We start from the raw sequence: 115,343 nt of genomic DNA on the forward strand, positions 1-115,343 counted from the left end.
ATATCCATATCCATTCGTTGCAAATGGAGACTTTAATAATGCATTTGTGGTTGTACCAGACAAATTATCAACAGAAGACACGGATTCTTTAGCCAATATTTTCAATCTGCTAGGGCGTTTCCATGATGGGAACCGTGGAAGTCTAACCGCTGTTCACGCGAAAAATTGGGATGCAGCCAAAAAAGAAGCCAATGTTATTGCGGTAGGTACGATGAATAATAATCCGGCAATAAAAAATGCGAATGCCGATTTATTTTTCCAATATGATAAATCAGGTAGTTATTTCCTTTCTAATGAAAAAATCTCAATTGAACAAAATTATGGCAAACAACTAGGAAGTGTTCAGTTGATTAAAACAGATGGAATGCAGATGTTAGCTGTAACAGGACCGGGTGAGGTACAAACTAAACTTGGATCAGAATTAATTGCAACAAAAGAAAATTTAGCTGAAATATATGGAGATGGCGCAATAGTAGATAATGACAATACAATCCATTCTTATCGATTTAAAAAAGCAGCCGATACAAAAGATGAAAGTTTTGGGACGAAAATTAGCAATAACAAGGAAGTAACCGTGTTTGCAGCATTTGCACTATTAACTGTTATTTTACTTGGTGTGGCAGTCCTACTCATCTTACGTAAATATCGCCGGAAGTGAGGGGAATATTAAAATGAAAAAAATAACGAATAACTTATACGCAGACATTGGCTTTTTATTTTTCATCTTGCTTTGTTTTATCACGATTGGTTATATGATTAACACGCCGGATGAATATTTGCGTAATATTATCTTTTTAAATATCACTTTTTTACTAGTTATAATCACTTATTTTACGAATTTAACATTGGGATTGATTTTAAATATCCTTTACATTTTTATTTATGCAACCTATATTATTTATGAAATTGTGGCTAATCAAATATCATATGGATTGGACACATATTACTGGCTAATAATTACCCCACTTTTTACAGTGGCTGCTGCAATGTTTACGCGAAATACATCTAAATTACAAGAAGAAAATACGAAAATCAAACAACAAAACTTATATTTAGGTACGATTGATCAAGAGACACTTTTAAAAAATATCGTATCGTTTCAAAATGATGAGCGCATTTTTTCCAGCATTTCCCGCCGTTATGACTTGCCACTTTCATTAATGGTGATTAAAGTAAGGCACTGGCGCGAACTGAAACGATTTCAAAGTGAAGAAGAAATGCGGATGGCGTTACAAGATATTTCCTCCATTTTAGAGTCGTGTATCCGGACAAGTGACGTTCTCTATCTCCTCGATAAGGAGGATGCCACATGGGGATTACTGCTTCTGACGGATGAGCCGGGCGGAAAACTTGTTGCCGATAGAATTAAAAGCCGAATTAGTGAAGCTAACATGGAAGAGTTCGCTGCAAAATATCGTGTGAAATTAGAACTTCGGATTGGAACAAGTCAATTTGATAGTGAAAAAGTTAAAACACCACTCGATTTCATTGATTTGGCGACAAAAGAATTAGAGTATGACGTGTAAAAATAAGAGTTACCTTCTATAATAGAAATTAGGAGGTAGCTCTTACTTTTGATTGGGGGGAAGACAGGAACTTAGAAGAAATAGTTACTTGTATGTTACTTACAAATAAAGAAATACAGCAGACACAAACGGCGCATCAGCGGAAACAAGTATTTAATGCAAGATAGCCGTTGGGAAATCGATTATACAACCAATTTTATTGCAAAAGAACTGGAAGCAGATTTGGAAGTTCCAGATAAGTTTAAAACATTTTTACTAAGTCAAACTACGCTAATTAATTTAGAAAATAGTCTACCAATGGCTTCATACTGTACTTCTTGGCAGACGAAATAATATTGTTTTCTTTTTCACAAGATTTAGATTTTTATGTTATAATGGAACGTATTAACGAACTAAAGGAGTGTTGGGTGTGAGAGCAGTATTAACAGTAGTTGGAAAAGATAACGTGGGTATTATTGCTGGTGTTAGTAAAAAACTAGCGGAACTTAACATTAATATAGAAGATGTATCACAAACTATTATGGATGGTTATTTTACCATGATGATGATGTGTGAAATTAGCCAAATCACCAAAGAATTTGATGAAGTAAAAGCAGAATTAGCCGAAAAAGGCGAGGAGCTTCAAGTGAAAATACATATTCAGCGAGAAGAGATTTTTAACGCAATGCATAAACTTTAAGGTGGAGGTGATTCAAACATGGAAACCAATCAAATATTTGAAACAATACGAATGATTGAAGAAGAAAAATTGGATATTCGGACGATTACAATGGGAATATCTTTACTTGATTGCATGGACGGTAATGGGGAAGTTGCAAGAAAGAAAATTTACCAAAAAATTGTCACAAAGGCTCGGGATTTAGTTTCGGTTGGAGAAGCGATTGAGTCTGAGTTTGGCATTCCAATTATTAATAAACGTATTTCTGTAACACCAATTGCCATTATTGCGGGTTCAAGTACGGACGCAGATTATGTGGAATTCGCAAAAACGTTAGATGCAGCAGCGAAAGAAGTGGGTGTTAACTTTATCGGTGGTTACTCCGCACTTGTTCAAAAAGGTTATACCAAAGGCGATGAAATATTGATTCGTTCAATTCCGCAAGCATTGGCTCAGACAGAACGCGTTTGTTCTTCGGTCAATGTAGGGTCGACAAGGACAGGAATTAACATGGATGCTGTTCGTCAAATGGGTGAGGTCATTAAAGAAACAGCGAATCTAACGGCGGATACTCAGGGATTAGGTTGTGCTAAATTAGTCGTTTTCGCCAATGCGGTGGAAGATAATCCTTTTATGGCTGGGGCATTTCATGGCGTTGGTGAGGCAGACTGTGTCATTAATGTCGGCGTTAGTGGTCCGGGTGTAGTTAAACGTGCCATCGAAAAAGTGAAAGGTGAACCATTTGACGTTGTGGCAGAAACAGTGAAACAAACCGCTTTTAAAATTACGCGAATGGGTCAACTAGTTGGTCAGGTAGCTTCCGAAAAGCTTGGTGTTCCTTTTGGAATTGTGGACTTATCACTTGCACCAACTCCAGCTATTGGTGATTCAGTAGCACATATTTTAGAAGAGATGGGACTTGAAATGGTCGGTACTCACGGAACAACAGCTGCATTAGCACTTTTAAATGATGCAGTGAAAAAAGGCGGCGTGATGGCTTGCGGACATGTTGGCGGTTTATCCGGTGCTTTTATTCCCGTTTCTGAGGATGCTGGAATGATTGAGGCAGTAAAGCAAGGAGCGCTTAATCTCGAAAAACTAGAAGCGATGACAGCAATCTGTTCTGTCGGTCTTGATATGATTGCTGTGCCAGGAGATACAACGGCGGAAACGCTCGCTGCGATGATTGCGGATGAAGCGGCAATTGGCGTTATTAACAATAAAACAACTGCTGTTCGGGTGATTCCTGCCAGTGGAACAAAAGTTGGCGATATGGTTGAATTTGGCGGATTACTCGGAACGGCTCCCGTAATGCCAGTGAACGGCAAGTCTTCTGCAAGTTTTATTGCTCGTGGCGGACGAATTCCAGCACCAATTCATTCTTTTAAAAACTAACAAAAAGGTTTCCTCGCAAATTGGAGGAAACCTTTTTTAGGTTGTTTTTCGTTCCACTAAATGGAAATCTAAATCAAGTAGAGGTAAATTACTACCGAATAATTTATTCATAATAATTGTAAATGCATTTTCAGCTTGTGAGTATACAGGATAATGAATCGTTGTAATATCAAGTAAATGAGCGATTTCCATATTATCAAAACCGCAAATTGCAAAATCTTCAGGGATGCTGTGTCCAGACCGCCTAGCCTCCGTTAATAACCCCGCTGCAAAATAATCATTTGGTGTCAAAAAGGCATCAGGTTTATGTTCGATTTCTTCCCACCAATGAGCAATTTTCTCGCCATCTTGTCGACTTCCCATACCGTAAAACTGTCGAAATTCATGAGAATCAAGCTCGTAACGTTCGCAAAAATCCTTAAAAGCAAGCATGCGACTCTGTGTGTTAAGCCCAGTTGTATTTCCATAAACATTTACAAATTTTCGGTAGCCTTTTTTATAGAGATGTTCTAATCCCAAAGTATAACCATCATATTGATTCATAAATACAGAAGGGATTTTTTCGCTCTCTACTCGTTGCCATGTCACAATTGGACCGTATTTTGTATAATGTTCAATCGTTTTCCAGTCATTAGAGCGAATAACCAAAACAAGTGCATCAATTTTCTTTTGTCGTAACATTTCTAGGGCTTCAAGTTCTTTATCTTGATCAATTCTGGTCATAAACAGCGTAACATTATAACCATGTTCTTGTGCCATCATTGTAAAACTCTTTAAAAAAACATTAAGTGAGTCTGTAAAACTAGGAATTACCATACCAATTAACTTAGTTGCTCCTTTTTTTAAAGAAACGGCATTTAAATTTGGGACGTAATCCAACTGATCTATTATAGCCTGAACGCGCTTTCTGGTTTCTTCACTGACATAATCACGTTTATTAATAACTCGTGAAACGGTTGCTGATGAAACGCCAGCTAGTTTCGCGATTTCTTGTATATTTGCCACTTGTCATACACCTCGATTTCTCGTAGCTCTATAATTAGTATACCAAAAAAGCCCGTCAAATAGCCAGTTTAGAAAAATTTAAAATTATTGCTTGACCTGTAATGCATTACATGAATTATGCTGGATTTGTAAAAGAAAACGCTTTTAAATTTTTAGGAGGTACATTAATTATGAAAAAAGGTGTAAAAATCGTTACAATTGGTGGAGGTTCTAGCTATACACCAGAACTTGTTGAAGGATTTATTAAACGCTATCATGAACTTCCAATTAAAGAACTTTGGCTAGTAGATATTGAAGCTGGTCGTGAAAAACTAGAAATCGTTGGTAATATGGCAAAACGTATGGTTAAAGCAGCTAATATTGATTGTGAAGTACATTTAACACTTGATCGCCGTGAAGCATTAAAAGATGCAGACTTTGTCACTACACAATTTCGTGTAGGCTTGCTTGAAGCACGTATTAAAGATGAAAGAATTCCGCTTAGCCATGGTATTATCGGTCAAGAAACAAATGGTGCAGGTGGTATGTTTAAAGCATTCCGCACAATTCCTGTCATTCTTAGTATCGTAGAAGATATGCGCGAATTATGCCCAGATGCTTGGTTGATTAACTTCACAAACCCAGCAGGTATGGTAACAGAAGCAGTACTTAAATATGGTAAATGGGACAAAGTTATTGGTCTTTGTAACGTACCAATTGGCGCTATTAAGAGTGCATCAGATGTACTTGGAAAACCAGAAGAAGACTTATTCTTTAAATTTGCAGGAATTAATCACTTACACTGGCACCGTATTTTTGACAAAGATGGCACCGAATTAACAGAGACTGTAATTGATGGACTTTATGGACCAAATGCTAATCCAGGAAAAGTCGTTGAAAACATTAAAAATATGCGCTTCCTATATGAACAAGTAAAACATTTAAAAATGCTTCCTTGTCCATATCACCGCTATTACTACATGACAGATGCAATGCTTGAAGAAGAACTAGCATCATTCAAAAATGAAGGTACACGCGGAGAAGTCGTGAAAAAACTAGAAGATAGTCTGTTTGAATTATATAAAGATCCAAATCTTGATTATAAACCAGAAGAACTATCTAAACGTGGCGGTGCTCATTATAGTGATGCTGCCTGTGAAATTATTAATTCTATCTACAATAATAAAGGTACATTAATGGTTGTTTCTACACGTAATAATGGTGCAATTGATGATGTTCCTTATGATAGTGCAATAGAAATTACAAGTGTTATCCGCGCACATGGGGCAGAGCCAGTTAATTTTGGTAAATTCCCACCAGCTCAACGTGGATTACTACAAGTGATGAAATCTATGGAAGAATTAACTATCGAAGCAGCTGTAACAGGAGATTATGCAACAGCACTTCAAGCTTTCACTTCTAATCCACTCGTTCCAAGCGGCGACCTAGCAAAAACTATTTTAGATGAAATGCTAGAAGCGCATAAAGAATTCTTACCACAATTCGCGAAATAATAATAAAAAGGGACTCCGATTTTATGGGAGTTCCTTTTTTTATGCAAAAAATTTATAGAATTTTCCAAATCAAGTTGACTGACTATTTTATTTGTAGTAATATTTTAAAAGTATATCATAATTCTAAAAAGTCAAAAAACTAAAAAGGGGTTTATACATGTCACAGATGCTAGCTTTTGTTACAGTTGTACTTATTTTATTTATTGGGGACGTTGTTGCCACAAGAACGAAAGCGTGGGTTCCTTCCGTTTTTGTATGTGCGATATTATTTCTATTCGGTTATTGGACATTTTTTCCAAGTAATATTGTTGAAATTGCGGGAATACCACCGATTGTTGCAACACTTTTAATGTATTTACTAATTACGAACATGGGAACTTTGCTTTCTGTTCGAGAACTAATGAATCAATGGAAAACGATTTTAATTGCGATTTCTGGGATTTTAGGAATTCTAGCACTACTATTTACAATTGGAACACTAATATTTGATTTTAAAACAGTTGTTGTAGTTGCCCCGCCGCTTGTTGGTGGAGTTGTTTCCTCGCTAATTATGTCGGAAGCGGCAAAAGCAGCAGGACTAGTAAGTTTATCCGTATTAGCAATTTTAATTTATGTTATGCAAGGATTTGCAGGTTATCCATTAACTTCGATTATGCTAAAAAAAGAAGGAAAGCGGATGTTATCTAAATATCGCTCAGGAGAATGGAAACCAACCAATGAAACCACACAAATTGAAGGTCAGGATACGCACGAAACACCACGACTTTTCCGGAAAATTCCTGATAAATATAATACCAATTATTTTAAATTTCTACGTCTTGGAATTGTTAGCTTTTTAGCTTATGGATGTTCGGTTCTAATTGATCCAATTTTAACAGTCAGTCCTTTTGTCCTTTGTTTATTGTTTGGTGTTATTGCTACTTCTATCGGGTTTTTAGAGCGCCAACCGTTACAAAAAGCGAGTGGTTTTGGCTTTGCGATTATGGGACTAATGTTGTTTATTTTTGATGGACTTAAAAATGCAACCCCAGAAATGTTACTTGAATTAATATGGCCAATGTTTGGAACAATTGTTATTGGTATTATCGGAATGTATATTTTCTCTTTCATTGTCGGTAAAATTCTTGGCGTAAGTAAAGAGCTTGCTTTTGCAGTATCACTTACCGCTTTATACGGTTTTCCAGCCGATTATATTATTACAAATGAAGTAATTAATTCATTAACGAGCGATCAAAAAGAGCGAGATGCTTTGACCAGTCATATGCTACCACCTATGCTTGTTGCCGGTTTTATTACTGTAACAATTGTCTCAGTTGTTTTAGCGGGCATTTTTGTAGGATTCCTGTAAAATAGAGAATGGGAGGAATGCCAGATGAAAACAAATCTAGAACGAATTAAACAGCATTTAGAAAAATTGGATACATATAACGCGACACCAGGAGAAGGAACCACTCGTCTTACTTATAGTAAAGAAGATTTAGGTGCGCGGAATTATTTAAAAAACGAAATGGCGAAAGTAGGATTGACGGTTACAGAGGATGCAATTGGCAATATCTATGGAAGACTTGAGGGAGCGAGACCAGATTTGCCAGCAGTTGTTGTTGGATCACACTTTGATTCCGTTCCAAATGGCGGTGCTTTTGACGGTCCAGCTGGCGTAATTACCGGACTTGAAGTAGCAACAGTCTTTCATGAACAAAAGTACAAGCCTTATTATCCACTTGAAATAATTGCAATGGTGGAAGAAGAAGGATCGCGTTTTGGTGCTGGACTTTTTGCTTCACGTGCTATTACTGGAAAAGTAACAAAGGAAATGTTATATCAGATGAAAGATAGTGACGGGATTACTGCAGCTGAAGCTATGAATAGTCTCGGATTTGATGCAAATAAAGTAACAGAAGCCATTCGCACTAAAGAATCAATCAAAGCTTTTATCGAGCTGCATATTGAGCAAGGACCAATTTTAGAAAATGCTGGTGAAGATGTTGCAATAGTTGATACGATTGTTGGTTTGACGGAAATAAAAGTAACGGTTAATGGGCAAGCAGGTCATGCTGGAACTACACCAATGAATAATCGAAATGATGCTTTAAATGCCGCCGTCCACATTTTAACACAGCTTCCAGAGCTCGCAATTCAAGAGGGAAATGGAACGGTGCTAACAGTTGGGAAATTAAACGTTTTTCCAAATGGAGCGAATGTTATCCCGAATAAAGTTGTTTTCACTGTCGATATTCGTGCAAAAGAAGAAAAACATGTCCAAAACACGCTGGAAAACGTGAAAGCTGTTATTAATCAAACGCAACAAAGCGGCATTATATGTGAAATAGAAGATATGCTTTATGAGAAACCTACTCAATTATCACAAGAAATTCACCAAGCTCTGTCTGCAAGTGCTGAGAAATTAGACTTTAAATACAGAACAATGGTTAGTGGCGCTGGTCATGATGCGATGATTTTTGCAAATTTAACAGAGGTAGGACTTGTTTTTGTTCCAAGTCATAATGGAATCAGCCATGCACCAGAAGAATGGACTGATTATGATAAACTTCAAAAAGGTATTGAGGTTGTTTTAGACACAGTAACAAAATGGACGGAGGAAAGTGCAGATGAATAATAAAATAAAACAGCATATTTTAAAAGAAGAGAATGAAATGATTGCATTCCGTCGTGATTTACATCAACATCCGGAGTTGCAGTGGCAGGAATTCCGAACAACTGATCAAGTAGCAAAAGAGCTTGATAAACTTGGTGTTCCATATAAGCGCACAGAGCCAACTGGATTAATTGCTGATTTAGTAGGTGGAAAACCAGGGAAAACAATTGCATTAAGAGGGGATATGGATGCGCTTCCGGTACAAGAGCTAAACGACTCACTTGCTTATAAGTCTACAGAAGATGGCAAAATGCACGCTTGTGGACATGATTCTCATACATCCATGTTACTAACTGCCGCAAAAGCGCTTAAAGAAGTTCAAGCGGAATTAAACGGAACTGTCCGTTTTATTTTCCAGCCATCTGAAGAAAATGCAGAAGGTGCTAAAGAAATGGTGGCGCAAGGAGCGATGGAAGGTGTTGACCATGTTTTTGGCATTCATATTTGGTCTCAAATACCAAGTAATAAAATTTCCTGTATAGTCGGTTCCTCTTTTGCTTCAGCCGATATTGTTCAAATTGATTTTAAAGGTCAGGGTGGACATGGCGCAATGCCGCACGATACGATAGATGCAGCAGTAATTGCTTCCTCATTTGTAATGAATTTGCAAGCAATCGTTGCCCGAGAAACAGATCCACTTGACCCAGTCGTGGTAACTATTGGGAAAATGGAAGTAGGTACTAGATTCAATGTTATCGCGGAAAATGCCCATTTAGAAGGAACAGTTCGTTGTTTTAATAACACTACACGTGCTAAAGTAGCAAAATCAATTGAACACTACGCAAAACAAACCGCCGCGATATACGGAGGTACAGCAGAAGTCGTTTATACAGAAGGAACACAACCAGTGATCAATGATGAAAAAAGCGCTTTGCTTGTCCAAAAAACCATTGTGGAATCTTTTGGAGAAGCTGCACTATATTTTGAAAAGCCAACAACTGGCGGCGAAGATTTTAGTTATTTTATGGATGAAGCACCAGGAAGTTTTGCTTTAGTTGGTTGCGCGAATGCAGAAAAAGATACGGAATGGGCACACCATCATGGTCGTTTTAATATCGATGAAAGTGTCATGAAAAACGGAGCAGAACTATACGCGCAATTTGCTTATAATTATTTAAATCAAGATGAATTCTAAATAAGAAAAGCCTTCGCTAACGTAAGCGGAGGCTTTTTTCATAACTACTATTGTTTTTCAACTACATGTACATCTTCAAAGGAACCATATTTAGTCCACCAAGGAACGGCACCTTCATCAAGTAATTTATCAAGCGAAGTAATATTTTCTTTACCTTGAGTACGAAGCCATTCACGAAGCGCTTCTTCACCTTGTTTACCATATACTTCAATACCATCAGCCCATGTTGCGCGACCACAAAGCACGCCACTATATTGAACGTTATGTTGATTTGCGAATTGAATGGTTTTATGGAACATTTCAGAAGTTACACCAGCACTTAAATAAATAAATGGAAGTGGGCTTAGATCAGAACATTCTTCAAAATGACGAGCAGCCTCATCTTGTGTATAAGCTACTTCTCCTTCTGCAAAACCTTCTACATATTTAAAGTTAACTGGTACTTCAAGTTTTAGAACATCTACCCCATAACGTGGTTTAGAGAATTCTTTAATGGAAGCTTTTACTTTTGCGGGTTTTAATTTGGCATACTCAAGCGAACCAGAATCAGTCACTTTTGCATCATAAGTAATCGGTTCTAAGAAAAATGGAATATCAACCGCGCGACATTCAGCACCAATTCTTTCTAAAAAGGCATATTTAATTTCATTGATTTCTGCTGGTTCATCAGGATCATAATAAACAAGAATTTTAACAGCATCTCCGCCATTTTCTTTAATACGAAGGGCAGATAAATCTTCAATTAAATCTGGTAATTTACCAGGAGTAGTTGCATCATAACCTGTTTTTTCATAAGAAGTTAAAAGTCCGCTTCCTTCATGACGAGCTTTAATTGCAGGAGTACCATATTCTAAATCAAGCAAGATTGCAGAAGCATATGGAGTTAGCTCTTCAGATACTAGTTGTTTAAAGTCTTCTACATCTTTTTTATTTTCCGTTCCTTTAGCTTGTTGAATCATCTTTTTAAGGGAGCCACGTTGGTCAATCGCAAGTGCCGCGATAACGCCTTTATCATTAGAGAGTCTTTGCAAACCATCAAATTTACCTTTTGTTATTTGTACCATTTTTATCTAATCTCCTTTATAGCAATTTGTTATTATTTAATCAATTTGTCCTCAAATACTATACCACTAAAAAATTTTTTTCAAACATGGGTATATTTGCACATTGATTTATGAATGAGAATAAATTACTATGGATTTGGAGTGTTAGGCACTAGTGGAGATTTGGGATAATTTCCACAGATGCATATTTCTTTTGGGAAGTCATTTAATGATTAGACCAGGAGTGATGGAATGAATCGACGCGAAAGACATAAAAGAAAGAAAAGAAAAAACATCATTATCGTGTTGTGTGCTATGTTTATATTATTTGTAACTACAAGTTGGATAATTGTTGAGATTCAAGCCAAAAACCAACAAGCAGTAACAAAATCTAAACCAGTACAAAAAAGTGCAGCGCTTAAACCGACAAAACCATTTAAACCTAAACCTGTCAAAGAAAAACCAACAGAAACAACCGTAAATAATCAAGAAATTGATAACTATTTACAACAAATTGGTTTTAGTGGTTCGGTGCTTATTGTTCGTGATGGAAAAACCATAGTACAGAAAGGTTACCTGGATGCTAATCGTGAAACTAAACAACCGAATACACCAGATACACTTTACTACATCGGTTCGTCGCAAAAAGCAATTATCGCAACAGCAATTTTACAATTAGAAGAGCAAGGGAAAATAAGCACGGACGATCCAATTTCTAAATATCTGCCAAATTTTCCTAATGGGAATCAAATTTACATTAAGAATTTCTTGAACCACACATCAGGGATTGTTGGCCATCAAGAAAAAATTGGGACAATTACGCCGGAAAAGTTAATAGAAGATATTGAGAAACAGGGGATAGAATCTAATACTGGGGCATGGAATTATTCGGACTCAAATTATGCTGTTTTAGCATACTTGGTTGAAATTCTTAGTGGAAAGTCATTAAAAAGTTATCTCAAAGAAAAAATATTTGAACCATCAGGTATGAAAAATACAGGGTTTAATCAAAAAGATGTTAAAAAAGGGGAAAATGACTCAACAGGATATTATATTAATAAAGATGGCTCTTACAGGAAACCGGAATTAGTAGATTTATCACAAATGTATGGTTCAGGAGATATATGTATGACTGCCCAAGATTTATACTTGTTTGACAAAGCTTTAATGGATAAAAAATTAATTTCTGAAACAAGTTTGAAGAAAATGTTTACATCTGGAAGTACTTCTGGATATGGCATGGGATTTTACGTGGATCCAGGAAGCTATAATAGTCATGGGGTACTCAGTGGCTGGAATGTTTCTAATAGTATGAGTCATACTGGAAGAACGTATGTTATCTTATTTTCCAACATCCAGAATAATATTGCTTCCTTTGGAAAAGTGAATAACCATATTTACAATTTATTAAATAAATAGAAGAAACCTCGATTCTGAATATGGAATCGAGGTTTTCTTTTATTTTCCTGTAATTTGTTTTACGGTATCTTCCAATTGATAAAGTTGAGCAGCGGCGCTATAGTCACTCCATTTTGTGTTATCTACTTTATACACTTGGTTTTTCTGTACAGCGGGAATATCTTTCCAAACACCACTTAGCATTTCGTTAATAGAATCTTCATTACCATCTTCAGGCATTAAGATAAATAAACGATCTGCATCTTTTGCATAATTAGGTATTGCTTCGTTGGAAATTGCTTTTGTATCATGATTCATTTTCGCTTCGTCAGTTGGTGTGAAACCAGCTCCGGAAAATAATCCGTCGAAAATTTTTGGATCATGAATATAGATTTCTTTGCCATAAAATTGAATCACTGCCGCTTTTTCATTCTCCACTCCAGCATCTTTTAATGTTTGTTTAGCTTCTTTGGATGCAGCCACATAGTCTTCATCCCATTTTTCTTTTTCAGCTTTTTTATTTAAGAGACTTGCGATATTACTAAGTTGTTTATCAGGTGTATCTCCAAAATGTGTAATATATACTGGAGCGATTTTTTCAAGATTTTCTAAAAGATCTTTTTGGTAATCGCTAATAATAATTAAATCTGGATTTAAGTTGGCTACTTTTTCGATATTTGGTTTATCATTACCAACACTTTCTGTTCCTTTTGTTGCTTCGGGGTAGGTAGTGATGTAATAATCTAGCGTGCCAACTGGTTTAACACCTAAAATTTCCATTTCGCTTACGTTTTGAAGCGCTACAATGCTTTTCGGTGTAGTTGGTACTTCCACTTTACGATCAAGTGCATCCGTTACTGTTTTTGTTGCATTTTCCTTTTCTTTACTTGAATCTTTATCTGAAGAACTGCCACAAGCGGTTAAAACTACTGCTAAAAGTAATGTCATAAAGATAGCAGCCCATTTATGCTTTTGATACATTATGTTTCCTCCCTAATTGAAAATGATTTTCATTATCGTTATAAAAATAATTATATCGAAAACGGGAGGAAATAACAAGGTGAAAATTAGCACAAAATGTTTTTATTTTAGAATTGGATGTTATCACCTATAGTAAGCGTTGGGAAAATTTCAGGTGATACAATAATAGCTCCTGGTAATACTTCATTTTCACCAGATCGGAAGTAGATAGAAATATGACCAAGCTCTTCCAAGTTTTTATTTGCTTCTGAACCAACTTCTTCTATTATATACTCTTGTGTACCGAAAGTTAGTTTGTTTCCTTTTTGGATGGCGTTATTAGGTGTTTGTTCAAATTTATGAATAACCGATATTTCTCGTAATTCATTGGTTGCTGTTGGTCCAAAGAGTATGACAATTTTTTCTTCTTCAAAAGCAGGGACAAGTGGACCGATTTCAATTATTTTACTTTGTGTCATAGTGAACTCCTCCTTTAAAAATTAGTACATTCCGATACTGAATACCCAAGCAATCACAACTGCTAGAACACCAGTGATCATCCGGCTATATAAAATGGCTGGAACCCCAAATTGAACAGTCTTCGGTTTAGCTTCAGCAAGTGATAGACCAACTGGAATAAAGTCGCAACCAGCTTGAGCATTAATAGCAAATAAAGCTGGAAGAGCATAAGTAACAGGGATAGCGCCAATAGCAATTTGTGAACCAATCAATACACCGATGACCTGGGCAATAACTGCACCTGGACCAAGAATTGGCGATAAAAATGGTAAGCTACAAATAAAGGCAATAAGTAACATCCCCCAAATTGAACCAGCCAGAGGGGATAGGGTATTGGCAATTAGTTTTCCGATTCCTGTATAGTTTATAATACCGATAATCATACTAATGAAAGCCATAAAAGGAATAATATTCTTAATAAGCATATCAACAGAATCACGACCTGCTTGATAGAAAATTCCCATCGCTTTACCAACACCGCGTGAAAATTTAACAAGGAATCCTTCTTTTAATTCATGAGCTTCTTGTTGATCTTCCTTGATTTTGGCGTAATCTTCTTTAAACTTTTCCCGGTCAAAAGGTTTTCCAGGATTGGCTTCAGTAGTAGTGACTTCTATATCTTCAGGTTTTACACCAGAAACGAAAATATCTTCTGTAATATGTTTTGCTAGTGGACCAGAAGGAGAAGAAGGAAGAACATCTACTGTTGGAATACGTTTCATAGGATAGACGCCAATTCGTGCAGTGCCCCCACAATCAATAACTACGCACATCATTTCTTCTTCTGGAATAGAGTTTTTAAAACCATCAACTGCTTCTGCTCCTGATAATTCTGCTATTTTTTTAGCAACAGGATGAATACCGCCACCAGTGATAGAAACTACTTTTATTCTTGGCTCGCTAGGTGTTAAATCTAGCCCAGTCCCCCAACCACCTTGGCCTTTGTTTACATGAATGGATTGATACATTTTATTTGCCTCCTATCTATCTCAGACTTTTTCTTTTCGCATTAGGAATTTTGTAATGGTTTCTGTAATAACACCACGCATTAAGATAACAACGATACCAGCTAAAAAGTAACGTACAGCAAGGCTTGACATACTATAACCGGCTTCAACAACCCCATTAGCAATACCTAAGTAAACAAAAAGTTCTCCGGCATTTGCATAAGGGAAAAGTCCGGTTACAGGGTGTAAAAATGAAACTACAGAGTCATAAAAGGCAGGTTTTTGATGTTCTTTTACAAAGCGACCAAACGTATAAGCCATTGGATTGGTTAGCATTAATACAGATAAAACTGGCATAAGTGTATAACGCAAAATTATATTTTTAGCAGAAAATTGGATGGCTCTGTTAACTCGCTCTTCCCCGATAAAAGCAATAATCGAGTAAGTAAAGGTTAAAAGGACAATTAAAAGAGGGACAATTCCCGTCATAAAACTTATAAACTGTTTACCACCGGCTTCGAAAAGACCGATAAAGTTCGTTCCAAACCATTCGATATAATCCATTCGGAAACACTCCTTTTTGATTTATTAAAGCGCTTTCAAACAACTGTTAACTGTTTTGATAACTGCTTTTTCTTGGATAGAATTTTTTTGTTTATTTGTTAATTCAGTGAGAATTTCAGATAATTCTTTTTGCTGATAGTTGGTAAAGGTTTTGAATTTTGCAAAAACCGTTTTTCCAGTTAAAATCTGACATTCATGAACAACTTGCTTTTCATTTACAACCAGTATTGCAACGGCACTTGAGCGGAATTTCAAGCGTTCCATTTCGGAATAAAGGTGAAAGCCGATTTTTCCAGCATATTTTGTCGCGACTTTATTCATATGGTGTTGATAATACCGCACTTGAAAAAAAGCTAAGAATGTCTGAGCGATAAAAATAAGGGAAGCAATTAGAACGATATTCATCTATTTTCCTCCTTATAATTGGCGGGAAAAGTAGGAAACAACCATTCCCGCCATGTTAAATTAATTACTAAAAGTTTCATCTTGTAGTTTTCTAAGTTTCCAAACGGTAGTAGACTCATCAAGTGTGACATCTTCGTCTGTAATGAAAGTACCAGCTTTAATATTTCGACGGGCTATAACTTCACCACTAATTAAGCCGATTGGAATATGCCCATTTGTTGCCATATCAACATGTGTTTCTAAGACGCCACGAACACAGAAACCGCCGATTCCATCAAGTTTTTCACCTGCTTGAATATCTTTTTTCGCGACAGAAACGGTTTCTGAAACTGGCGCGCCTTTTGGTACAATAGCATGATCATGATTAAGAACAGCTTTGGCAATTGTGAGTGGTGTTTCAAGACTTGCTAAGTGATAAGGACGGTAGAGGATGTGATGATCGCGTTCACCTTTTTTCATTAAATAGCTTAATTCATGACTAACGCCTTCATTTTGTCCTTTAACAATAACGAAAACTCCTGGTGCTAAACCGTCGACATATTCAACAACACCAAACTTATTTAAAATTCCGCCTTGTTCTTTTAAGTCTAAATCTTTAATAACAGAATCAACATCACCAGAGATACCGTGCATTCCAACTACATCAGGAACATAACCAATGGCATTGGAAAGTAAATTCATTTCAGCCATTGTTTTAGTACCATCCTGGAAAGCAGCTAACATATGAGAAGCCATATTTTTTCCATCTGCTTCGACTTGGCAGCTATCTGGATTAGCGTTGATTTTTAATTTATTGTTTTTTCCTTTTCCGGCAACAAGTACTTCCATTCCCATGGATTTGGAAAATTCATAAAGTTCAGTTATTGCAGCGGGCTCATCGCCATCTGAACCGGTATAAACTAAACCAGCACTATCATATAATTTTTTCATCAGTGGGCCGATTGTAATATCAATTTCAACATTAAGTAATACAAGTTGTTTTTTTGCAAGTAAGGTTTCTAGGGAAATTTTTGCTCCGACTTCTGGGACACCTGTAGCATCGACAATCACTTCTACCAGATCAGAATGAATAATTTCTTTAAAGTCATTGGATAATAGAATTTTTTCTTTTTTTGTAGCAGTAGCATTGTAAGCATCAGCAGCTTTTTTTGCAGCTTCCACATGAATGTCACTAATACCAACTACACTCATTCCTGGAATAGCAGCGATTTGTGAAATCATCCCGAATCCCATTTGTCCGGCACCGATAACTCCGACACGAATAGGATTATTTTCTTGTTCACGAGCAAGTAACTGTCTGTATAAAGTCATTTCAAGTTCCTCCTAGTAATCGTTTTCATTAATCAAAATAAAATTCCGGATAAAGCTGTTTTATTCTAATTAATGAGAATCTGACATTTGTCACCACTAGTGACAAATGTCGTATTTCACGAATCAAATATAACATTTAAACGTTTTCTCGTCAATGAAATATTATACATTTTTATTTTTAAATACATAAAAAAAGCTCAAACTGATTGGGACAGAGAGCTTTTTGAGGTTTTATTTTTTGGGAGTTTTAAAGCTTAGTTAGTTTTAGTTTTGAAGAATATATTCAGCCATTCTATCAGTTATCACAATCACATCTATTAATCCGGCTGTAAGTGCTGCTTCGAGAGCGCCTTTTTTATGCAGTCCATTTGCAAGTGCAACAACAGTAGGAATATTTTTTAGTTCTTCCAAACTTAAGCCAATCACATGTGTATTGATTTTTGTGTTAGCTTCTTCTCCATTTGCTGTATAGAAGCGAGAATTAATATCACCAATAACATCCTTATAACGTAATTCCTCGATAATTTCTGGTGTAATATAACCGATTTCTTCCATTGTACTGTCATTATAAGGGCTAGAAATCCCAACTATCGCCATATCTACTTTTTTTCCTTCTTCCAAGACTTCATTAATATATTTATTTTTGGATAAATCATTTTTCATTTCGGTATCTTCTACAAGTGCGGGTGCATAAAGATACTTGGAATGGCACTGCATTTTCTTTTTTAAGTCATAACAGATTTGGTTGGAGTGGAGATCAATATCACTGGATCCCATTCCGCCAATAAGGGGAATAATTGATAAATCTTTATGAGGGATATATGGAAATTCATTGGCAAATTTGCGAATCGTTTTTCCCCAAGAAATTCCAAGAGTATTTACTTTAGCAATACGTTTACTAAGCGTATAAGCGGCTTCTTTGGCTAGAAAATTCAATGCCTCTTCTTCCGACATATCATGTGTTGCGACTACAATTGCTTCTTCTAGCCCAAATTTTTCTTCTAACTTTTGTTCTAAGTCAACTGTGTAATAAGTTTCATCCTTAATAAAGATTTCCACAATCCCTAAATCTTTGGCACGTTGTAGTGTTTTGGAAATGATTGATCTAGATATCCCGATTTTTTTAGCAATTTGTGCTTGGGTCCAACCGTAATGATAATACCAGGTAGCGATTTTCACCATATCTCTTTTTTCTTCCCATTTCATCTTTATTACCTCCATTCTACATAATAACGGAACAAAAGTTATACGCTGTCACAAATGTTTTATGCTAATAGTATCATATAAAACGGTTTATGCAAAGTTGGTCAAAGGAAATTTATTTGTGTCAAAATGACAAACGTTGATTTGGCTTTTGTAAGAATGCTTTTCACGATTTGTTAAATAATTTTTGAATAAAAAAAGTGCTTTTTCCTCTCTGAAGAGAAATTCAGTCGACTACTTGCATGCTATTATGAATAAGACTTTTAAACAGTTTATATATTATTGTCAGGTTCACTTCTAGATAAACTAACTATTTCTTAAGGAGATTGAAAAAATGAAAATTAATTGGAAAATATTTCTATTGTTTATTCTGTTGCTATCATTGATTGTTCCAGTTTATACAAGTGCGGTAGAAACAGAAAGCGATACTACGACTGAATTAGAGGCTACTGAGAATGTGTCTGAGGGAGAAGGAGGTGTGGAAGAGGAAGTTGATTCGGTGGAAGTTTTGCCAGAAGTTTTGCCAGAAGTTTTGCCAGAAGTTCCGATAGCTCCTCAAAAGATAGAGGAAAAAACTAATGAGGATAAATCTGAAGTATTAACAAATAAAAATCCTTTAAGAAGTTCAGAAGTGAAAAAAGTAACTGCAATTCCTTCAAGCAGCACCATTGCTACTGTTTTTCCAGATGCAGAAATGGCGAACACGATTGTTACATCATTGAATTCATCTATGTATAGCCCAACTCAGTTCAGAAGGAATTGGACCGTAAATGATACTGTGACGGAAAATGATTTAAAAACAATTAGCCGGATTCTAGGGGATGGTGAGAAACTTAATTCTATAGAAGGAATACAATACTGTACACAAGTAGAGGAAATTTCATTTAGCAGTTCTGCGGCTAGTATCACTACAGGTCTTGATAATCTTTCACCTCTAGCAGAAGCGGTCGGTGGATATCCTAATCTGGAAACACTAACATTAGTTGGTATGTTAAAGCTTCAAGACTTGACTTCTCTTAGTCAAATTGATGGCGGGTTTCCGGAATTAACTACTTTTAATATTAAAACTGTTAGTTGTCAAGACTTTTCTTTTTTAACAAAAGTACCTGGAGGGTTTCCTCAATTAAAGAATTTGAGTATAAATACTACTAGATTTCAAGACTTAAGTGTATTTTTAAATATTGAAAACGGACTTCCTAATTTAATAAATTTAAATCTATATGGAAACAAAATCAGTGATACCTCTCCATTGGCTAATTTTAACGAGCTATCACAATTAGAGTTCTTAGATTTAGGAAATAATTTAATTGATAATCTAGATTTTTTTGCAAACTCAATTGGCGGAGTTCCTAATTTAAAACGACTCAACCTAGGCGCTAATTCAATAGAAAATAAAGCATTGGAAAGTTTTCCTAATTCACTCACAGGTTTTCCGAAGTTAGAGACCTTATATTTAGGGCAAAATAGAATAAGTGACATAACTTCACTAACGCAAACGGATTTTTCAAATTTGACATTTTTTGATCTTAAGTATAATCAGATATCCGATATATCATTACTAGCAAATATGCAGTTCAACTATTCGATTTTTATTAGTGCTAGTGGACAAGGAATATTGCTTCCGGTTATTAACTCAGTTCCTACAAATCAAAATTTTGCAACTAAAAGTATAGATATTATAGATGAGTTAGGTAATAATCGACAGCCTAATCAGTTCTTGCCAACTACAGGTACTTATCAAGCTATTGATTCACAAATTACTTGGCCAGCAAGTACTATGTTAACTGACCCCTCATACTTAATGTATGGTTACGTTCGTCCTTTTATTCCAGCCCGTAAGGGAGTTTCGTATGGCTGGGATTATACGAGAAATGAAAATGGAAGAACTGTGTCATTTGGTGGAACGGTCTACCAGCCATTAAATTATATACACTTCCCACCCACAATAACAGCAGACAATTTAAAAGAATACGTCGAGAATGAAACAGTGACAGAAGCCGAGTTTTTAACAGATGTCCATGCTGCAACAGATGATGGTTCTGCAGTAGATTCTGACTTTGAAACGGTAGTTAATAAATCAGTTCCAGGTGATTATGTAGTAACATTAACAGCTTCCAATAATATTGGTGCTGCAACACCTGTAACTATAACAGTATCTATTATGCCTATTTTAGAGCTAAAAGTTCCAACTGATTTCCGAATGGATTTAGATGCAAATACAGATGCAGTGCCCATTTCAGATACAAAACAAACGCTAAATTGTTATGGAGCTACTGGTGAAGCAAAATTAGAAGTAATTGATCGTCGAAGTGCAAAAGCTGGATGGAAATTAGTTGGATCAATGACTCCATTTATGAATAGTACAGGAGATATACTCGAGTCCCCGCTTAAATACCAGAGCCATACATTAGCACTAGGTTCAGTTTATTTAAACACAACTAATCAACCAATTGAAAAACAGGCAGCGAGTGTGCAAACGGGATATATTACCACTGATTTTGATTTGCAAAATGAATTAACAATGGAAATTTTACCAAATGATGCTTTAGTTAACGATAGTTATGAAGCGCTTGTGACATGGACTTTGGAAGATGCACCGTGATAAATCATTACTCTAACCTAACTATCGCGTATTTTTGAAGCTTATTAGAATATATTAAATAAACTTATTTTTCCTTTTTGTGACAAAAAAACAAACTGTATTTTCCATTATATACAAACACTTTCATGGCAATCCTAAATTTTTAAACAAAAGAAAGCGGTCTTCTTGCCTCTCTATAGAGAAAAACTATTAATGTTCGCATGGTAACATTAATTTAGTTCTCGCCAGATTTATACATAGTTTAACTACTACATTTAGAGGGAGTGTTTTAATGAAAGATTTATTTACGCATGAAGAGTTTGTTGGCATGATGCAAAAATATGGTTTGAAGCATACAAAACGGAAGTTAAAACGTGGTGAAGATATTCTAACACATGCAGCTAATTTAAATAGTGTTATTTTATTAATGAGTGGTTATATTAGCACATACACATGTGAAGCTCCTGAGAAATTAATAACCATTTGTGATCCTGGTATTTTTTTAAGTTATTCTATTTTGGAAGAAACATCAGTGGTGGTCACAAATATAGCCTTATCAGAAACTTGCGAGATATATGAATACAAAAAAGAAGATGTTGAATATGCATTAACACTATTTCCGGAAAATTTTGGATTCCAATATTTTTTTCTAAAAAAAATTGGACGCCATTTATACTATAAAACATTACTAAACGGAAAAAAACATAAAGAAAAGCTATATTATGCGATAAAGTATTTAGGTGAATTAATTGGTAGTAAAGATGAGAATGGAAATATCACTTTACCAAAAGAAATAACACTAAAAATTTTAATCGAATATAGTACTTTATCGAAAGCAGCGTTTTATAGGCAACGAATTTGTTTGCTAGAAAAAGAAATATTGCAAATGAATAAAAAACACTTTATTTTGAGAGAAGTTGTGCCCGAATTGGTACTACAATAACTCATTTATCTTTAAAGAATAATTAGTTAATAAACCGTAGATAGCTGATGAAGCTTCCTAAAGTAGTCGGAATAGTGCTAGCCAGATATTTGAGGTGACTAAAATTAGCAAATGTTTTTAAAGAGGTAAGTATCCAATTTTCACTACTCAAAATAAGCTAGTAAGACGAAATTTTCCTAAGCAAACAGTAAGTTAATGATGCCTATAAATCAAATATTACTTGGACTTTAGAAGACGTTCCAAGACTATAAACACACACTAAGTAAGGCAAAAGGAGTTATAGAAATTGAAAAAAATTATATTACTTTCATTTTGTAGTCTACTGTTGCTTGGTTTGCCATTAATCACGAGTGCATATACAGATACTGCAACTAGTCATGCGGGGGTTATTCTTAAACAGGACCTTGGTACAAAAACAGGGGAAACCGATGACAGAAGTGGCACTTTCCCCTCTAAAAAACCAATATCAAAATTACCCAAAACAGGGGACACATCAGAGCCGTGTCTTTTGTTACTAGGGCTTGGCTTACTAATATTAGCGACTAAAAGCCACGTAAAGGAGGTGAGGCAAAGCAAGTAGTTCAGGTTTCAAATGCACCACCAAAAAAAGGATAACAGAAAGAGGAGAATAATAATGATCAGTCAAACAGTAAAAGTAACAACAGCGAGTTTATTAGCACTAGGATTAATTGTAGCACCAGTACTTTCTGGAGATTTTGCTTCAGCAGCTACCTCTGTCACCAAAGATTCGAAAGCAACGGTTGAATTTGATAAAAGTACTATTCCGGATCCAACACCAATTAACCCCGATCCAGTGAATCCAGATCCAATTGTACCAGACCCAACAGATCCAACAGTAGGAACAGATGGTCTATGGATTTTAGCGGTATCCGATTGGGATTTTGGTATTCATAACGTAGCGAAATTATCTACTGGTTCAATAACTGCACATGCAGCAGACGATAGTATCTCTACATATATTGATACAAATAGTAATGGTCAACAAGACGCAAGTGAAGCAACCGTTATTCAACAAGTAACGCCATTTGCCCAAATTAGTGATGTTCGTGGTACGAATACAGGTTGGACACTTTCTGTTACAGGGAACGAATTTGAGGATTCTTCCACGCCAGCGAAAACTATTCCAGGTGCGCAGTTGACTATTCCAAAATCAACGGTTAATTCCGCTACCTCTACTGCACAAGCTCCAGTTGGATATGATAATGTCACTATTTCTATGACCGGCACAGGCGCAGTACCAGTAATGGCAGCACATGATAATCAAACGGCAACACCAACAAACTTTGGTGATGATGAAGGAATGGGAACTTGGTCTGATAGCTTTGGTTCTGCCGAAGTATCCGCAACAGAAACTTCTAAACCAGAATTAACTATTCCACAAAATGTAGTTGTCGCTGATGGAACTTACGAAAGTACTTTAACTTGGACTTTAAGTGACACGCCAGCAATTTAATATATCGGTTTCATATTTTAAAAGAGAAAACTTCATATTTTTATGTAGCTTTCTCTTTTTCTATGAAGCAATGAGGAGGAAAAAAAGATTTGAAAAAAATAATCACTATCGTATTTGCATGTATAATTGCTATTATCTGTTTTCCGGGTCAGCATGCAGAAGCGACCGATAATAGTAGTTTTTCTGTAAAAGCTATACTACCTGAAAATCAAGCATCTAGTGTAACTTATTTTGATTTACAAATGACACCAAAGCAAAAACAGACAATAAAAGTTGATATTACCAATCATAGTAAAGAAGAAATTATAATAAATTGTGTTGCTAATACAGCTATCACTAATGAAATGGGATATGTGGATTATTCGATTCCCAATACTAAACCAGATAAAACACTAAAATATCCTTTTTCAGATATTGCAAAAGAGAGTGCTAGTGAAATTAAACTAAAACCAAATGAAACAAAAGCCTGGGCAGTAGATATCCAAATGCCGGATGATAGTTATGATGGAATTATTTTAGGTGGATTACATTTCCAAGAGAAGAAGGAAGAAGAAAAGGATAAAGAATCCAAGCAAGAAAAAGAAGTACAAATTAAAAATGAGTATGCATATGTAATAGGGGTAAAACTCACAGAAAAGCCGATTGTAGTTAAACCAGATTTAGAGTTAAATAAAATTAAAGCAACTACCCGAAATTATCGGAATGTAGTAGAGATGAATTTGCAAAATACAAAAGCGACTTTAGTTGGTGGACTAAGCGTGGATGCAAAAATATATAAAAAAGGCAGCGATAAAGTTCTGCGCCAATCAAAACGGACAGACCTTTCAATGGCTCCAAACTCTAATTTTAATTATAGTGTGGATTGGGAAAATCAAACATTAAAACCGGGTAAATATAAGTTACACTTGGTTGCTAAAAATAAAGATGACGAATGGAAATGGACAAAGGAGTTTACCATTACTTCCGATGAAGCGAAAAAAGCGAATGATGTGGCCTTGGGGTTAGAGAAAGACTACACATGGATGTATATAACAGGTGGGATCCTGTTGCTTCTAGTTATTATCACGATAACTTATTTTATCGGAAAAAGAGCAGCAAAGAAAAAAGAATCAGAAGAAGAGTAATATAGATAACTTGAGACGCAGGAAGTAACTGTTGCGTTTCAAGTTGTTTTTACTATTTTTAACTACCAGTAAATTTTTTTGCTGAATTTAGAATAATTTTGTGTCAAAATCGCGAACAATGAAACCTCTTGTATAGGAAGAATTTAATGGACAGTGATTACTCATTTAAGTTGTAAATATGCTCCTAGCTTCCCATTGGAGAAAAACTATTTTTGGTGTGGTGCTATTATTAATTTGAGCCGAGCGAGCAAAGTTAAATTAGTTATAGGAGAATTTTTAAAACGATATATTTATTTACATCTAAAGGAGACATAAAGAAAATGAAAACCAACTGGAAATTTGTTTTGCTATTCATAGTATTATTGGCGTTAATTATTCCTAGTTATACAAGAGCTGTGGAAACGGAAGAAGAACTTCCCCCAGAAACTATTGATGAATCAGTCATAAAGGACGGGGAAACAAATGAAATAGAGACTACTGCAAAGAAAATAGAAAAATTGGAAGTGTTACCAAGTATTCCTTCCGCAGAGGGGGAAACAGAAGAAACTACTTCTATTACAAGTTTAGATGAATTTCAAACAGCGACTAAGAAAACAATTTTAACCACTAAGCAGCCAAATAATTTAACTGCATTCCCAAGTAATAGTAAGATTTCAAGCGTTTTTCCAGATGAGGAAATGGCAAAAATAATAGTACGGTGCCTTAATTACTCCTCTTATAGTCCCACTCAGATAAAAAGAGATTGGACAGTAGACGATATTATTACAGAGAATGATTTGCTATCTCTTATACAAATTGTCGGTGACACATGGAGCAACAGAGAGGTTAAATCAATAGAAGGTATACAATACTGCACAAAAGTTGTGAAAATTAAACTCTCGGGGACGGATAGTGTAACATTTGACGGTATAGCACCACTAAGTAAAGCAATTGGTGGCTATCCAAATCTTGATACATTATCTTTTGAAGGTGTGGGAATTAATGATTTATCTCCTTTAAGTGAAATTGATGGAGGTTTTCCAAAATTGACAACTTTAACGTTATTGAGACATAACGCAAATGATTATTCGTTTTTTAAAGAAGTAGTTGGTGGATTTCCCCAGTTAAAAAATTTAGAAGTTGATAATTTTAATGATTTGTCTGTTTTGGAGCAAGTTAATGGCGGACTTTCTACTTTAAGATCTTTAAACTTGTCAGATAACCCAATAAATAACCAATTAACGGAACTTAAAAACATATTGGATAATAATCCTAATCTTTATGCTTTATATTTAAACCGTACTGGGATTGATGATATGTCTTTATTCAAAAATTATGATGGATTACTTCAATTAAGTCATTTAGATTTATCAAATAATTCCATAGATGATTTAGACTTTTTAGTTAATACTAAAGGTCTTCCAAACTTAAGCGCGTTAAAATTAAAAAATAATCAACTAGATTCTGAGGATTTAAATAGTTTAACTAATGTCCCTAATGACTTTCCTGAATTAACCCAATTGGATTTATCGGATAATCAAATAGATGACTTGACTGCTTTTTCACACCTTAAAATACCGAATTTACAAGCTTGTAATTTGTCAAGCAATCAGATAACGGATATATCACCACTGGGCAGTTTTGATGCCAGTGCCAGTATTTATACAGCTTATTTTTCAATAAGAAATCAAAAACCCACTCGTCCTATTTTGTCGGCTCCTACAAATGAAGATTTCTCACTTAAAAATATTATTAAAGATGAGTTTGGGGCTTATATTCCACCAAAATACATTATGCCAGATGATAAACCAGAAAAAGGTTATTACGAAGCAAATAATGCGACAATTATTTGGCCAAAAAGCATAATGTACAACGAAGATCCTAATGGTATTGGCTATTCTTGGGTCTATGATAACGCCGTAAACAAAAGAAGTATTGCTTATACTGGGAGTGTGTATCAGCTTTTAGATTATATACGTCCCTCGCCAGTTGTTTCAGCGGATGAATTGGTAGAGTATGATGAAAATGAAATGGTAACAGAAAGTCAATTTTTAAAAGATTCGCATGCAACAACCGATGATCCGCAAGCTTATATATCTTCTGATTTTTATAGGGTGGTTGATTTTTCTATTCCAGGAGATTACAAAGTTACTGTAAAATCTTTGAGAGCTCCTAATTGGTCAGAGCCTGTTACTGTCACAGTTCGTATTCGACCCGCACTAGAATTAAAAATACCGACAACTTTTCGAATGGATACAGATGCGAACGTAGATGCTGTTCCCATCTCGGACAATAAACAAACTTTACACGGTTACGGAACAAATGCCGTTGCAGAAGTAAGTGTTATTGATAGAAGAACAACAGAAATGGGCTGGACCCTTACATCTGCTGTTTCCGTTTTTCAAAATGCAACAGGGGATATTCTGGAAACACCTCTTAAGTATCATAGTGACTCCCTTTCAACAGATATTATTTTAAACAACTCTCACCAACCTGTTGAAAAGATGCAACCTGCTGGAACTCCGGGACATGATATAACAACCGTTTCACTACAAGATTCTTTAAGTATGGAAATCTTGCCCCATGATGCACTTGTTGGAAGTCAATATGTCGCGACAATAGCTTGGACATTAGAAGATGCACCACGACCATAATCTCTTAAGGAGTATACAAAAATGAAAAAAATTGGATTCATATTACTTTGTGCTTTCTTTATATGCGTTTTACCGCTTTTTACACAAGCGAACACAAACGTTGATACGGCCATTAGTCGAGCAGGGATAAAATTAACACAGGACTCTGGTACAAAAACAGGGGAAACCGATGACAGAAGTGGCACTTTCCCCTCTAAAAAACCAATATCAAAATTACCCAAAACAGGGGACACATCAGAGCCGTATCTTCTGTTACTAGGGCTTGGCTTACTAATATTAGCAACTAAAAGCCACGTAAAGGAGGTGAGGCAAAGCAAGTAGTTCAGGTTTCAAATGCACCACCAAAAAAAGAATAACAGAAAGAGGAGAATAATAATGATCAGTCAAACAGTAAAAGTAACAACAGCGAGTTTATTAGCACTAGGATTAATTGTAGCACCAGTACTTTCTGGAGATTTTGCTTCAGCAGCTACCTCTGTCACCAAAGATTCGAAAGCAACGGTTGAATTTGATAAAAGTACTATTCCGGATCCAACACCAATTAACCCTGATCCAGTGAATCCAGATCCAATTGTACCAGACCCAACAGATCCAACAGTAGGAACAGATGGTCTATGGATTTTAGCGGTATCCGATTGGGATTTTGGTATTCATAACGTAGCGAAATTATCTACTGGTTCAATAACTGCACATGCAGCAGATGATAGTATCTCTACATATATTGATACAAATAGTAATGGTCAACAAGATGCAAGTGAAGCAACCGTTATTCAACAAGTAACGCCGTTTGCCCAAATTAGTGATGTTCGTGGTACGAATACAGGTTGGACACTTTCTGTTACAGGGAATGAATTTGAGGATTCTTCCACGCCAGCGAAAACTATTCCAGGTGCGCAGTTGACTATTCCAAAATCAACAGTTAATTCCGCTACCTCTACTGCACAAGCTCCAGTTGGATATGATAATGTTACTATTTCTATGACTGGCACAGGCGCAGTACCAGTAATGGCAGCACATGATAATCAAACGGCAACACCAACAAACTTTGGTGATGATGAAGGAATGGGAACTTGGTCTGATAGCTTTGGTTCTGCCGAAGTATCCGCAACAGAAACTTCTAAACCAGAATTAACTATTCCACAAAATGTAGTTGTCGCTGATGGAACTTACGAAAGTACTTTAACTTGGACTTTAAGTGACACACCAGCAATTTAATATGGGTTAAACAGAAAATTTTATAGTGAAAAAATCTATTATATATAGTTGAACTAACAATATAAATATGCATAAAAAAACAGCTTGAAACTAGAGAATAATCTCTTGCATTCAAGCTGTTTTTACTATTTTTGAATTTTTTCTGTTTCGACTACCCGTAAACCTTTTCTTTCTAAGTGGGCAGTAATTTCGTCTTTAGTGTTTTCTGTTACGCCAACTGGTAAGGAAACAAGTACTCGACGAATAAAGTCATCTGATTGATTATCTAATGTGATTAAGCTGGCGATGCTTGTGTAGCGATCGATAATTTTAGTGATTTTTGTTAAGGCACCTTGCACTTCACCAGTTGCAATCGTAAGCACATAACTAGTAGTTTTTACGTTCCAACCATCTTGAAGTAATCCTAGTAGTTTTCCATGCGTTAAAATACCATAAAAATGACCTTGCTCATTTAAAACAGCAATGTATGGCAATTCTTTTATCGTAAAGAAGACCTCAAAAAAAGAAGCATTGACGCAAATATGTTTAGTAGCATTTTTGATTAAGCTCATGACAGGGTCACTTAAGCTTCCACCATTTGCGGCATGTTTATAAATATGCATCTTATAAATATTACCTAAGAACTTTTCGCCTTTTTCGTCTAATACGGGAACACAGCGATAACCAGATTCTTCTAATAGATTGATAGCCTCTTGTAAAGTAGCGTCTCCAGGAACGGTTGTTAAGTTTATTTTAGGTATACAAAGGTTTTTTATCAACATGTTATTCACTCCATTCTTCTTCCTTTTTATTTTAACGTAAAGTAGGTCTTTTGTATAGAAAATCACTGTATATTAGTGCAATAATTCAAAAAAAGTATATTTCATTGCTTAAAGAACACTTAACTTTCGTATAAAGGTTTAAAATTTCCTGAAAAAGTGTATTATAAACTATGCTATGTAAATATTTAAACAGAAAGAAGGAAGCGGAAATGGGACAAGAGATGTTGAATTTCGATTATTATAACCCTACGCATATTATTTTTGGTAAAAATCGTTTAGAAGAATTAAATCAGGTAATTCCTGCAGATAAAAAAGTGCTACTATTATATGGTGGCGGCAGTGTGAAAAAATTTGGTACCCTTGATAAAGTAAAAGCCGTTTTAAAAAATAGAGAAATTGGGGAGTTTGGTGGGATTGAAGCAAATCCTACTTATGAAACATTAATAAAAGCAATTGCATTAGTAAAAGAAAAAAACTATGATTTTTTGCTTTCTATTGGTGGTGGTTCTGTTATTGATGGTACAAAATTTGTTGCAGCAGGAGCTTTGTTTGACGGGGATCCAATTGATATTTTTGGAAGTGGAATTGGCGAAAAACGTCCAATCAAACAAGCACTTCCATTTGGAACTATTTTGACATTACCAGCAACTGGATCTGAAATGAATAGTGGTGGGGTGGTAACATTTGTAGAAAAGAAAGCTAAACTTTCATTCGGTAGCCCTTTTACTTATCCAGTATTTTCTTTGCTTGATCCAGAGCTTACATATACTTTGCCTAAACGTCAACTTGCTAATGGAATTATGGATGCTTATGTGCACGTGATGGAGCAGTATATGACTTATCCGGTTGGTGCTTTGCTGCAAGATCGTTACGCAGAAAGCTTGCTACAAACATTGATTGAAATTGGACCAGATGTGATTGATGAAAATAATCATGACTATAATACACGTGCGACGTTTATGTGGTCGGCAACCAATGCGCTAAATGGCACGTTATCTCGAGGTGTTCCGCAAGATTGGGCGAGCCATGGTTTAGGTCATGAAATTACAGCGCTTTACGGAATTGACCACGCACGAACTTTAGCCATTGTACTACCTTCACTATTAAATGTTCGTCGCAATGAAAAACGAGAAAAATTAGTACAATATGCAAAACGAGTGTGGGGAATAACTACGGGAAATGACGATGAAAAAATAGATGTAGCAATTGCTAAAACACGTGAGTTCTTTGAAAGTTTAGGAGCTGGGACTAGATTTAGCGATTATAATCTTGGCGAAGAAGTAGTAGAGCAACTTGTAGAGCAATTGGAACGTCACGGATTGACTAATATTTCAGAACGTGGCAATCAAACTCTAGAGATAAGTCGTCAAATTTATACGAATGCTTTATAATAGTTAGGAAATTTTTCGCAAACACCTAGAAATTTGCTATAGGTTTATTTAATATGAAAAGAAAGAAAAGAGGCGAATTTTCTTGAGTACAGAGAATCCAGCGAAGGAAAAAACATTTTTTGGACATCCGCGTGGACTCGCTACCCTATTCAATACTGAATTTTGGGAGCGATTTTCATATTATGGGATGCGCGCAATACTTATTTATTATATGTACGATACGGTTGCGAATGGTGGATTAGGGTTTAGTCAAGCAACGGCAACAGCAATAATGTCAATTTATGGGTCACTTGTATTTATGTCTGGGGTTATTGGCGGCTGGTTTGCTGACCGAGTTTTAGGGCCTAGACAGACGATCTTTTATGGTGGAGTACTGATTATGTTCGGTCACATCGTGCTAGCATTACCAAATGGTGGAGCGACGGCTTTATTTATCTCCATGGCGTTTATTATTCTTGGAACTGGCTTGCTTAAACCTAATGTTTCTAATGTAGTTGGAGACTTATATCCGCCCGAAGACAATCGCCGAGATGCTGGTTTTAGTATTTTCTATATGGGAATTAATTTAGGAGCATTTATTGCACCTTTTATCGTTTCAGCTGTTTCAGATAAAGCTGATAGTTTCCATGCTGGTTTTAGTGTAGCAGCAGTTGGTATGGCAGTGGCGCTAATAGTTTATGTTTTGACAGGTAAAAAATATTTAAAAGAAGCAGGCAAAAAAGTACCAAATCCACTTCAAAAATCAGAAGCAAAAAGCCTGACCGTCAAAATTATAGGAATTATTTTGGCAATCGGTCTATTAATTGCTATTTTAACAATGATAACAGGTAGTCTAACCATTAATACCATCATTCTTGCTGTAACTGTAATGGGTGTTGGCGTTCCGCTTGCTTATTTCATTATGATGATGACAAGTAAGAAAACGGAACCAGATGAGAAATCTAGATTAACTGCATACATACCATTATTTTTAATCGCAGTTTTATTTTGGATGATAGAAGAACAAGGATCTAGTACGTTAGCGATTTTTGCTGCTGAAAGAACTGATTTATCAATTGGTGGATTTAATTTAAATCCTGCTAATTTCCAGTCGCTTAATCCAGTATTTGTGATTATCCTTTCACCAGTATTTGCTTGGATTTGGACACGGCTTGGGGATAGACAACCATCTACTCCACGTAAATTTGCACTAGGGTTATTTTTTGCTGGTTTATCTTTTGTTATTATGATGCTTCCGGGGATTTTGCACGGAGATACAACCACACTAGTAAGTCCGCTTTGGTTAGTGCTCAGTTTCTTCATCTGTATTTTTGGGGAAATGTTTATCTCGCCAGTTGGCTTATCAGCAACAACGAAACTAGCTCCAAAAGCATTTGCATCTCAAACAATGAGCTTATGGTTTTTATCAGATTCGATGGGGCAAGCTTTCAACGCGCAAGCAACACAATTCTTTAGTGCTGATACAGAAGTTGCGTATTTCGGAATCACTGGTTTTGTAGCGATTGCTTTTGCGATAGCACTATTCATCTTGGCACCATTCTTGAAAAAGTATATGAAGGGTGTTCATTAAGACGTTTAGAAGTACTTTCTCTTTCATTAGAGGAAGTGCTTTTTTTATATGGAAAATAAATTAGTTTGCCATTAACAGTTAGTATTGCTAATATTAAAGGGAGAAGTGATAATTTAAAGGAGTGTATACATGGAATCATCAAGCAGGGTAGTAATTTATTTGACACGACATGGAAAGACGATTTTAAACACACTTGATAGAGTACAGGGATGGGCAGATTCCCCACTTACGGAAGAAGGAGCACTTGTTGCACATGATTTGGGTCGAGGTTTAAAAGGGACTGATTTTGTAGCCGCTTACGCAAGTGACCGAGGACGTGCAATTGAAACAGCGCAAATAGTGATGAAAGAAAGTGAAAATCATCATTTGAAATTAGCCAAACTAGCAAAAATTCGCGAATTCGGTTTTGGGAAATTTGAAGGTGAGTATAATCAAACAGTGCTGCAAATGGTGGCTAATGAGCATGGCTTTGATACCATTGAAAGCTACTATGATAAGACAACCGAAAATGATTCTAATCTCGTTATTGATACTGTACATCGACTAGATGAAACTGGTATGACGGAAAACTCCACTATTTTTGAAGAGCGATTGACTGCAGGATTGGATGAAATTCTTACGGATGTGAAAGAAATAGGCGGAGGAAATGTTTTAGTAGTTGCTCATGGGATGGTTATTCACCGGATAATTGATATGATTGATCCGGGTCAAAACTTACAAACAATTGAAAATGCTAGTGTCACAAAAGTTATCTTTGAAAATGGAGCATATTCCATTGAAGAACCAGGTAATATGTTTTATGTTGAAGCTGGAAAACAAGCGCAAGGGGGAGTTTAATTGTCGGATATAAAATTAACTGTCTATTTAGTAAGACATGGAAAGACGATGTTTAATACAAGTCGTCGCGTGCAAGGATGGTCAGATACACCGTTAACGAATGAAGGAATCAAAGTAGCTCAGTTTTTAGGTCGTGGACTTCGGGATACTCCGTTTGAAGCGGTTTACACAAGTGATAGAGGACGTACAATTGAAACAGCTGAAATTGTTTTGCGTGAAAGCAATCAATCACATTTAACAATTAATGAATTACGTGATTTCCGTGAATTTGGTTTTGGGAAATTTGAAGGTGAATTAGAAGATGTGATGTTTGGTAAAGTAATGGAGCATCTAGGATTTGATACATTAGAAGAAGCTTTCGACAGCTTTGGTGATGATGGCTACCGAATTGTTTCTGAAACAGTGGAAAAGTTAGATGAAACAGGAATGTCAGAAAGTTACGAGGAAATGGAGCGAAGACTAAAAGCGGCTTTACAGACAGTCAGCACAGAAAATACAACAGATGATGCTAATATCCTAGTTGTTTCACATGGCATGGCAATTAATGCAATTGTTTCCTTCCTTAATCCTAAATTAGTAGATCCGGAACTTGCTAATGCGAGTGTGACAAAAATTATATTCGAAAATGGACAGTGGTCGATTGAGATAGTAAATGATTTAAGCTATATAGAAGCTGGGAAAGCAGTTTTAGCATAAGAAAAGACAGCAGAACTATGTGTTCGTTCTGCTGTCTTTTTAGTTTATTTTACAAATTTAATACAAACTGGTTCAGGTACTTTGACATCTTTTTGAAGTAATGTGAGTGAACCATCTTCTTTATTAACACCAAAAACAGTTACATTGTTGCTGTTTTCGTTTGTAGCTACGAGAATGTCACCAGTATAGTCAAGGTCGAAATCACGAGGTCCTACGCCTTCTACAGGTGTTGTTTGTGCAAGTGTTAATTTACCATCTTCGGCAACGGCAAAGCTAACAATCGCATCTTGACCACGATTGGAAACATATAAGAAACGACCATCTGGAGAAATATGAATTGCACTACCCTTATTTTCTTTTTCAAAGTTAGCTGGAAGAGAAGCAATTGTTTGAATCACTTTTAATTCACCTGTTGATTTATCATATTCGGCAAAGATCACTTCGGATGTTAACTCTGTCATAATATAAACAAAACTTTTATTTGGATGGAAAACAAGATTACGTGGACCGCTTCCTGGTTTTACATCTAATTCACTTGCTTTTTCAAGTTTCCCAGCAGTAGCAGTATAAGTAGTTACTTTATCTGTACCAAGATCACATGTGACAACATATTTTTGATCTGGTGTAAAGCCGGCAAAGTGTGCATGTGGTTTTTCTTGACGTTCGTGAATGCTTTTACCCACGTGTTGAATAGTTGAAATTGCTGGTTTTACTGCTCCGTTTTCAGTTGGATAGCTAACAATAGTTCCCAAATGATAATTAGCAGATACAACAATGGCACCATCCTGAGACGCATCAACATAACAAGGTGGGTTCCCAGGTGCTAAATCTTGATTGATTAACGCCAGTGAACCATTTGATTCGATAGAAAAAGCAGCAACGCCACCTTTATCTCCATCTTTTGCTACGGAATAAACGAATTTTTCGTCATCTGAAATTTTAAGGTATGTTGGGTTGTCCATTTTTCCGGCTAATGTATTTTCTTTAATTTCGCCAGTCGTTTTGTCGATTACAAGACGATAAATTCCTTGGCTTTCGACTTTGGTGTATGTACCAATATAAGCTGTTGCTTCATTATTTGACATGTTAAATCCTCCTATAAAAGATATTTCCTAGTTAATTATAGCATAGTGGAGAAAAGATATAAAAACATCACGTTTATTGCAATGTTATTACTCAAATGATGAAAAATAGTATTTTAGTCTTTTATGAAATATTTTTGTAATAAAAGTATTGACTAGGAAATAAAAGTAATGTAAAATGTAATTATCCCATAGAGATTGTCGTTTGAAATAATTTAATTAAAGATAAATCACTTCCCCCGTAGAAATGTTTTTAATTATTTTATATCAAATAAACACTCCTTAAAAGATAGTTGTAGCACAGAATTTCCCAGGTTCTGTGCTATAATTATGTATAGAATAATGAAAAAGAGCTTATTTTTAAATAGCTCTTTTTTTATGCGAGAGGATGATTACATGCTTTTTCAAACACACTTTGGAAATAAACAGTATAGCTGGGTTAACATTGATATAGACGAAACCAATAAATTAGAAGAGTACTTTGCGAATTATGGGGTGGATGATGAGGTCATTGCTTACTCTATGGACAGAAATGAAAGAGCACACTTTGAATATGATCAAAAAACAAAATCTTTTGTATTGATTTTTAATGTTCCTGATCAAAGAAAAATAGATAATCATCATGAAACAATTCCAATGGTGTTTATTATTAAAGGCTCGCAAATAGTAACACTTACTAATAAAAATAATCAATATATTATTGAAAAGATGAAAAAGCATTTAGAAGAGGATACAGAAAAGACACTATACCAATTTTTATTTAGCAGTTTATATATTATTATGGATTCCTTTTTCCCTTATGTAGAAGAAATGGATGTGGAAAGAAAGACAATCAATGATAAGCTGAAAATTAAAACGACTAAAAAGAATTTACTTTCCTTATCGGATTTGGAAACAGGAATAGTTTACTTTGTATCTGCCTCTAAACAAAATGCGGCTTTACTCGAGCAAATGAAGGCACACATGGTGTATCGTGGTTTAAATGAAGTGGAGAAAGAACAGTTTGAAGATGCTTTGATCGAAGCTAGACAATTAGTGGAAATGACAGATTTAAGCTCACAGATTTTGCAACAGCTATCTGGAACTTATAATAATATCTTAAACAATAATTTAAATGATACGATGAAAATACTTACAGCGTTGTCGATTTTGTTGACGGTACCGACAATCATTACTGGATTTTTCGGTATGAACATGCCACTTCCGCTTGAACATAATACATTTGGATGGGTAGTGACGATTTTTATTAGTGTTATTTTGTGGTTTGGACTTTCCTATGTTTTGCGGAGATTGATGAAATAGAAAGTGTCCGATTGTGGATAAAGAATGAAACATTGGTGTTCAGAAAGGAAAGACGATTTTTGCTTCTTTTATCCGATATGTATTTTTTACAATTGACTGATATAAAAGAACTTATACATACAAAATTAGCTTTTTTTGAATGAACCCAAATTAAATGGAGTTAAAGAAAATAAAATGAAACCAGTCATCTGAGTGTCACTTTTACAAGCTAGTCGCATTTTTTAAAAGAAAAGATTACATACGTAGGTGTATTTATTGCATTTGCTTCAATCTTACGAGTAGAAAAGATAGTTGCGTGTAGGCGTACAAAATCATTTTAGATGATAAGAAGAAGGCCCCATTTGAAATATAATTTTTAAACATAAGAACACTTTGCTAGTTTATTGGATTTATCACTTTTTTTAGCAAAGGTGTTCTTATTTTTTTACAAAAATAAGTCCAGATGCCAATCAATTTGACTGGTATCTGGACTTTTTTGAAGCTCTTTATTTTTCGTTTCAAAATGGATTTAACTATAAAAAAATTTCAGCTTAATATCTTGATCATAATTTCCAAATCCGCGACCAAAAAGTGTACAACCACCAGCATTTTTGGCATCATCTTTTACTTCAATACGTAAATGCCAAGTATCTTCATTGCATGGGATATCAGCAATAGTAATATCGGATAAAGCGACACCATCCATATTCGTTAAATGTTTTGTAATACGGATTGTTTTAAGTAAACCATATTGATTCAAATTATCTGGATACCAATCCGGTGTATATTTTCCCCGTATGTCTGCAAAATCTCCTGGACTTGTCCACGTACCTAATGTCACACCATTTAAAGTAAAAGTAATATCTGAAGGCCAATTATCATTAGCAAAAGGAAATTCAGATGAAATTTCCATTGAAATTTCCAGCATTTCTAATTTTTCGTTTTTAGAAAGAAAATTAGGTGTTTGATATTCCACAAACCCCTTTGTAAACCAAAGAATACGGGCATCCATTCGACGAGTATCTATAAAGTATTTTGGTTCATCCACTTCGCCAATAAATTCATTCATCGTTGCTAAACCACAAGTGGGCTCTACTGAGTAATTGGTGTAATGACCAACTGGAATAAACGTTTCTTTGGAGTCGAAAGCATTGAATATTTTTTCAGGAAAATTGATGTCGATTTTATCTACACGTAAACTAGAAATTTTCTTTTGACCGACTTTTTCTGTTTTTATAATATTTGCATCTTCCAATTTTTTAATGTGCATCGTGATGATTGCGCTACTAAGTCCTAAAGCATTGGCTAATTCTTTGACGCTCATTTTATTTCTTGAAAGCAACTGTATAATCTTGATTCTCACCTTACTGGCTAACGATTCGTACACAGGTAAAGCTTCTTCATTGACTTCTAATTGCATGTGTTTCACCTCAATGTCATTTATTTTATCTTAGTATTTATATTAATTATATAACAAAAAATTCTACATGTCAAAATATAGTTAATGTAAATGTTTATGTTATATTTATTGGTAAAATACTATTTAATATAATTATTATTGACAACGCTTTCAAATTGAATTATTATTTATATAAATATTAAAGGAGGGTTGGATTTGAAAGCAAAATTGTCGGTGAATACGCATTTTACAATTTCTGAAGTGGATGAGAGGATTTATGGTTCTTTTGTGGAGCATATGGGTCGTGCAGTCTATGAAGGGATTTATCAACCGGAGCACTCAAACGCAGATGAACAAGGATTTAGAAAAGATGTCTTAGCGTTGGTAAAAGAGTTAAATGTCCCACTTATTCGTTACCCAGGTGGAAATTTCTTATCAGGTTATAACTGGGAAGATGGTATTGGACCAGTTGAAGAGCGACCAAAACGCTTGGATTTAGCTTGGCGAACCACTGAGACAAATGAAATTGGCTTACATGAATTTTATGAATGGTCAAAAAAAGCAAATGCACAAATCAATATGGCTGTTAACTTAGGTACTCGAGGTATTGATGCTGCAAGAAATCTAGTGGAATATTGCAATTATGAAGGAGATAGTTATTGGAGTAATTTAAGAAAAACCAATGGATTAGAAAAACCGTTGAACATTAAGACCTGGTGTTTAGGCAATGAAATGGACGGCCCTTGGCAAATTGGACATAAGACAGCAGAAGAATACGGACGGCTAGCCGCAGAGACAGCCAAAGCCATGAAATTAGTGGATGAGACCATTGAATTGGTAGTTTGTGGCAGCTCTCATAGTCATATGCCGACGTTTGGCGACTGGGAATTAACCGTTTTGGAACATGCTTATGACTCGATTGATTATCTTTCATTGCACCAATATTATGGGAATCAAGAAGATGATCTTGAAAACTATTTAGCACGTTCATTAGATATGGATGCTTTTATAACAGGTGTTATAGCTATCTGTGACGCAGTGAAAGCAAAAAAACATAGTAGCAAACAAATCAATCTTTCTTTTGATGAATGGAATATTTGGTATCACAGTAACGAACATGACGAAACAGTTAAGCCGTGGCAAATCGCTCCTTCGTTATTGGAAGATCAGTATAATTTTGAAGATTCGTTACTTTTAGGTTGTTTACTTATTACGTTATTAAAGCATAGTGATCGTGTTAAAATCGCTTGTTTGGCACAATTGGTAAATGTGATCGCGCCAGTTATGACGAATCCTGAAGGGCAAGCATGGAAGCAGACTATTTTTTATCCATTTATGCAAGTGTCAAATAATGGTCGTGGGAAGGTGTTGCAACCGCGGATTGAATCAGAAACCTATCAAACAAAAGATTTTGCAAAAGTACCTTATCTTGAATCAATTGCGGTTTTAAATGAATCAAAAAATGAAGTAGTAATTTTTGCTGTTAATCGAGGGAAAGAAATTTTAGATTTTGAAATCAGTTTCGATAATATAATGATTAATTCAGTAGAGGAATTTTCGCAATTAAGTGGCTTTGACATTAAGGAAATCAATAGAGAAGGACGAGAAATTGTTCAACCAACGGAATCAGCAGCTTATGAAATCGTCGCTGATGGCGTTCATTGTCAACTACAACCATTGTCTTGGAATATGATTCGTTGTAAATGGTAATAAAAACAAAAAATAAGGGAGGATTTATCAATGAAATTCAAAAAAATTTTACTTGGTTCGATAGTCGTTGTAGCAGCATGTCTTTTGGTAGCTTGTGGTAGTGGGAAAAGTGCTTCTAAGGACGGCTCAGGAGATGAAGTGACCATTACTTTCTGGAATGGATTTACCGCTTCAGATGGAGAAATTTTACAAAAGATTGTCGATGAATTTAACAAAACTAACGACAAAAATATCAAAGTGGAAATGGATGTAATGACGTGGGCTAATTTAAACGAAAAATTGCCACCAGCCATTTCATCAAATACAGCGCCAGACTTTTTTGCCTTGAATTATGTTGATTATGCGCAATATGTTGAAAATGGAGCGGTTCAACCGTTAGATGATTTTTGGAAATATGATGGCGTCGACAAATCAGATTTTACCAAAACTGCTATAGACCTTGGCGTAGTTAACAAAGAGCAATATTTTATCCCGATGCAAGTGCAAGGTATGTATATGTATTGGAACAAAGATTTATTTGAAAAAGCAGGTATAGGTGCAACGAAACCTCCGAAAACATGGGATCAGCTAACAGAAATGGCACCTAAATTGGCAGACAAAGGAAGTAATGTTTCTGGATTTGTTTTTAACAAAGATGGCACTGCTCCTCTATATAACTGGATGTTAGCAAACGGAGGAAAATTAGTGAATGATGATTACACAAAATCTGAATTTGATTCTCCTGAAAATTTAGCCACATTAAAAGCTATTCAAAAAATGATTTACGAAGAAAAAGCAGGTCCGGAATCTATTTCAGGAGCAGAAATGGATAATTTAATGAATGCAGGCCAATTAGCGTTGGAAGTGAATGGTCCTTGGTTGAATAACGGTTTGAAAGCCAATGAAATTAATTATGGTGTAACGACCTTACCACAAGCAACTGAAAATGGTGAAAAAACCGCTATTTTAGATGGTGTAGGCTATGCCATTCCAGCAAGCACAAGTAGTGACAAAAAAGAAGCGATTTATGAATTCCTGAAATACTGGAATACAACAGAAGTAGGGAAAAAATGGAGCATCGAAAATGGTTTTCCAGCTTATTTGAACTCTGTAGCAAATGACGATGAAGTGAAAAATAATGAGATTGTTTCCGAATTATCGAAACAAATGGATTATGCGGAGCCTTTCTTACCTGGGTTTACTAAAATCTCTGCTATTAACAATGATATTATCAATCCACTAATTGAAAAATTATTGGCTGGCGATGATCCGGAAAAACTAATGAAAGATGCTGATAAAGCTATCAATCAATTGTTAAGTCAATAAATGCCAGTCATTGGCTAACAAAAAAATTACGGCGGGTGATTGTGACAGAAATCCTTTTAGTCACAATCACCATTTCAAAATCTTTTAAAAGAGAGGTGTATCGATTGAAAACATTAGCCAGATACTGGAATAAACCGAATCATGCTGCATATTTATTTTTAGCTCCATCTTTTTTGATTTTGTTACTGTTTACGGTGGTTCCGTTATTAGGAACGTTTGCCATTAGTTTTACTGATTTAAATATTTTCTTTACCAATAAGAATTTCGTCGGTTTTGATAATTTCAGTCGAATCTTCAGTGATAGTCGTGCAATTAATTCATTGTTTCACACGTTGTATTTTACTTTATTAGAAGTGCCATTGCAGATTATAGTTGGCTTATTAGCAGCAGTGGTTCTTGCAAAAAATACAAAGTTTAATCGTTTTTGTCGCTCGACTTTTTATATTCCAGTTATTTGTTCCCTGACATCTATTGCGATTATTTTCTCGATGTTACTGGATCCTAATATAGGTGCGATTCCATACTTATTTACGCAAGTAGGGTTGCCAACTCCTCAGTTTTTTAGAGATCCTACTCTAGCGATGCCAACTGTTGCAGTGATGACGGTTTGGAAAAATTTTGGGGTCACTATGACGATTTTATTAACGGCTATTCAAGGGATTTCTCCTTCGTTATATGAATCAGCAGAAATGGATGGCGCAACGAACCGTCAACAATTTTTCAATATTACTTTACCGCAAATTGTTCCATCGCTTGGTTTTTGTATTTTGACTAATTTAATTGGTTCGATGCAAGTCTTTGACCAAGTGTATGTAGCGACAGGTGGGGGTCCACAATTTAAAACAGAAACAGCTGTCCAATATATTTATAGTCGTGGGTTTACCGCGCCATATGAACTTGGCTATGCTTCGTCATTATCTTCCATTCTGTTTATCATTGTGGCAGTTATCGCTATTTCTACAAATATATATATGTCCAATAAAGAAAAACAAATGAAATAGGAGGGAAAACAATGGTCACTGAACAAACGATTTTAATCGCTGAAAATAAACGAAAAAAATTTAGTCGAAAAAAGATTTTCACAACTATTGGTATGGTACTAGTGTTATTTATCATTGCTTTTCCTTTTCTATGGTTATTACTTTCATCATTTAAATTTGAAAAGGACATTATTTCATTTCCGCCAAAGATTTTTGCGGATAGTTATACGTTAGATAATTATATCAAGGTTTGGTCTACCATTCCGTTGCTAGATTACATCAAAAATACCGTCATTTTTGCTGGAGGAACAGTTATCACTTCTGTTTTCTTTGATTCTCTGGCAGGTTATGCGTTTGCACGAATGAACTTTAAAGGAAAATCGGTCTTGTTCTACTTTGTTTTATTAACCATGATGATTCCATTTCAAGTATTTATGATTCCGTTATTTCTTGAAGTGAACTTGTTAGGCTTATTGGATACATATTCTGGATTAATTATTCCAAGAATGACTACCGCTTTTGGAATTTTCATGATGCGTTCATTTTTCATTACATTGCCATCATCATTAGAAGAAGCTGCTCGAATTGATGGTTTAAACGAATTTAGGATTTTTTGGAAAATTATGTTGCCATTAAGTAAACCAACAGTCTTATCTTTAGCTATCTTTACATTAATGAATAGTTGGAATGATTTATTGTATCCGTTGATTTTAACGAGCAGCTCAGAAATGCGGACATTGCCAGCTGGATTAGCATTATTCACAGGTCAAAATATTTCCTTTTACGGACCGGTGATGGCAGGAACAGTTATTTCTATGTTGCCGTTATTAATTGTGTATATGTTTGCTCAAAAATACTTTGTACAAGGAACGGCAATGACTGGAATGAAAGAGTAGGTTGGTCAAATGAAATTAGTAGAAACCAAATTTTATACAAAACTAATTGTACTTTCTGATTATCTTTTATTAGGTTTATTGTGGGTCGTGATTTCTTTACCTGTGATTACTGTAGTGCCTGCTTCTGTGGCAGTGTTGTATGTGTTGCGTCGGTGGCAAGGTGGGGCAACGGGACATATTTTGAATTACTTTTTTACAGGGATCCGTAAACATTTTTTTATCAACGTATTGTGGAGTTGCTTGACGGTAGGGATCTTTACAATAACGAATTTGTTGCTACAAGAAAACAATTTGTTCTTACCGATTAGTGGTTTTGTCGTATCGATCATGTATTTAATGCTTTTAATTTCGTGGATAAATAACTGTAGTCAAATGGAACAAGCGTCTTTCATCAGGATTTTTGAAGAAAGTTCTTTGGATTTGGTGGTTTCCTTTTTAAGAAATCTTAGTTGTAGTATGTTGATTCTTTTGTTTACATTATTGGTCTTTTTATTTCCGCCGTTTATTTTCTTATTTGTCGGAGGATTGTGGAATTTAATGTTTTTAATATTATCAAGGAAAGGGAGGTTGGAACATGAATGAAACAAAGATAAGCGTCAGACAAGCATTTGCAGTAGGAGAAATTAGTCCTCGCCTTTTTGGGTCTTTTGTGGAGCATATGGGAAGTGTAGTTTATACAGGCATTTATGAACCAGGGCATCCTACAGCAGATGAAAATGGTTTTCGCCAAGATGTATTGGAACTCGTCAAATCTTTAAACTTAGGTGTGATTCGTTATCCGGGAGGAAATTTTACTTCTGGTTATGATTGGCTGGATACCATTGGCCCAATTGATAAGCGACCGAGAAAAATTGATTTAGCTTGGCGGGGAATTGAACCAAATACATTTGGCATTCATGAATTTTTTCAATGGATACAACCAACAAATGCTGAACCTATTTTCACAGTTAATCTTGGAACCAAAGGCATTGACGATGCTCGAAATTTAGTAGAATATTGCAACTTTGCAAAAGGCACTTATTGGAGTGATTTACGCCGGGAAAATGGTCAAGAAACTCCTTTTAATATCAAACTTTGGTGCTTGGGAAACGAACTTGATGGTCCGTGGCAAATTGGTGCTAAAAGTGCATATGAATACGGCCGTTTAGCAAATGAAGCATCAAAAGTCATGAAGTTAGTAGACGATTCTATTGAAACCATTTTAGTAGGAAGTTCAACCCCGCGGCTAGCTAGTTATCCAGAATGGGATCGTGTTGCACTAGAACAAGCATACGACCAGGTGGATTATTTAGCATTACACAACTATATCGATAAGTACGATGCAGATGATTTAACGCGACCACCTAAAAATGAACGGGATGACACACCTACTTATTTAGCTAAAGCGTATCGTTTTGATCGGCAAATTGAAGAAATTATCGCGACTTGCGACTATGTAAAGGGTCTTTTACGGAGCGAGAAAACGATGTACTTAGCATTTGATGAATGGAACGTACATGCGCAACCTGAAAAAGAACATGAAGATTTTCAAATTGGGAGTCCTATTGATTGGTGTTATTTTACTATGGAAGATGCTTTGTTATTTGGTTCGCTAGGCTTAGCAATTTTGCGTCATGCAGATCGAGTGAAAATCGGTTGTCAATCTTTATTAGTAAATACGATTCCGTTAATTTTGACAGATGCAGGTGGCCAAGCGTGGTGCAATCCAACGTATTATATTTTGGAACATCTATCCAATTATGCAACAGGAAAAGTATTAAAACAGGTAGCCACTGGGCCGACATATGATTCTGAAAAGGCACAAAATGTTCCGTTTGTAGACAGTGTCATTGTAGAAAATGAAGAAGACTTAGTTTTATTTTTTGTTAATCGTAGTCATGATAGGCAAACCGTGCAGCTAGATCACGATTTTTCTTTAGAAACTTCTGGTCAACAGATTGTCCTGAAAAGTGAACAACTATCTGATAAAAATTTAAGGACGGCGCCAACTACACTTCTTCCACAAACAAAAACAATTAACTGCTTAGAGAACGGAAAAATAGTCGTTACATTGGACAAATATTCATGGAATGTTATTAAAATCAAAAAGTTATAGGAAAAGTAGAGGGAAGTATATGAATAAAAAAGCGACGTACAAAAATCCGATTGTTATAGAGCGAGCTGATCCATGGATTTATAAACATACAGACGGGTTTTATTATTTTACTGGTTCGGTACCAGGATATCAGTCTATTGAACTTCGTAGAGCGAAAAATATCGATGAACTAGGGAACGGAGAGTGCTTGTTGGTCTGGCAAGCACCGACAGAAGGCCCAATGAGTCAACTAATTTGGGCGCCAGAAATTCATTACATCAATGAGCGTTGGTATATTTACTTTGCTGCAAGCGACGATGAACAAATACGGGACCAACACCACCATCATCGAATGTTTGTTATTGAAAACCAACAAGCAGATCCTATGAACACCGATTGGATTGAAAAAGGTCAAATTAAAACGGCTTTTGACAGTTTCAGTTTGGACGGTACAGCATTTCAACATCAAAATAAATTGTATTATGTTTGGGCACAACAAGATCCTAGAATTCCGGGAAATTCCAATCTTTATATTTCTGAAATGGAAAATCCTTGGACGCTAAAAGGCCCACAAGTTTTATTATCAATTCCAGAATTTGAATGGGAAAAAATTGGTTTTTCTGTCAATGAAGGTGCGGCTGCCATAGTACGAAATGGCAAAGTATTTATCACCTATTCTGGAAGTGCCACAGATGAAAATTATGCGATTGGTCTACTGTGGGCTGATGAAAATGCCGATTTATTAAATGGCTATTCTTGGCATAAGGCATCAGAACCCGTTTTTGTTTCCTCAGAAAAAAATAAACAATTTGGACCAGGACATAACTCGTTTACAAAAAGTGAAGATGACCAAGCTGATGTTCTTGTATACCATGCTCGACCAGAAAAAAATAAAGCAGGCGATCCGTTAGATAACCCCAATCGACATGCTAATGCACAAATTTTTTCATGGGATGAGAAAGGCTTCCCTGTTTTCGGTGAACCAACAGGCTACACACGAAATATGAAAACAAATGAATGATGAAATTCAGGTACAGGAGGCGTAATAATGGACTCAAAAGCAGTAAAAGAAACAATTAGCCAAGGAAAGACATCATTAGGCATTGAATTTGGTTCCACTCGAATCAAAGCTGTTTTGATTGATGATTACCAACAACCAATCGCTTCAGGCACTTACGAATGGGAAAATCAATTAATTGACGGCATTTGGACCTATAGTTTGGAAGAAATCTGGCATGGATTACAAGAGAGTTATCAACAATTAAAAACAAATGTCCAAACAACCTACGATGTAACCTTAACAACTGTAGGAGCATTAGGGTTTAGTGCTATGATGCATGGCTACTTAGTTTTTGATCAATCCGATCGTTTACTGGTTCCTTTTCGAACATGGCGGAATACTATGACGGCCGCAGAAGAAAAAGAACTAACGGAATTATTTGATTACAATATCCCTCAACGCTGGAGTATTGCTCATTTATACCATGCGATGTCGAACCAAGAAGAACATGTAAAAGACATAGCCTATATGACTACCTTAGCAGGATCTATTCATTGGCAACTCACTGGTGAAAAAGTGTTAGGAATTGGCGATGCTTCAGGGATGTTTCCAATTGATCCTAAAACAAAGCAGTTTGATGCAGAAATGCTGGCACGTTTTGAGCAAAAAGTCATATCTGCTAAGTACCCTTGGCAATTAAAAGAGATTATGCCACACGTCCTTGTCGCTGGAAAATCTGCAGGGATATTAACCGAAGAAGGAGCTAAACGGTTGGATCCTTCAGGCGATTTAAAGCCTGGAATTCCGTTATGCCCACCAGAAGGCGATGCAGGGACGGGGATGGTTGCTACCAACAGTGTCGCTATTCGTACCGGAAATGTTTCTGTGGGGACTTCGATTTTTGCTATGATTGTTTTGGAAAAAGAGTTAAAGAAAGTTCATACAGCATTGGACATGGTAACTACACCAGCTGGAGAATTAGTAGCCATGGTTCATGCGAATAACTGTTCTTCTGATATTAATGCTTGGATACAATTGTTTAATGAATTTGCAACGCTCGGTGGACTTAACATCTCAACAAATCAGTTGTATGAACTGCTCTTCAAACAGGCTTTATTAGGAGATAAAGATTGTGGTGGTTTACTTCCTTATGGTTATTTATCTGGTGAAAACATTACGCAAGTGTCAAACGGGCGTCCGTTGTTTATTCGGACACCAGATAGTCAATTTAATTTGGCAAACTTTATGCGAAGCCACTTGTATTCAGCGTTTGGTGCATTGCACATAGGCATGCAAATTTTAACAGATGAAGAACAGGTAGCCATTGATCAAGTGTTCGGGCACGGCGGTATTTTTAAAACTGCTGGGGTGGCACAAAAAATTTTAGCTGCAGCAATGAATACACCTGTCTCGTTAATGGAAACAGCTGGTGAAGGAGGCGCTTGGGGGATTGCTTTATTAGCAGATTATTTAAAATATGCCGAAAAAGAAGTCACTTTAACAGATTATTTAGCGCAACAAGTTTTTGTACAAAGCCAAGCAATTGAGGAAAAACCTAATCCTGATGATGTTGCGGGCTTCCAACAGTTTATGAAACGCTATGAGGCTGGACTATCAATTGAAAAAACTGCTGAAGCGTGGAACTAAGGATTAAAGGAGGGGACAAAGATGTTAGAAGCTTTAAAAGAAGAAGTTTATCAGGCAAATGTAGAATTACCTAAACAAGGGCTTATCAAATACACTTGGGGGAATGTCAGTGGCATTGATCGAGAAAAAGAGTTATTTGTAATTAAGCCATCTGGTGTGGATTATGATACGTTACAACCTGCAGATATGGTGGTTTGTGACTTAGCAGGTAACGTGGTAGAAGGAAAATTAAATCCGTCTTCTGATACACCTACCCATGCTATTTTGTATCAAAAATATCCAGAAATCGGAGGGGTTGTTCATACGCATTCAACTTGGGCAACAATTTGGGCACAAGCTGGCTTAGATGTGCCCGCCATGGGGACTACTCACGCAGATACTTTTTATGGGACAGTACCTTGTGCACGTTTTCTAACACAAGCAGAAATTGATCGAGGATATGAAAAAGAAACAGGAAATGTAATTGTTGAAACCTTCCAACAACGAGGGATTGCTCCAATGGCTGTTCCAGGTGTGTTATTACATGGTCATGGATCTTTTACATGGGGCAAAGATGCTAAAAGTGCTGTAATGAACGCCGTGGTATTGGATGAAGTATGTAAAATGAATTTATTCGCGCGACAATTGAATCATTTTTCAGAAGAGTTACCTCAACGAATTTTAGATAAACATTATTTACGTAAACATGGTAAAGATGCCTATTACGGTCAAAAATAATCCAATGATTTTAAAATAGTCAAGAATGGAGAGGAAGAAAAAATGCTAACAATTAGTCAAAAAGAATTTTGGTTTGTCGTCGGTTCACAACATTTATATGGAGAAGAAGCATTACAAGAAGTTCGTACCCATGCAAAAGAAATGGTACAAGTGTTAAATGATAGTGGTCAATTACCTTATCCAATTAAACTACAAGAACTAGCTGTAACGGCAGAGACCATTACGAAAATTATGAAAGAAGTCAATTATCGGGATGAAGTGGCAGGTGTCATTACGTGGATGCACACATTTTCCCCAGCTAAAATGTGGATTCGTGGTACAAAATTATTGCAAAAACCATTGCTTCATTTAGCGACCCAGTACAATGAAAGTATTCCTTGGAAAACAATAGATATGGACTTTATGAACTTAAATCAAGCAGCGCATGGCGATCGTGAATATGCTTTTATTAATGCTCGTTTAAACAAACAAAATAAAGTTGTTGTAGGCTACTGGCAACGTACGGAAATACAAAAACAAATTGCTGAATGGATGGATGTAGCAGTAGCATATAATGAAAGTTTTGCTATTAAAGTGGCTCGTTTTGGGGATAACATGCGAAATGTAGCCGTGACAGAAGGAGATAAAGTAGAAGCACAAATTCAATTTGGTTGGGTAGTTGATTACTTTGGCATTGGGGATTTAGTTCAAGTCATTGATGCAGTAACAAAAGAAGAAGTGGATACATTGTTTGCAGAATATCAAACATTATACGATTTTGATTATGGGGAGTATGACGAAGAAGAATGGACGGCACATGTAAAAGTACAAGCACGCCAAGAAATTGGTTTGCGTCGCTTTCTTGAAGCAGGAAATTACAATGCCTTTAGTACCAACTTTGAAGATTTATATGGTATGCAACAATTACCAGGTTTAGCTGTCCAACGTTTAATGGCAGAAGGTTATGGCTTTGCTGGCGAAGGAGATTGGAAAACAGCTGCGATTGATCGTTTAATGAAAATTATGGCTAGAAATGAAAACACTGGATTTATGGAAGACTATACTTATGAATTAGCAGTAGGTCAAGAAGCGATTTTACAATCTCATATGATGGAAGTTGACCCAACGTTAGCTAATAATAAGCCGAAAATCGTTGTCTCTCCTCTTTCAATGGGGAATCGAGAAGATCCTGCTCGTTTAGTCTTTGATGGAAAGTCAGGTGCAGGCGTTGTCGTTTCTATGGCGGATTTTGGCACCCATTATAAATTATTGATTAACGAAGTAGATGCATTTGAGCCAACAGAAGCTGCACCAAACTTACCTGTTGCACGGGTAATGTGGCAACCAAAACCAAACTTCCATGAAGGCGTTCAGTCATGGATTGAAACCGGTGGCGGACATCATACCGTTATTTCTTTAAACTTAACCTCTGATCAAATTGAAACATGGGCAAAATTAGTTGATTTAGAGTACGTAACAATTAAATAAAAAAAGGTCGATGTTGAGACAGGAGAGATTACTCCAAAAATCAAGTTTTTAAATTTGTTCAATCGTTCATTTTAAATTTGAAGGTTTGGTGTATAATTTTTGTGGAAAAAAGGGGCGAATACAATGGATATTCTTAAAAAGAGCTTTGGTAAAACTGCTGATTTATTTATTTTAAAAAACAATCAAGGCTCGGAACTAGCTGTGTCAAACCAAGGAGCCCGTATCGTTTCTTTAAAAGTGATGGTAGATGGAAAACTAAGAGAAATAGTGTTAGGATTTGATTCAATTGAAGAGTATTTAGAAAAAGATCCTTATATTGGTGCGTCAATTGGACGTTTTTCAGGCCGAATAAAACAAGGAACATTTACCATTGAGCAGCAACAATATCAAGTTTCTGTAGATTCTGAAACGGGACATAACTTACACGGCGGTATCGGCTTTGACAAATATATGTGGGAAGCTACCGAAAAAATAGCAAAAGATTTTGTTGCTGTTACCTTCACTTTCACGAATCCAGATGGAGATCAAGGCTTTCCGGGGAATCTAACAGCAAAAGTCACCTACACACTAACCAATAAGAATGAATGGAAAATCTTTTATACTGCGACAACTGACAAAGCGACCATATACAATCCTACCAATCATGTATATTTTAATTTGACAGGAGATAGTACAAAAGGAATCGATGAACATATTTTAAAAATGAACGCAGAACGCTACATTGAAGTAGATAAACAAGTTATTCCAACAGGAAATGTTAACAGTGTTCAAGGAACGATTTTTGATTTTACTCAAGGGAAAAAAATGAGCGAACTATTTACGAATGTGGCTTCAGAAGCAAGTAAAATTGATGGACTGGATCACCCATTTTTATTAAATAAACAGTCGCCACAAGTCACACTTACTTCTCCAGATAAAAAAGTAATCGTCGAAATGACAACAGACGATCCTGCTGTAGTGGTTTTTACAGCGAATGTTGGGGATGAAGGTCCTATCATGCACGGGAAAAAATTAGCGAACCATGGAGGAATTACTTTGGAAACCCAAGTGGCACCAGGAGCAACCGATTATCCAGAGTGGGGCAACGTGATTTTAAAACCAAATGAACGCTTTGAAAAAGAAACAGTTTATAAACTAATTATTCAAGAGTCATAGGTGGGCAGGTATCAATGAAGTAGACAGAAAACATTTACATTGATTCAAAAAGGTTTCGTTCCTTCTGATTTGGCGTAAGCATTTTGTTGGCAGAATGCGGCCGCCTTGGTTTGAAACCCCACCAATATATTGGTACTGCCACTAAAAAAATAAGAATAAAAGAAAAACACTTTCGTTGAATTCATGTAAAATGAAATTAATGGAGGTGTTTTTTGTGAGTACAAGAGTTATGTTTCCAGTAGAAATAAAAGAAGAAGCAACCAAATGAAGTAGCAAAATTGAACGTGATTTAAAAACGTGCTAGTTTGGTTTGGTAGAAATTACGAATTATCTATAACAATAAGACTTAGAAAGAGGAGACGGATTTTCGCCTCTTCTTTTTATATGTCTATAATGAATCATATTTTACATAGATATGAATCAATAGGGACTTTTTTAATTATCCAATTAGGGACACCCATAATAAACACAACTTAGTTATTGCAAACACACCATTCCCCATGTAAAATTAGGGTGTATATTAAATGGCTTTGAAAAAAGGGGATTTTTTTATGATAATAGCTTATACTTGTGTGAGTTCTACTAATCAAAATTTAGATCGACAAATGGAAGAATTTAAGAGACATGGAGCTGGAAAAATATTTGTAGAGAAGAAATCTGGCACGAATGTCATTAATCGGGAGGAATTTAATCGAGCATTAAATTTTGCGCATGAAGATGATTTTTTCATGGTAGAAGCCATTGACCAGTTGGGGAGAAATTATACAGAAATCGTGCAGACGGTAAATTTTCTTAAAGAGAAAAATGTTGGCTTATTGGTCACTAGTGTACCTTTGTTAAGTGAGCCATTGGCAGACCCCTTATTAGATAAATTTGTAAAGGAGTTAATTCTCCAGTTGTTAGCTATGATTGCTGAAAGAGAAAGAACTGAGAGTAAAAGAAGACAGGCGCAAGGGATTGCAATTGCAAAAGAAAAAGGAGTGTACAAAGGGAGACCAAAGCTGTATACTGCAAATGCAAAAGACCCACAAAAACAAGCAGTTTACCATCAAATTGTTCGAATGTTAAATGATGATTTATCTATAAAAGCGATTGCAGAAAAAAATAGCGTGACACGGATGACAGTATATCGAATAAAAAAAGAGTTGGACTTGAATCTTTCAAGTGAGTTGATTGACTCATAAGTTCTAAAGAAGAGAAAAAATTAGAAGAAAGCCTAGTGCAGAATATTCAGCGGTGGGCTATAAAAGTGAAAAATTTATAAGGAAAGAGAGTGTATACTATATGGAAACTCCCGAGATAAAACGTACCGTGGAAACTTCCGAGATAAAACATACCGAGGAAGAAAGCTTAATTGTAGATTATTTTTTTGAGAGAGGTCATATTGGGCTGAAAATTCGTCAATTAGTAATTGTTCTATTTGCTTGGCTTCTTTTATTGCTTCCCTTTTGGTTCATATTATTTCCGATATTGTTTCAGCAAGATGAGGTAATTGTCTATAATGCTTTTGAAATGGCTATACATATTTTTAATATATTAAAATATTATTACTTAGCCGCAATTATTTTCATTATTATTATGTTTGTCTGTTTAACCATATGGAATAATCGGACTTTTAAACAACATTTACAAAAAGAAGCAACGTATAATGTAATACAAGCAGAGAGACGAGAACAGATTATGGAAAAATTATATCATGAACGTTTCGGTCCAAAGAAACAGCGTGAATTGGTTCGGGACTATTCTGTTTCTGAAGAACAAAACTTCCTTGATGATGATATAGAGAAATTGTATAAAGAGAATGAGGTACCTCTAAAATGATGAATATAGAAACAGGCTCACCATTTATAAATATACTGATAATGATTTTTTTCGTTATTTTACTCACTTATCCAGTTTTAGGAGGAATTGCTTGGTTGACGGGGGTAATTTGTTATAAGTTCCTATATCATTATCGGCAGGATGAGTGGATTGATATACCAAAAGAGGTAGAGCCATTTATAACGATTATGATTCCAGCACATAATGAAGAACTTATCATCGAAGACACAATACACTATATGATGAACAAGCTACATTATAGTAAGTATGAAGTGCTTGTTATGGATGACGGTTCAACAGATGAAACACCTGAAATTTTAGCACGATTACAAAAACAATATCACAATTTGAGAGTTGTTAGAATAGAAAAAAATAAAGGAAAAGCACATGCCTTTAATATTGGTGTCGGATTTGCTAGAGGAGAATTAATTTTGAGCAACGATGCAGATATTGTACCAGAACCCAATGCACTGAAAAAATATGTTAACTATTTTATTCGGATGGAGAGCCGTAACATTGCGGCGATTACTTCCAATGCTGTAGTACGAAATCGATCAACACTAGTTGGGAAATCACAAACAGTAGAATTCGCGAGTATAGTTGGTATTATTAAACGTACTCAAACGGCTGTTTTTGGTGTGATTTATGCATATAGCGGGGCAAACACCATGTACAAAAAGCAAGCACTTATTGATGCTGGACTTTTTAGACAAAATCGAGCTACGGAGGATATTAGTATAGCATGGGATCATCAACTAGGCGGATGGTTAGCGTTGTTTGCTGAAGACATCAAATTTTATATGGAAGTGCCAGAAACAACTAAATTATTATATAAACAGCGGAAACGTTGGGCAAAAGGTGGTACCGAAGTATGGTTAACTAATTTCAAAAAAGTTTTTCGTCATCCATTTAGAAAACCTGGAAGAACGGGCATTTATTTCGATCAAAGCTTAAGTATTATTTGGACATTCTTTTTTTGGATATCTTCTATTATTTTTTTCATCACCATGATTTATTTAATTTGGACGCAACAATATCAAGCCATAAAACATATGCTTGTACTTTCAGGGATTTTTGTTTGCTTTGAAATGGTAGCTGGTTTATCACAAATTTTCACAGCATTATTTGTGGATAAGAAAAGTCGAAAGGTAAAATATTTTATCTTCGCACCACTTTATTTATTATTTTATTGGATGTTAAGTGCTGCAACGATTGCAACAACCTTTTTCCCAGCTATAAAAACGATTTTAGGATATGGAACAGGTGTATGGAAAAGCCCAGACAGGCAGAGGAAAATAAAATAATTGTTTGTCTAGGCTACAATTCACAAACTCCATACTTTGGATGAAAAAAGATTAGCAAAAGAAATTATCCTAAGAAATAATCAACGTTTCGACAAGTTATATATGGACGTATTGGCAAAAAGTTGGAAAGAGTTCAAAGCGGATTAAAAGCAATTGTTTCTATCATGTTCGTTAGAAGTTAATGTATAAATAAAAATGTAATGAGATGCTAGTTTTTTGTTATGAAAAAGAAAGACACTCTTTTTTTGGAAGAGTGCCTTTTTTATTAAATAATTCCTTGAGCAATCATTGTATCAGCGATTTTTAGGAAACCGGCAATGTTGGAACCTATGACTAAGTTTCCAGATGCGCCATATTCGCTTGCTGCGTTGCTAGAATTTTTATAAATGTCTTTCATAATGTTTTGTAAATGTTCATCAACTGTTTGGAATGTCCAGCTCATTCGAGTGCTGTTTTGAGCCATTTCAAGCGCGGATACTGCAACACCACCAGCATTAGCAGCTTTGGCAGGTCCAAATAGTACATTGTTTTCATGGTAAATATCAATAGCTTCAAGTGTAGAAGGCATATTAGCACCTTCTGCAATTGCAATAACACCATTTTTCACTAAGGCACGAGCTTGATCCGCATTGATTTCGTTTTGTGTAGCACATGGTAAAGCAATATCGCACGGAATTGACCAAACATCACCACCAGCATAATATTCAGCAGAAGGATGGAAAGCAACATATTCACTAATACGTTTGCGTTCTACTTCTTTTATTTGCTTAACAGTTGCTACTTGAATGCCGTCTTTATCATAAACGAAACCAGAAGAATCACTACATGCCACTACTTTTGCACCTAGTTCGTGTGCTTTTTCAATAGCGTAAGTAGCTACATTTCCAGAACCAGAAACAACAATTTTTTTGCCACGGATTGTTTCACCGGCTGCTTCTAACATTTCTACTGTAAAATAAACAAGACCATAGCCTGTAGCTTCTGTTCTTGCTAAGCTTCCGCCGTAAGTAAGTCCTTTTCCAGTTAAAGTGCCAGCATCATATGCGCCGCGAAGACGTTTATATTGACCGAATAAGTAACCTATTTCTCGTCCACCAACCCCAATATCACCAGCAGGAACATCTGTATCAGGACCGATATGTTTTTGTAATTCCGTCATAAAACTTTGGCAAAAGCGCATTACTTCAGCATCTGATTTTCCTTTTGGATTAAAGTCAGATCCGCCTTTACCGCCACCTATTGGTAATCCTGTTAAGGAATTTTTAAAAATTTGCTCGAAACCAAGGAATTTGACGATACTTCCTGTGACAGAAGGGTGAAAACGTAAGCCGCCTTTATATGGCCCAATTGCGCTATTGAATTGCACGCGGTAACCACGATTAACCTGTACTGCACCAGAATCATCTACCCATGAAACTCGAAAACTAATAAGACGTTCAGGTTCAGTAAGTTGCTCTAAGATACCATTTGCTTCGTACTTAGGTTCTTTAGCAAGCGCTGGAATAACAGAGGTTAAAAATTCTTCTACCGCTTGATGAAATTCGGTTTCTCCAGGATTACGTTGTTTAATTGTTGCAAACACACGTGCTGCGTAGTCTTCTGCTGTTTTTGTGTCATTTTGGATAGTGGACATTTGTGCCATACTTTAATCGCTCCTTGTTTAAATATTTTGACTATAAGAAAAAGTAAAAAACCAATTTTAATACATAAAATGTTATAAAGTGAAAAAGAAACTGCACTTTCGCATCAAGTAGGTCAACTTTTCTTACCTATGTTGTTAGTTTACACATTGTTGAGAATATTTTCAAGCATAAAAACCAATTTTTCAGAAATTTTTTAAAATGTAGTCAATGAGAACGTTTTTGCAATTTTTATAGAAAAAAGTGTCATCTTGTTGGCAGCATTTTGGCTTTTTATTAGCTGACATGACTTGTACGTTTTAATATAAAAAATAACCGCACCAGGGGGATGCGGTTAAGGGAGTATTAGGGAGTTCATAATGTTAAAGCAACGCCAAGGGATAAGACGAATTTGAATTTTTTAATAAGGCTTTAACATCACTCGCTTTCTTTTGGGTAAAAGCGCTCCATGGAAACAAGTATATAAGAGAATTTCTAAATAATCCTGCGTTTTTTCTTACAATAATAATCTTCAAAGTGACGATATTGTCATGTTTATTTTCCAACTGTTTTTTAGGTTGCTATAAGCTAGATTTAATTTTTTAAGTTCGTTTTTTAGCTAGAGAACTTTCTTTTTATATTATAGGTTATAAATAATAAATGGCTCATTATGGTATAATAAGTGTGTTATTTGCGATATTTAGAAGAAAATGGAAGGGGTGCAGGGGATGAAACGAGATGGACATACACATACAGAATTTTGTCCGCACGGAACGAGAGAAGATGTAGAAGAAATGATTTTAAGAGCGATAGAACTTAATTTTGATGAATATTCAATTGTCGAACATGCACCGCTTCCTAGTGAATTTATGAAAGAAACAGCTGGAGATCAGGAAGCAGTAGAGACTGCGGGTATGGCGCTTAATGATATAGATTACTATTTGAAAAAAATGATGCATTTAAAGAAAAAATATGCGAGTGATTTATTAATACATATTGGATTTGAAGTAGATTATTTGATGGGATATGAAGATTTTACGCGGGATTTTCTTAATGAGTACGGGGCACAAACAGACGACGGTATTTTGTCATTACATTTTTTAAAAGGGCAGGGTGGTTATCGCGCCATTGATTTTTCAGCGGAGGATTATGATGCAGGAATTGTTCAATTTTACGATGGATTTGAAAACGCGCAACTAGCCTATTTAGCAGGAATTAAACAGTCAATCGAAGCAGATTTGGGAAGTTATAAACCTACGAGGATGGGACATATTTCTTTATGTCAAAAGTTTTGGCAGTACTTTGGTCCGTCAGAGAATGTGTTTTCAGTTGAAGTAAAAGAACAATTTCAACAAGTGCTTACTTTAGTAAAAAAAAGAGGCTACGAACTTGATTTTAATACAGCTGGGTTATTTAAAGCCTTATGTGGTGAAACTTACCCGCCGAAAGAGATTATTCTTTTAGCGAATGAATTGCAGATTCCATTTGTATATGGATCTGATTCGCATGGAATTCAAGATGTTGGTAGAGGGTATGAAGTTTATTGCCAAAAATAGATTTTTAGATCAACATGTCCATTTGCTTTAAATTGGATACCTTCAGATAAAAGTAGTTCGCGCTGTTCATCCCAATTAGGTACAAGGCGACCAGCTGCATTAACGACACGATGACAAGGTGTAATTTTATCACGCTTCGAACGTTTTAAAGTGGCACCAACAAGCCGGGCATTTTTTGGAAAGCCAATTTTATAGGCAATTTGACCATAAGTTGTTACTTTGCCACGAGGAATTTGTCTAACTACTTCATAAACGCGATCTTCAAAATCTGCTGGAATCATTGCTTTCCCTCCAAGTGTTCATAATAAAATTAGTATACAGGAAATAACCATTTTATAAAAGTTAGGATGATAAAGAAATGCCAGATTTTTCTTATGCCAAGATAACTAAACTCGTTGTCCACTTTGCTGGAAATAAAGCGAGGGAAGAAGGGACAGAGGTGTCGGCCAATGTACTTGCTGATATTGGCTCCGAAATGAATCAAACACTTGCTTCGATTTTTTTAGAACCATTTAAAAAAGATGAATATTATCAGTTCACTCACGAAACGGATTTAGACTTTAATGAAGTTCGAACGTTTGCAGCCAATATGTTTGCAATGGAAGATGAATTTCTTGCTGAATCAAAGAAAATTTTGGAACATTTATATAGTGAAACAACACATCCAAATATTAAAAGCGGTGATGTGTGGATTTTCTTTATTGAAGGCTGTGTTGTTGACGGTGATTTTACGAATGGTATTGGTATTTTTAAAGTTGAAAATAAAGAAGTCTTTTTGAAAAATGATTTTAATGGTCGGGAATTCCAGATTGGTTATGATAAAGGAATTACAGGAACTGATTTGGATAAAGGTTGTTTGATTTTCAATTTAGAACAAGATTTAGGAAATAAGGTGTTAATACTCGACCGACTTAATCGCGGTGATTCAGTTTATTGGAAAGATAAATTTTTAGGAATTGAAAAAATTACTGACGAGAAATTTTATACAGAAGGTTTTGTAGAGGTTTGTACAGATTATATTAAGCAACGGGAAGAATCATTGCTTGATAAATCTAATTTTGTAAAAGCGACAACGGAATATTTAGCAGGCGAAGAAACACTTAATATTGCCGAATTTGCCCGGACAACCATTGAAAAACCAGAAGAAATCACTGAGTTTAACACAATGGTAGATACATTTGAAAAAGAAAACAATGTACGATTTCCAGAGAGTTTTCAATTAGATGAAGAAAAACGCGAAAAATTATCTAAAAAAATTCGTAAAACAATTAAATTAGGAAAAAACATTTCAGTAGTAGTTAAAGATTTAGAGCAATTAGAGGAAACTGATTTTGTACAAGGATACGATGAAGAACGAGGCAAAAATTTTATGATTGTCTATTATGATTAAACAAAGACCGAGGACAGTGGAGCTTCCTCGGTCTTTTGACGTTTTAAACAACAAATATAAAATATAGTATAAACAGTACCATCATCACATACATGATTGGATGGACTTCTTTATAACGACCTTTAAGTGCCATTGTAATTGGATAGAAGATAAAGCCTATTGCAATACCTGTTGCGATGGAGAATGTAAGCACCATCATTAATACGACAAAAAACGCAGGCACAGCAACTTCAAATTTCGTCCAATCAATATGCGCCACATTACCAATCATCAATATACCTACAATAACGAGCGCTGGCGTTGTAACCGCACTAGTAATGACCCCGAGAAGCGGAGAAAAGAATAAGGATAAAGAGAAGCAAATGGCGATAACGACGGCAGTTAAACCAGTTCGACCACCAACTGCCACACCAGCAGTAGACTCTACATAGGAAGTAGTTGTGGATGTCCCAAAAATGGCACCAAATACGGTTGCAATGGAGTCAGAGAAAAGTGAACGTCCTGCACGTGGAATTTTATTATCTTTGACAAAACCAGCTTGTGTCGCAACAGCAACAAGAGTGCCAGCAGTATCAAAAAAATCAATGAAGAAAAAGGTTAAAATAACAATCAACATTTGTGGGGTGAAAATATCTGGCAAATGAATAACTGCTTGACCAAAAGTCGGTGCAATACTTGGAACGGAAGAAACGACATGCGTAGGAACATCAATTAGTCCAAAAATCATTCCAGCAATTGCAGTTGTAGCCATCCCAAAGAAAATCGCGCCTTTCCATCCAAGTGTCATATAACAAACGGTAATAATAATTCCGAAAACAGCAAGCAAAACTGGTCCAGAATGCAAGTCACCAAGCGCAACAATCGTCGAATCATTTGGCACAATAATTCCGGCATTTTTCAATCCTAGAAAAGCAATGAAAAAACCAATTCCAGCTCCAACTGCAAATTTTAGCTCGGAAGGAATCGCATTAACAATTTTTTCGCGAATACCTGAAAGTGTTAAACAAATAAAAACTAGCCCAGAAACAAGTACGCCTGCAAGTGCTGTTTGCCAAGGGATACCCCACTGCGCACATACGGTATAAGCGAAAAAGGCATTTAATCCCATACCTGGAGCAAGTCCGATTGGATAGTTGGCAATTAACCCCATTGCAAGTGATCCAACAACAGAAGCAAGAATCGTCGCTACAAAAACAGCTTTTAATTCCATTCCAGTAGTTGCAAGCATGGATGGGTTGACAAAAAGTACATAAGCCATTGATAAGAAAGTCGTTAGCCCTGCGAGTATTTCTGTTCGAACAGTCGTTTTATTCTCGCGTAATTTAAAAAATTTATCCATTAAAAAAATCCTCCCTATTTATGTTGTCGCACATAACGGAAAGAGCAAAGGTAAAAAAGGGAATAAAAAAATAAAAAATAGCAAAAAATCCCTATGTAATTTACAATAGCTCGTAGCCTGGCATTTTACGGTTGCCTGGTAGAAACGAACGGTCCATATTACCGAACTTATACGACTTTTTTATTGTAGACGATTAGAACATTTTTAGCAATACAATCTGAAATAAAAAATAAAAAACAAACTTTTAAATAAATAAGTTTATACTTTTAAAAAAATAAGGTATAATAAAAGCAAATAATTATTGGAGGTAAGAAATAATGACGTATAAATTTCCAGAAAATTTTTGGTGGGGTAGTGCTGCTTCCGGTCCTCAAACAGAAGGTGCAGCAAATGTAGATGGTAGAAAACCTAGTATTTGGGATCACTGGTATGATATTGAACCAGGACGTTTCTTTAATGGTGTTGGACCAACAAATACATCGAACTTTTATTATCAATATAAAGAAGACATTGCTTTAATGAAACAAACAGGACATAATTCTTTCCGGACGTCCATTCAGTGGTCTCGTCTTATTCCAGATGGTATCGGAGAAGTAAATCCGAAAGCAGTTGATTTTTATAATCGAGTTATTGATGAAATGCTTGCAAATAATGTAGAACCATTTATGAATCTATACCATTTTGATATGCCAATGTCGATGCAAGAAAAAGGCGGATTTGAAAGTCGTGAAGTTGTTGATGCCTACGCAACTTTTGCAAAAACTTGTTTTGAGTTATTTGGTGATCGTGTGAAACATTGGTTTACTTTTAATGAGCCAATTGTTCCTGTAGAAGCGGGATACTTATATGATATGCATTTTCCAAATGTTGTTGATTTTAAACGCGCAATACAAGTGGCTTACCATACAACACTTGCACATGCATTAGCTGTTAAAGAATTTCATGCGTTAAATATTCCTAAAGCGCAAATCGGAATTATCTTAAATTTAACACCATCATATCCGCGTAGCCAAAACCCGGCTGATGTAAAAGCGGCGCATATTGCAGATTTAATTTTCAATCGTAGTTTCCTAGATCCAGTAACAAAAGGGGAATTCCCGGCTGATCTTGTGGAAATTATTCGTGAGCATGATGCTTTGCCAACATATACAGAGGAAGATTTAGTGATAATCAAAAATAATATTATTGATATTTTAGGTGTGAATTACTATCAACCACGCCGCGTGAAAGCAAAAGAATATGCGGCACATCCGGATGCACCGTTTATGCCAGAACATCTTTTTGACAATTATGAAATGCCATACCGTAAAATGAACCCATACCGTGGTTGGGAAATTTTTGAAAGAGCGATTTATGATATTGCAATTAATATTCGCGATAATTATAATAATATTCCATTCTTTATTTCTGAAAACGGAATGGGTGTTGAAGGTGAAAGTCGCTATCGTAATGCAGATGGAATGATTGAAGATACCTACCGAATTGACTTTATTAAGAGTCATTTGAAATGGTTGCATAAAGCAATAGATGAAGGTGCAAATTGTAATGGTTATCACCTTTGGACATTTATGGATTGCTGGAGTTGGGCGAATGCTTACAAAAACCGTTATGGCTTAGTCGAAGTAGACTTGGATAATAATTTCAAACGTACTATTAAGGCTTCCGGTCATTGGTATAAAGAACTCGCAAAAAATAATGGCTTTGAAGATTAAATATGATAAAATAAAACTATTATGTGTAAAGAGGTGAACTTCCGTGGCTCAGAATCAAACAAAATATAGTTTTATCGCTGAAGAAATTCGAAAAAGAATAATGAATCACGCATATCCGCTTAATCAACCTATTCCTGATGAAATAACTTTGGCGAAAGAGTTTGATTGTAGTCGAATGACAATGAAAAAAGCACTTGAGGTACTTGTACTTGAAGGATTGCTTTACCGAAAACGTGGGCATGGTACTTTCATTATCAAATCGGCGCTGGACGCGGACCGGTTGCAGATTCACAATCAAGAAGTAAATGGCTTTACAAAACTTTTAAATGGTCAAAAAGTGATTAGCAAGGTCATTGAATTCAAAGTTATTTTTCCAACAGAAGAAATTGCGGAACGTTTGCATATTGAGATGGAAACACCCATTTATGATATTCTTCGTGTGCGTGTAGTTAAAGATGAACCATATGTGTTAGAACATACGTATATGCCAGTTGGAGTTATCCCGGGAATTAACCAACAAATTTTGGAAGGCTCCATTTATTCGTATATCCAAGAGGAACTTCATTTAAAAATTGCGAGTTCCTATAAACAAATTCGTGCGGATAAAGCGACTTTGCTTGATCAACAATATTTGGACTGTGCGGCGGATGATCCAGTTGTCGAAGTAGAACAAACCGTGTATTTGAATAACGGTCTTGCTTTTGAATTTTCGAAGTCGCGTCACCGTTATGATAAATTTGTCTTTACAACAGTGAATATTGCTAGACGTTAAAGAAGGGGAAGGTAAAATGAAGTTTCATTTTACCTTCCTATTTTTATGTGCAAATTATCTTTCCTTTATTTTGGAGAAAATATGATATACTTTTCAGTAGAAAATAAAATGTACGGTAAGAAAGGGATATAAGTATGACTCAAAAAACAGACCAAGATGTGATGCGGGAAAATAATAAGAAATTAGTATTAAAAACATTATTTAATGCCGGACCAACATCTCGAAGTTCAATTGCGAGTAGAATTCATCTGCAAAAATCCACTGTATCATCCATTGTTCGCGAACTTCATGAGTCAGGACTTATTGAAGAACTCGGCATTGGTGAATCCGGTAATGCTGGTGGACGTAAACCAAATTTAATTCAGTTTAATTATCGCTATGGTTATGTTTTAGCTTTTGATATGGGGGCAAGACATTTACGATATTCAGTGAATTATTTAAATGGGGAAGTAATCCAAAAAGAATCACTTAGATTAATAGGGAAGAGCATAAAAGATGTTTTTCAGATGATGAAAAAAATAATATCTAGCCTGCCGAATTATGAAACAATGAATGGGCTTTTGGGTATTGCTGTATCAACCCATGCACCAGTTTACAACAATGAAATCCGTTATAGTCCATTTTTAGAGTTAGATTCTTTTTCATTACTTCATGCTTTACAAAAAATAGTAGATGTACCCATTCGATTTGAAAATGAAGCGAACTTAACCGCTATTTCAATTAGAGATTTTTGGAATCATGCAGACGCGGAACCACTAACTAATTTGATTGCATTGAATATTCATAATGGAATTGGTGTAGGAACCATTATTAACGAGCAACTTTACCATGGTGTACAAGGGTTGGCTGGCGAAATTGGTCGTTCAGTTGTTTGTAAAGATCAACAAGTTTATCGTTTAGAAGAACTTTATTCTGAAAAAGCTATTATGGAAAAAATAGCAAAACACGAAGAAAAACCGGATTTAACCGTAGATGAGTTTGCTGCATTAATCAAAATGGGCAATCCGTTTGTTTTAGAAGTGGTTGAGGAATGGATTACAGCTATTTCGCAAATTACATATAACTTAGTCCAATTTAGTGCCCCTGAAGCAATATTTTTATCTTCACGTTCTTTAGCACAATTTCCTGAGTTACTGGAGCGAATTTCTGTAGCATATAAAAAACTAGATCCATTGGGCGATACACGAATTGAGTTTACTGAACATGACATTTATGACTCCTCTTTGCTTGGCGGAGTGGCACTTATTACTAGACAAGTACTCGGACTTGAAACGCAAAAGGTTATTTTTAAGAAATAAATTTTTAATGAAAAACTGTGGAAAATAGGCGCCACAGTTTTTTATTTGGACGAATTTGCTGAAACCGCTTTACAAGAGAAGGGGAAAAAGGTTATTATATAGTTAGTTCGACGCACCAACTAACTAAAATAATATATAAATTTAAAAGGAGGATATATACAATGAGTTATTTCCCACAAGTAGAAAAAATACAATTTGAAGGTAAGAATACAAAAAATAGTTTGGCATTTCGCCATTATCAAGCAGACGAGGTAGTTCTTGGAAAACCAATGAAAGACCATTTACGTTTTGCGATGGCTTATTGGCATACAATGACACAAGATGGTAGTGATCCATTCGGTATGGCTACTAATGAGCGAACTTGGATTGGTGAAACAGAGATGGATACTGCGAAAAATCGTGTAGAGGCATTCTTTGAAATTCTTGAAAAATTAGGAGTAGAATATTTTTGTTTCCATGATATTGATATTGCCCCAGCAGGAGATTCCATCGAGGATTTTATGAAGAATTTGGATGAAATTACCGATTTAATCAAAGTGAAAATGGAAGAAACAGGCATTAAATTACTTTGGAACACTGCGAATATGTTTTCTCACCCGCGCTTTAATAATGGGGCAGGTTCAACAAATGACCCAGAAGTTTTCGCCTATGCGGCAGCACAAGTGAAAAAAGGATTAGATATTTCTAAAAAATTAGGTGGAGCAAACTATGTATTCTGGGGAGGACGTGAAGGTTATGAAACGCTGTTAAATACAGATATGAAGTTTGAACAAGATAACATCGCTCGCCTATTTAAAATGGTGATTGCCTATGCAGAAAAAATTGGTCATAAACCACAATTCTTAATTGAACCAAAACCTAAAGAACCATCCAAACATCAATATGATTTCGATGCTGCAACAACAATGGCATTTATTCAACATTACGATTTAGAAGGTGACTTTAAATTAAACTTAGAGGCAAACCATGCAACGCTTGCTGGTCACACTTTTGAACATGAACTACGTGTAGCACGTGATTATAATGCGCTTGGTTCCATTGATGCTAACCAAGGAGACATGCTACTAGGCTGGGATACAGACGAGTTCCCTACAAATGTTGTTGATGTAACACTGGCAATGTATGAAATTTTACAAAATGGTGGAATTGCTCCTGGTGGTATTAATTTTGATGCAAAAGTAAGACGCTCTTCTTTTGCAATGGAAGATTTATTGCTAGCACATATTGCTGGAATGGATACATTTGCCCGAGGACTGAAAGCAGCTGCTAAATTAACAGAAGATAAGTTTATGGAAAATATCCTTGCTGAACGCTATGGCAAATGGTCAGATACAGAGATTGGTAAATCTATATTAGCTGATAAAGAAGACTTAGAATCACTAACTAACTATGCATACAAACATGGGGATAGTATCAAACTTGAATCTAGCCATATCGAGCATGTAAAATCAGTATTAAATGATTATATCTTTTAAATATAAAGGAGTTTTAGCAAATGGGTTATGTACTAGGAATTGATCTTGGAACAAGTTCGCTAAAAGGTATCGTTATGAATAAGGCGGGGCAATTGATTACAGAGTCCTCAGCAGAGTATCGTATCGACTCGCCGGCTCCCGGTTTTTCGGAACAACACCCAGAATATTGGGTTATCGCTTTGGAAGAAGTGCTGACGGCATTAACTTTAGAAGTGGTTGATTTTAGTGCAGAACTTGAGGCAATTAGTTTTTCTGGACAAATGCATTCACTAGTAACACTTGGGAAAAACGATGAAGTAGTCTACCCGGCGATTTTATGGAATGATGTACGGACTACAGAACAATGTACAGAAATCATGGAACAATTTGGAAGCCAGATATTAGAGATTACTAAAAATATTGTTCTGGAAGGCTTTACGTTGCCAAAAATCTTATGGCTACAACAAAATAAACCAGAAGTATGGGCTAAAGTTAGCAAGATTATGCTACCAAAAGATTATCTAGGTTTTATTTTGACAGGAAATATCCATTCTGAGTACTCTGATGCGGCCGGAACTTCCTTATTTGATATTGAAAAACAAGCGTGGTCGACTAAAATCTGCGAAGAGTTCCATATTGATAAAGACATTTTACCTGATGTGGTTCCATCTTTAGCTCAAATTGGTGTCGTAAATGATTACTATGCGAATCGTTTTGGCTTAAAAAAAGAAGTAAAAGTATTTGCTGGTGGAGCTGATAATGCTTGCGCCGCGCTAGGTGCAGGAATAGTTAACGAGGATTATGCGCTTGTTTCACTTGGAACGAGTGGGGTGTTTAGCTCTTTTGAAACAGCAATTTCTGCTTATCAAGGGAAATTACATTTTTTTAACCATGTTATCCCGGATGTATTTTATTCGATGGGAGTAACGCTTGCAGCCGGAAATTCTTTAAACTGGTTTAAAAATACATTTGGTAAAGGCTTGAGTTTTGCTGAATTACTTGCGGATGTTCAGTCAGTCTCTCCTGGCAGTGAAGGTTTGCTTTTCACACCATATATTGTAGGGGAACGAACACCACATATTGATTCAAAAATTCGCGGCAGTTTTATCGGAATGGATACCCGTCATGAATTAAAACATTTTGCTCGTGCTGTGCTTGAAGGGATTACTTTTAGCTTAAAAGATGCTCAAGTACTAATGGAATCTGCTAAAAATAAACACTTTAAGCAAATTATTAGTGTTGGTGGCGGTGCAAAAAATCGCGATTGGCTACAAATGCAAGCAGATATTTTTAATGCAGAGATAATTTGTTTAGAAGTAGAACAAGGACCTGGAGTAGGAGCATGCATGATTGCAGCTGTTGGGAATAACTGGTTTAAAGATTTCGAAAGCTGTCGTGATGTGTTTGTTCAATATAAAAAAGATACTTTTCTACCAAATAAAGAAAATACAGCAACCTATGAAAAACTATATGAACTATATAAAGAAGTGTACCCAGCAACGAAAGATATTTGTGCGAAATTAACTAATCTAAATGAAAATTAACATTAAAAAAACTGCTAATAACAATCATGAAACGGTTGTTATTAGCAGTTTTTTGCACTAATTATATATGCTCTTTTCGTTCGCGAAAGGTACGAATACTATGATTGAATACTTCGGATAGCATTAAACCGGCTGCGATAGCTCCAGCGACGACGGTGACTTGAACAGAAATACCAATAGCTTCCGTGTAATCACCGAGCACAAAATTGCGCACAGCTTGGTAAGCAAGTCCTCCAGGAACAAGTGGTACAATACCAGGAACATTAAAAATGGTGATGGGCATTTTTTTGTATTTAGCAAAAGTGTGACTAAGTACTGCAACTACAAATGCTCCTGCTAGAGTGGATGCACCAATCCCAGAATCCGTTTGCAGTACAGTCCAATAAGCCATCCAACCAAATGTTCCAGTAATACCGCAAGCATTTAGCGCTCTTTTTGGCACATTTGTAATAATCGCAAAGGTTACCGTGGCTACATAACTAAGTATTAATTGAATGATAATTGTCCAAACTAAATCCATTTTGTAGCCTCCTTTACATGAAAAAGCGGAAAACAACCGCTATCCCAATTCCAATTGCGCAAGAAGTAAGAAGCGCTTCTGTACCACGTGCCATTCCACTTAGTAGGTGACCGGCAATTAAATCTCGTACGGCATTAGTAATGGGAACCCCAGGAACAAGTGGCATTACACCACCAATAATCATCTTATCCAAATTAATTCCTAGCCCAATTGAAATCGTGAACACAGCCAATAAGCCTACTGTCAATGAAGCTAAAAATTCAGCTAGAAATTTTACCTTCATAAAAATTTGTGTATAGTGAAAAATAATAAATCCAATGGCGCCAATCAAACAAGTGGGGATAAAATCAACCCAGCTACCGCCAAAAATAATCATTAATGAACCACTAACAAGTGATGCAGCAAGAATTTGCAACCATAGCGGGAAATGACGCACATCTGCATCTAAATTAGTGAGTTGGGTATGTAATTCTTTTAAGGTGATTCTTTTTTCGGCAAAGTCCCTAGATAATTCATTAACTAACGACACTTTTTCTAAATTAATTGTTCTAGTTGGGATTTGCTGTAACTGTACATTTCGTTCTCCTTCAAGCGACATAAAAATCCCTGTGGGTGTCACAAAGCTAATTCCTTTTTTGCTACTAGCGATATTTGCAATTCGGTTCATCGTATCTTCCACGCGGTACATTTCTGCGCCGCTTTCCATCATGATTCTACCTGCCATTAAACATGTTTCAAGCAAATAATCAGTTGTTTCATTATTCAATTCTGAGGCACCTCCAAACCATGTATTACCTCCTAATCGTAACCCAATCAAATCAAAAATTCTAGTAAGAAGGATGTTTTTATGGAATTAACGATTGTTTAGATGTTATTTGGGGTAAATATTTGATAGTATGTTAGATAAACAAGTAGAAAAGGTAGGAGATAATTTGGCTAATATTGAATATGAAATTATCGAAGAAATCGGTGTACTTTCCGAAAATGCACGTGGTTGGCGAAAAGAATTAAATCGAATTAGTTGGAATGGTCGTCCAGCTAAATATGATATTCGCGACTGGGCAGAAGACCATGAAAAAATGGGAAAAGGGATTACACTAACTGATGAAGAAGCAGAAGTATTAAAAAAACTGTTATAAAGACGAGGCTGGTGTAAAAATGAGAATGTACGCTTATGATATTTATGAACCAATTGGTAGAAAAGAAGGAGAAACATTTCCGGTAATATTTGGAATTCATGGTTTTGGTGGAGATGAGCTGGATATGGCCGGAAGATTAGAGTTATTAATGGATCGTTTTGTCGTTGTTTCTTTACGTGGAGACATAGAATATGGACCTAGCTTCGGGTTTTATCATATGGTTACAGAAGGAGACCCAAATACACATGAAATTGATGATACAAGTATTCGGGTGGCACAATTCATTGATAATATTTGTGAACAATATAAATCCATTGATAAAGATCAAATTTTCCTTGCCGGCTTTGATCAAGGAGCCATTTTAACGACATCGATTTTGCATAGTTATGGTGGGCAATACAAAGCTGCAGCCATTTTGAGCGGTCGCTTGCTTCCGTTTTTGGAAGATAGACCTGCCAATTTATTGCTGAAAAATAAACGCATTTTTATAGGTCATGGTTTAGAAGATGCAGTTATTCAAGTGAATGAAGCGGATAAACTTGCTACATTTTTTAGAAATATAGGTTGTGATGTGGAAAAACATCGCTACTTTATAGGTCATAATATCAATGAAGCGGAGGAAGATGATTTATATGACTGGTTTGAAAGTTTTCTTCCAAATCAATCCGTTAAAAATAAAACAGAAAAACAACATCCATAATAAAAAAGTGGTGTTAGCTAGTTAAAACGGATATAACAACAATACTTATTCAAATAAAAACAAGCCTCTTGATACAAAAGGCTTGTTTTTTATTTGAAAAATTATGAAAAACTATTACTGCGATGGATAAATGAAAATAATTCAAAAGTGTTTAAAAACGCCATTTAAAGGAAAATCTCGTTGGTTAAATATGGAAAATAATGAAATTAATTGAAATAAAATGAAAAAAATATGATTGTAAGCGATTCATTTATATGATATGCTTATCTCATCTTAAAAATATGGAGGGAAATAAATGAAATTAGCGACAAGAATTAATTCATTTTTACCAGTTTATGAAAATGATTTAAAAAAAGTACTAGAACAGTTTAAACAATTAGGTTTAGGATATGTAGATTTGAACTACCCAGAGCATATTGAAAAATTGGAAGCTTCTGAAATTAAAACAATGATGGAAGCGCATGATTTAAAGTTAAACGGTGTAGCATTACGCTTTCGTGGAGAATTTATAAATGGAGAACTGGGAAATGCCGATGCAAAAATTTCAGCACATGCATTAGAACTTTGTAAAAATGCCGCTGATTATTGCCGTAATGCAGGAGGGAAAGTGGTTACTATTTGGTTAGGGTTTGATGGTTTCGATTATAGCTTTCAAATTAATTACCAAAAAGTTTGGAACCAAATTAGAGATGCTTTCATTGAAATTGCAGACTATGCGCCAGATTTGAAAATTAGCATTGAATATAAACCATTTCAACCGAGAGCATATGCTTTTATTGATAGTATGGGGCTAGCTGGAATGATGTTAAATGAAATTAACCGAGAAAATGTGGGTATTACATTGGATTATTGTCATATGTTAATGAAACATGAGAATCCTGCTTTTGCTGCTGAAATTTTTGGGAGTCGAGATAAATTATTTGGTATTCACCTAAATGATGGATACGGCTTAAATGATGATGGCTTAATGATTGGTTCTGCAACTCCTTTTAAAACACTAGAGTTCTTGTATTATATTAGAAAACATCAATATGATGGCGTTATTTATTTTGATACCTTCCCAGTAATCGAAAATGCTACTAAGGAATGTGAACAAAATATTCGAATGATCACACAACTTAATAAGATGATTGATCAGGTAGGATTAAACCATATTCAAACGATAATTGATAAAAATGATGCAATTGAAGCTAATCAACTAATGCTTGAATTTTTAACTAGCTCTAATTAATAAATACTACTAAAAAGGATGTGGACAGAATGGATTATAAATTAATGGCAAAAGAAATTCTCGAACATATTGGTGGAGCAGAAAATATTGCTAATATGACGCATTGTGCTACTAGGCTAAGGTTAACATTAAAAGATTCTTCCAAGGCAAATGATGAAAAAGTGAAAAATATTGATGGCGTTATTAATGTCGTAAATAAAGCTGGTCAATATCAACTACTTATTGGAACAGAAGTACCTAAGCTATATGATGAATTTGAAAGTTTGGTTAAAGGAACTGGAAATTTAGAACCAAATGATAATAATGATTCTTCTGAAAGTGTGATAAGTAAGATTTTCTCTTCTGTTTCAGCAATTTTTGCCCCATTATTACCAGCACTTGCAGGTTCGGGGATTTTACGTGGTTTATTAATTTTATGTGTACAATTGGGATGGATTAGTGAAGACAGTGGAACATATACGATTATATATGCAACAAGTATGAGCGTATTTTATTTCTTACCTGTGTTACTTGCATTTACTTCTGCAAGACGTTTTGGAGCAAGTCCGTATCTTTCTGCGTTAATTGGAGCAGCTTTAATCCATCCAGATTTTATTGGATTATTAGGTAATGCAGGGAATGGAGCAACAACAGAATTCTTTGGTATACCAGTAGTTTTAATGAATTATAATTCGACAGTAGTTCCCATTATTTTATCTATCTGGGCATTTTCCTATCTATATAAATTTCTTGATAAAAAAGTTCCAGAAAACCTTAAGCTAGTAGTTATTCCTCTCATATCATTAGCTATTATGGTTCCTTTAACTGTCATTATTATTGGACCAATTGGTGTTTATAGTGGAGAACTAGTGGCAAATGGCGTTAACTGGTTAATAGAAAGAAGTAGTATTTTAACTGGGATCCTTGTTGGTGGAGGTTGGAGTGTTCTAGTAAGTTTAGGTATTCACTGGGCAGTTAATCCAATTATGATTAATAATATTTCTACGTACGGATTTGATTATATCGTACCTTTCACATTTGCATGTAACTTTGCTGTAATGGGAACAACAATCGGCGTTTATTTAAAAGCTAAAAATTCCCAATTACGTAGTTTTGCAATGACTGGTTTTATTACAATCGCACTATCTGCTATTATTGAAGCCACATTATTCGGGCTTTTAGTAAAAAATAAAAAGTTGTTTTTAGCTCAAATTATTGGTGGGGCAGCTGGTGGAGCTTATTTAGGGCTGATGCAAGTTGTGGCAAATTCTTTTGTATTCGGTAGTGTTATCACTTTACCAGCATTTTTCGGTGATAACTCAACTAATTTCATCCAAGCAATTATTGGTCTACTGATAGCAATGATGGTTTCGATGATACTAGCCTATATATTTACAAATAGAGAAGAAAAACTAGCCTAGAATATATCGATATTTAAAGGAGTAGGAGCAGTTTGAAATTTTTTAAGAAAAAAACAATTATCTATTCTCCAGCAAATGGAGTCATCAAAACAATTGATCAAGTAGAAGATGAAATTTTTTCTTCTAAAGCTTTGGGAGACGGTTTTGCCCTGGAAACACCCGAAAAAAGTATCTATTCCCCAGTTGAAGGAGAAATTACTTCTATCTTCCCTACTAAACATGCTATCTCTATTAAAACAGCAGCTGGTTTAGAGATATTAATCCATATTGGAATTGATACAGTAGAACTAAATGGCGAGGGCTTTACAATGAAAGTGGCAGAAGGAGACAAAGTTAGTAAAGATACAGAATTAGTTGCAGTAGATTTCCCATATTTGGAATCAAAAGGAAAAGATACAGATGTACTAATTATTTTCACAAATTTAAAAGATAGTTCACTTAGCATCACAGAAGGAGATTCATTTTTAAAACAGGAAATAGGAATGGTTAAATAAAATCTATCAAAGCTACGAAAAACGTTCAAAGGTTTTTCGTAGCTTTTTTGTATTTGGATAAAATTGAAAAATAGTGATAAAATATAATTAAATATAAAATTTAATGACATTATAAAGAGATAGCTATTTTTGGAGGTATATATGATTCCCTATGAAAGGCAAGAAAGAATTATCGCATTTTTAGAAACAAAAGAAATTATAAAGATTGATGAATTGCAAAAAGTTATTCCGAATATTTCTATATCCACTTTAAGAAGAGATTTAAAAGAACTGGAAAAGTTGGGAAAAGTAAATATGCTTATTGGTGGTGCTGTCAAACTATCCTCTAGTACGAGCGAATTACCAATTTCTGCTAAAAGTATAATTCAAACAGAACAAAAAGAAATCATCGCCAGTTTAGCTGCAAGAGAAATTAATGATGGTGATGTTATTTATTTGGATTCAGGTTCAACTTGTACGGCATTACTAAATAAAATTTTGGATAAAAAAATAAGCATTTTTACTACCAATACCAGCATTTTTAATATATCCACAGAAATACGTGCGGAAATCACTATTTTAGGCGGAAGATATAGCCCATTTATCTCTTCTATTAACGGTCCATTAACAGATAGTAATATCCAACTTTTTAATTTTGATAAAGCTTTTTTAGGAGCAAATGGGGTTGATATCGTTCGCGGTGTAAGTACACCAACTTTAACAGAAGCCAACAAGAAAAAAGAAATTTTAAAAGCCGCAAAAAAAGCATTTTTACTTTGCGACAGCTCAAAAATACATAAATCATCTGCAGTAAAAGCATTTGAGCTAAATGAAGTCACTTTAATAACGGACCAATATGACAAAGATATTGCCGAATTAACAAGTTTAATTGCCCCAGAGAGTGGAATAAATTAATAATAAAATTTTTAAATTACCTTACAAAAAGTCTAAACATAAAATGGATATTATTCGTACTCTTTAAAAAGGGGGAAGTGGAAAATGTATGGTATAAAAAAACGCACACTATCTGCTAAAATATTTATTTTAATTGCGCAATTGTGCTATTTAGGTATAGCTGTTTTCTTATTTAATCATTGGCAAACAGATACTATCATTCGTAATAGTATTTACTTTTGCTTAATAATTGTCTTTATACGTCTAAATGGAATGATGTTTTTATGGCTTCCACGAGGGATAAGCTGGAAAGAAGCCACTGGGAATAGTATTGCTTTTGGTTTGTATTACTTAGGTTTTCCATTATTTGCTATTTTCGGACCTCAAAATATTCAGCCAATTGTATATATATTAGGGATAGTGCTATTTATTGTTGGTAGCCTACTTAATACTGTGTCGGAACTATTAAGAAAACCATTTAAAGATGATCCAGCTAATAAAGGAAAGTTATACACAAAAGGTTTATTTCGATATGCAATTCATATCAACTATTTAGGCGATATTCTTTGGGTGGCTGGTTTTGCATTACTCACTTTTAATTGGTGGGCATTACTAATACCACTAGGCTTAACCTGCTTATTTATATTTTCTTATATACCAAATGCAAATGCCTACTTGCGTCAAAAATATGGAGAACAATTCGAAACTTATGAGAAAACCACAAAACAATTAATTCCATTTATTTGGTAATATTTTTGGTTCTTAGAAATGAATAGATTTTAACTGACATAACCAAAAAGGCTAGAATAATACCAGATCGGGAATTTAACCGCAATGTTTTATCAAAAATAAAGTGAGCAAACTATTTTAAAATCAGTAGGGTCATCTGTCCTATTTGTTACATAGACAGGTTTATATTTTGCGTTAATTATTTGGAATGAATGGAGATAAATATATGAAAATAGTCATTATAGGCTCAGTAGCTGCTGGGACAAGTGTTGCTGCAAAAGCAAGAAGAAATACAGAAGAAGCAGAAATTGTTGTATACGAACAAGATAAAGATATTTCTTATTCAGTCTGTGGAATTCCTTATTATATAGGCGGAGAAGTTGAGTCGATGGATACGTTGACACCAAGAGATGCCGCATGGTTTCAAAAACGATATAATGTGGCTATTTTTACCGAACATCAGGTACAGAAAATTTATCCTCAACAAAAGAAATTAGCGATATTAAATGTAAAAACAGGAGAGATTTTGCATGACTCATATGACGAGTTAGTTCTTGCAACCGGAGCAAAGCCTGTTATACCAGAAGTCTTTAAAAAATATTCTGAAATGACCAATCTTTTTCAAGTTAGAAATATTCAAGATACTGCTAATATAGATCAATTTATGAAAGAAAAACGACCCAAAAATGCCCTAATTATGGGCGCAGGATTTATTGGACTAGAGATGGCAGAACAATTGAGGTTGCAAAATATCGAAGTGACAATCTTGCAACGAGGCAACCAAATTTTGAAACATCTAGATAAAGATATGGCTTTTCGTGTGCAAAAAGTATTAACGCAAGCAGGTGTGGAGGTTATTTTAAATACTGCTGTGGAAAAAGTAAGTTTAACACCAGATGGAAAACAAATTTCTGCTGTATGGGATAATCAACAAAAAGAGTACCAAACAGATATGATAATTTTAGCGGCTGGAGTTATGCCCAATACAGATTTAATAGCGGAAACGGGTATTGAACTTGGTATTTCTAAAGCAATTTCCGTGGATGAACAGATGCAAACGAATATTCCTCATATTTCCGCAGTTGGAGATGTGGCAGAAAGCTATTCATTGATTACGGGAAAACCATTGTATCGTCCATTAGGTTCAACAGCCAATAAGATGGGACGTATTGCTGGGGATAGTTTGACGGGCGGCTCACTAAAACATCAAGGCATTCTTGGAACAGGAATTATTCGTGTTTTTGATACAGCGGTTGCATACACAGGCTTAACAGAACAGGAAGCACATGAAGAAGGCATTGATATAGAAGTATTGTACAATATAAAACCAGATAAGGCAGACTATCTAGGTGGGAAAGAATTAACAATTAAAGCAATTGCTGCTAAAGAATCAGGGCGTATTTTAGGTGCTCAAATAATTGGGACAAGTGGGGTGGATAAAAGAATCGACGTACTTGCCACAGCGATTACTTTTAAAGCAACAGCAGCAGATTTATTTCACTTAGATTTAGCCTATGCGCCACCATTTGCAACAACAAAGGATCCCATTTTATATACTGGTATGGCTTTGAATAACGCGCTAAATGATAATCCGCTTATTACTCCAGAAGCGCTCATTCAAAAACAAAACAATGGTGAAAAAATGCAAATTATTGATACAAGATCAAAAAAACAATTCGAAAAATCCGCAGTTAAAGGTGCTATTCATATTCCATTAGCTGAATTACGTGAAAAGATTACCTCTCTTGATGCAAATTTGCCAACCATAACATATTGTAATAAAGGAGTAACTGGGAATGCAGCCCAAAATATACTTCGGAATAATGGTTTTAGTGAAGTTTATAATTTATCGGGAGGAAATAAAAACTATCAATTGTATATAGAGTCAATTAAATAATAAAAATAGGCATATTTTTATAATGATTATCCGCTTTTAGCCATAGAAAAACACCACTGTTAGTAACAATGGTGTTTTAAATTTGGTCAATATTTATCTATCCAAAGTCAAAAATAGCACTTTTAAATAGTTCCCTTCAGGAAAGTTTTTATCTATCGTAAAATCAGCAGGGAGGGAGTGGCTTTCTGTAATTTTATAAGTTCGCTCCGTTGATTCAAAAGCTGTCGCAATCATTTTCTTAAAAGCTTTCATTCCAAAGCCAGCATAGTTTGTAGAAGCAATTATTGTTCCACCAGTAGCGGTTATATCTATAATTTCCCGAAGTAAATTAGGATAATCTTTGGCAGCTCGGAATGTGACTTTTTTTGTTCGAGCAAAACTAGGTGGATCAACAATAACTAAATCAAAAGTAAGTTGTTTACGTAAGGCATATTTAAAATAATGAAATACATCTTCCACAATAATATTCTGAGTTGCTGGATCCAGTCCATTTACTTCAAGCTGTTCTTTTGTTTTGCTAAGAGAACGTCCGGCCACGTCTACACTAGTAGTTTTACTAGCGCCACCAAATAAAGCTGCAACAGAAAACGCGCCAGTATAAGAAAATGTATTTAAAACATTTTTAGAGATAGCGTAATCTTCACTAATACGTCTTCTTACATCACGCTGATCAAGAAAAATACCAGTCATCCACCCATCATCCAAATAAGTGGCATAATTAATTCCGTTTTCTTTAATAATTAGAGGGAAATTAGCTTTTTGACCGGCGACAAAATCATCTTTAGTATCTTCTTGAAACCGTCTTTTCTCATAGATACCTTTAATTTCTGGTAGGGACATAAAGATGTCTAAAATCATTTTTTGAAAAGAATAAACCCCAATACTATACCACTGGATTACAAGAAAGCCATCATAATAATCTGCTGTAAAACCACCAAAACCATCACCTTCTCCATTAAAAATCCGAAATGCGGTTGTAGAATCATCAGCGAATAAGAACTGTCTTTTGTCTCTTGCGGTTGTAATTAAATTAGTTAAAAAAGTTTCATCAAGCTGTTCTTTTTTGTCCCAAGTAAAAAGCCAGCCGTCACCTTTGTTTTGTTTACCATGATAACCTCGTGCTACAAATTTACCAGATGTATCTATTAATTCTAATTCATCGCCTTCTTCTATTTCTTTAGGCCATTTTTCCATACGCTCTTTAAGAATTAAAGGGTAGCCTTCTTTATAGCCTTTGGTGAATTTGGGAAAAATTTTTATTTTTATGGAGTTTTTCATAAAGCACCGTCTTTCATCAGGATAAAATGCCAACAAAAAACCTGTGGAGCGAAATTCCTGCTCCACAGGTTTCATTCAATTATTTATTAATTATACACGACCGAAGCCAACTAAATATTGACCCCATCCAGAGCCGTGAATATTATCGTATTTAACGCCATTGTCTTGTGCATTAATCATTTGACCATTACCAACATAAATACCAACGTGAGCAATTCCGCTACCATAATCAAAGAATACTAAATCACCAGGTTTTGCTTGAGATTCAGAAATTTTTGTTGTGCTAGCATATTGAGCGCCAGAAGTTCTTGGTAGTGTGATACCAGATTTAGCAAATACATAAGAAGTAAAGCCAGAGCAGTCAAATGTAGTTGGACCATTACCACCCCATGAATAAGCTTTACCAAGGTGTTTTTGAGCTTCAGCAATTAGTGAACTAGCACTAGCACTGCTGCTTGTACTTTGATTAGAGCTTGTATTTTTTGAAGGAGTGCTTGTGTTAGATGTACTTGTATTAGTACTTGTATTAGTTGTTGGAGCAGTTACATTATTGGTAGTAGTAGCTGGTACAGTACCTTTAACTTTTAAAACATCGCCAACTTGTAAATTATCATTAGTTAAGCCATTAAGTGCTTTAATTTTAGAAACAGTTGTTCCAAATGTAGTAGCAATTTTGCTTAACGTATCACCACTTTTTACTGTGTAAGAAGAAGCGTTTGTATTAACTGTAGGTGCAGGTGCCGGAGCTGGTTTTGCAGCTTGTACCGGTGCTTTAGTTGTTGTTTGTGTTGTTTCTTTTTTCACTGTAGTTGTATTTTCTTTCGCTACAGGAGTTGTTGTTTGTTTTTCGGCTACAGGAGTAGATGATTTAGTTTCTACTTTTGGAGCAGACGCTTTAGCTGCACTTTGTTTTACCGCGATATTTTGACCAACGTAAATAGAAGAAGAAGATAAATTATTCCATGACATTAGTTTTTGAACAGAAGCGCCGTATTTAACGGATAATGCCCAAATTGTATCGCCACTTTTAACAGTGTGTGTTGAAGCATTTGTATTTACAGCAGGAGCTGGTGTTGCTGTTTTAGTTTCTGCCGCTTTTGGTGCAGCAGTTGCTTGAGTAGTTTGTTTAGCTTCTGTTTTAGCTTCCGCAGCAGCAGGAGCAGCTTGTGTTGTTGCTTGCTTCACTTCTTCTGTAGCAGCAGGAGCACTTGTTACAGCAGTACCTAAGTATTTACCATTTACGTAACCAGTTTTTCCTTCACCATAAGAAATTTTGTTCCAGCCATTTGCTTCGTTAGACTCAACAGTTACTTTAGTGCCACCTTTTAAAGAAGTGACAATGCTGTTATCCACGCCAGCGCCAGAACGTACATTTAACCAAGTTGCGCTAACAGATTTCTCTGCTTTTTCGCTTTTTACCTCAGTTACTTGTAATTTTTGACCAGGTACGATTTTATCAGATGTTAAATTGTTCGCTTTTTTTAGTGCGTCAACAGTTGTCCCCTTATCTTGAGCAATACCCCAAAGAGTATCTCCAGCTTCAACTACTACAGTGCTTGCGGATGCGATAGTTGGTGCAGCAAATGCTGTAACCGCAATCCCAGCTGTAGCCGCGATAGTTGCTTTTTTCATATTCATAAAACTCCTCTCTTTTTTTCAGAAAATCCCATACATAAATAAGTAATTGAGAATTGATTTTATAGTGATTAATACTAAGTTTACCCAGTTTTAACTTAAAAAACAAACAATGAGATAATAGGTCGAATATAGAAAACGGACTATACCAGATGATTGTAATAAACTTGTAATAATAATAAAAACGAACGTGTATTCCTAAGACTTGGGATGTACTGCTGGGGAGTCCTTTGAGATAAAGGAATGGATTGGATAACAATCAACAACTTTCGCTATGGGAAACCTATTGCTTTTTGTAAATAGAAAAATTTAATATATTTGTAATATGAAATCAGAGCTCTTTTTGATGGAGAAAGACTGGAAATGAATTGCCAGATGACTTTATGGTATTCTATAATAGAAGGTATGGAGGATGTTATTCAATGAAACAGAATTTTGATGATCGAAAAATTGTAAAACAGTATCGTGAAATAGCTCGCCAAATTGTGAAAAAAGAAGGCTTATATAAAAATATGGATCAAAATGAACTTTGTGAACAAACCAATTTTTGGCGTGAAAAGTTCAAAACAAAACCGATGACAGATCGAGATAAAATTAATATTTTTGCACTTGCAAGAGAAGCAGCTAGCCGTATTATTGGCCTTGATGCAGTAGTCGTGCAACTAATTGGTGCACTTGTTATTGGAGATGGCAAAGTAGCCGAGATGAAAACCGGTGAAGGTAAAACATTGATGTCTTTATTTGTGATGTTCATTGAAGTAATGCGTGGTAACCGTGTGCATCTTGTGACAGCTAATGAATACTTGGCTAGACGTGACCGAGAAGAAATTGGTCAAGTACTAGAATATTTAGGTGTTTCAGTTGCATTAAACGAATCTGGGTTGGATAAAGCACAGAAGAGAGCAATTTATACGGCAGATGTCATTTATGGAACAGCTTCTGAATTTGGCTTTGACTATTTACGTGATAATATGGTTCGCCAAATGGAAGATAAAGTACAAAGCGGTCTTGACTTTGTATTAATCGATGAAGCAGATTCTATTCTTATTGATGAAGCTCGTACACCGTTGCTTATTTCAGATCGAAAAGAAGAAGATCTTACACTTTATCAAACAGCCAATAAACTTGTGAAAACAATGATGAAAGATGATTATGAAATAGAAGAACATAAACGTTTTGTTTGGTTAAATGATGCTGGAATTGAAAAAGCACAAAAATTTTGGGGAGTAGAATCACTTTACTCAGCTGAAGCACAATCAGAACTACGTATTACGATGCTACTAATGCGAGCTCATTTTTTAATGCATAAAGATAAAGATTATGTTGTGCTTGATGGGGAAGTACTTATTATTGACCCACATACAGGACGTGCGCTTCCAGGACGCCGTTTTAATGATGGACTACACCAGGCAATTGAAGCAAAAGAAGAGGTCGAAGTGAAAGAAGAGTCACGAACACTGGCGACAATTACTATTCAAAATTATTTTCGGATGTATAAGAAAATTTCTGGAATGACAGGTACGGCTAAAACCGAAGAAGAAGAATTTAGACAAATCTATAATATGGATGTTGTTGTAATCCCAACTAATTTACGAATTAACCGTGAAGATGTTCCAGATGATATTTTCTACACAAAAAAAGAAAAAGGACGCGCGATTGTATATGAAGTTTCATGGCGTTATGAAAAAGGACAGCCAACATTAATTGGGACTTCTTCTATAAAAAGTAATGAGTGGATTAGCGGATTGCTAGATGCAGCAGGAATTCCTCATCAAGTTTTAAATGCCAAAAACCATGCGCAAGAAGCGGAAATTATTGCCAAGGCAGGAAAACGTGGCATGGTAACCTTGGCGACGAATATGGCTGGACGTGGAACCGATATTAAACTCGACCCAGATGTTCATAAACTAGGCGGATTAGCCGTGATTGGAACAGAACGTCATGAAAGTCGCCGTATTGATTTGCAGTTAATGGGACGTTCTGGTCGACGAGGAGATCCTGGTTTTAGTAAGTTTATGATTTCATTAGAAGACGATTTACTAGAACAATTTGAAAGTAAAAACTGGGAAAAATTATCTACTAAACTTAAACGAAAAGCGCCACGTGATGGTAAACCAGTAAACTCCAATAAAATTCACTCAGTTGTAGTTAATGCGCAAAAACGACTTGAAGGCGCTAATTATGATATTCGTAAAGATTTACTTTCCTATGATGAAGTAATCGATTTACAACGGAAAATGGTATACAAAGAGCGAGATCAATTGCTTGAAAGGAATAAACTAGGCGTATCTTCTGAAAAAATTCTTCGTGAAGTAGCGGAATATGCTTTTATTCATTCTGAAATAGATCCAGAGAAAATGGACAAATACTACGCTCGACAAAAAGAATTTCTCGGTGGAACAAAATTCCCGATTTCTTTTGATGAAGTATCGTTAATGGAAGCAAGTGAAGTGGTGGAAAAAATTGTCACTTGGCATAAAAAAGAGCGAGACAAATTCCCATTAGAAACCATTAATGCTATTGAAAAAGAAGTTTATTTAAACTTAATGGACCAAATGTGGGTAATGCATTTAGATGCAATGGTGCAACTTCGTGAAGGGATTCATTTACGGGCGTATGGACAACAAGATCCACTTGTTATGTATCAAAAAGAAGGCGCTCAATTATTTGAGAAATTCCAAGCAGATTATCATTTTTACTTTGCTCATGCACTGCTTGAATTAGATCCAGAAGGGCTAGTTCAAGGTTAACGCTACAACTTGGGGCTGATTTTCCTAAATAAATGGGTAATTAAGTGAGAACGAGGGTAATATTCTATATAATAATAACAAATGAAAATAAATATACACAAAAGAGGGTGGAAAAGTGAAGGGGTCATTAACAAAATTTAAACAGTTTTTTATTGATAACAAGTTTGTATTAGGGTTATTAATCTTTCTTTTAGTAGCACTTGATATTTACGTTTTAACCAAAATAGCCTTTATTTTTGATCCATTGATGGTCATTCTCAAAACGGTCGCTGCACCAATTATATTAGCAGGAATTTCCTATTACTTATTTAATCCAGTAATTGATTGGTTGGAGAAAAATAAATGGAAGCGCGGTTGGGCCATAGCTTTATTATACCTAGTCATTATTGGTTTAATCATTCTACTATTTAGTTTTGTTATTCCAGCAGTCAAGGATCAAATTGTTAGCCTATTTAAAACTTTCCCTGGATACTGGGATCAAATCACACAGAAATTTAATGAATTCAGTCAATCAAGTTTGTTCGACCAATTAAAGGATAGACTAAGTACCAATATGAGTGAAATTATGAAAACTATTTCTGAGAAAGGGACCTCTGTATTAAATGGAGCGATTTCAAGTATCGGAAGTATTGTTGGAACAGTTACAGAAGTAGTACTAGCAATTGTGACTACTCCTCTTGTCCTCTTTTACTTACTTAAAGATGGCAAAAAGCTGCCAGACTTTCTACTGAAAATGTTGCCAGTCAATGGTCGTGCACATACTCGTCAAGTATTAGTTGAAGCAAATCATCAAATCAGTTCTTATATTCGTGGACAAATTATTGTAAGTTTATGTATCGGTATTTTATTATTTATTGGATACTTAATCATCGGTCTACCATATGCTTTGACATTAGCAATCATTGCTGCCTGTACTAGTATTGTTCCGTATTTGGGACCGGCAATTGCTATTACACCTGCTATTATTATTGCGATAGTTACATCTCCATGGTTATTAGTTAAATTAATTATAGTCTGGTGTGTCGTTCAATTATTAGAAGGTAAATTTATTTCGCCACAAGTCATGGGTAAAACATTAAAAGTGCATCCAATTACTATTCTTTTTGTTATTTTAATTGCCGGAAATCTATTCGGTGTTATGGGTGTAATTTTTGCAGTACCAGGCTACGCAGTATTAAAAGTTATCGTAACGCATGTTTTCATTTGGTTCAAACGAGTCTCAGGTTTATATGGTGAACAACCGGAAAGTGAATTTGTTGCTCCATCAGAAAAAGAATAAAGAAAAACCTATTGATTGAAGTATGATTATGAGCCGACCCCCAAAAGTTAGACCAAAAATCTAACTTTTGGAGGTCTTTTTATATGGCAAAATATAGCTTTGAATTTAAGCTTAAAATAGTGCATGAATATCTAGCTGGAAAGGGCGGTACCCTTTATCTTGCAAAAAAATATGGCTTTAAAAGTAACACTCAAATAAGAAAATGGATTAATAGTTATAAAGAATTTGGTGAAGAGGGACTACTTCGTAGTCGAAAAAACAAAAGTTACTCTGTTCAATTTAAGACAGATGCGATAGAGTTGTATTTAACAACAGAGATGTCTTTTCAAGAAGTTGCAAATCAATTGGAGATAAATAATTTTTCAATGATTGCCAATTGGCTTAGAAATTACCATGAGAATGGTTTGGAAGGACTATCAAAACCGAAAGGACGTCCTCTAAAAATGCCTAAAAAAAGATTGATGAAAAGATTGAACAAACGAAAAATAGTGATATAGAAAGAATCAAGAATTTAGAAAAGCAATTACGTATGGTTCAAATTGAGAATGCCTATTTAAAAGAATTGAGGAGGCTACGTTTGAAAGAACGACACAAGAAAATGAAACTTGTGCGCGAATCATCCATAGTCTCCGAGAAAAATTTAGATTAAAAGATATTCTGGAAACCTTAAGGTTTCCAAGATCAACTTATATGTATTGGCAGAAAAGATTCAGTCGTGAGAATCCAACTGAAGAGATTGAACAAATCATGAAAGAAATCCGAAAACAACATAAAGATTATGGCTATCGTCGAATGCATCAAGAACTTAGAAAACGTGGTTGTATTGTAAATAAGAAAAAAGTACAACGATTAATGCAAAAACTGGCGTTACAAGTTCGCTCATTTACACGTAAATCACGCAAGTATAGTTCGTACAGAGGAACTATCGGAAGAATAGCCAAAAACCTTCTTAATAGGCACTTTTGTACCAGCGTTGTTCATCAGAAAATTACAACTGATACAACTGAGTTCAAATATTATGAAAAAGATTCCTCTAATGTTTTACAGATTAAGAAACTTTACTTAGATCCTTTCATGGATTTGTACAATAGTGAAATTATTTCTTATGGTATATCAAAAAGGCCGAATGCGGAAACAATTATGGAAGCTTTAGGAGAAGCTATTGAACGTACAAAAGACTGTCCTTTTCGTCGTACCTTTCACTCAGACCAAGGTTGGGCTTATCAAATGAAAGCATATAGTCACACATTAAAAGAAAAACAAATTTATCAAAGCATGTCCCGCAAAGGAAACTGCTTAGACAATTCTCCTATGGAGAATTTCTTCGGTATCCTTAAGCAAGAACTTTATCATGGTAGAGTATATAAAAGTTACAATGAGTTAAAACAAGCGATAGAAAAATATATTTATTATTATAATCATTCACGTATGAAAGAAAAATTAGGTTGGAAAAGTCCAATTGAATTTAGGAAGGAAAAGGAAATGTTTGTATAAAAAATAGAGTGGATTTTTTCCACTCTATAAAAAGTCTAACTTTTTGGGGTCACTACATTACTTTTAAATCAATAGGTTTTTTTGTGGATAAATTTCTCAAAAGCAAAAATTCATTAAAACGTCACAAATTCCCTCTTTGATAGCGAGAATGTGTAATAAAGGTACTTTTTAAGTATATATTTGCCGGAAAAAGCATAAAAAGACGAGTGATAAGTGTGTAAAAGAAACAAAAATAGATTGAAATGAGTCTAGTTTGAGAATAATATTAGGTTAACACCGAATGAAAGGAGAAATAAATGATTTTTAAAAAGACTATAATTCTAGGAGTAATTTCCTTGAGTTCCATTACACTTATGGCACCATCTGCATTGGCGGCAGTTACGTCTGTAGGAGATTCAAAAGCTTCCATAAAATTTAACGCGGGGACAGGGGTAGTTGATCCAGTAAGTCCAGAAGATCCAACTAAGCCTTTAGATCCATTAGATCCAGAAAATCCGACAGATCCGGGAACTGGAAATACAGGTTCACTTACATTGGATTATGTATCATCTGTTGATTTCGGCACACATGAAGTTTCATCAACCGAACAAACTTATTCATCCGTTTCTAAAAAGCCTTTTATCCAAGTGAGTGATAGACGTGGAACAGGAAAAGGATGGAGTGTTACTGCAAAGGCAAGTGCATTTAAAGATGGAGAAAACAAGCTTTCTTTAGCTGGTGCAAAACTATCTTTTAAAAATGGAGAAGCTGCCACAGCAAGCACAACAACAAGTTCACCAACCGCAGTTCAAAAAATTGATATTCCTACTGATGGCACTTCCATCGTCAATGTACTCTCTGCCAAAGAAACGGAAGGTATGGGAACATGGATTAATCGATGGCTTGGAGCAACTCCAAATGATGCTAATAGCTTGAATGATAATGTGCAATTAGTTATTCCTGGTGGTAGCGCAACAATTGGCAGCCATGAAGCGACGATTACTTGGACTTTATCAGACGCACCTGGAATTTAAAAGAGTTAGCGTCTAAGGAAAACATTGCCACCTTAGATGCTAATTTTTTATGATGTACTTCTAAAGAAAGGAAGATATATTTGAAAAAAAGATTTTTGAGTTTATTCTTAATACTCCCCTTATTAGTTGGGATTTTTCCGATTTCACAAGTAAACGCAGCAGAAGGTGATGTGGGCTATTCTGTCCAAGCAAGAATACCAGAAAATCAAATCGACAAAAAGCAAACTTACTTTGACTTGAAAATGAAACCAGAACAAAAACAGACAGTAGAAATTGAAGTGAAAAATAATTCAAATGAAGAAATTAATGTAGATGTAGCTGTAAATTATGCAACTACTAATAGAACTGGAACAATCGATTATACAAAGAATGATGTAACAAATGCAGATAGTAGTTTAAAATATCCGCTACCTGAAATAGCAAAAATATCAGACGACCAAAAAACGCTTACGATTCCTGCTAATGGAACAGAGATAGTGCAAATAGCTATTGAAATGCCTAAAGAAGAAGTGGATGGCGTTATATTGGGAGCAGTGCAATTTAAAAAGCAAGCAACGACAGACGCGAAGAAAACAAAGGGTGTCTCTCTTAAAAATGAATATTCCTACATTGTTGGCATGCAATTATCTGAAACAGATAAACAAGTAGATCCACATATAAATTTATCAAGTATAAAACCAACATTAGTTAACTATCGTACAGCGATTGTTGCTAGATTACAAAACAATCAGCCAGTCATTATTAATGATTTAAGTGTGGATGCAAAAATTTATAAACAGGATTCCACAAAAGTGCTCCACCAAACAAAAAAAGATCAGATGACAATGGCGCCGAATTCTAGTTTTGATTTCGATATTGACTGGGAAAACCAACCATTAGAAGAGGGTAATTATCGGTTAAAAATGACCGCAACAGATGGAAAAAACACATGGAATTGGGATGAAAAATTCACAATTGATGAAAAAGGAAATGCCTTAAATGAAAAAGCAGTCAATATAGAAAAAACGAACACTTGGCTGTATGTTGGAATCGCAGCATGTGCAGGATTAATCTTGCTCATTATTATTTTGCTAATAGTTAAGAAACGTAAAAAAAGTATTAAATGAGGAAAGGAGCTATCAGTAATGTCTTTTAAGAAAATAGTATTCGCAGGGACAATCATCATAGCTCTTTTTTTAAGTTTTAATACTTCTAGTAATGCAGAAGCCGAAACAACTTTAGCAGCGAATGAAGCAGTCGTAACAAATTTTGATGAACTGCAGAAAGCTATTTCAGAAGATAATGGTATTGACACAATATATTTAGGGGCAGATGTAGAACTTTCAGCAGGTATTAAAGTACCAGTTTCTAAAAAATCGTTAACCCTTTCTGGGAAAGATCCAGTAACGAATGAAATCCATACGTTAACAGAAACAATGAGCAGTTCTGTACTTCAAAGCTCAGTTATCACCATTGATTCTAATAGTGGTACAAAAGAAACGACACTTAAGGATATGAAAATTCTTGGGAAAAACTATTATGGAACTATCTCCGTCTTGTCAGCAGCAAAAGATGTTGTGCAAAATTATGAGAATATCGATTATCAAGGACCGCAACTTGTTTATAATTTAAATGGAACTACTTTTTTCTCTGGGAAAAATTCCGTGAAAATTGCTCAAGTTGTTTCTGGTTCAGCATCCCCAAATGAAGTAGCAGAAACTAAGAGTGTTAATGTTTCTGGAGAATTATTAATTGACCATGATACACCTAATGCTAATAGTGTTTTCTGGTTTGGTTTAGGAACTTCAGATATAAATACATTTACTGTAGAAGAAAATGCGAATGTAAAAATAATTTCCAATGGAACAGGAATGTTTTATCGAAGTGGTTCTAAACCGATTGATATGACCGTAAAAGCAAATGCCAAATTAGACATTACCTCTGATAACAATATTTTTCGAGATACATCTGGAGGAGCAATTAATATTGACGCTGGTGCAGATGTTACTATGACAAAAACAGATGGTACCAATCCACTTCTTTGGTTATCTGGAAGTATTACTGTAAACCCAGATGCACGATTTGTTTTGAAAAAAACGGGTGGAACAGATAATATTATTCATTTTACAAATTCAGATGCTAAACTAGATATAAGAAATCCAAGAAGCTTTTTAATGGCTACCGCGCAAGATAGTGCGATGCTTTACTGGCCATATAAAAACACATTTGATTTTGAAGCGCAAATGGTGAATTATTGGAATACAGCAGGAAGTGTTGTAAGAGAAGATTTGCCAGCACAGTATTTTAGTTTACCCAATGGTGAAAATGTAATAGGGAGCTTAACTTTTAGTGGCTCGACAACGAATATTTTAACAACAAATGCTGGTATGACTTCTACAAATTTCGATCAAAAAGCCGCGCGGATGATAGCGATGGGGCATTTAGAAGGTACTATAAATCCTGTAACTGATGCAGATAACAAAATAACAGGAAATATAACAAAAGATGCGTATATAGCTGTTTCTTATAATGAAGATGGTGTAGAGAAAAAACTAACTGGACAAGCAGATAGTACTGGAAATTTCCAGCTAGCAATACCAAATGGTTTTATTAAGCCATATACAGAGTTAAAAGCAACTATAACACAAGACCAAAGAAATATTGTGCTTGATACAATTACGGTGGAAGATGTGACTCGACCAAATGGTGAACCAGTAAATCAGATTTTAAATATAAATGATACTTTTCCTGAGGTCTCACAACTTGTAACCAATATATATGATCATTCAGATAATACATCAGGTGCTGGTATTTCTAAAACGATTATAAGCCAACCAGATACAGCTACATTTGGTCCAACAACAGCGATAGTACGTTTAGAAGATAAGGCGGGAAATTATACAGATATTACGGTTCCCGTGTTTATAAAAGATGATGCAACGGTTTTACAAGATGATAAAGCATTAAGAGCAAAAGATTTTGTTGTAAAATTAGAAGAAATTAATAGTCTTAGCGATGAAGCGTTATTGCAACTAATCTTAAGCCAATCAGAAGCGCAGGCTTTTAATGTAAACACTGGTGAAAACTTAACATCCCACATTGAAGTAAAAGAGACCAATCTGCAAAAAGATACTGGTGCATACACAGCCACACTTCAAATAGGGACATTAACAAAAGATATTACTATCCAAGTAACTGGGGAACTAAAATTCAATCAAATCCCAACATCCTTTTCGTTTGAAACAATCTCACTCCAAAATCAAAAAAATATCGCTAAACGAAACGATTCATTTGCCATGTCAGTACAAGATTCTAGAGGAAGTGGCAGTAAGTTTAGGGTTACAGCAGCAATTAATTCGCCATTAACTTCAACAACGAATAGCGACCATACTTTACCAAACGGACTTATTTTTGTTGATGGAAATGGGGAGAAAACGACACTTTCGAATGAACCAGTTACCGTTTTTACATCAAATGGCGCAGAAGAATTAATTGTTCCAGTTGATTGGGAAGAAAATCAAGGTATTCTGGTAGAAGCGGACACCTCTGAAGCTTATGCTGATGAAGCTTATGAAACAACGATTGAATGGACTTTAACAGATGCTCCGTAAAAGTTACAATAAGCTAATGTTATTATCCAGCTTTTCAATGGTACAATCTTTCGCTAGTTAAAAAATAAAAGAAACCTTCTTTGAAATGACCCCCAAGAGTAGACGGGAAATCTAACTTTTGGGGGTATTATATTGTTAGCTGATGTTACATCTAAATAGCTAGTGCGCTTAATTTATTTACCATGACTATTTAAAAGCACCTCACGATATGGAAAATAGAGAAGCGTTATTTTTCTATTACTTGAAAAAAATATCAAAACCGCGAAATTCTTTCCAATTATTGGCAAAAAAGGACTTTAATGAATATGTAGAACGGTTTATTAAGCAAGCTAGTGCAATTAATTGCTATTTACTATAGAAAGCGAGTAGAATAACAATAGGTATTATAAACATACCAATACAATACTTATGATGCGAGAGGGGTACAACAAATGAAAAAAGAAAAGACCGTGTTAATTATGAATTTCGATGAGGAAAGCATTTCTTATCAAGCTTTTTCTGAAATGAAAAGATTGCACCAGGAACGTAAAATTATTGGCTACCAGATGGCAGTCGTAAAACATGAACCTGGGAATAAACTTGAAGCACAAGATTTTCTTGACTTTACCGGTGCCGACAAAAACATGAAAGACAGCCTTATTGGGATGTTAATCGGTATTCTAGGTGGTCCATTTGGTATATTAATCGGCTGGATGATAGGTGCAATTGTAGGTACAACAAGAGATGCTGGCGAAGTGAAAAATGCCTTAACCATATTTGAAAGAACATTAAAAACTATTCCAGAAGGATCAACAGGCGTTATCTTAATTGCAACAGAACAAGAACTAGGAAATGTAAATGATGTTGCTATTAATGAGTTACACGGTCGAGTTCAACGCATGGACGAAGCTATTGTAGCCCAAGAAATCAAAGAAGCTCAAGCAACAGAAGGACAAGCAAAAGATTCTGCTAAAAAACATTGGTTTAGTAAATAAGCAATAGGAAAGAGGATAGAGCAATCTATTCTCTTTTTGTTTTAATCTAGTAAAATTCGGGAACTATAAACAAGATAATTACTTAAATATGTCCAGAAATCATTTTTCTTTTGATGGTAACGCTTTATTTTATGAAAGCTATTTTCATAAAATAAAAAACGTGCTACAATGAACAAGTTGTGATTTTCACAAGAATAATTCTTTATTTGGAGTTGAAGTAATTTGGATGTAGAAAGCAGTCCATTAATGCAGAAAATTGACTATAGTACGCGCAAAAAAATTGATTTAGTAAATAATAGTATTCTTCGTTATATTGTGCGCGCTATGCTAGCATGTTTATTCTTAACACTAGGGACCGCTGTTGCTGTAATGATTGGTGATAAAGTGGATCATTTTGCACCAGGTCTTGGAAAAATTGTTTATGCATTTATGTTTAGTTGGTCACTCGTAATGATTATCTATATGAATGCGGAACTTGGAACGTCTAATATGATGTATATGACAACAGGTGTATATCAAAAAATAATCAAGCCTGGTAAAGCATTGCAAATTTTGTTCTTATGTATTATTTGTAATTTACTTGGTGGGATTTTGGCAGGGTATTTAGTATCCCTAACGTCCGCATTCCAAAATTTACCAGCAGACCACTTTTTGTTTACCGCAGTAACTGGTAAGCTTGAAAAAGCGCCACTCGAGATTTTTGTCGAAGGTATTTTCGCAAATATAGTTGTAAATACCGCCGTGCTTTGTACACTGCGAATGAAAGATGATGCTGGAAAAGTAATTGCGATGATTTTCATTATTTTCATCTTTGCATTCTTAGGATTTGAGCACGTTATTGCCAACTTCTCTTCTTTCTCTTTAGCGTTTTTTGCTTCTGGCGGAACACTTGCTGCAATGACAGTAGGAAATGTTTCAGTCAACCTCGTACTTGCGCTGTTAGGGAACTTTGTAGGAGGAGGCCTTGTAATCGGTTTAGGATATGCTTGGCTTAACCGTACAAAATCAATTTATAAAGATTAATAAAAAAAGCTAGCTCAAACTTCTGAGCTAGCTTTTTTAGGTGTTTTTACTGGTAAATTTGCTAAAAATGACCGAATTAATGGTTCGAACTTAGGTAATTCTTTTTCCACTAAAAATGCGTCATGACCATATTCAGAAGCAACTTCATGATAAGTAACTGGAACGCTCCATTGTTTTAATAGCTCATATCCACGGCGTAAATCATGGATTCGAAAAAGTTGATCCGTTGTAATGCCAATTAGCAAATACGGAATTTTTATTTTTGAAAACGCTGGGAGGTCATCCTTATCAGGAGCAGTAACATCGAATAAATCAATCGCTTTCGTTAAATATAAGTAACTATTTGCATCAAACCGTTCTACAAAAGTATCACCTTGATATTGCAAATAAGATTCAATTTGAAAATGTTCTTTGGAAAAGGCAGCTGGTGAACTTTCGGCAACTGTGAATCGTTCGAAACGCTTTGAAAATAATTCGCTCGTTCGATAAGTCATCATGCCTACCATTCTAGCTGTAGCAAGACCGCCTTCAGGTTGACCGATATAATTTCCTCCATTAAAATCAGGATCATTTAAAATTGCCATCCGCATGATTAAATTATAGCCAATTGCGTCAGGCCCAGCAGCAAGAGGGGATGCGATATTAATAATACTATCAGTAATATCCGCATAATCAATGGCCCATTCTGTAGCTTGCATCCCTCCCATAGATCCACCAATAACCGAAACAATCCTTTCAACACCTAATTGCTCTAAAAGCTCACGTTGAACTTTAATAATATCTTTAATTGAAAAACCAGGAAATTGCAGTCGGAAAGGGTCGCCAGTTTTTGGATTAATGGAAGATGGTCCAGTTGTACCACTACATCCCCCAAACACATTCGTACAAACCAAGAAATATTTATTAGTATCAATAGTTTTTCCAGGTCCAATATAATCATCCCACCAACCAGGCGCATCATCTTCATAGTGCTTGGCTGCATGTGCTGTTCCAGTGAGAGCATGTTCTAATAAAATACAATTATCCCGAGATTCTGCTAATGTTCCGTAAGTTTCATAGCCAACTAAAACAGGACTTAAGGTTTCTCCGTTTTCAAGTAGAAGAGGACTTTTTTGAAATAGTTCTTTTTGTTGTAGGCTCACTTCTCTTCACATCCCCTTAAATTTGCTCTAGTGCATGTGTTAAATCTTGAATAATATCATCTGCATTCTCAATTCCAATAGATAGACGTATTGATTCCGGTTTTACCCCAGCAGTAAGTTGTTGATCTTCGCTTAACTGTTGATGAGTCGTGGAGGCTGGATGAATAATAAGCGATTTTGCATCTCCAACGTTTGCTAAATGGGAGAATAGTTCCACCGACTCAATCACTTTTTTCCCAGCTTCATAACCACCTTTAACGCCAAAAGTGAAAATAGATCCAGGACCTTTTGGTAAGTATTTTTGCGCTAAATCAAAATATTTATTTTCTTTTAGGTTAGGGTAGTTAACCCACGCAACTTTTGGATGGTCATTTAAGAAGTTTGCAACTAATTTTGCATTTTTTACATGTTGTTCTAATCGCAGGGAGAGTGTTTCTAAACCAAGGATAAGTAGGAATGCATTAAAAGGTGATAGTGCTGCACCTGTGTCGCGTAAAAGTGAAACACGTAGTTTGGTAATATAAGCAGCCGCTCCAACATCATTTGTGTAGGATAAACCGTTATAACTGTCATCTGGAACAACTAATTTTGGGAACTTACCATTTGCCCAGTCAAATTTGCCCGAATCAATTACAGCTCCACCAATTGCAACCCCATGACCACCGATGAATTTAGTAGCTGAATAAACGACAATATCAGCTCCAAAATCAAACGGACGATTTAAATAAGCGGTTGCGAAAGTATTATCAACAATAAGGGGGATATTAGAAGTGTGCGCAATGTTTGCCACTTTTTCAATATCAACAATATTAATATCTGGATTGCCAATTGTCTCAACAAAGACAGCCTTCGTATTTTCTTTAATGGCCTTTTCAAAATTTTCTGGTTCATTTGGATCTACAAAGGTAACTTCAATCCCAAATGTTTTAAAAGTATGAGAGAACAGTGTATGTGTACCACCATAAAGTGTTGCTGCTGCGACAATATGATCACCAGAACCAGCAATATTTAAAATGGAGTAGGTTATAGCAGCCATTCCAGAAGCTGTTGCAACTGCACCAATACCGCCCTCAAGTAAAGTTAAGCGTTCTTCTAACACAGCGGTAGTGGGGTTCATAATTCGCGTATAAATATTTCCAGATTCTTGAAGACCAAATAAAGCTGCTGCATGCTCTGGACTATCAAAAGTGTAGGAAGTTGTTTGGTAAATAGGAACGGCTCTAGAATGTGTATCCCCGTCTGGTGTATGTCCTCCGTGTACTTGAATTGTTTCAAATTGATACTCATTACTCATAAAATCCACTCCTCTTTTAATATGTATTTACTTGTAATTCCAATCAAAAAACCTCCCTAGCAGTATATAAGCCGCCAGAGAGGATAGAGTTTCCTAAACTTGGATTTCCGACTTATCTTTCAGAATATACTGCTGGAATTAGCACCGTGAAATAATATTCCGGTTGCTAAGGCTTCAAAGGGCCAGTCCCTCCACCTTTCATGATAAGAAAATACGATTAAATTAAGTTTTATATTACGCTGGATGAATGAAATTGTCAACTATCTGTTTATTTTATTTGATTTACGGCCAATAATGTGTGAGTTTTGTGTCTATCAATAAATTTAAGTTAAATTTTGTTCGAGAAAAGTGTTTAATTTTTTATTTTTAGGCTATTATAGATAAGTCTAGTTGAATTTCATCAAAAATGGGGTCGAATTAGAACAAAAAATTGGGAGTTGAAAGACATATGAAAACTTTTACACGAATTCTTGTTTTATTAGCAGGGATTGCAATGATTGCACTAGGGATTTGGTTTTTATTCCATCCGGGGATTTCTTTATTAACCTCAACATTAATGTTTGGCTTCTTGCTACTTATTTCTGGTATTTTTCACACAGTTTCTTATTTCTCAGATAAGAAAATGCAGAAAGTATCAGGTTGGGTGCTAGCTGATGGTATTTTATCTATTTTATTAGGTTTCTTGCTATTATTTAATGAATTTGCAGGTGCAGCAACACTTGTATTACTGTTTGGTATGTGGGTACTATTTGCTGGTATTATGCGTACGATTGGTGCGTTTACCGCAAAACAAAACAATGTACAAGGTTGGGGCTGGATTTTAACAATTGGTATCATTGGTATCATTGTTGGATTCATTGCACTTTTCAATCCAGTTGTTTCGGCAATTGGTATCGTACTTATCGTTGGTATCTTCTTCATCGTTCAAGGTATCAGTGCTATTGCAACATTCTTCTTTATTGGAAAAACCAAATAATAAAAAAACGAACCCAGTTGTTTAAATTGGGTTCGTTTTTTTAATGAGTTAATTTCTAATGCAAAGATAAGCAACTACCTAAATTACTTAGATAGTTGCATTTTTGTTTATGCGTGTTTTTTACGTAATGTAATAACCGTTCCGCTAACTAAAAGAAGACCAATAAATGCGAGCGGAAGAGAGTTTGTATCTCCAGTTTTTGGTAATTTTTTAAATGTCTCTTTTTTGTTTGAAATTTTAATCTTCGGCTTTACTTCTGACTTCGGTGAGTCTGGAGGGGCAGGCATAGGTACTATAGCAAGTAGATTGTTATATTCATTATAGCTATAAATGACTTCTTCACTGTAGTCAAAAGAGTAATTATAGGCAACTAGACTATATTTATCTCCTGATTTTAGTGGTTTTTCTAAAGTTAAGATAAAGTTTCCTTCTTCATCAGAATAGGCACTCGCAAGTGTATTTCCGTCAGAATCATCCATATCTACAATAACATTAGGTGATGTAGTTCCGTAAATAGTTGAAGCATTGCTAGTTGTTGTATTAATAACTGGTTTTTTTAGTGTTGGCACATTATTGGCAACAAAATATGAGATGGTGGCTTCTCGTGTATTTCCAGCTGAATCTGTTGCGATGATAATTGCCTCTTGATAACCCAGTGTAGTACTAGACGCTTCATGTCCTGGTTTGTAAGCTACTGTGAATTTTCCAGAGTTATCAGAGATTTTTACGAAGGCATCATAGTCTAGCGTATCACCTTTTCGTATTATTAGTAGAATTAGTTGACTTAAAATTGAGGGTGGAGTTTGATCTGTAACAGCGAAAGTGGCAATTAATTCTTCAGATATACCGGCTTTTGTCGCAACAATAGTCGTCGTAAATGAACCTGTTTTTTTAGTGGAAGGAGCGCCGGATTTAAAGCTTAAAGTTACATCAGGCGCAGCATCTACAAACTGCATTGGTGTTGGTTTAGAATCTTGGGCAATTGTTGGTGCGGTCGTTTTTAAAGTTGCTAGTGGTGTTGCAACGTTTACAGTATAGTTAACTGTGAGTTCAATTGATGTAGCATCATCGAAATCTACAACAATAATTGTGGAGTAATCTCCAGCATTAGATGTTTCAGGTTGCCCATTTTTAAAGGTAAATGTTGGATTGTTGCCATTGTCATTAATCGTTACAAAATCACTTGCAACTGGATTAGAATCAATTTCAAATGCAAGCCCTGTTTTTGCAATAACTGCATTTGGTGAAGCTTTTAAATTGTCTTTTTCTTCCGTTGTATTTTTTTCTACCACATCAGGAGTTACGATAGTCTCTGTATTTTCCCCATCCTCCGTATCTGTCGCATAGGCAGGCGTGCTAATAGATAAAGCTAGCCCAAATGCTAAAGTTAGTGCTATCCCTTTTTTTAAGTTTTTCATTAGATGTCCTCTTTTCTTTTTTTTTTATTGCATATTTATTATAACAAGGAGAATATCTGAAAGAAAGCGAAAATAAATCATTTGTGAAATTATGTACAAAGATAGCTAAACAAAAACGTATATTCATTAAGAATACACGCTTTTAAGATAATTATAAATATGACTTATATGTATTAGTTAATTTTTGCTTATGGGTTTCAAAATCGTTTATTCGCCAAGGCTTAGGCGATAAAGCAAGAATTCCTTCTTCCTCCAACTTACGCAAATTCGTCGCGACATACGCACGCGCTAAATTTAAATAATTACCTAATATTTTTTGAGTAAAATAATATGGGATAAGGCATGAACCATCTGACTCAATTCTGCCAAAACGTTCACCACAAGCAATTAATCCCGCTAATACTTTTTCACTAGAAGGTAAGTTAACATATGCTTCTCGTTCTAATATTGGCTGAAGCATATTTTGCATCAATGTATTCATCTGCCAAAAAACATCTGGCGAACTTAGAAATTTACTAAGAACATATTTTCTTTCAAATTGAAAGACACTAACTTCGCTAATAGTTGTATAGTTAACTGGTGATTTTGCGCCACCAAGCATTGTAAGCGTTCCAATCGATTCATTTTTTCCAAGGAAGCTAATAATGCTATCTTCTTTACATGTGTTTTTACTCATAGAGACAACACCATCTCCTATAATATAGAAGTATGTGCTTTCTTCTCCTTCTGAAATAATTCTTTGGTTGCGTCTAAAGCGAATCCTTTTATATGGAAGAACTGCTTCAGTGGAGTCTTTTAACATTTCAAGTAAGTCTGTGTTGTAAAAACTATTTTCCTCATTCAGTAATGACATATACCGAGCCCCTTTTCTCAGTGTTAATCATTATCATTATATAGGAGAAAAGGTAAAATGTGTATTAATGGAGCTTATGATGCTTTAAGTAGCTTTGCTTTAAGTAAACGATCGCGAATAATAATACCTAAAATAGCTGCAAAAACGGCTTTAATAATACCTGGAATTATAAATGGTACCATTCCAGTTAGAAAGGCAGCTGGCCAATCAAGTCCAGTACTAACTTTTAGCCATAAAACACCAAACATAAGCGTAACTAACGCACCTAAAATATTAGCTATAATAGCAAAAGAAACAGTGAATTTTGTTTTTTGAAGAATCCAGCCAGTGAGAAGTGCGCTAAAAATAAAGCCAATAATAAAGCCGCCAGTTGGTCCAAATATAATACCAATTCCAGCAGTCATTCCTTGAAATACTGGAATACCAACAGCACCCAAAACTATGTAAACTATGACAGAAATAGTACCATGTTTCGCACCAAGTATAGTTGCTGCTAAACCAACAGCAAATGTCTGACCAGTAAGAGGTATTGGACCAAGTGGGATGGCAACTTGGGCAAGTAAGGCAATAATCACCGCAAAAAGCGAATCCACCACTAAAAATTTTAACTTTTGATCTCGCATAATAAAACCACTCCTTAAATGTAAACTTATTACCTAGATAGGTTAACATTTATTTAAATAAAAAACAATACTACTTTTTTAAACCAGTACCTTGCATTGAACACTAGTGTATGATAAACTATAGTAGTACTGAATAATATATAGTAGTGGTCGGTTATTACTAGTAGAAAATACTACCGAATGGAGGGACTAGCATGGATGTAAACCCACAATTTAAAAAAGGTGTATTAGAGCTATGTTGTTTATTTTTAATACAGAAAAAAGATTGTTATGGCTATGAGCTAGCAAATCAAGTTTCCAAATATATCGAGGTAGCAGAAGGTGCTATTTATCCTGTACTTAGAAGACTTGTTAAAGAAGAATATTGCTCGACCTATTTAGTTGAGTCAAATGAAGGACCATCAAGAAAATATTATCAGCTAACTGTAAAAGGTGAGATTTACTTAAATGAGCTTATCTCAGAATGGAATAATTTTACTGATAGTGTTGCCAAGCTTTTAACTGAGGGGGAAGCGGAAAATGAATAAACAAGATTTTCTAAATGAATTAAATCAACGTCTAGAATTGCTTGATTCGAAAGAGCGTAGGGAGTTGCTTTCAGATTATCAAGAGCACTTCAGAAATGGGCTAGAAGAGGGTAAAAGCGAGGAGCAAATTGTATTTGACCTTGGAACACCAGAAGAAATTGCAGCAGATATTTTAAATGAGCGCGATATTAAAGAGGAAAAAGTAGAGAACGATTACTATTATGTCCCAAGAAAAAATCAAACAGAAAATAGATCAACAGGAAGACAATTATTAATAGGTGTAGGTTTGTTTTTCTTAGATGTTTGTCTAATTATTCCCATCATAGTTTCGTTATGGGCTGTTTCGATCTCATTATGGGCAACGGTCGGCTCATTTTTCCTTACACCAATACTACTTGGAATAAGCCTATTATTTGGCATGGATTTTGAAATGTATCAAATATTTATTTCAATTGGTCTTGTCGGACTTGGATTAATGCTACTATTTGTTACAAGTTCACTATTTCAATTCACTAAAAAAGCAACAATTGGAATTATTCAATGGCATAAATTTGCAGTAAAGGGAGGCGGAAAAAATGCCTAAAAAACATTGGAGAAGCAAATTATTTTTCGCTGGTTTAGTATTATTTATTATTGGTGCAATCGGCGTTGGGTTTACAATGAAATCTGGAGCAATGATTGAAAAAGGCGAATCGTTGACGAAAACTTGGGATTTAGCGGAATCTGATATTAGTAAAATTACTTTTTCTTCCAATCGTGATACATTAATCGAATGGAAAAAAAGCACTAATGGAAAAAACTATGTAGAGCTTAGTGGAAATTATTCCAAAAAAGATAAAGAAGACATTGAAAAATTAAATGCCACATCATCTAATGGGACTTCTTTTGATTTAACTGTGCCAGAAGAAATGGTTTGGTTTAATTTTGGGAAAATATATGCATATGGAAAACAAACACTCACTGTCTATTTAACAGAAGATACAGAGCTAAGCGACTTACAACTAAAATCAGATTCTGGCGATATGACCGTTTCTAATTTCAAAGCTAATAATTTTGTAAGCTCAACAAGTTCAGGAGAATTAAAAGTAAATAAAATTGAAGCAGCTAGCGTAAAGGCATCATCAACCTCAGGGGATATTGATTTAGTTGACATAAAGGGTGATACAAACGTTGAAACGAACTCAGGTGAAACAAATATCACTCAAGTAACTGGGGATTTAACGGTAGATGGTAATTCAGGAGACGTAACGGTTTCAGGAGTGAAAGCAAAAAACACAAAAATCGCTATAGAGTCTGGCGAAATAGAGCTTGCTAATAGCGAAATTACGGATCTAGCCACATTAACTTCAAGCTCTGGAGATATTTCAACTCTTGATGTAAAAGGAAAAATGCAGGTGGAATCAAGCTCGGGTTCTGTTGAGTTAGAGCAACTTACAAGTAATCTAAACGTTAAAACAAGCTCTGGCGATATAGATGCTTCATTCATAAATGGTGCTAAAGACATTCAAGTAAATACAGGCTCAGGCGAAGTAGATTTAAAAGTACCTGCTAGCTATAAAGCCATTTATGAAGTAAATACAAGTTCTGGTTCAGTGAAAAAACCAACAAGTGATTCAAATACGAAAAATCGAGTTACCATTGACTCTAGTTCTGGTGATATTACAATCGAAAAATAATAAATTCTGTGCGCTAATTACTTTATTAGCGCATTTTTTTATGAAAAAGGGGTAAAGTCAGTTAAACTGTTTTATCAATTTGTGCAAGTGGAAGGAGAATAGGCGATGGACTTTCAGATTAGAAAAGCAACAAACACAGATGCTGAAGCCATTCAACATGTAGCAATCACTTCATGGCACCACACCTATCAAGAATTAATCCCAAGTGAAGTACAAGATGGTTTTTTAGACAAATTTTATAATGTTGAAACACTTCATAATCGTATTTCAGCGACACCTTTTGCAGTTTTAGAGCAAGGAGACAGCGTGATTGGATTCGCAAACTTTATTGAACTTGAAAAAGGAAAAAGTGAGCTCGCAGCATTTTATTTATTGCCAGAAGTAACGCAGCGAGGACTGGGCACTGAACTTTTAGAAGTAGGAATGACTTTGTTTCATGTGCCATTACCAATGTTTGTTAATGTGGAAAAAGGTAATGAAACAGCCATTCATTTTTATTTAGCAAAAGGGTTCATTATCGTGGAGGAATTTACGGAAGATTTTTATGGATATCCGCTAGAAACGATTCGAATGAACTTAAATCATCATGCTTTTGAAGAAGAATAAAAAAATGTCTATTCTAGTTGAATAAATCAATTGGAATAGACATTTTTTTATTTGGTTGCAGCTTTTCCACTGGCGCGATTTCCACCACGTAAGAAAAAGAAAATAATTGCTAAAATAGCCATAATACATCCACCAAGCACGGATATTCCTACAGAAATAAACATACCTGCAACTTGAATAATGCTAAGAATAATGACGGTAACGACAACCCCATAAGCAAATCCCCAAATAGTGAAGGTGAAATAGCTAGCCTTGTTACTAAAACCATAAAATATTTCGCCAAGTGTAGAGGCGACTAAAATAACAGGAGCAGCAAAGAGGATAGCAGAGAAAATGAGTTGTGGCGTGACATTTTCATAAAGAATAGTTTCAATTAAAAGTGCAGAAAAAATACCTAAAACAAAAATAGATAAGTAAGCCAAAATAAAACGCATAAAAAAACCTCCCAAAGTACACTATATTATAGCATAAATTAGATGGTTTGCTTAACAACTAGCCCAATTATCCTCTGAATGCTTTACTATACAAGTAATACCACGAATCAAGTTAAAAAGAAGAATAGTAACATTTAGAACAACAATAAAAAATACACTAGCTAATGACAAAAATGGAACTGTATCCGAACTATTAGTGCTAAACGATACATAATTATAAAGTAGAAAAGCAACAATCATTCCGATAACAAAGGTAGTATGTGTTAGAAGCGCCCATTTAGCATGATGTTTCATTTCTTTGCCTTTTATAGAGAAAAGAAGAATACTAGGAGTGATAATAGGACCAAAAAAAATACTAAAATAACATAAAGCGTACATTATTTTTTTATTAAGCATGTCACATCTAACCTTTCATTGGTTTATATCTATAGTATAGCGGGGAAATAAAAAAGAACCATCGAATTAGGTGACGATTTCCAAATGAAGCTGACAATTTTGTCATATAGGAAAAAACGCCCCTTCGAAAAAATCAAAGAGACGTTTGTTTATATAATTGATTTTAATGACCAAACTTTACTTCGCCATCGTCTATACATTAAAACTGCTCGAACACCCTCATCAATAATATAGGCGAGCCAAACACCCACAAGTCCAAGCCCAGCTGAAATTCCAAGTACATACGAAAACGGCAAACTAACAATCCACATTACAATTAGACCACATATGAATGGAAAACGAACATCTCCTGTAGAATTTAGACTACTGATAATAATGATATTAGTAGCACGCCCAAGTTCAAGGAAAATGGATAGTAAGAATAGCTCTTTTGTCATTGTAATAATTTCTGTATTTGTTGTAAATAATCGCATAATTGGCTCAGCAAAAAGATAAATGGAAATGCTGATAATCGTCGCAACGACTAAACCAATCTTCCAACTACGAAGACCTTGTTTGTAGGCTTTATCAATTTCTTTTGCTCCAACTGCTCGTCCAATAATGATTTGCGAGGCTTGACCTAGCGCAATGGCAAACAAGGCGACAAATTGACTAACTGTAGAGGCATAGACTTTTGTCGTTAGTGCTTCTGTTCCAAGTATGGCAATAATCGCTGTTACAACAAGCTGAGAACCAGCATAGGACAAGTTTTCGCCAGCAGATGGTAAACCAAGACGTAAAATCGAGAATAATAATTTTTTCGATACTTGTTCTAATTTTTTGAAATGGAAAGTATAGCCAATATATTTTCTTAACATTAAAATCGCAAGCACCATACCAATGAAATTAGCCACTGCTGTAGAGATTCCAACACCAGCTACACCATAGTTTAAATAGGCAAGTGGTCCATAAAGAAATAAGTAATTACCAACAACATTGATAATACTAATTGTTACCGGCACTAAAATGGACTGCCTAACATAACCATGCGCCCGAAGAATAGGCAAAATGGATGCATGGATCGCAATAACAACGGAACTCCCACCAATAATTTCTAAAAACGGAGCACCAACTTCAACTAAATGTGGCGCGATTCCCATCCAGGTAAGAAAGCTTTTTGACATAAAAATGAAAATAATACTCATAACAATCCCAATTAAGAAAGCTACTACTAAGCCATTTGTAATAACATTTTCAATTTCTTTATGTTTTCTAGCACCTATCATTTGAGCAACAATTATTTGGACACCAACACTTATAAATCCATAAATAATAATAGAAATAACAAGAATTTGATTGGCTACCCCAGTCGCAGCAACTGCATCATCAGAATAATGTCCTAACATAAAAACATCAATATAGCTAATCATCAGACGCAAAAATTGCTCTAAGAATATCGGCCAAGCAAGTGTAAAAAGGCTTAAACTGGCGACCTTTTGTACTGAACTCACATTTTCCCCTCCCTTCTTATCTATACACAATTAAAGCCATTATAAGACAATTAAAGTTAAAAGTATAGATTAATATTAAAATCCTTCAAGATATTGCTTGACAAAAAAATAATAAATCATATAATTAGTTAGGTAAACTAATCAAATAACAGAAAGAAGTGGAGAAATGTCTTCCGAAAATCAAGAATTGGGACACTCGGTTATCAAGGCTTTTATGAACTTTAAGCATGCCGAAATAAAGAGTTTTCAAATCCCAGGATATAGTAAATCCGAGACAAGATTTATTTTTATTTTATCACGTGGACTTAAAAGCCAAGGACCTAAAATTCGAGTTTCCGATCTTGGTCATATGCTTCGAATTTCCAAACCGAGCGTAACCCAAATGATACAATCGCTCGAAGGAAAGGGACTCATAAAACGTGTACAAAATCCAGATGACAAGCGTTCAATGTATGTAGAACTTACAGAACATGGCGCAGGTGTATCAAAAAAAATGTTGGATGCGTTCCAAACTAGTTTTGAAGATATGCAAGAATTTTTAGGAGAAGACGACATGAAAAAGTTAATAACCCTGCTAGAAAAACTAACAAATTACTTAAACACAAAATCCGAAAATAAGGAGGCGTAAACCGCAAATGATGAAATTAATGAAAAGATTAAAACCTTATTGGCTGAGTATTACAGTCGTATTAGTCCTTACTTTCGGGCAAGTTCTTGGTCAGCTTTATTTACCAACACTGATGTCTAATATTATTGACAAAGGGGTCGTAGAAGGAGATACCGCTTATATTTGGAGTACTGGAATGCGAATGTTACTCATATCCTTTGCGTCTGTTATTTTGTCAGTTATAGTTGTTTATCTTGCATCAAGAATTTCTATGGGATTTGGGAAAGATTTGCGAGATAAAATTTTTGCTAAAGTAGAGGATTTCTCTTTACAAGAGTTTGATAAAGTAGGAACTTCCTCACTAATTACTAGAACAACCAATGATGTTGTTCAAATTCAAAACGTACTATATATGATGATGCGATTAATGGTGATGGCACCAATTATGTTACTTGGTGGAATTATTATGGCGGTGGGACGTGATGCCAAATTATCGCTCATTTTTGTTGTAGTTCTTCCTTTATTACTTATTTTAGTTGTGGCTCTTGGAAGTAAAGCCATGCCAATGTTTAAGTCCCTTCAAAAGAAAATGGATAAATTAAACCGCGTTATTCGTGAAGGGTTGACGGGGATTCGGGTTGTACGCTCATTTAACCGTAATGAAGATGAGTTAGAAAAATTTGAAGATGCCAATGCCGATTATGCAAAAACGGCAATTAAGGTTAACCGATTGCTTTCTCTTATGAGTCCATTAATGATGTTACTAATGAACTTAACATCCATTGCCATTGTTTGGATTGGCTCCATGTTTATTGGAAATGGCGATATGGAAGTAGGGGACTTAATGGCGTTTATTCAATACGCAATGCAAATTATGATGTCCTTTATGATGTTATCAGCAGTATTTATCATGATTCCACGTGCTGGAGCTTCGGCAGAACGTATTAATGAAGTGCTAGATATGGAAGCGGAAATACTTAACCCAGCTAATCCAAAAACAACCACCCCCCCAGCAAAACTTTCTTTTGATAACGTTACTTTCCGTTATGAAGGTGCTGAAAAACCGGTTATTGAAAACATTAGCTTTGAAGCAAAAGCAGGAGAGACAGTGGCTATTATCGGAAGTACTGGTGCCGGTAAGTCTACTTTAATCAACATGATACCGCGTTTTTATGATGTTGAAAGTGGTGTTGTTAAAATAAATGGTATTGATGTGCGCGAAATGGATCAATCTAATTTGCGCCAAAAAATTGGACTTGTGCCGCAAAAAGCTGTGTTATTTACGGGAACAATTGCTTCTAATATGCGCTACGGAAAAGAAGATGCGACAGATGAAGAAATCTGGGAAGCACTTCGAACAGCTCAAGCAGAAAATTTTGTTTCTAAACAGTCAAATGGGCTTGATAGTCGCGTAGAACAAGGCGGTAATAACTTTTCTGGTGGACAAAAACAACGGCTCTCGATTGCTCGTTCTTTAATTAGAAAACCAGAGATTTATATATTTGATGATAGTTTCTCAGCACTTGATTTTAAAACGGATGCTAAACTTCGGGAAGCGCTTAAGAAAGAAACCACCGAAGCTGTTACACTTATTGTTGCACAACGAATTACCTCTGTCGTAAATTCTGACCAAATTATTGTGCTAAATGAAGGTAAAGTTGCAGGAATTGGCACACATGAAGAATTAAAAGAGAACAATCAGATTTATCAAGAAATCATGAGGTCACAGCTGTCAGAGGAGGAAATCGCATGAGTGCAGCAAAACAAGGCCCAGGTCCAGGCGGTGCGAGAATGCAAACCAACGCCAAACCGAAAAATTTTAAACAAACATTGTTCCGATTGCTTGGTTATATGAAACCTCGTTCGGTCGCAATAATCGTTGTATTTATCTTTGCAATTTTGTCTACGATATTTAATATTTTCAGCCCGAAAGAACTTGGGAAAGCAACGACGGAAATTTTTAAAGGTGTAATGAGTCAAGACGGCATTGACAACGATAAAATATTTAACATTCTGATGGTTGTTTTAGTACTCTATCTTGGAAGTTCGTTATTCAGTTTTATTCAACAATATGTGATGTCGAGTGTGGCACAGCGGACAGTTTATGATATGCGTAAAGATTTAAAAGCAAAAATGGCTCGTCTTCCACTGAAATATTATGATACTCGTTCAAACGGTGATATTTTAAGTCGTTCAGTTAATGACATGGATAACATCGCCAATACACTACAACAATCACTTACACAGGCAATTACAGCAATTGTCCAGATGATTGGTGTCCTGATTATGATGTTAACAATTAGTTGGCAAATGACGCTAATTGTACTTGTAACAGTGCCAATCAGTATTATTTTAGTAGCGATTATAGCTGGTAGATCACAACGCTACTTTGGGGCACAACAACGTAATTTAGGTATTTTAAATGATACTGTCGAAGAAACATATGGCGGTCAAACGATTATTAAAGCTTTCGGGCAAGAAAAGAAAACATTAGTTAAGTTTGATGAAGTAAATGAAGATTATTTTAAAGCGGCGAAAAAAGCGCAATTTATTTCCGGGATAATGATGCCAGTAATGCAATTTGTTGGAAACTTAGGTTACGTTGGTGTCTGTGTGGCCGGTGGTATTTTTGTCACAAATGGCACATTGCAAGTTGGGGATATTCAATCATTTACACAATATGTTCAACTATTTACCCAACCGATTTCCAGTGTTGCCAATATTGCTAACATCATTCAATCCACTATTGCTTCTGCGGAACGTGTTTTTGAAATGATGGATGAAGAAGAAGAAAAAGATGAAATTCCAGCAAATATTAATCAAGTTGCTGGCGAAGAAAATAGTATTGTTTTCGATCATGTGAAATTTGGTTATACACCGGATAAACCATTGATGACTGACTTGAATATTCATGTGGAAGAAGGTCAAATGGTTGCGATTGTTGGGCCAACTGGAGCAGGGAAAACCACTATTATTAACTTACTAATGCGTTTTTATGATGTCGATGGTGGCTCAATCCGAATGAAAGGTATTGATACACGAGACATGACAAAAGATGCCGTTCGTGAAAAATTCGGTATGGTACTACAAGATACTTGGTTATTCAACGGAACAATTGCTGAAAACATTGCATATGGACGAGATGGTGCAACGAAAGAAGAAGTGATTGGAGCTGCAAAAGCCGCTTATGCTGATGACTTTATCCGCAGACTTCCAGATGGTTATGATACTATTTTGAATGAAGAAGGATCAAATATTTCCCAAGGTCAAAAGCAACTGTTAACCATTGCACGGGCAATTTTGTCAGACCCATCCATCTTAATTCTAGATGAAGCTACTTCAAGTGTAGATACTCGTACAGAATTAAATATTCAATTAGCGATGGGAAATCTTATGGAAGGTCGTACAAGTTTTGTAATTGCACATCGACTTTCAACGATTCGTGATGCAGATTTAATTCTAGTTATGAATCATGGTAGTGTTATTGAACAAGGGACTCACCAAGATTTATTAGCTGAAAATGGATTTTATGCAGATCTTTATAATAGTCAATTTACTGGTGCTCAAGCAGTTTAATGGCAAAAAAACACCCTTTATGAAGTACTTTTACGGTACCTTATAAAGGGTGTTTTATACTTTATTTCTTATTTGGGGCTATTCCTTTAACAAGAACCTCCGTCCATTCAGCGGTATAAGGGAGAATTTTATCATAGAGTTTTGGATTGGAAATTCCTTCAACAAGTGCTTGGAAAAACAAAATTAAAAATTCATCCGAATATCTTAAATCTACTTTTCCTTCCTTTCGACCGCGATGAAATATATCTAGCATGATGTGAAAGCTTTCTTTTGTATATGCTTCCATAAGTAAAGAGAATTCTTGATCATTTTTCTTTGTGTAGTAGGCCATTAAGTCCAAATAAAATTGATGGTCAACCCGTTCTAAATAGCGGATTTTATTTTGACTCATCGCAATCAAAGTTTCTTCAAATGGTAGTTCTTCCGCCATAATTTCTTTTGCTGAATCTGCCATGTCTGTCATAAATTGCATAAAAACTTGATGAATCAAATTCTCTTTTTTATCAAAATACTTAAAAATAGTTGCTTTACTTATCCCAGACTGTTTTACAACCTCGTCAATAGTTAATCCGTCAGTCCCTTTTTTGGAATTCATTAAAGAAAAAGTGGTGGCTAAAATTTGTTTTCGTTTTTCTTCACTACGTTTTTCAAAGCCGTTCATTAGCATTCAACCTTTCATTAATATATTAAACTTTGTTATTATTTTTAGTTCAAAACTTCAATTGGTTATCCTTTTTAGTTCATTTAATAAACTAAAATAAAGAAAATAGTTGTGTAAAACCGTTAGAATTTCATTGACATAGGATTTAAAATAACATATTATTGATGTGAAATCGAAAAACAGTTTATAAAGTGGAATAGATGGGTAATTTTAAACCTAAGAAAGTTTATTTATTCTATTTTATCATTAAACCGAAAAAAGGAGTATCGAAATTATGACAGAAATTGTAAAAGTCGAACAGCTTCAAAAAAAGTTCGGTAAATTCCAAGCTCTATCCGATGTATCATTCACGGTAAATCCTGGTGAAGTTCTTGGGTTTATCGGACCAAATGGCGCAGGGAAATCCACTACAATTCGTGCGCTACTTGGAATTATTCACAGCGATGGAGGAAGCGCAGAGATTTTTGGTAAGGACGTTTGGAAAGACAGTCTGGAAATTCATAAGCGAATTTCCTATGTTCCTGGAGATGTAGCACTTTGGGGTAGCCTTACTGGTGGAGAAATTATTGATTTATTTATGAAACTACACGGAAATGGGGATAAAAGTCGCCGCGATGCACTTATTCAAAAATTTGAATTAGACCCAAAGAAAAAAGCAAAAAACTATTCTAAAGGAAACAGGCAAAAAGTAGGCTTGATTGCTGCACTTTCGGTGGAATCTGACCTGTATATTTTTGATGAGCCAACATCTGGTCTTGATCCATTAATGGAAGCTGTGTTTCAAGATGAAGTAGAAAAAATTAAGCAGTCTGGTAAAGCGATTATTTTATCCTCCCATATTTTAAGTGAAGTGGAACGACTTGCCGATAAAATTGCTATTATCCGACAAGGAAAAGTAGTGGAGACAGGTTCGCTTGCAGAATTGCGGCATTTAACACGTTCAACCATTACAGTTCAAACAAAGGGAGATGTTAACGCACTCAAAACAATCGATGGCGTACATGATTTTGTTCAAAAAGAGGATGAAGCAACTTTTTCTGCGGATAATACAGCAATGAATACTATTTTAGCAGAAGCCTCAAAACTCGGCGTTATGAAATTCGAGTCCGTTCCGCCAACACTTGAAGATCTGTTCATAAGACATTACGAAGCTTAGGCAGATTCGGAGGAGGGAAATTAATATGAATGAAAAATTTGCATGTTGGACGATTTTATTTGTCCAATATTTAAAACGAGATTGGAAGAAAATTATTTTTTGGGTAGGTGGACTTGGCTTGTTTTCTGGAGCTTTTGTTCCCGCTTTTGAGGAAATTGCAAAAGGAAACGGCTTAGTTGGAATGTATGAAACAATGCAGAACCCAGCGATGATTGCGATGGTTGGCCCAACGCCAGTTTCAAGCGCAGCAGATTATACGCTTGGTGCAATGTATTCGCATGAAATGTTACTTTTTTGTGGATTATTTGCTGCAGTTATTTCTATTCTGCATGTGGTTGGTCATACGCGAAAAGAGGAAGATTTGGGTTTGACTGAATTAGTTCGTTCATTCAGCGTTGGACGACAAGCAAACTCTTTTGCTGTTATAAAAGAGACTTTCTTAATTAATCTCTTGCTTGGTATTGCAACAGCTGCTATTTTGGCAAGTTTTGGAGCAGAAACAATTACCGTAGAAGGTTCCATTTTATTTGGACTTTCTATTACTGGTGCTGGTCTTTTAGGTGCTGCAATTGCGTTATTCTTTGCGCAAATCATGCCGGCATCTTCTGGCGCAACAGGTGCTTCACTCGCATTATTAGGATTACTTTATATTCTACGTGCGGGTACTGATACAGTAAATGTAGATTTATCCATGATTAATCCTATGGGGTGGACTTATCTTACCTATCCTTTCACTGAGAATAACTGGTTGCCGCTACTATATTTATTCCTTTTTGTTATCGTCTTAAGCATACTATCATTTGTGCTTGAAAGTGGACGAGATATGGGTGACGGTTATATTCCGCAACGAGAAGGTAGAGCGAATGCAAGAGCTAGTTTATTATCCGTTCGCGGGTTATTAACTAAATTAAGTAAAGGAATTACACTAGGTTGGTTAGTTGCTTTTATCGTTATGGGAGCAGCATATGGTTCAATTTATGGCGATATGCAATCATTTTTGGAAAGTAATGAGCTATTGAAGCAAATGTTTAGTAGTTCTAATATTTCGCTGGAAGAATCTTTCACTGGTACGATTATGATTGTACTTATTTCGCTATCAGCTATATTACCAATTGCAATTATGAATAGGCTTTTTTCAGAAGAAGTTCATGGTCGTTTTAGTCAGCTGTTTTCTACTAAAGTCTCTCGTGCTAAGTTTTACTGGACAAGCGTATTTTTAGCTACTTTTGCAGGAATTATAGCTATATTCTTTAGCGCCGGAAGTCTAGGTGGAGCTGCACTTGCTTCAATGGGTAGTAACTCGGATATGGATTTTGGCGACTTTATTGGCGCCGGTTTTAATTTCTTCCCAGTTATCCTGTTTTTCATTGGGCTTGCAGGTTTATTCTTAGGATGGCTTCCCAAACTCGGAAAAGTTGTCTATATTTATCTAGGTTACTCATTTATGCTGAATTATTTTGGAGGCATACTTGATTTACCAGACTGGTTCTCAAAAACAGCGGTTCAATATTGGTTACCACAACTTCCAGGAGAATCATTTGACTTACCAACATTTATTACAATTACAATAATATCTATCGTATTGCTTGTTTTAGGTTACATTGGTTATAAACGTCGTGATTTTGTGGAAGGAAATTAATTTTTCAACTAGTCAACTTTAAGGTTCTTTTTGAGCAGAAAATTTGTTTGATTTAAGATTAGACGATATGGTTAAAGGAGAACTTGTTGAAGAGGTGAAAAAAATGTATCAATCAATCACTGCTAATGACTTAGAGCAAGAATTAAAAGTCGGACCAATGAATATTTTAGATGTAAGGGATGCTGCTGATTTTCAAGTGGGACATATTCCAAATGCAATCAATATTCCAATAAGTGAATTAGCAGAGAAGTATAATGAACTAGATGAAGGAACAGCTTATACAGTGATTTGTTACGCTGGAGGACGCTCAGAACGCGCGAGTCAGTTCTTAGCCGCAGAGGGATTTAATGTCACAAATGTGATGGGCGGTATGGGAGCCTGGCGCGGTGAGGTTAGTAAATAAAAATCTTTTAACAAAGACTAAAACTTAATTAAAACGCTACAATAAAAAGTGAAAAGCAAGAATCATCATCTACTCCATTTTAAAAATGAATTAGATGAGATTCTTGTTTTTTTCTAGTTTCATAGTCTATCAGTGGAAAAACTACCCCTATGAAAGATACTGGACAGTTGTCAATAAAGTAGAATGAGGTCTTTCGAAATTATAAAATCCTACAATATATTTAAATGAATAAACACGACTACTTGAATGGTTGTAAAGAATCTACGGTTTAATTCTTCTTTTTTCAAAGGATTCAGTAATGATAGTATCCCACCGATTTCAAAAGTATAAGGAAATGATCTTTGACGGAAGTTCAATTTCATGGTAAATATTTTATAAATCTTCATAAATTCAAACTAAAAATGTTCAATTGACTCTTTAGGTTCTTGGTATTGTGTAGTAATCTATTCAAGATTTATAAAATTTGTTTAGAAAATAGGGTACTAAGATGGAAGTTTTCGTATTAATGAATAATTATGTGGACTTTCTATAAAGTAATAGGAGATGAGCGCTAAAAGTTTTTATTTGAAAATATTTTAATGGTAGAAGAAAGTGTTGAGGTAAAAGGGGAGGCTTTTTTACTGAATGTTATTACTTTAGATAGGAGGGTTGGGAATGAGTCAGACAGTTATTACTTATTTAATATTAGTTTTATCAGGGGGTTATGCAATTTCAACAATTATAAGAATAGTACGGGCAAAACGATATGAGGGAGGAAGTTTAATACGTCCTATTCGTTTGGTAGCTGCAATCATCGTGTTTCTTTTAGCATTATTTGCAGTAGTGACTAATCTTACGTATGATGAATTAATAATTAAAGTGGAGGATTGGCTACAATAACTTAAAAAAGAAGAGGCTAGTACTCGTAGTTAAATCTAAAATTTTTAGAGGTAAATTCATTATCATTTCAAAAAGGATATTTAATATCAAAAATCCATGTTTTAACAGATAAAAAGTAAAATATAGATTCATTTCTGTGAAGGCTCAAAAATAGGCTTCGTTAGAAAAACTAAAACTATGGGCTTATCATTTGCATTGCAGAATGAACTGTCACAAAAGGAGCTGTATGATAAATGTTTGGTCGAAAGAAAGTTGTTATACCAAAAGAATATGAACAATTTAATAACTTTCCAGCAGAAAAAGAAAAGTTGTTGTGTATTGGCGCTTCTACTACAGAGTGTAAATATAGAGTGGGAACGAAACTTGACGGTGCTAATAAAGTATTGAAACTATACTATCCGAAAAAAAATGGAGCAAAAGTAATGAAATATTGGTTACCGATGTTCGGTATAAATGATTCTTCCTCAGCTAACCAAGTTATTTCAGAATGGATCGAGGTAAATGATTATTATGGTGTAATCTCATCAGAGGATGAAGATAAAGTTGTTCGTGAAATTACTCGAACATGTCAAAAGAATGCTTATAAGGAAACAGATCTTCTAGCTTCAGCTGAAAAAATCAAAACATATGGTGCATTTGATTTGGAGAGACTTGGGTATATAGTTCGTGTTTGTTTTTCGCTAGATTTACTTAGTGAACAACAAGCGTGGGATTTCTTGGAACAGCTATGGGTGCAGGCAGAAATGCACTTTGATAACTGGGATGACTATATGGTTAGCTTTATCAATGGGCAAGAAGGTTTAAAAACAAACTGGTACAGTGATACACTTGCTTCTTACCTAGAATTAAAAAAAGATACAAGTAGTTTATTAAATCGATACCAACTATAAAATTAATAAAACAAGGAGATTATTATGAAGAAATTTTTAAGTTTATTGTCAGTGTTAGTATTAGCGGTGCTTGTAACAGCATGCGGAAATGATACAAGTAAAGAAAAAGTGGAAAAAGACACATATGTTGCAAAAATAGGCGGAGCGAACTTGGAAGCAACTTTCTCGCATGTTGGAGATAATTTAAGAAAAGTAGATCAAACAATGGTGTACCCAATGTCTTATCTTGGTTATGAAGATGGGGAAAAACTAGATGATGCGACGAAAAAACAACTCACAGAACAAGCAGAGTCGCAGTATCCTGAATATAAAGATGGCAAAGGAACTTCACTGAAAACAGAATTTACCGATGAAGGACTGAAAATGACTATGTCCGTTGATCTGTATAAAGCGGATAAAGATAAAATTAGTTCGCTGATTGGTGGAGGAACGGGTAACCCTAAAAAAATTAGTTATAAAAAGACTTTAGATGGTTTTAAAATACAAGGTTTCAAGAAAAAAGAATCTTGATATAACAGATTATCAATGTGGATGTCATGAAGGGATTAAATCACTTATCTTAAAAACAATGGCATAAAGATGGATAGAGCTGACTTCATCTTTGGAAGTAGTCAAAAGAGGACAGATATCTATCATTTGTAATTAAATTTTGTATACTTTTAAAAGATAGTTTGTACTTGAAAGTGGAGGTGAATAGATCCCTCCACTTTTTTAGTATGGAAATAACTTCCAGGTAATGGAACAATATTTCCTTGGAAAATATGTGAAAAATGAGCAATCATGCTATAATAAGGATAGTTTCAATAGTACAAGGAGAGGATACGATGACGGAAATCCAAAGTAATTTTTCTGCTGCTGCAAGATGTGCAGAGCAACTTGGCCAAGCTTCCGAAAAAGTAGCAATCGCTGGCGCTAGTTCTATTGTGCAAGCAGAAAAAACAACTATTTTAGGTAATCAAGAAGCTTTGACAACGAATCAAACGGTGCAGAAAATGGTCCTTCAATTTCAACAAGGATTAATCAAAGATATAGCACATGTTCAAAGTGTCGCAAAAGAATTTGAATATCAAGACGCGCAGCTGAAACAACTATTTGATTTTGCAAATTGAATATGGGGTGAATGGGATGGCAGAAACAGAGAAAAAATTAGCAGAAATGCAACAACAATTACGGGTAATCAATGAACAACAAGAAACAAATGAGCAAGATCGAAGAAGCTTAGAAAGAAAAGAACAGTACTACCATGAGTTTCGGTTTCGACAAGCGAACCTTTTTAAAAGATTGGATCAATTCTGGTATAGAGACAGAGAAATGAATGCTTTCTTAGATAATCATTACCAGGATTTACGACACATGGATCAACGAGTTATTCATGATTTAGAAGAACAAACAGAGCAATTGCAAAAAAACAAAAGGCAACTAGCAGATAAAGAAGATGAATGCCTGCACCAGCGCCTGACATTATCCACGGAGGTGCAATAATGGGCATAGATATGTACTTAGGAGAAGTAGAAAGTCAAACTACTAGCGTGGAAACTTTCTGTCAATTGACCATTGCTGGTATGGAAGATGTTATTCGAGCGATAGATATGTTTAATTTGGAGCCATCTTTACAAGGAAAGACCTATGCAAGTGCGAAACGTTATTTTATGGAAACATATCGAGTTTTGGCAGAAGGAATGATTTTGCTTTGCCAAGACTTACAGGAACCAAACAAACAATTAACGACCAATTTTCAAGCAGAAGTAGCGAATACGGATGTTATCGAAGAAGAATTAGTTCAGCAAATAGAAGAAATGGAACGGCTGCAAGCAGGTTTAAAAGATATGCTTGATCAGTTGCCGTTATTGAAGCCGATGGATGCCATCTATACGATGTGTAAAAAGAAATTAGTGACAAAATTAGAAAATTTACGATTGTTTCATCAAACATCAGCGACTTATTTTGACCCTGTCATCCAACAAGCGAAAAATCTCCAAGTAGGATTAACCGAAGTTTTACAACATACAGGTTTTAACGCCTCAAGTGGAACATTCAGTACAATGGGAATGAATATGTCCTGGGTTGCTTCCATCGAGAAGGCATGGACGGCTGACCAAAAGAAAAAACAAGAAGCAGCCGAAGAGGCACTTATTAAAGAGTATGAAGGAAGTATGCCATTGTCTTACAAATACATGCCAAAAGGAACGTATGCTGGGTTTGTGATAAAAGATGGTAAACTAGATACAGAAGCTACCTTAAAAAGGGTAGACGAGCAAGTGGAGCTGAACAAGGAAACGAATGCGAATTGGTTAAATATTTTTGATATTGTTACTCCAGCGATAGACCTTGTTCGTTTTCTTACTGGCATGGAACCAACAACTGGGGAAAAAATACCCAATAAAGAACGGTTCCTAGCAGCAGGCTTTATTGTTATCCCTTTTGTAAAAGTTGCCAAGCTGGAGAAATTCGCCAAATTAGTGCGTAATAATAAAGCCTTTAAGTTTACCTACGAAGGGTATGATGAAATCTTTCATTTAAGTAAAACGGAGCATGTAGGTAAATTGAGAGGTGAAGCAATCAAGCTGGATGGTGTGATGGAAAAAACAATTATTTACACGAAAAGATTTTCTAGTGAAGCTAAAGTATTAAGAAAAGAGTTTAATTCAGGTACAAAGAAAAATTACTTATTGAAACTTGCAAGTGATGATGAATATATAAAACAACTAAAAGCAGCAGGCTTAAAAGACATAGATATTCAAAGAATGAAGAAAGGATTTAACCCAGATGGATATGATGTCCATCATAAGCTGCCTTTAGATGATTCTGGTACTAATCAATTTGATAACTTGATTTTAGTGAAAAAAGATCCTTATCACAAAATACTAACTAATTCTCAAATGGAATTTTCAAGAAAGATGAAAGCTGGTGAGTCAGTTAAAGTGAAATTTCCTGTGCCTAAGGGAATAATTTATCCTAAATAAAAAAGACGGGTGTGTTAATAAATAATGGAGTATTATATAAGTCAAATACGTACTATTGAACAAGAATTTGGAAATAAAATTCCTAATCCTATTAGTAAAATGGAGTACGAAAATATTTTAGATTGGTTGAAAGAAAACTTTGGTTTTGACGAATTTAATGATTATTACAATTTTCTGTCACAAGTTAATGGTCTGTCATTTAATGGTTTATATTTATATGGATTTCAGCCTGAACATCCTAATATAGATTTAATAAATTCAAATATAATATGGAGAGAACATAATTGGACTAAGAAATTTTTATTCTTGGGAGATGATGAAATATCTTTTTATGTCTGGAATTCAGAAGAAGAGTCTTTTCAGATTCTGGATAAACCGGGCGGTGATGTAATGGAAGAATATGAAAATTTAACTGAAATGTTTGAGGAGGCATTGAAGATAGCGATACCATAAATATATAAGTAGAATACTAGATTGTTTTTCCGGAGATGGTGAATAAATTTGGCTACTATGAATACTATTTCAAAACGTGAATCATAGTCAATAAAATAGACAGAAAAAATATTTTTAGCGGGACTGTCAATAAATTTCTTCTTTTAGATTTGGAGAAAGCATATCAATTATTGAGTGCCATCTTAGAGATATTAAAAGTTAAGTTATGGTGAAATAAAGCAAATATATTCCTAAGGGAAGTCAAATTAATTATTTTCAATCAAAAACCAGAAACGAAAATCCAATTTACACGATTTTCGCTTCTGGTTTTTATTTTTCAAGACTTATATTCCAAGTACTTTTTCTAATCAATTATGTGTTCTTTTACGGAAAAATAAAACAGCAGTACCTGTGAAAATGATACCAATTAAAATAACGAATGCTTGGTTGGTATCCCCTGTAGTTGGTAAAGCATTTTTTGATTTAGGGGAAGGATCATTTTTAGTAGTGGAGGAAGTTCCGTTAGAGCTGACGTTGTAAGTAGCGGGTGATTCACTACTGTCACTGCTATAGACCGTATCGTCTCCTCCGCTAGGTGTTGAATCTGGGTTAGGTGTTGGACTTGGGTCTGGATCAGGTGTTGGATCTGGATTAGGCGGTGTTGGTGGTGTATTACCTTCCGCAACTGTTACTAAAACTTTGATTGGATCAGCCTCTA

General features: G+C 35.3%; 105 protein-coding genes, 2 pseudogenes and 2 riboswitches (2 of these 109 running past the window's edge). Of the genes and pseudogenes, 78 read left to right on the top strand and 29 right to left on the bottom strand.

The window, feature by feature from the left end; genetic code table 11:
* From HCJ45_RS03750 to HCJ45_RS03770, 5 genes and pseudogenes are all read left to right on the top strand, one after another.
* Positions 1-658 carry the 3' portion of a cellulose biosynthesis cyclic di-GMP-binding regulatory protein BcsB gene (locus tag HCJ45_RS03750; RefSeq protein WP_187124078.1) on the top strand. The gene continues 1,388 nt to the left of window position 1, outside the view, so 658 of the gene's 2,046 nt are visible here — the last part of the coding sequence; its start codon lies beyond the left edge, outside the window; it ends in the stop codon at positions 656-658.
* A 13-nt stretch (positions 659-671) separates the two neighbouring features.
* Positions 672-1,526, top strand: coding sequence for a diguanylate cyclase domain-containing protein (locus tag HCJ45_RS03755; RefSeq protein WP_187124079.1), 855 nt, complete (start codon positions 672-674; stop codon positions 1,524-1,526).
* Between the two features lie 156 nt (positions 1,527-1,682).
* Positions 1,683-1,859: pseudogene (locus HCJ45_RS03760) on the top strand (class I SAM-dependent methyltransferase); the annotation flags it as partial.
* Positions 1,860-1,935: 76 nt separating this feature from the next.
* Positions 1,936-2,205 carry an ACT domain-containing protein gene (locus HCJ45_RS03765; protein ID WP_185348336.1) on the top strand — a complete coding sequence of 90 codons (270 nt, stop codon included), beginning with the start codon at positions 1,936-1,938 and terminating at the stop codon, positions 2,203-2,205.
* 18 nt (positions 2,206-2,223) lie between these two features.
* On the top strand, positions 2,224-3,579 hold the full coding sequence (locus HCJ45_RS03770; RefSeq protein ID WP_185348334.1) for a PFL family protein: 1,356 nt from the start codon (positions 2,224-2,226) through the stop codon (positions 3,577-3,579).
* Between the two features lie 36 nt (positions 3,580-3,615).
* On the opposite strand, the gene HCJ45_RS03775 is transcribed toward HCJ45_RS03770, so the two are convergent.
* A complete protein-coding gene (locus HCJ45_RS03775; RefSeq protein ID WP_185348333.1) occupies positions 3,616-4,584 on the bottom strand; it encodes a LacI family DNA-binding transcriptional regulator in 969 nt (322 codons plus the stop codon).
* A gap of 170 nt (positions 4,585-4,754) precedes the next feature.
* Here HCJ45_RS03775 and HCJ45_RS03780 point away from each other — a divergent pair, with 170 nt between their 5' ends.
* The 4 genes from HCJ45_RS03780 to HCJ45_RS03795 all read left to right on the top strand — a co-directional run bounded on the left by HCJ45_RS03780 (position 4,755) and on the right by HCJ45_RS03795 (position 9,868).
* Positions 4,755-6,077, top strand: a complete 1,323-nt coding sequence (locus HCJ45_RS03780; RefSeq protein WP_187124080.1) for a 6-phospho-beta-glucosidase — start codon at positions 4,755-4,757, stop codon at positions 6,075-6,077.
* A gap of 157 nt (positions 6,078-6,234) precedes the next feature.
* Positions 6,235-7,425 (top strand): hypothetical protein, encoded by a 1,191-nt coding sequence (locus HCJ45_RS03785; protein WP_187124081.1) that lies wholly within the window; start codon positions 6,235-6,237, stop codon positions 7,423-7,425.
* 24 nt (positions 7,426-7,449) lie between these two features.
* Entirely contained in the window at positions 7,450-8,694 is a 1,245-nt protein-coding gene (locus HCJ45_RS03790; RefSeq protein WP_187124082.1) for a Zn-dependent hydrolase, read from the top strand.
* Positions 8,687-9,868, top strand: coding sequence for a M20 family metallopeptidase (locus HCJ45_RS03795; protein WP_185381487.1), 1,182 nt, complete (start codon positions 8,687-8,689; stop codon positions 9,866-9,868). Before HCJ45_RS03790 ends, HCJ45_RS03795 begins: the two co-directional genes overlap by 8 nt.
* Before the next feature lie 47 nt (positions 9,869-9,915).
* Here HCJ45_RS03795 and HCJ45_RS03800 read toward each other — a convergent pair whose 3' ends face one another.
* Entirely contained in the window at positions 9,916-10,932 is a 1,017-nt protein-coding gene (locus HCJ45_RS03800; RefSeq protein WP_185381488.1) for a tagatose-bisphosphate aldolase, read from the bottom strand.
* Positions 10,933-11,163: 231 nt separating this feature from the next.
* On the opposite strand from HCJ45_RS03800, the gene HCJ45_RS03805 reads away from it, so the two are divergent.
* Complete coding sequence (locus HCJ45_RS03805; protein WP_187124083.1) at positions 11,164-12,330, top strand: serine hydrolase domain-containing protein; 1,167 nt, start codon at positions 11,164-11,166, stop codon at positions 12,328-12,330.
* A 39-nt stretch (positions 12,331-12,369) separates the two neighbouring features.
* Here the strand turns inward: HCJ45_RS03805 and HCJ45_RS03810 are convergent, their stop codons facing one another.
* The 7 genes from HCJ45_RS03810 to HCJ45_RS03840 form a co-directional block, all read right to left on the bottom strand.
* The gene (locus HCJ45_RS03810; RefSeq protein ID WP_187124084.1) at positions 12,370-13,290 is read right to left on the bottom strand and encodes an ABC transporter substrate-binding protein; all 921 of its coding nucleotides are present in this window, start codon (positions 13,288-13,290) and stop codon (positions 12,370-12,372) included.
* A gap of 107 nt (positions 13,291-13,397) precedes the next feature.
* Positions 13,398-13,748 carry a PTS glucitol/sorbitol transporter subunit IIA gene (locus tag HCJ45_RS03815; RefSeq protein ID WP_187124085.1) on the bottom strand — a complete coding sequence of 117 codons (351 nt, stop codon included), beginning with the start codon at positions 13,746-13,748 and terminating at the stop codon, positions 13,398-13,400.
* 21 nt (positions 13,749-13,769) lie between these two features.
* Positions 13,770-14,756, bottom strand: coding sequence for a PTS glucitol/sorbitol transporter subunit IIB (gene srlE / locus HCJ45_RS03820; RefSeq protein WP_187124086.1), 987 nt, complete (start codon positions 14,754-14,756; stop codon positions 13,770-13,772).
* A 21-nt stretch (positions 14,757-14,777) separates the two neighbouring features.
* A complete protein-coding gene (gene srlA / locus HCJ45_RS03825; RefSeq protein WP_185348312.1) occupies positions 14,778-15,299 on the bottom strand; it encodes a PTS glucitol/sorbitol transporter subunit IIC in 522 nt (173 codons plus the stop codon).
* A gap of 24 nt (positions 15,300-15,323) precedes the next feature.
* Positions 15,324-15,704 (bottom strand): transcriptional regulator GutM, encoded by a 381-nt coding sequence (locus HCJ45_RS03830; protein ID WP_187124087.1) that lies wholly within the window; start codon positions 15,702-15,704, stop codon positions 15,324-15,326.
* A 60-nt stretch (positions 15,705-15,764) separates the two neighbouring features.
* On the bottom strand, positions 15,765-17,015 hold the full coding sequence (locus HCJ45_RS03835; RefSeq protein WP_187124088.1) for an NAD(P)H-dependent oxidoreductase: 1,251 nt from the start codon (positions 17,013-17,015) through the stop codon (positions 15,765-15,767).
* A gap of 264 nt (positions 17,016-17,279) precedes the next feature.
* Positions 17,280-18,221, bottom strand: coding sequence for a sugar-binding transcriptional regulator (locus HCJ45_RS03840; RefSeq protein ID WP_187124089.1), 942 nt, complete (start codon positions 18,219-18,221; stop codon positions 17,280-17,282).
* Between the two features lie 331 nt (positions 18,222-18,552).
* On the opposite strand from HCJ45_RS03840, the gene HCJ45_RS03845 reads away from it, so the two are divergent.
* The 8 genes from HCJ45_RS03845 (at position 18,553) to HCJ45_RS03880 (ending at position 28,188) form a co-directional block, all read left to right on the top strand.
* Positions 18,553-20,820: a leucine-rich repeat domain-containing protein gene (locus tag HCJ45_RS03845; protein ID WP_187124090.1), complete on the top strand. Its 2,268-nt coding sequence runs from the start codon at positions 18,553-18,555 to the stop codon at positions 20,818-20,820.
* Between the two features lie 271 nt (positions 20,821-21,091).
* On the top strand, positions 21,092-21,742 hold the full coding sequence (locus HCJ45_RS03850) for a cyclic nucleotide-binding domain-containing protein (protein ID WP_187124091.1): 651 nt from the start codon (positions 21,092-21,094) through the stop codon (positions 21,740-21,742).
* 286 nt (positions 21,743-22,028) lie between these two features.
* The gene (locus HCJ45_RS03855; RefSeq protein ID WP_187124092.1) at positions 22,029-22,322 is read left to right on the top strand and encodes an LPXTG cell wall anchor domain-containing protein; all 294 of its coding nucleotides are present in this window, start codon (positions 22,029-22,031) and stop codon (positions 22,320-22,322) included.
* A gap of 54 nt (positions 22,323-22,376) precedes the next feature.
* Entirely contained in the window at positions 22,377-23,216 is an 840-nt protein-coding gene (locus tag HCJ45_RS03860) for a WxL domain-containing protein (RefSeq protein ID WP_187124093.1), read from the top strand.
* Positions 23,217-23,305: 89 nt separating this feature from the next.
* On the top strand, positions 23,306-24,340 hold the full coding sequence (locus HCJ45_RS03865; RefSeq protein ID WP_187124094.1) for a WxLIP family cell surface protein: 1,035 nt from the start codon (positions 23,306-23,308) through the stop codon (positions 24,338-24,340).
* Between the two features lie 320 nt (positions 24,341-24,660).
* Positions 24,661-26,973 carry a LapB repeat-containing protein gene (locus tag HCJ45_RS03870; protein ID WP_187124095.1) on the top strand — a complete coding sequence of 771 codons (2,313 nt, stop codon included), beginning with the start codon at positions 24,661-24,663 and terminating at the stop codon, positions 26,971-26,973.
* Positions 26,974-26,994: 21 nt separating this feature from the next.
* A complete protein-coding gene (locus HCJ45_RS03875) occupies positions 26,995-27,294 on the top strand; it encodes an LPXTG cell wall anchor domain-containing protein (protein WP_187124096.1) in 300 nt (99 codons plus the stop codon).
* A 54-nt stretch (positions 27,295-27,348) separates the two neighbouring features.
* Positions 27,349-28,188 carry a WxL domain-containing protein gene (locus tag HCJ45_RS03880; RefSeq protein ID WP_187124093.1) on the top strand — a complete coding sequence of 280 codons (840 nt, stop codon included), beginning with the start codon at positions 27,349-27,351 and terminating at the stop codon, positions 28,186-28,188.
* Between the two features lie 125 nt (positions 28,189-28,313).
* Here the strand turns inward: HCJ45_RS03880 and cbpA are convergent, their stop codons facing one another.
* Positions 28,314-28,949, bottom strand: coding sequence for a cyclic di-AMP binding protein CbpA (gene cbpA / locus HCJ45_RS03885; protein WP_187124097.1), 636 nt, complete (start codon positions 28,947-28,949; stop codon positions 28,314-28,316).
* 209 nt (positions 28,950-29,158) lie between these two features.
* Here cbpA and HCJ45_RS03890 point away from each other — a divergent pair, with 209 nt between their 5' ends.
* From HCJ45_RS03890 to HCJ45_RS03905, 4 genes are all read left to right on the top strand, one after another.
* Positions 29,159-30,340, top strand: coding sequence for an iron-containing alcohol dehydrogenase (locus tag HCJ45_RS03890; RefSeq protein ID WP_187124098.1), 1,182 nt, complete (start codon positions 29,159-29,161; stop codon positions 30,338-30,340).
* 82 nt (positions 30,341-30,422) lie between these two features.
* Complete coding sequence (locus tag HCJ45_RS03895) at positions 30,423-31,910, top strand: peptide MFS transporter (protein ID WP_187124099.1); 1,488 nt, start codon at positions 30,423-30,425, stop codon at positions 31,908-31,910.
* A gap of 129 nt (positions 31,911-32,039) precedes the next feature.
* Positions 32,040-32,747 (top strand): histidine phosphatase family protein, encoded by a 708-nt coding sequence (locus HCJ45_RS03900; RefSeq protein WP_187124100.1) that lies wholly within the window; start codon positions 32,040-32,042, stop codon positions 32,745-32,747.
* On the top strand, positions 32,748-33,443 hold the full coding sequence (locus HCJ45_RS03905) for a histidine phosphatase family protein (RefSeq protein WP_187124101.1): 696 nt from the start codon (positions 32,748-32,750) through the stop codon (positions 33,441-33,443).
* Between the two features lie 44 nt (positions 33,444-33,487).
* Here the strand turns inward: HCJ45_RS03905 and HCJ45_RS03910 are convergent, their stop codons facing one another.
* Entirely contained in the window at positions 33,488-34,528 is a 1,041-nt protein-coding gene (locus HCJ45_RS03910; RefSeq protein WP_187124102.1) for a lactonase family protein, read from the bottom strand.
* A gap of 393 nt (positions 34,529-34,921) precedes the next feature.
* Here HCJ45_RS03910 and HCJ45_RS03915 point away from each other — a divergent pair, with 393 nt between their 5' ends.
* Positions 34,922-35,827: a magnesium transporter CorA family protein gene (locus tag HCJ45_RS03915; protein WP_187124103.1), complete on the top strand. Its 906-nt coding sequence runs from the start codon at positions 34,922-34,924 to the stop codon at positions 35,825-35,827.
* A gap of 508 nt (positions 35,828-36,335) precedes the next feature.
* Here HCJ45_RS03915 and HCJ45_RS03920 read toward each other — a convergent pair.
* Positions 36,336-37,226 (bottom strand): ArsR/SmtB family transcription factor, encoded by an 891-nt coding sequence (locus tag HCJ45_RS03920; protein ID WP_187124104.1) that lies wholly within the window; start codon positions 37,224-37,226, stop codon positions 36,336-36,338.
* A 189-nt stretch (positions 37,227-37,415) separates the two neighbouring features.
* On the opposite strand from HCJ45_RS03920, the gene arfA reads away from it, so the two are divergent.
* The 14 genes from arfA to HCJ45_RS03990 all read left to right on the top strand — a co-directional run bounded on the left by arfA (position 37,416) and on the right by HCJ45_RS03990 (position 53,281).
* Positions 37,416-38,915 carry an arabinosylfuranosidase ArfA gene (gene arfA, locus HCJ45_RS15045; RefSeq protein WP_281384470.1) on the top strand — a complete coding sequence of 500 codons (1,500 nt, stop codon included), beginning with the start codon at positions 37,416-37,418 and terminating at the stop codon, positions 38,913-38,915.
* Between the two features lie 30 nt (positions 38,916-38,945).
* Positions 38,946-40,220, top strand: coding sequence for an ABC transporter substrate-binding protein (locus HCJ45_RS03930; protein ID WP_187124105.1), 1,275 nt, complete (start codon positions 38,946-38,948; stop codon positions 40,218-40,220).
* Between the two features lie 41 nt (positions 40,221-40,261).
* Positions 40,262-41,221, top strand: coding sequence for a carbohydrate ABC transporter permease (locus HCJ45_RS03935; protein WP_222717890.1), 960 nt, complete (start codon positions 40,262-40,264; stop codon positions 41,219-41,221).
* 11 nt (positions 41,222-41,232) lie between these two features.
* On the top strand, positions 41,233-42,096 hold the full coding sequence (locus HCJ45_RS03940; protein WP_187124106.1) for a carbohydrate ABC transporter permease: 864 nt from the start codon (positions 41,233-41,235) through the stop codon (positions 42,094-42,096).
* Positions 42,097-42,105: 9 nt separating this feature from the next.
* Complete coding sequence (locus tag HCJ45_RS03945; RefSeq protein WP_187124107.1) at positions 42,106-42,678, top strand: DUF624 domain-containing protein; 573 nt, start codon at positions 42,106-42,108, stop codon at positions 42,676-42,678.
* Positions 42,671-44,191, top strand: coding sequence for an alpha-N-arabinofuranosidase (locus HCJ45_RS03950; protein WP_187124108.1), 1,521 nt, complete (start codon positions 42,671-42,673; stop codon positions 44,189-44,191). Before HCJ45_RS03945 ends, HCJ45_RS03950 begins: the two co-directional genes overlap by 8 nt.
* Positions 44,192-44,210: 19 nt before the next feature.
* Complete coding sequence (locus HCJ45_RS03955) at positions 44,211-45,191, top strand: glycoside hydrolase family 43 protein (RefSeq protein ID WP_187124109.1); 981 nt, start codon at positions 44,211-44,213, stop codon at positions 45,189-45,191.
* Between the two features lie 27 nt (positions 45,192-45,218).
* On the top strand, positions 45,219-46,817 hold the full coding sequence (locus tag HCJ45_RS03960) for a xylulokinase (protein ID WP_187124110.1): 1,599 nt from the start codon (positions 45,219-45,221) through the stop codon (positions 46,815-46,817).
* A gap of 21 nt (positions 46,818-46,838) precedes the next feature.
* Positions 46,839-47,534 (top strand): L-ribulose-5-phosphate 4-epimerase, encoded by a 696-nt coding sequence (locus HCJ45_RS03965; protein ID WP_187124111.1) that lies wholly within the window; start codon positions 46,839-46,841, stop codon positions 47,532-47,534.
* A gap of 42 nt (positions 47,535-47,576) precedes the next feature.
* The gene (araA, locus tag HCJ45_RS03970; protein WP_187124112.1) at positions 47,577-49,001 is read left to right on the top strand and encodes an L-arabinose isomerase; all 1,425 of its coding nucleotides are present in this window, start codon (positions 47,577-47,579) and stop codon (positions 48,999-49,001) included.
* Positions 49,002-49,124: 123 nt separating this feature from the next.
* Positions 49,125-50,156, top strand: a complete 1,032-nt coding sequence (locus tag HCJ45_RS03975; protein ID WP_187124113.1) for an aldose epimerase family protein — start codon at positions 49,125-49,127, stop codon at positions 50,154-50,156.
* Between the two features lie 551 nt (positions 50,157-50,707).
* The gene (locus tag HCJ45_RS03980; protein WP_187124204.1) at positions 50,708-51,340 is read left to right on the top strand and encodes a recombinase family protein; all 633 of its coding nucleotides are present in this window, start codon (positions 50,708-50,710) and stop codon (positions 51,338-51,340) included.
* A 100-nt stretch (positions 51,341-51,440) separates the two neighbouring features.
* The gene (locus HCJ45_RS03985) at positions 51,441-51,977 is read left to right on the top strand and encodes a hypothetical protein (RefSeq protein WP_187124114.1); all 537 of its coding nucleotides are present in this window, start codon (positions 51,441-51,443) and stop codon (positions 51,975-51,977) included.
* Entirely contained in the window at positions 51,974-53,281 is a 1,308-nt protein-coding gene (locus HCJ45_RS03990; protein ID WP_246456457.1) for a glycosyltransferase family 2 protein, read from the top strand. The genes HCJ45_RS03985 and HCJ45_RS03990 overlap by 4 nt, the downstream gene beginning before the upstream one ends.
* A 265-nt stretch (positions 53,282-53,546) precedes the next feature.
* On the opposite strand, the gene gdhA is transcribed toward HCJ45_RS03990, so the two are convergent.
* Positions 53,547-54,923 carry an NADP-specific glutamate dehydrogenase gene (gene gdhA, locus HCJ45_RS03995; protein WP_187124115.1) on the bottom strand — a complete coding sequence of 459 codons (1,377 nt, stop codon included), beginning with the start codon at positions 54,921-54,923 and terminating at the stop codon, positions 53,547-53,549.
* 705 nt (positions 54,924-55,628) lie between these two features.
* On the opposite strand from gdhA, the gene hisJ reads away from it, so the two are divergent.
* Positions 55,629-56,456 carry a histidinol-phosphatase HisJ gene (hisJ, locus tag HCJ45_RS04000; protein ID WP_187124116.1) on the top strand — a complete coding sequence of 276 codons (828 nt, stop codon included), beginning with the start codon at positions 55,629-55,631 and terminating at the stop codon, positions 56,454-56,456.
* Here hisJ and HCJ45_RS04005 read toward each other — a convergent pair.
* The gene (locus HCJ45_RS04005) at positions 56,441-56,737 is read right to left on the bottom strand and encodes an MGMT family protein (protein ID WP_187124117.1); all 297 of its coding nucleotides are present in this window, start codon (positions 56,735-56,737) and stop codon (positions 56,441-56,443) included. The two genes, hisJ and HCJ45_RS04005, sit on opposite strands and share 16 nt — an antisense overlap.
* 77 nt (positions 56,738-56,814) lie before the next feature.
* Here HCJ45_RS04005 and HCJ45_RS04010 point away from each other — a divergent pair, with 77 nt between their 5' ends.
* Positions 56,815-57,846: a nucleoid-associated protein gene (locus HCJ45_RS04010; RefSeq protein ID WP_187124118.1), complete on the top strand. Its 1,032-nt coding sequence runs from the start codon at positions 56,815-56,817 to the stop codon at positions 57,844-57,846.
* A 43-nt stretch (positions 57,847-57,889) separates the two neighbouring features.
* Here HCJ45_RS04010 and HCJ45_RS04015 read toward each other — a convergent pair whose 3' ends face one another.
* Positions 57,890-59,185, bottom strand: a complete 1,296-nt coding sequence (locus HCJ45_RS04015) for an NCS2 family permease (RefSeq protein ID WP_187124119.1) — start codon at positions 59,183-59,185, stop codon at positions 57,890-57,892.
* Between the two features lie 93 nt (positions 59,186-59,278).
* Positions 59,279-59,380, bottom strand: a riboswitch (purine riboswitch).
* 122 nt (positions 59,381-59,502) lie between these two features.
* On the opposite strand from HCJ45_RS04015, the gene HCJ45_RS04020 reads away from it, so the two are divergent.
* The 5 genes from HCJ45_RS04020 (at position 59,503) to xylB (ending at position 65,965) form a co-directional block, all read left to right on the top strand.
* Positions 59,503-60,897, top strand: coding sequence for a glycoside hydrolase family 1 protein (locus HCJ45_RS04020; protein WP_187124120.1), 1,395 nt, complete (start codon positions 59,503-59,505; stop codon positions 60,895-60,897).
* A 43-nt stretch (positions 60,898-60,940) separates the two neighbouring features.
* Positions 60,941-61,669 (top strand): GntR family transcriptional regulator, encoded by a 729-nt coding sequence (locus HCJ45_RS04025; RefSeq protein WP_185344631.1) that lies wholly within the window; start codon positions 60,941-60,943, stop codon positions 61,667-61,669.
* A gap of 134 nt (positions 61,670-61,803) precedes the next feature.
* Positions 61,804-62,967, top strand: coding sequence for an ROK family transcriptional regulator (locus tag HCJ45_RS04030; protein ID WP_187124121.1), 1,164 nt, complete (start codon positions 61,804-61,806; stop codon positions 62,965-62,967).
* A gap of 161 nt (positions 62,968-63,128) precedes the next feature.
* Complete coding sequence (gene xylA, locus HCJ45_RS04035; protein WP_187124122.1) at positions 63,129-64,442, top strand: xylose isomerase; 1,314 nt, start codon at positions 63,129-63,131, stop codon at positions 64,440-64,442.
* A 20-nt stretch (positions 64,443-64,462) separates the two neighbouring features.
* On the top strand, positions 64,463-65,965 hold the full coding sequence (gene xylB, locus HCJ45_RS04040; RefSeq protein ID WP_187124123.1) for a xylulokinase: 1,503 nt from the start codon (positions 64,463-64,465) through the stop codon (positions 65,963-65,965).
* 61 nt (positions 65,966-66,026) lie between these two features.
* Here xylB and HCJ45_RS04045 read toward each other — a convergent pair whose 3' ends face one another.
* Both HCJ45_RS04045 and HCJ45_RS04050 read right to left on the bottom strand, forming a co-directional pair.
* Complete coding sequence (locus tag HCJ45_RS04045; RefSeq protein ID WP_187124124.1) at positions 66,027-66,485, bottom strand: threonine/serine exporter family protein; 459 nt, start codon at positions 66,483-66,485, stop codon at positions 66,027-66,029.
* A 13-nt stretch (positions 66,486-66,498) separates the two neighbouring features.
* Positions 66,499-67,251 carry a threonine/serine exporter family protein gene (locus tag HCJ45_RS04050; RefSeq protein ID WP_185344641.1) on the bottom strand — a complete coding sequence of 251 codons (753 nt, stop codon included), beginning with the start codon at positions 67,249-67,251 and terminating at the stop codon, positions 66,499-66,501.
* Between the two features lie 166 nt (positions 67,252-67,417).
* Here HCJ45_RS04050 and HCJ45_RS04055 point away from each other — a divergent pair, with 166 nt between their 5' ends.
* The 8 genes from HCJ45_RS04055 to HCJ45_RS04090 all read left to right on the top strand — a co-directional run bounded on the left by HCJ45_RS04055 (position 67,418) and on the right by HCJ45_RS04090 (position 74,948).
* Positions 67,418-67,624: a YdbC family protein gene (locus tag HCJ45_RS04055; RefSeq protein WP_187124206.1), complete on the top strand. Its 207-nt coding sequence runs from the start codon at positions 67,418-67,420 to the stop codon at positions 67,622-67,624.
* A gap of 25 nt (positions 67,625-67,649) precedes the next feature.
* Positions 67,650-68,324: an alpha/beta hydrolase gene (locus tag HCJ45_RS04060; protein ID WP_185380508.1), complete on the top strand. Its 675-nt coding sequence runs from the start codon at positions 67,650-67,652 to the stop codon at positions 68,322-68,324.
* Positions 68,325-68,619: 295 nt separating this feature from the next.
* Entirely contained in the window at positions 68,620-69,555 is a 936-nt protein-coding gene (locus tag HCJ45_RS04065; protein ID WP_187124125.1) for a sugar phosphate isomerase/epimerase family protein, read from the top strand.
* Positions 69,556-69,584: 29 nt separating this feature from the next.
* Positions 69,585-70,955, top strand: coding sequence for a PTS transporter subunit EIIC (locus HCJ45_RS04070; RefSeq protein WP_185344646.1), 1,371 nt, complete (start codon positions 69,585-69,587; stop codon positions 70,953-70,955).
* 32 nt (positions 70,956-70,987) lie between these two features.
* Entirely contained in the window at positions 70,988-71,449 is a 462-nt protein-coding gene (locus tag HCJ45_RS04075) for a PTS sugar transporter subunit IIA (RefSeq protein ID WP_187124126.1), read from the top strand.
* A gap of 141 nt (positions 71,450-71,590) precedes the next feature.
* Positions 71,591-72,343, top strand: coding sequence for a DeoR/GlpR family DNA-binding transcription regulator (locus tag HCJ45_RS04080; protein ID WP_185344650.1), 753 nt, complete (start codon positions 71,591-71,593; stop codon positions 72,341-72,343).
* Between the two features lie 84 nt (positions 72,344-72,427).
* On the top strand, positions 72,428-73,072 hold the full coding sequence (locus tag HCJ45_RS04085; protein WP_187124127.1) for a DUF1295 domain-containing protein: 645 nt from the start codon (positions 72,428-72,430) through the stop codon (positions 73,070-73,072).
* 205 nt (positions 73,073-73,277) lie between these two features.
* Positions 73,278-74,948 carry an FAD-dependent oxidoreductase gene (locus tag HCJ45_RS04090; RefSeq protein ID WP_187124128.1) on the top strand — a complete coding sequence of 557 codons (1,671 nt, stop codon included), beginning with the start codon at positions 73,278-73,280 and terminating at the stop codon, positions 74,946-74,948.
* Positions 74,949-75,041: 93 nt separating this feature from the next.
* On the opposite strand, the gene HCJ45_RS04095 is transcribed toward HCJ45_RS04090, so the two are convergent.
* Entirely contained in the window at positions 75,042-76,226 is a 1,185-nt protein-coding gene (locus HCJ45_RS04095) for a class I SAM-dependent rRNA methyltransferase (protein WP_187124129.1), read from the bottom strand.
* Positions 76,227-76,316: 90 nt separating this feature from the next.
* Positions 76,317-77,858: an invasion associated endopeptidase gene (locus tag HCJ45_RS04100; RefSeq protein WP_187124130.1), complete on the bottom strand. Its 1,542-nt coding sequence runs from the start codon at positions 77,856-77,858 to the stop codon at positions 76,317-76,319.
* A gap of 425 nt (positions 77,859-78,283) precedes the next feature.
* On the opposite strand from HCJ45_RS04100, the gene secA2 reads away from it, so the two are divergent.
* The 8 genes and pseudogenes from secA2 to HCJ45_RS04140 all read left to right on the top strand — a co-directional run bounded on the left by secA2 (position 78,284) and on the right by HCJ45_RS04140 (position 89,984).
* The gene (secA2, locus tag HCJ45_RS04105; protein WP_187124131.1) at positions 78,284-80,611 is read left to right on the top strand and encodes an accessory Sec system translocase SecA2; all 2,328 of its coding nucleotides are present in this window, start codon (positions 78,284-78,286) and stop codon (positions 80,609-80,611) included.
* 115 nt (positions 80,612-80,726) lie between these two features.
* Entirely contained in the window at positions 80,727-81,890 is a 1,164-nt protein-coding gene (locus HCJ45_RS04110) for an AI-2E family transporter (RefSeq protein ID WP_187124132.1), read from the top strand.
* A gap of 83 nt (positions 81,891-81,973) precedes the next feature.
* Positions 81,974-83,384: pseudogene (locus HCJ45_RS04115) on the top strand (IS3 family transposase).
* A 296-nt stretch (positions 83,385-83,680) separates the two neighbouring features.
* On the top strand, positions 83,681-84,397 hold the full coding sequence (locus HCJ45_RS04120; protein WP_187124133.1) for a WxL domain-containing protein: 717 nt from the start codon (positions 83,681-83,683) through the stop codon (positions 84,395-84,397).
* A gap of 80 nt (positions 84,398-84,477) precedes the next feature.
* A complete protein-coding gene (locus HCJ45_RS04125; protein ID WP_187124134.1) occupies positions 84,478-85,503 on the top strand; it encodes a WxLIP family cell surface protein in 1,026 nt (341 codons plus the stop codon).
* Between the two features lie 18 nt (positions 85,504-85,521).
* On the top strand, positions 85,522-87,987 hold the full coding sequence (locus tag HCJ45_RS04130) for a hypothetical protein (protein WP_187124135.1): 2,466 nt from the start codon (positions 85,522-85,524) through the stop codon (positions 87,985-87,987).
* A gap of 431 nt (positions 87,988-88,418) precedes the next feature.
* Complete coding sequence (locus HCJ45_RS04135; protein WP_187124136.1) at positions 88,419-88,961, top strand: DUF4564 domain-containing protein; 543 nt, start codon at positions 88,419-88,421, stop codon at positions 88,959-88,961.
* 222 nt (positions 88,962-89,183) lie between these two features.
* Positions 89,184-89,984, top strand: coding sequence for a formate/nitrite transporter family protein (locus tag HCJ45_RS04140; RefSeq protein ID WP_003718723.1), 801 nt, complete (start codon positions 89,184-89,186; stop codon positions 89,982-89,984).
* Between the two features lie 14 nt (positions 89,985-89,998).
* On the opposite strand, the gene metX is transcribed toward HCJ45_RS04140, so the two are convergent.
* Together metX and HCJ45_RS04150 are read right to left on the bottom strand one after the other, a co-directional pair.
* Positions 89,999-91,126, bottom strand: coding sequence for a homoserine O-acetyltransferase MetX (metX, locus tag HCJ45_RS04145; RefSeq protein WP_187124137.1), 1,128 nt, complete (start codon positions 91,124-91,126; stop codon positions 89,999-90,001).
* A 16-nt stretch (positions 91,127-91,142) separates the two neighbouring features.
* Positions 91,143-92,420, bottom strand: coding sequence for an O-acetylhomoserine aminocarboxypropyltransferase/cysteine synthase family protein (locus HCJ45_RS04150; protein WP_187124138.1), 1,278 nt, complete (start codon positions 92,418-92,420; stop codon positions 91,143-91,145).
* A gap of 109 nt (positions 92,421-92,529) precedes the next feature.
* Positions 92,530-92,630, bottom strand: a riboswitch (SAM riboswitch).
* A 238-nt stretch (positions 92,631-92,868) separates the two neighbouring features.
* On the opposite strand from HCJ45_RS04150, the gene HCJ45_RS04155 reads away from it, so the two are divergent.
* Entirely contained in the window at positions 92,869-93,396 is a 528-nt protein-coding gene (locus HCJ45_RS04155; RefSeq protein WP_185344682.1) for an HdeD family acid-resistance protein, read from the top strand.
* Between the two features lie 107 nt (positions 93,397-93,503).
* Here the strand turns inward: HCJ45_RS04155 and HCJ45_RS04160 are convergent, their stop codons facing one another.
* The 3 genes from HCJ45_RS04160 to HCJ45_RS04170 form a co-directional block, all read right to left on the bottom strand.
* Positions 93,504-94,814, bottom strand: coding sequence for an LPXTG cell wall anchor domain-containing protein (locus tag HCJ45_RS04160; protein WP_187124139.1), 1,311 nt, complete (start codon positions 94,812-94,814; stop codon positions 93,504-93,506).
* 151 nt (positions 94,815-94,965) lie between these two features.
* Positions 94,966-95,667: a Crp/Fnr family transcriptional regulator gene (locus HCJ45_RS04165; protein WP_185344686.1), complete on the bottom strand. Its 702-nt coding sequence runs from the start codon at positions 95,665-95,667 to the stop codon at positions 94,966-94,968.
* Positions 95,668-95,741: 74 nt separating this feature from the next.
* Positions 95,742-96,290: a biotin transporter BioY gene (locus HCJ45_RS04170; protein ID WP_185380518.1), complete on the bottom strand. Its 549-nt coding sequence runs from the start codon at positions 96,288-96,290 to the stop codon at positions 95,742-95,744.
* Positions 96,291-96,484: 194 nt separating this feature from the next.
* Here HCJ45_RS04170 and HCJ45_RS04175 point away from each other — a divergent pair, with 194 nt between their 5' ends.
* The 4 genes from HCJ45_RS04175 to HCJ45_RS04190 all read left to right on the top strand — a co-directional run bounded on the left by HCJ45_RS04175 (position 96,485) and on the right by HCJ45_RS04190 (position 99,099).
* The gene (locus tag HCJ45_RS04175) at positions 96,485-96,817 is read left to right on the top strand and encodes a PadR family transcriptional regulator (RefSeq protein ID WP_185344690.1); all 333 of its coding nucleotides are present in this window, start codon (positions 96,485-96,487) and stop codon (positions 96,815-96,817) included.
* Positions 96,810-97,400: an HAAS signaling domain-containing protein gene (locus HCJ45_RS04180; RefSeq protein WP_187124140.1), complete on the top strand. Its 591-nt coding sequence runs from the start codon at positions 96,810-96,812 to the stop codon at positions 97,398-97,400. The genes HCJ45_RS04175 and HCJ45_RS04180 overlap by 8 nt, the downstream gene beginning before the upstream one ends.
* Positions 97,393-98,493: a DUF4097 family beta strand repeat-containing protein gene (locus tag HCJ45_RS04185; protein WP_187124141.1), complete on the top strand. Its 1,101-nt coding sequence runs from the start codon at positions 97,393-97,395 to the stop codon at positions 98,491-98,493. Before HCJ45_RS04180 ends, HCJ45_RS04185 begins: the two co-directional genes overlap by 8 nt.
* Positions 98,494-98,598: 105 nt before the next feature.
* Positions 98,599-99,099: a GNAT family N-acetyltransferase gene (locus tag HCJ45_RS04190; protein ID WP_185344696.1), complete on the top strand. Its 501-nt coding sequence runs from the start codon at positions 98,599-98,601 to the stop codon at positions 99,097-99,099.
* Positions 99,100-99,146: 47 nt separating this feature from the next.
* Here HCJ45_RS04190 and HCJ45_RS04195 read toward each other — a convergent pair whose 3' ends face one another.
* The 3 genes from HCJ45_RS04195 to HCJ45_RS04205 all read right to left on the bottom strand — a co-directional run bounded on the left by HCJ45_RS04195 (position 99,147) and on the right by HCJ45_RS04205 (position 101,419).
* Positions 99,147-99,533: a hypothetical protein gene (locus HCJ45_RS04195; RefSeq protein WP_185344698.1), complete on the bottom strand. Its 387-nt coding sequence runs from the start codon at positions 99,531-99,533 to the stop codon at positions 99,147-99,149.
* Positions 99,534-99,584: 51 nt separating this feature from the next.
* Positions 99,585-99,929, bottom strand: a complete 345-nt coding sequence (locus HCJ45_RS04200) for a magnetosome magnetite crystal formation protein family (protein WP_187124142.1) — start codon at positions 99,927-99,929, stop codon at positions 99,585-99,587.
* A gap of 149 nt (positions 99,930-100,078) precedes the next feature.
* Positions 100,079-101,419 carry an MATE family efflux transporter gene (locus HCJ45_RS04205; RefSeq protein WP_187124143.1) on the bottom strand — a complete coding sequence of 447 codons (1,341 nt, stop codon included), beginning with the start codon at positions 101,417-101,419 and terminating at the stop codon, positions 100,079-100,081.
* Between the two features lie 166 nt (positions 101,420-101,585).
* Between HCJ45_RS04205 and HCJ45_RS04210 the strand changes: the two genes are divergently transcribed.
* The 3 genes from HCJ45_RS04210 to HCJ45_RS04220 are packed head-to-tail and all read left to right on the top strand — an operon-like array spanning position 101,586 to position 105,602.
* A complete protein-coding gene (locus HCJ45_RS04210; RefSeq protein ID WP_185344704.1) occupies positions 101,586-102,047 on the top strand; it encodes a MarR family winged helix-turn-helix transcriptional regulator in 462 nt (153 codons plus the stop codon).
* A gap of 7 nt (positions 102,048-102,054) precedes the next feature.
* Complete coding sequence (locus HCJ45_RS04215; RefSeq protein ID WP_187124144.1) at positions 102,055-103,779, top strand: ABC transporter ATP-binding protein; 1,725 nt, start codon at positions 102,055-102,057, stop codon at positions 103,777-103,779.
* Positions 103,776-105,602 (top strand): ABC transporter ATP-binding protein, encoded by a 1,827-nt coding sequence (locus HCJ45_RS04220; RefSeq protein ID WP_185344707.1) that lies wholly within the window; start codon positions 103,776-103,778, stop codon positions 105,600-105,602. The genes HCJ45_RS04215 and HCJ45_RS04220 overlap by 4 nt, the downstream gene beginning before the upstream one ends.
* A 61-nt stretch (positions 105,603-105,663) precedes the next feature.
* Here HCJ45_RS04220 and HCJ45_RS04225 read toward each other — a convergent pair whose 3' ends face one another.
* A complete protein-coding gene (locus HCJ45_RS04225; protein ID WP_185344710.1) occupies positions 105,664-106,263 on the bottom strand; it encodes a TetR/AcrR family transcriptional regulator in 600 nt (199 codons plus the stop codon).
* 274 nt (positions 106,264-106,537) lie between these two features.
* Here HCJ45_RS04225 and HCJ45_RS04230 point away from each other — a divergent pair, with 274 nt between their 5' ends.
* The 10 genes from HCJ45_RS04230 (at position 106,538) to HCJ45_RS04275 (ending at position 114,646) form a co-directional block, all read left to right on the top strand.
* Complete coding sequence (locus tag HCJ45_RS04230) at positions 106,538-107,419, top strand: ABC transporter ATP-binding protein (RefSeq protein ID WP_187124145.1); 882 nt, start codon at positions 106,538-106,540, stop codon at positions 107,417-107,419.
* Positions 107,420-107,444: 25 nt separating this feature from the next.
* Positions 107,445-109,058 carry an ABC transporter permease gene (locus tag HCJ45_RS04235; protein WP_187124146.1) on the top strand — a complete coding sequence of 538 codons (1,614 nt, stop codon included), beginning with the start codon at positions 107,445-107,447 and terminating at the stop codon, positions 109,056-109,058.
* 103 nt (positions 109,059-109,161) lie between these two features.
* Entirely contained in the window at positions 109,162-109,461 is a 300-nt protein-coding gene (locus tag HCJ45_RS04240) for a rhodanese-like domain-containing protein (RefSeq protein WP_187124207.1), read from the top strand.
* A 654-nt stretch (positions 109,462-110,115) separates the two neighbouring features.
* Positions 110,116-110,340: a hypothetical protein gene (locus tag HCJ45_RS04245; protein ID WP_187124147.1), complete on the top strand. Its 225-nt coding sequence runs from the start codon at positions 110,116-110,118 to the stop codon at positions 110,338-110,340.
* A 233-nt stretch (positions 110,341-110,573) separates the two neighbouring features.
* Positions 110,574-111,230, top strand: a complete 657-nt coding sequence (locus tag HCJ45_RS04250; RefSeq protein ID WP_187124148.1) for a DUF1266 domain-containing protein — start codon at positions 110,574-110,576, stop codon at positions 111,228-111,230.
* 24 nt (positions 111,231-111,254) lie between these two features.
* Complete coding sequence (locus HCJ45_RS04255) at positions 111,255-111,740, top strand: DUF1307 domain-containing protein (protein ID WP_187124149.1); 486 nt, start codon at positions 111,255-111,257, stop codon at positions 111,738-111,740.
* Positions 111,741-112,054: 314 nt separating this feature from the next.
* Positions 112,055-112,339, top strand: a complete 285-nt coding sequence (locus HCJ45_RS04260; RefSeq protein ID WP_187124150.1) for a TIGR04197 family type VII secretion effector — start codon at positions 112,055-112,057, stop codon at positions 112,337-112,339.
* 16 nt (positions 112,340-112,355) lie between these two features.
* Positions 112,356-112,712 carry a DUF3958 family protein gene (locus HCJ45_RS04265; RefSeq protein ID WP_187124151.1) on the top strand — a complete coding sequence of 119 codons (357 nt, stop codon included), beginning with the start codon at positions 112,356-112,358 and terminating at the stop codon, positions 112,710-112,712.
* Positions 112,712-114,193 (top strand): pre-toxin TG domain-containing protein, encoded by a 1,482-nt coding sequence (locus tag HCJ45_RS04270; protein WP_187124152.1) that lies wholly within the window; start codon positions 112,712-112,714, stop codon positions 114,191-114,193. The genes HCJ45_RS04265 and HCJ45_RS04270 overlap by 1 nt, the downstream gene beginning before the upstream one ends.
* A 24-nt stretch (positions 114,194-114,217) precedes the next feature.
* Complete coding sequence (locus tag HCJ45_RS04275) at positions 114,218-114,646, top strand: YrhA family protein (RefSeq protein WP_187124153.1); 429 nt, start codon at positions 114,218-114,220, stop codon at positions 114,644-114,646.
* 347 nt (positions 114,647-114,993) lie between these two features.
* Here HCJ45_RS04275 and HCJ45_RS04280 read toward each other — a convergent pair whose 3' ends face one another.
* Positions 114,994-115,343: the end of a LapB repeat-containing protein gene (locus HCJ45_RS04280; protein WP_187124154.1), read on the bottom strand. It continues 1,471 nt past the right edge of the window; 350 of the gene's 1,821 nt are visible here — the last part of the coding sequence; its start codon lies beyond the right edge, outside the window; it ends in the stop codon at positions 114,994-114,996.

Source organism: Listeria immobilis (genome assembly GCF_014322845.1).
In the GTDB taxonomy this organism is placed as follows: Bacteria; Bacillota; Bacilli; order Lactobacillales; family Listeriaceae; genus Listeria; species Listeria immobilis.

Coding starts and splice junctions, on each gene's coding strand:
- HCJ45_RS04250 (WP_187124148.1), top strand. CDS start 110,574: ATGTTTGGTCGAAAGAAAGTTGTTATACCAAAAGAATATGAACAATTT.
- HCJ45_RS03770 (WP_185348334.1), top strand. CDS start 2,224: ATGGAAACCAATCAAATATTTGAAACAATACGAATGATTGAAGAAGAA.
- HCJ45_RS03795 (WP_185381487.1), top strand. CDS start 8,687: ATGAATAATAAAATAAAACAGCATATTTTAAAAGAAGAGAATGAAATG.
- HCJ45_RS04185 (WP_187124141.1), top strand. CDS start 97,393: ATGCCTAAAAAACATTGGAGAAGCAAATTATTTTTCGCTGGTTTAGTA.
- HCJ45_RS03790 (WP_187124082.1), top strand. CDS start 7,450: ATGAAAACAAATCTAGAACGAATTAAACAGCATTTAGAAAAATTGGAT.
- HCJ45_RS03850 (WP_187124091.1), top strand. CDS start 21,092: ATGAAAGATTTATTTACGCATGAAGAGTTTGTTGGCATGATGCAAAAA.
- araA (WP_187124112.1), top strand. CDS start 47,577: ATGCTAACAATTAGTCAAAAAGAATTTTGGTTTGTCGTCGGTTCACAA.
- HCJ45_RS04265 (WP_187124151.1), top strand. CDS start 112,356: ATGGCAGAAACAGAGAAAAAATTAGCAGAAATGCAACAACAATTACGG.
- HCJ45_RS04165 (WP_185344686.1), bottom strand. CDS start 95,667: ATGTCATTACTGAATGAGGAAAATAGTTTTTACAACACAGACTTACTT.
- HCJ45_RS04100 (WP_187124130.1), bottom strand. CDS start 77,858: ATGAAAAAAGCAACTATCGCGGCTACAGCTGGGATTGCGGTTACAGCA.
- HCJ45_RS04255 (WP_187124149.1), top strand. CDS start 111,255: ATGAAGAAATTTTTAAGTTTATTGTCAGTGTTAGTATTAGCGGTGCTT.
- HCJ45_RS03830 (WP_187124087.1), bottom strand. CDS start 15,704: ATGAATATCGTTCTAATTGCTTCCCTTATTTTTATCGCTCAGACATTC.
- HCJ45_RS04080 (WP_185344650.1), top strand. CDS start 71,591: ATGATTCCCTATGAAAGGCAAGAAAGAATTATCGCATTTTTAGAAACA.
- HCJ45_RS04175 (WP_185344690.1), top strand. CDS start 96,485: ATGGATGTAAACCCACAATTTAAAAAAGGTGTATTAGAGCTATGTTGT.
- HCJ45_RS04085 (WP_187124127.1), top strand. CDS start 72,428: ATGTATGGTATAAAAAAACGCACACTATCTGCTAAAATATTTATTTTA.
- HCJ45_RS04270 (WP_187124152.1), top strand. CDS start 112,712: ATGGGCATAGATATGTACTTAGGAGAAGTAGAAAGTCAAACTACTAGC.
- HCJ45_RS03870 (WP_187124095.1), top strand. CDS start 24,661: ATGAAAACCAACTGGAAATTTGTTTTGCTATTCATAGTATTATTGGCG.
- HCJ45_RS03955 (WP_187124109.1), top strand. CDS start 44,211: ATGAATAAAAAAGCGACGTACAAAAATCCGATTGTTATAGAGCGAGCT.
- HCJ45_RS03980 (WP_187124204.1), top strand. CDS start 50,708: ATGATAATAGCTTATACTTGTGTGAGTTCTACTAATCAAAATTTAGAT.
- srlA (WP_185348312.1), bottom strand. CDS start 15,299: ATGGATTATATCGAATGGTTTGGAACGAACTTTATCGGTCTTTTCGAA.
- HCJ45_RS04045 (WP_187124124.1), bottom strand. CDS start 66,485: ATGGATTTAGTTTGGACAATTATCATTCAATTAATACTTAGTTATGTA.
- HCJ45_RS03975 (WP_187124113.1), top strand. CDS start 49,125: ATGGATATTCTTAAAAAGAGCTTTGGTAAAACTGCTGATTTATTTATT.
- HCJ45_RS04150 (WP_187124138.1), bottom strand. CDS start 92,420: ATGAGTAATGAGTATCAATTTGAAACAATTCAAGTACACGGAGGACAT.
- HCJ45_RS04200 (WP_187124142.1), bottom strand. CDS start 99,929: ATGCTTAATAAAAAAATAATGTACGCTTTATGTTATTTTAGTATTTTT.
- hisJ (WP_187124116.1), top strand. CDS start 55,629: ATGAAACGAGATGGACATACACATACAGAATTTTGTCCGCACGGAACG.
- HCJ45_RS03755 (WP_187124079.1), top strand. CDS start 672: ATGAAAAAAATAACGAATAACTTATACGCAGACATTGGCTTTTTATTT.
- secA2 (WP_187124131.1), top strand. CDS start 78,284: ATGAAACAGAATTTTGATGATCGAAAAATTGTAAAACAGTATCGTGAA.
- HCJ45_RS03950 (WP_187124108.1), top strand. CDS start 42,671: ATGAATGAAACAAAGATAAGCGTCAGACAAGCATTTGCAGTAGGAGAA.
- HCJ45_RS04240 (WP_187124207.1), top strand. CDS start 109,162: ATGTATCAATCAATCACTGCTAATGACTTAGAGCAAGAATTAAAAGTC.
- HCJ45_RS03875 (WP_187124096.1), top strand. CDS start 26,995: ATGAAAAAAATTGGATTCATATTACTTTGTGCTTTCTTTATATGCGTT.
- HCJ45_RS03835 (WP_187124088.1), bottom strand. CDS start 17,015: ATGACTTTATACAGACAGTTACTTGCTCGTGAACAAGAAAATAATCCT.
- HCJ45_RS04155 (WP_185344682.1), top strand. CDS start 92,869: ATGAAAACTTTTACACGAATTCTTGTTTTATTAGCAGGGATTGCAATG.
- HCJ45_RS04070 (WP_185344646.1), top strand. CDS start 69,585: ATGGATTATAAATTAATGGCAAAAGAAATTCTCGAACATATTGGTGGA.
- HCJ45_RS04065 (WP_187124125.1), top strand. CDS start 68,620: ATGAAATTAGCGACAAGAATTAATTCATTTTTACCAGTTTATGAAAAT.
- HCJ45_RS03840 (WP_187124089.1), bottom strand. CDS start 18,221: ATGAAATGGGAAGAAAAAAGAGATATGGTGAAAATCGCTACCTGGTAT.
- HCJ45_RS04170 (WP_185380518.1), bottom strand. CDS start 96,290: ATGCGAGATCAAAAGTTAAAATTTTTAGTGGTGGATTCGCTTTTTGCG.
- HCJ45_RS03940 (WP_187124106.1), top strand. CDS start 41,233: ATGGTCACTGAACAAACGATTTTAATCGCTGAAAATAAACGAAAAAAA.
- HCJ45_RS04210 (WP_185344704.1), top strand. CDS start 101,586: ATGTCTTCCGAAAATCAAGAATTGGGACACTCGGTTATCAAGGCTTTT.
- HCJ45_RS03910 (WP_187124102.1), bottom strand. CDS start 34,528: ATGTCAAATAATGAAGCAACAGCTTATATTGGTACATACACCAAAGTC.
- HCJ45_RS04020 (WP_187124120.1), top strand. CDS start 59,503: ATGACGTATAAATTTCCAGAAAATTTTTGGTGGGGTAGTGCTGCTTCC.
- HCJ45_RS03945 (WP_187124107.1), top strand. CDS start 42,106: ATGAAATTAGTAGAAACCAAATTTTATACAAAACTAATTGTACTTTCT.
- HCJ45_RS04160 (WP_187124139.1), bottom strand. CDS start 94,814: ATGAAAAACTTAAAAAAAGGGATAGCACTAACTTTAGCATTTGGGCTA.
- HCJ45_RS03880 (WP_187124093.1), top strand. CDS start 27,349: ATGATCAGTCAAACAGTAAAAGTAACAACAGCGAGTTTATTAGCACTA.
- HCJ45_RS03890 (WP_187124098.1), top strand. CDS start 29,159: ATGGGACAAGAGATGTTGAATTTCGATTATTATAACCCTACGCATATT.
- HCJ45_RS04015 (WP_187124119.1), bottom strand. CDS start 59,185: ATGGATAAATTTTTTAAATTACGCGAGAATAAAACGACTGTTCGAACA.
- HCJ45_RS04195 (WP_185344698.1), bottom strand. CDS start 99,533: ATGCGTTTTATTTTGGCTTACTTATCTATTTTTGTTTTAGGTATTTTT.
- HCJ45_RS03930 (WP_187124105.1), top strand. CDS start 38,946: ATGAAATTCAAAAAAATTTTACTTGGTTCGATAGTCGTTGTAGCAGCA.
- HCJ45_RS04120 (WP_187124133.1), top strand. CDS start 83,681: ATGATTTTTAAAAAGACTATAATTCTAGGAGTAATTTCCTTGAGTTCC.
- HCJ45_RS04190 (WP_185344696.1), top strand. CDS start 98,599: ATGGACTTTCAGATTAGAAAAGCAACAAACACAGATGCTGAAGCCATT.
- HCJ45_RS03810 (WP_187124084.1), bottom strand. CDS start 13,290: ATGTATCAAAAGCATAAATGGGCTGCTATCTTTATGACATTACTTTTA.
- srlE (WP_187124086.1), bottom strand. CDS start 14,756: ATGTATCAATCCATTCATGTAAACAAAGGCCAAGGTGGTTGGGGGACT.
- HCJ45_RS03780 (WP_187124080.1), top strand. CDS start 4,755: ATGAAAAAAGGTGTAAAAATCGTTACAATTGGTGGAGGTTCTAGCTAT.
- HCJ45_RS04010 (WP_187124118.1), top strand. CDS start 56,815: ATGCCAGATTTTTCTTATGCCAAGATAACTAAACTCGTTGTCCACTTT.
- HCJ45_RS03960 (WP_187124110.1), top strand. CDS start 45,219: ATGGACTCAAAAGCAGTAAAAGAAACAATTAGCCAAGGAAAGACATCA.
- xylB (WP_187124123.1), top strand. CDS start 64,463: ATGGGTTATGTACTAGGAATTGATCTTGGAACAAGTTCGCTAAAAGGT.
- HCJ45_RS03845 (WP_187124090.1), top strand. CDS start 18,553: ATGAAAATTAATTGGAAAATATTTCTATTGTTTATTCTGTTGCTATCA.
- HCJ45_RS03915 (WP_187124103.1), top strand. CDS start 34,922: ATGCTTTTTCAAACACACTTTGGAAATAAACAGTATAGCTGGGTTAAC.
- xylA (WP_187124122.1), top strand. CDS start 63,129: ATGAGTTATTTCCCACAAGTAGAAAAAATACAATTTGAAGGTAAGAAT.
- HCJ45_RS03990 (WP_246456457.1), top strand. CDS start 51,974: ATGATGAATATAGAAACAGGCTCACCATTTATAAATATACTGATAATG.
- HCJ45_RS04215 (WP_187124144.1), top strand. CDS start 102,055: ATGATGAAATTAATGAAAAGATTAAAACCTTATTGGCTGAGTATTACA.
- HCJ45_RS04260 (WP_187124150.1), top strand. CDS start 112,055: ATGACGGAAATCCAAAGTAATTTTTCTGCTGCTGCAAGATGTGCAGAG.
- HCJ45_RS03965 (WP_187124111.1), top strand. CDS start 46,839: ATGTTAGAAGCTTTAAAAGAAGAAGTTTATCAGGCAAATGTAGAATTA.
- HCJ45_RS04130 (WP_187124135.1), top strand. CDS start 85,522: ATGTCTTTTAAGAAAATAGTATTCGCAGGGACAATCATCATAGCTCTT.
- HCJ45_RS03920 (WP_187124104.1), bottom strand. CDS start 37,226: ATGCAATTAGAAGTCAATGAAGAAGCTTTACCTGTGTACGAATCGTTA.
- HCJ45_RS04090 (WP_187124128.1), top strand. CDS start 73,278: ATGAAAATAGTCATTATAGGCTCAGTAGCTGCTGGGACAAGTGTTGCT.
- HCJ45_RS03860 (WP_187124093.1), top strand. CDS start 22,377: ATGATCAGTCAAACAGTAAAAGTAACAACAGCGAGTTTATTAGCACTA.
- HCJ45_RS04060 (WP_185380508.1), top strand. CDS start 67,650: ATGTACGCTTATGATATTTATGAACCAATTGGTAGAAAAGAAGGAGAA.
- HCJ45_RS04135 (WP_187124136.1), top strand. CDS start 88,419: ATGAAAAAAGAAAAGACCGTGTTAATTATGAATTTCGATGAGGAAAGC.
- HCJ45_RS04275 (WP_187124153.1), top strand. CDS start 114,218: ATGGAGTATTATATAAGTCAAATACGTACTATTGAACAAGAATTTGGA.
- HCJ45_RS04235 (WP_187124146.1), top strand. CDS start 107,445: ATGAATGAAAAATTTGCATGTTGGACGATTTTATTTGTCCAATATTTA.
- HCJ45_RS03805 (WP_187124083.1), top strand. CDS start 11,164: ATGAATCGACGCGAAAGACATAAAAGAAAGAAAAGAAAAAACATCATT.
- HCJ45_RS03800 (WP_185381488.1), bottom strand. CDS start 10,932: ATGGTACAAATAACAAAAGGTAAATTTGATGGTTTGCAAAGACTCTCT.
- HCJ45_RS04030 (WP_187124121.1), top strand. CDS start 61,804: ATGACTCAAAAAACAGACCAAGATGTGATGCGGGAAAATAATAAGAAA.
- cbpA (WP_187124097.1), bottom strand. CDS start 28,949: ATGTTGATAAAAAACCTTTGTATACCTAAAATAAACTTAACAACCGTT.
- HCJ45_RS03815 (WP_187124085.1), bottom strand. CDS start 13,748: ATGACACAAAGTAAAATAATTGAAATCGGTCCACTTGTCCCTGCTTTT.
- HCJ45_RS04230 (WP_187124145.1), top strand. CDS start 106,538: ATGACAGAAATTGTAAAAGTCGAACAGCTTCAAAAAAAGTTCGGTAAA.
- HCJ45_RS04095 (WP_187124129.1), bottom strand. CDS start 76,226: ATGAAAAACTCCATAAAAATAAAAATTTTTCCCAAATTCACCAAAGGC.
- gdhA (WP_187124115.1), bottom strand. CDS start 54,923: ATGGCACAAATGTCCACTATCCAAAATGACACAAAAACAGCAGAAGAC.
- HCJ45_RS04220 (WP_185344707.1), top strand. CDS start 103,776: ATGAGTGCAGCAAAACAAGGCCCAGGTCCAGGCGGTGCGAGAATGCAA.
- HCJ45_RS04005 (WP_187124117.1), bottom strand. CDS start 56,737: ATGATTCCAGCAGATTTTGAAGATCGCGTTTATGAAGTAGTTAGACAA.
- HCJ45_RS03900 (WP_187124100.1), top strand. CDS start 32,040: ATGGAATCATCAAGCAGGGTAGTAATTTATTTGACACGACATGGAAAG.
- HCJ45_RS03785 (WP_187124081.1), top strand. CDS start 6,235: ATGTCACAGATGCTAGCTTTTGTTACAGTTGTACTTATTTTATTTATT.
- HCJ45_RS04225 (WP_185344710.1), bottom strand. CDS start 106,263: ATGAACGGCTTTGAAAAACGTAGTGAAGAAAAACGAAAACAAATTTTA.
- HCJ45_RS04245 (WP_187124147.1), top strand. CDS start 110,116: ATGAGTCAGACAGTTATTACTTATTTAATATTAGTTTTATCAGGGGGT.
- HCJ45_RS04180 (WP_187124140.1), top strand. CDS start 96,810: ATGAATAAACAAGATTTTCTAAATGAATTAAATCAACGTCTAGAATTG.
- HCJ45_RS03985 (WP_187124114.1), top strand. CDS start 51,441: ATGGAAACTCCCGAGATAAAACGTACCGTGGAAACTTCCGAGATAAAA.